Annotated in this window: 86 protein-coding genes, 2 tRNA genes and 1 pseudogene (1 of these 89 only partly in view); 45 read left to right on the plus strand and 44 right to left on the minus strand. The window is 58.9% G+C overall.

Features of this window, described 5'->3' with window-relative positions; all coding sequences use genetic code 11:
- Together recN and rapZ are read left to right on the plus strand one after the other, a co-directional pair.
- Positions 1 to 277, plus strand: the end of a protein-coding gene (gene recN, locus ACXJKE_RS19170) for a DNA repair protein RecN (RefSeq protein ID WP_457282188.1). The gene continues 1,367 nt to the left of window position 1, outside the view; 277 of the gene's 1,644 nt are visible here — the last part of the coding sequence; its start codon lies off the left edge, out of view; the stop codon is at positions 275 to 277.
- Entirely contained in the window at positions 277 to 1,143 is an 867-nt protein-coding gene (gene rapZ, locus ACXJKE_RS19175) for an RNase adapter RapZ (RefSeq protein ID WP_457282189.1), read from the plus strand. The genes recN and rapZ overlap by 1 nt, the downstream gene beginning before the upstream one ends.
- 49 nt (positions 1,144 to 1,192) lie before the next feature.
- Here rapZ and mutY read toward each other — a convergent pair whose 3' ends face one another.
- The 3 genes from mutY to mutM form a co-directional block, all read right to left on the minus strand.
- Positions 1,193 to 2,272, minus strand: a complete 1,080-nt coding sequence (gene mutY, locus ACXJKE_RS19180; RefSeq protein WP_457282190.1) for an A/G-specific adenine glycosylase — start codon at positions 2,270 to 2,272, stop codon at positions 1,193 to 1,195.
- A gap of 54 nt (positions 2,273 to 2,326) precedes the next feature.
- Positions 2,327 to 4,303, minus strand: a complete 1,977-nt coding sequence (locus ACXJKE_RS19185; RefSeq protein ID WP_457282191.1) for a dynamin family protein — start codon at positions 4,301 to 4,303, stop codon at positions 2,327 to 2,329.
- Positions 4,304 to 4,374: 71 nt separating this feature from the next.
- Positions 4,375 to 5,190 carry a bifunctional DNA-formamidopyrimidine glycosylase/DNA-(apurinic or apyrimidinic site) lyase gene (gene mutM / locus ACXJKE_RS19190; RefSeq protein ID WP_457282192.1) on the minus strand — a complete coding sequence of 272 codons (816 nt, stop codon included), beginning with the start codon at positions 5,188 to 5,190 and terminating at the stop codon, positions 4,375 to 4,377.
- Positions 5,191 to 5,308: 118 nt separating this feature from the next.
- Between mutM and ACXJKE_RS19195 the strand changes: the two genes are divergently transcribed.
- The 7 genes from ACXJKE_RS19195 to pth all read left to right on the plus strand — a co-directional run bounded on the left by ACXJKE_RS19195 (position 5,309) and on the right by pth (position 11,582).
- Positions 5,309 to 7,081, plus strand: a complete 1,773-nt coding sequence (locus ACXJKE_RS19195; protein WP_457282193.1) for a tetratricopeptide repeat protein — start codon at positions 5,309 to 5,311, stop codon at positions 7,079 to 7,081.
- Positions 7,082 to 7,137: 56 nt separating this feature from the next.
- Positions 7,138 to 7,617: an outer membrane lipoprotein LolB gene (locus ACXJKE_RS19200; protein WP_457282275.1), complete on the plus strand. Its 480-nt coding sequence runs from the start codon at positions 7,138 to 7,140 to the stop codon at positions 7,615 to 7,617.
- Positions 7,618 to 7,704: 87 nt separating this feature from the next.
- A complete protein-coding gene (gene ispE, locus ACXJKE_RS19205; RefSeq protein WP_457282194.1) occupies positions 7,705 to 8,640 on the plus strand; it encodes a 4-(cytidine 5'-diphospho)-2-C-methyl-D-erythritol kinase in 936 nt (311 codons plus the stop codon).
- An 86-nt stretch (positions 8,641 to 8,726) separates the two neighbouring features.
- Positions 8,727 to 8,803, plus strand: a tRNA-Gln gene (locus ACXJKE_RS19210).
- 228 nt (positions 8,804 to 9,031) lie between these two features.
- Positions 9,032 to 10,006 carry a ribose-phosphate pyrophosphokinase gene (locus tag ACXJKE_RS19215; RefSeq protein ID WP_457282195.1) on the plus strand — a complete coding sequence of 325 codons (975 nt, stop codon included), beginning with the start codon at positions 9,032 to 9,034 and terminating at the stop codon, positions 10,004 to 10,006.
- 111 nt (positions 10,007 to 10,117) lie between these two features.
- The gene (locus ACXJKE_RS19220; protein ID WP_431098044.1) at positions 10,118 to 10,813 is read left to right on the plus strand and encodes a 50S ribosomal protein L25/general stress protein Ctc; all 696 of its coding nucleotides are present in this window, start codon (positions 10,118 to 10,120) and stop codon (positions 10,811 to 10,813) included.
- A 154-nt stretch (positions 10,814 to 10,967) separates the two neighbouring features.
- Positions 10,968 to 11,582 carry an aminoacyl-tRNA hydrolase gene (pth, locus tag ACXJKE_RS19225; RefSeq protein ID WP_457282196.1) on the plus strand — a complete coding sequence of 205 codons (615 nt, stop codon included), beginning with the start codon at positions 10,968 to 10,970 and terminating at the stop codon, positions 11,580 to 11,582.
- A gap of 158 nt (positions 11,583 to 11,740) precedes the next feature.
- Here pth and ACXJKE_RS19230 read toward each other — a convergent pair whose 3' ends face one another.
- The 5 genes from ACXJKE_RS19230 to ACXJKE_RS19250 all read right to left on the minus strand — a co-directional run bounded on the left by ACXJKE_RS19230 (position 11,741) and on the right by ACXJKE_RS19250 (position 16,158).
- Positions 11,741 to 12,010 (minus strand): YfhL family 4Fe-4S dicluster ferredoxin, encoded by a 270-nt coding sequence (locus ACXJKE_RS19230; protein ID WP_457282197.1) that lies wholly within the window; start codon positions 12,008 to 12,010, stop codon positions 11,741 to 11,743.
- A gap of 1 nt (position 12,011) precedes the next feature.
- A complete protein-coding gene (gene coaD / locus ACXJKE_RS19235) occupies positions 12,012 to 12,512 on the minus strand; it encodes a pantetheine-phosphate adenylyltransferase (protein WP_457282198.1) in 501 nt (166 codons plus the stop codon).
- Between the two features lie 82 nt (positions 12,513 to 12,594).
- Entirely contained in the window at positions 12,595 to 13,251 is a 657-nt protein-coding gene (gene rsmD, locus ACXJKE_RS19240; RefSeq protein ID WP_457282199.1) for a 16S rRNA (guanine(966)-N(2))-methyltransferase RsmD, read from the minus strand.
- Positions 13,248 to 14,648, minus strand: coding sequence for a M16 family metallopeptidase (locus ACXJKE_RS19245; protein WP_457282200.1), 1,401 nt, complete (start codon positions 14,646 to 14,648; stop codon positions 13,248 to 13,250). Before ACXJKE_RS19245 ends, rsmD begins: the two co-directional genes overlap by 4 nt.
- A gap of 34 nt (positions 14,649 to 14,682) precedes the next feature.
- Positions 14,683 to 16,158, minus strand: a complete 1,476-nt coding sequence (locus tag ACXJKE_RS19250; RefSeq protein WP_457282201.1) for a M16 family metallopeptidase — start codon at positions 16,156 to 16,158, stop codon at positions 14,683 to 14,685.
- A 70-nt stretch (positions 16,159 to 16,228) separates the two neighbouring features.
- Between ACXJKE_RS19250 and ftsY the strand changes: the two genes are divergently transcribed.
- Positions 16,229 to 17,368 (plus strand): signal recognition particle-docking protein FtsY, encoded by a 1,140-nt coding sequence (gene ftsY / locus ACXJKE_RS19255; RefSeq protein ID WP_457282202.1) that lies wholly within the window; start codon positions 16,229 to 16,231, stop codon positions 17,366 to 17,368.
- Between the two features lie 24 nt (positions 17,369 to 17,392).
- Here ftsY and ACXJKE_RS19260 read toward each other — a convergent pair whose 3' ends face one another.
- The 3 genes from ACXJKE_RS19260 to ACXJKE_RS19270 are packed head-to-tail and all read right to left on the minus strand — an operon-like array spanning position 17,393 to position 20,040.
- The gene (locus ACXJKE_RS19260; protein ID WP_457282203.1) at positions 17,393 to 18,406 is read right to left on the minus strand and encodes a YeiH family protein; all 1,014 of its coding nucleotides are present in this window, start codon (positions 18,404 to 18,406) and stop codon (positions 17,393 to 17,395) included.
- A 6-nt stretch (positions 18,407 to 18,412) separates the two neighbouring features.
- The gene (locus ACXJKE_RS19265; protein WP_457282204.1) at positions 18,413 to 19,237 is read right to left on the minus strand and encodes an inositol monophosphatase family protein; all 825 of its coding nucleotides are present in this window, start codon (positions 19,235 to 19,237) and stop codon (positions 18,413 to 18,415) included.
- Between the two features lie 2 nt (positions 19,238 to 19,239).
- A complete protein-coding gene (locus ACXJKE_RS19270; RefSeq protein WP_457282205.1) occupies positions 19,240 to 20,040 on the minus strand; it encodes a GntR family transcriptional regulator in 801 nt (266 codons plus the stop codon).
- Between the two features lie 110 nt (positions 20,041 to 20,150).
- Between ACXJKE_RS19270 and ACXJKE_RS19275 the strand changes: the two genes are divergently transcribed.
- The 8 genes from ACXJKE_RS19275 (at position 20,151) to rpoH (ending at position 27,321) form a co-directional block, all read left to right on the plus strand.
- Positions 20,151 to 20,432, plus strand: coding sequence for a UxaA family hydrolase (locus tag ACXJKE_RS19275; protein WP_007862870.1), 282 nt, complete (start codon positions 20,151 to 20,153; stop codon positions 20,430 to 20,432).
- A 148-nt stretch (positions 20,433 to 20,580) separates the two neighbouring features.
- Complete coding sequence (locus ACXJKE_RS19280; protein WP_457282206.1) at positions 20,581 to 21,756, plus strand: UxaA family hydrolase; 1,176 nt, start codon at positions 20,581 to 20,583, stop codon at positions 21,754 to 21,756.
- A gap of 272 nt (positions 21,757 to 22,028) precedes the next feature.
- Complete coding sequence (locus ACXJKE_RS19285; protein ID WP_457282207.1) at positions 22,029 to 22,961, plus strand: hydroxyacid dehydrogenase; 933 nt, start codon at positions 22,029 to 22,031, stop codon at positions 22,959 to 22,961.
- A complete protein-coding gene (locus ACXJKE_RS19290) occupies positions 22,962 to 23,972 on the plus strand; it encodes an Ldh family oxidoreductase (protein ID WP_457282208.1) in 1,011 nt (336 codons plus the stop codon).
- Between the two features lie 26 nt (positions 23,973 to 23,998).
- On the plus strand, positions 23,999 to 24,973 hold the full coding sequence (locus tag ACXJKE_RS19295) for a Bug family tripartite tricarboxylate transporter substrate binding protein (protein ID WP_457282209.1): 975 nt from the start codon (positions 23,999 to 24,001) through the stop codon (positions 24,971 to 24,973).
- Between the two features lie 135 nt (positions 24,974 to 25,108).
- The gene (locus ACXJKE_RS19300; protein WP_457282210.1) at positions 25,109 to 25,573 is read left to right on the plus strand and encodes an Mpo1 family 2-hydroxy fatty acid dioxygenase; all 465 of its coding nucleotides are present in this window, start codon (positions 25,109 to 25,111) and stop codon (positions 25,571 to 25,573) included.
- 69 nt (positions 25,574 to 25,642) lie between these two features.
- Entirely contained in the window at positions 25,643 to 25,936 is a 294-nt protein-coding gene (locus ACXJKE_RS19305) for a hypothetical protein (protein WP_457282211.1), read from the plus strand.
- Between the two features lie 455 nt (positions 25,937 to 26,391).
- Positions 26,392 to 27,321, plus strand: a complete 930-nt coding sequence (gene rpoH / locus ACXJKE_RS19310; RefSeq protein ID WP_457282276.1) for an RNA polymerase sigma factor RpoH — start codon at positions 26,392 to 26,394, stop codon at positions 27,319 to 27,321.
- Positions 27,322 to 27,411: 90 nt separating this feature from the next.
- Here rpoH and ACXJKE_RS19315 read toward each other — a convergent pair whose 3' ends face one another.
- From ACXJKE_RS19315 to ACXJKE_RS19335, 5 genes are all read right to left on the minus strand, one after another.
- Positions 27,412 to 28,050 (minus strand): SCO family protein, encoded by a 639-nt coding sequence (locus ACXJKE_RS19315; protein WP_457282212.1) that lies wholly within the window; start codon positions 28,048 to 28,050, stop codon positions 27,412 to 27,414.
- 9 nt (positions 28,051 to 28,059) lie between these two features.
- Positions 28,060 to 28,977: a heme o synthase gene (cyoE, locus tag ACXJKE_RS19320; protein WP_457282213.1), complete on the minus strand. Its 918-nt coding sequence runs from the start codon at positions 28,975 to 28,977 to the stop codon at positions 28,060 to 28,062.
- A 17-nt stretch (positions 28,978 to 28,994) separates the two neighbouring features.
- Positions 28,995 to 30,119 carry a COX15/CtaA family protein gene (locus ACXJKE_RS19325; protein WP_457282214.1) on the minus strand — a complete coding sequence of 375 codons (1,125 nt, stop codon included), beginning with the start codon at positions 30,117 to 30,119 and terminating at the stop codon, positions 28,995 to 28,997.
- A gap of 248 nt (positions 30,120 to 30,367) precedes the next feature.
- The gene (locus ACXJKE_RS19330; protein ID WP_457282277.1) at positions 30,368 to 31,000 is read right to left on the minus strand and encodes an SCO family protein; all 633 of its coding nucleotides are present in this window, start codon (positions 30,998 to 31,000) and stop codon (positions 30,368 to 30,370) included.
- A gap of 101 nt (positions 31,001 to 31,101) precedes the next feature.
- Positions 31,102 to 31,854 carry an SURF1 family protein gene (locus ACXJKE_RS19335; RefSeq protein ID WP_457282215.1) on the minus strand — a complete coding sequence of 251 codons (753 nt, stop codon included), beginning with the start codon at positions 31,852 to 31,854 and terminating at the stop codon, positions 31,102 to 31,104.
- 18 nt (positions 31,855 to 31,872) lie between these two features.
- On the opposite strand from ACXJKE_RS19335, the gene ACXJKE_RS19340 reads away from it, so the two are divergent.
- Positions 31,873 to 32,112 (plus strand): twin transmembrane helix small protein, encoded by a 240-nt coding sequence (locus ACXJKE_RS19340; RefSeq protein ID WP_457282216.1) that lies wholly within the window; start codon positions 31,873 to 31,875, stop codon positions 32,110 to 32,112.
- An 84-nt stretch (positions 32,113 to 32,196) separates the two neighbouring features.
- Here ACXJKE_RS19340 and ACXJKE_RS19345 read toward each other — a convergent pair whose 3' ends face one another.
- The 8 genes from ACXJKE_RS19345 to ACXJKE_RS19380 form a co-directional block, all read right to left on the minus strand.
- Positions 32,197 to 33,114 (minus strand): cytochrome c oxidase subunit 3, encoded by a 918-nt coding sequence (locus tag ACXJKE_RS19345; protein WP_457282217.1) that lies wholly within the window; start codon positions 33,112 to 33,114, stop codon positions 32,197 to 32,199.
- Positions 33,115 to 33,192: 78 nt separating this feature from the next.
- Positions 33,193 to 33,396: a DUF2970 domain-containing protein gene (locus ACXJKE_RS19350; RefSeq protein WP_457282218.1), complete on the minus strand. Its 204-nt coding sequence runs from the start codon at positions 33,394 to 33,396 to the stop codon at positions 33,193 to 33,195.
- Between the two features lie 2 nt (positions 33,397 to 33,398).
- A complete protein-coding gene (locus tag ACXJKE_RS19355; protein ID WP_457282219.1) occupies positions 33,399 to 34,010 on the minus strand; it encodes a cytochrome c oxidase assembly protein in 612 nt (203 codons plus the stop codon).
- A 40-nt stretch (positions 34,011 to 34,050) separates the two neighbouring features.
- Positions 34,051 to 34,164, minus strand: a complete 114-nt coding sequence (locus ACXJKE_RS19360; protein ID WP_457282220.1) for a cytochrome oxidase small assembly protein — start codon at positions 34,162 to 34,164, stop codon at positions 34,051 to 34,053.
- A gap of 21 nt (positions 34,165 to 34,185) precedes the next feature.
- Positions 34,186 to 35,820 carry a cytochrome c oxidase subunit I gene (ctaD, locus tag ACXJKE_RS19365; protein ID WP_457282221.1) on the minus strand — a complete coding sequence of 545 codons (1,635 nt, stop codon included), beginning with the start codon at positions 35,818 to 35,820 and terminating at the stop codon, positions 34,186 to 34,188.
- Between the two features lie 97 nt (positions 35,821 to 35,917).
- A complete protein-coding gene (coxB, locus tag ACXJKE_RS19370; protein ID WP_457282278.1) occupies positions 35,918 to 37,078 on the minus strand; it encodes a cytochrome c oxidase subunit II in 1,161 nt (386 codons plus the stop codon).
- Positions 37,079 to 37,229: 151 nt separating this feature from the next.
- Positions 37,230 to 37,730, minus strand: a complete 501-nt coding sequence (locus tag ACXJKE_RS19375; protein ID WP_457282222.1) for a DUF2244 domain-containing protein — start codon at positions 37,728 to 37,730, stop codon at positions 37,230 to 37,232.
- A gap of 169 nt (positions 37,731 to 37,899) precedes the next feature.
- Positions 37,900 to 38,802, minus strand: a complete 903-nt coding sequence (locus ACXJKE_RS19380; RefSeq protein ID WP_457282223.1) for a biotin synthase — start codon at positions 38,800 to 38,802, stop codon at positions 37,900 to 37,902.
- Positions 38,803 to 38,879: 77 nt separating this feature from the next.
- Between ACXJKE_RS19380 and ACXJKE_RS19385 the strand changes: the two genes are divergently transcribed.
- From ACXJKE_RS19385 to ACXJKE_RS19395, 3 genes are all read left to right on the plus strand, one after another.
- The gene (locus ACXJKE_RS19385; protein ID WP_457282224.1) at positions 38,880 to 39,662 is read left to right on the plus strand and encodes a ComF family protein; all 783 of its coding nucleotides are present in this window, start codon (positions 38,880 to 38,882) and stop codon (positions 39,660 to 39,662) included.
- Positions 39,663 to 39,836: 174 nt separating this feature from the next.
- Positions 39,837 to 40,319, plus strand: coding sequence for a tRNA (cytidine(34)-2'-O)-methyltransferase (locus tag ACXJKE_RS19390; protein WP_457282279.1), 483 nt, complete (start codon positions 39,837 to 39,839; stop codon positions 40,317 to 40,319).
- Between the two features lie 190 nt (positions 40,320 to 40,509).
- Positions 40,510 to 40,830, plus strand: a complete 321-nt coding sequence (locus tag ACXJKE_RS19395) for a hypothetical protein (protein WP_457282225.1) — start codon at positions 40,510 to 40,512, stop codon at positions 40,828 to 40,830.
- 14 nt (positions 40,831 to 40,844) lie between these two features.
- Here ACXJKE_RS19395 and ACXJKE_RS19400 read toward each other — a convergent pair whose 3' ends face one another.
- Positions 40,845 to 41,300 carry a MaoC family dehydratase gene (locus ACXJKE_RS19400; RefSeq protein ID WP_457282226.1) on the minus strand — a complete coding sequence of 152 codons (456 nt, stop codon included), beginning with the start codon at positions 41,298 to 41,300 and terminating at the stop codon, positions 40,845 to 40,847.
- Between the two features lie 71 nt (positions 41,301 to 41,371).
- Positions 41,372 to 41,989 (minus strand): nucleotide-binding protein, encoded by a 618-nt coding sequence (locus ACXJKE_RS19405; RefSeq protein WP_457282227.1) that lies wholly within the window; start codon positions 41,987 to 41,989, stop codon positions 41,372 to 41,374.
- A 71-nt stretch (positions 41,990 to 42,060) separates the two neighbouring features.
- On the opposite strand from ACXJKE_RS19405, the gene kefF reads away from it, so the two are divergent.
- Together kefF and kefC are read left to right on the plus strand one after the other, a co-directional pair.
- The gene (kefF, locus tag ACXJKE_RS19410; protein WP_457282228.1) at positions 42,061 to 42,864 is read left to right on the plus strand and encodes a glutathione-regulated potassium-efflux system oxidoreductase KefF; all 804 of its coding nucleotides are present in this window, start codon (positions 42,061 to 42,063) and stop codon (positions 42,862 to 42,864) included.
- A gap of 1 nt (position 42,865) precedes the next feature.
- Complete coding sequence (gene kefC / locus ACXJKE_RS19415; protein WP_457282229.1) at positions 42,866 to 44,704, plus strand: glutathione-regulated potassium-efflux system protein KefC; 1,839 nt, start codon at positions 42,866 to 42,868, stop codon at positions 44,702 to 44,704.
- A 76-nt stretch (positions 44,705 to 44,780) separates the two neighbouring features.
- Here kefC and ACXJKE_RS19420 read toward each other — a convergent pair whose 3' ends face one another.
- The 6 genes from ACXJKE_RS19420 to ACXJKE_RS19445 form a co-directional block, all read right to left on the minus strand.
- Positions 44,781 to 46,994 carry a serine/threonine-protein kinase gene (locus ACXJKE_RS19420; RefSeq protein WP_457282230.1) on the minus strand — a complete coding sequence of 738 codons (2,214 nt, stop codon included), beginning with the start codon at positions 46,992 to 46,994 and terminating at the stop codon, positions 44,781 to 44,783.
- A gap of 135 nt (positions 46,995 to 47,129) precedes the next feature.
- Positions 47,130 to 48,020 (minus strand): adenylate/guanylate cyclase domain-containing protein, encoded by an 891-nt coding sequence (locus ACXJKE_RS19425; RefSeq protein WP_457282231.1) that lies wholly within the window; start codon positions 48,018 to 48,020, stop codon positions 47,130 to 47,132.
- 211 nt (positions 48,021 to 48,231) lie between these two features.
- A complete protein-coding gene (locus tag ACXJKE_RS19430; protein WP_457282232.1) occupies positions 48,232 to 48,987 on the minus strand; it encodes a sulfite exporter TauE/SafE family protein in 756 nt (251 codons plus the stop codon).
- 163 nt (positions 48,988 to 49,150) lie between these two features.
- On the minus strand, positions 49,151 to 50,353 hold the full coding sequence (gene pcaF / locus ACXJKE_RS19435; protein WP_457282233.1) for a 3-oxoadipyl-CoA thiolase: 1,203 nt from the start codon (positions 50,351 to 50,353) through the stop codon (positions 49,151 to 49,153).
- Between the two features lie 32 nt (positions 50,354 to 50,385).
- Complete coding sequence (locus ACXJKE_RS19440) at positions 50,386 to 51,036, minus strand: 3-oxoacid CoA-transferase subunit B (RefSeq protein WP_457282234.1); 651 nt, start codon at positions 51,034 to 51,036, stop codon at positions 50,386 to 50,388.
- A complete protein-coding gene (locus ACXJKE_RS19445; protein WP_457282235.1) occupies positions 51,033 to 51,749 on the minus strand; it encodes a 3-oxoacid CoA-transferase subunit A in 717 nt (238 codons plus the stop codon). Before ACXJKE_RS19445 ends, ACXJKE_RS19440 begins: the two co-directional genes overlap by 4 nt.
- Positions 51,750 to 51,861: 112 nt before the next feature.
- On the opposite strand from ACXJKE_RS19445, the gene ACXJKE_RS19450 reads away from it, so the two are divergent.
- Positions 51,862 to 52,653, plus strand: a complete 792-nt coding sequence (locus tag ACXJKE_RS19450) for an IclR family transcriptional regulator domain-containing protein (RefSeq protein WP_457282236.1) — start codon at positions 51,862 to 51,864, stop codon at positions 52,651 to 52,653.
- Positions 52,654 to 52,768: 115 nt separating this feature from the next.
- Here ACXJKE_RS19450 and ACXJKE_RS19455 read toward each other — a convergent pair whose 3' ends face one another.
- Positions 52,769 to 52,990 carry a hypothetical protein gene (locus ACXJKE_RS19455; RefSeq protein ID WP_457282237.1) on the minus strand — a complete coding sequence of 74 codons (222 nt, stop codon included), beginning with the start codon at positions 52,988 to 52,990 and terminating at the stop codon, positions 52,769 to 52,771.
- Between the two features lie 193 nt (positions 52,991 to 53,183).
- Here ACXJKE_RS19455 and ACXJKE_RS19460 point away from each other — a divergent pair, with 193 nt between their 5' ends.
- The gene (locus ACXJKE_RS19460; RefSeq protein ID WP_457282238.1) at positions 53,184 to 53,618 is read left to right on the plus strand and encodes a DUF1841 family protein; all 435 of its coding nucleotides are present in this window, start codon (positions 53,184 to 53,186) and stop codon (positions 53,616 to 53,618) included.
- Positions 53,619 to 53,798: 180 nt separating this feature from the next.
- On the opposite strand, the gene ACXJKE_RS19465 is transcribed toward ACXJKE_RS19460, so the two are convergent.
- A complete protein-coding gene (locus ACXJKE_RS19465) occupies positions 53,799 to 55,469 on the minus strand; it encodes a hypothetical protein (RefSeq protein ID WP_457282239.1) in 1,671 nt (556 codons plus the stop codon).
- 228 nt (positions 55,470 to 55,697) lie between these two features.
- Between ACXJKE_RS19465 and ACXJKE_RS19470 the strand changes: the two genes are divergently transcribed.
- The 3 genes from ACXJKE_RS19470 to ACXJKE_RS19480 all read left to right on the plus strand — a co-directional run bounded on the left by ACXJKE_RS19470 (position 55,698) and on the right by ACXJKE_RS19480 (position 57,152).
- Complete coding sequence (locus ACXJKE_RS19470; protein WP_457282240.1) at positions 55,698 to 55,961, plus strand: hypothetical protein; 264 nt, start codon at positions 55,698 to 55,700, stop codon at positions 55,959 to 55,961.
- Positions 55,962 to 56,117: 156 nt separating this feature from the next.
- The gene (locus tag ACXJKE_RS19475) at positions 56,118 to 56,387 is read left to right on the plus strand and encodes a hypothetical protein (protein ID WP_457282241.1); all 270 of its coding nucleotides are present in this window, start codon (positions 56,118 to 56,120) and stop codon (positions 56,385 to 56,387) included.
- Between the two features lie 39 nt (positions 56,388 to 56,426).
- Positions 56,427 to 57,152 (plus strand): CARDB domain-containing protein, encoded by a 726-nt coding sequence (locus ACXJKE_RS19480; protein ID WP_457282242.1) that lies wholly within the window; start codon positions 56,427 to 56,429, stop codon positions 57,150 to 57,152.
- A 557-nt stretch (positions 57,153 to 57,709) separates the two neighbouring features.
- On the opposite strand, the gene ACXJKE_RS19485 is transcribed toward ACXJKE_RS19480, so the two are convergent.
- The gene (locus tag ACXJKE_RS19485) at positions 57,710 to 58,168 is read right to left on the minus strand and encodes a hypothetical protein (RefSeq protein ID WP_457282243.1); all 459 of its coding nucleotides are present in this window, start codon (positions 58,166 to 58,168) and stop codon (positions 57,710 to 57,712) included.
- A 211-nt stretch (positions 58,169 to 58,379) separates the two neighbouring features.
- Between ACXJKE_RS19485 and ACXJKE_RS19490 the strand changes: the two genes are divergently transcribed.
- The 3 genes from ACXJKE_RS19490 (at position 58,380) to ACXJKE_RS19500 (ending at position 61,130) form a co-directional block, all read left to right on the plus strand.
- Positions 58,380 to 59,018: an RNA polymerase sigma factor gene (locus ACXJKE_RS19490; protein ID WP_457282244.1), complete on the plus strand. Its 639-nt coding sequence runs from the start codon at positions 58,380 to 58,382 to the stop codon at positions 59,016 to 59,018.
- On the plus strand, positions 59,011 to 59,706 hold the full coding sequence (locus ACXJKE_RS19495; protein ID WP_457282245.1) for a hypothetical protein: 696 nt from the start codon (positions 59,011 to 59,013) through the stop codon (positions 59,704 to 59,706). Before ACXJKE_RS19490 ends, ACXJKE_RS19495 begins: the two co-directional genes overlap by 8 nt.
- Before the next feature lie 320 nt (positions 59,707 to 60,026).
- The gene (locus tag ACXJKE_RS19500; protein WP_457282246.1) at positions 60,027 to 61,130 is read left to right on the plus strand and encodes a S8 family serine peptidase; all 1,104 of its coding nucleotides are present in this window, start codon (positions 60,027 to 60,029) and stop codon (positions 61,128 to 61,130) included.
- A gap of 84 nt (positions 61,131 to 61,214) precedes the next feature.
- Here ACXJKE_RS19500 and ACXJKE_RS19505 read toward each other — a convergent pair whose 3' ends face one another.
- Entirely contained in the window at positions 61,215 to 61,883 is a 669-nt protein-coding gene (locus ACXJKE_RS19505; protein ID WP_457282247.1) for a c-type cytochrome, read from the minus strand.
- A gap of 135 nt (positions 61,884 to 62,018) precedes the next feature.
- Here ACXJKE_RS19505 and ACXJKE_RS19510 point away from each other — a divergent pair, with 135 nt between their 5' ends.
- The 13 genes and pseudogenes from ACXJKE_RS19510 to ACXJKE_RS19570 all read left to right on the plus strand — a co-directional run.
- A complete protein-coding gene (locus tag ACXJKE_RS19510) occupies positions 62,019 to 62,873 on the plus strand; it encodes an AAA family ATPase (RefSeq protein ID WP_457282248.1) in 855 nt (284 codons plus the stop codon).
- 85 nt (positions 62,874 to 62,958) lie between these two features.
- Positions 62,959 to 63,177 (plus strand): hypothetical protein, encoded by a 219-nt coding sequence (locus ACXJKE_RS19515; protein WP_457282249.1) that lies wholly within the window; start codon positions 62,959 to 62,961, stop codon positions 63,175 to 63,177.
- 27 nt (positions 63,178 to 63,204) lie between these two features.
- Positions 63,205 to 63,984, plus strand: coding sequence for a hypothetical protein (locus ACXJKE_RS19520; protein ID WP_457282250.1), 780 nt, complete (start codon positions 63,205 to 63,207; stop codon positions 63,982 to 63,984).
- Between the two features lie 28 nt (positions 63,985 to 64,012).
- Positions 64,013 to 64,600 carry a GNAT family N-acetyltransferase gene (locus tag ACXJKE_RS19525; protein ID WP_457282251.1) on the plus strand — a complete coding sequence of 196 codons (588 nt, stop codon included), beginning with the start codon at positions 64,013 to 64,015 and terminating at the stop codon, positions 64,598 to 64,600.
- A gap of 25 nt (positions 64,601 to 64,625) precedes the next feature.
- Complete coding sequence (locus ACXJKE_RS19530; RefSeq protein ID WP_457282252.1) at positions 64,626 to 65,840, plus strand: vWA domain-containing protein; 1,215 nt, start codon at positions 64,626 to 64,628, stop codon at positions 65,838 to 65,840.
- A gap of 49 nt (positions 65,841 to 65,889) precedes the next feature.
- Positions 65,890 to 67,896, plus strand: coding sequence for an autotransporter assembly complex protein TamA (locus tag ACXJKE_RS19535; protein ID WP_457282253.1), 2,007 nt, complete (start codon positions 65,890 to 65,892; stop codon positions 67,894 to 67,896).
- A complete protein-coding gene (locus tag ACXJKE_RS19540; RefSeq protein ID WP_457282254.1) occupies positions 67,896 to 71,882 on the plus strand; it encodes a translocation/assembly module TamB domain-containing protein in 3,987 nt (1,328 codons plus the stop codon). Before ACXJKE_RS19535 ends, ACXJKE_RS19540 begins: the two co-directional genes overlap by 1 nt.
- Positions 71,883 to 71,947: 65 nt before the next feature.
- Positions 71,948 to 72,022, plus strand: a tRNA-Arg gene (locus ACXJKE_RS19545).
- 224 nt (positions 72,023 to 72,246) lie between these two features.
- Positions 72,247 to 72,756 carry a hypothetical protein gene (locus ACXJKE_RS19550; RefSeq protein WP_457282255.1) on the plus strand — a complete coding sequence of 170 codons (510 nt, stop codon included), beginning with the start codon at positions 72,247 to 72,249 and terminating at the stop codon, positions 72,754 to 72,756.
- A 74-nt stretch (positions 72,757 to 72,830) separates the two neighbouring features.
- Positions 72,831 to 73,097 (plus strand): helix-turn-helix transcriptional regulator, encoded by a 267-nt coding sequence (locus ACXJKE_RS19555; protein WP_457282256.1) that lies wholly within the window; start codon positions 72,831 to 72,833, stop codon positions 73,095 to 73,097.
- Positions 73,098 to 73,370: 273 nt separating this feature from the next.
- A complete protein-coding gene (locus ACXJKE_RS19560; RefSeq protein WP_457282257.1) occupies positions 73,371 to 75,947 on the plus strand; it encodes a PriCT-2 domain-containing protein in 2,577 nt (858 codons plus the stop codon).
- A gap of 904 nt (positions 75,948 to 76,851) precedes the next feature.
- Positions 76,852 to 77,130 carry a helix-turn-helix domain-containing protein gene (locus tag ACXJKE_RS19565; RefSeq protein WP_457282258.1) on the plus strand — a complete coding sequence of 93 codons (279 nt, stop codon included), beginning with the start codon at positions 76,852 to 76,854 and terminating at the stop codon, positions 77,128 to 77,130.
- 578 nt (positions 77,131 to 77,708) lie between these two features.
- Positions 77,709 to 78,540 (plus strand): annotated as a pseudogene (locus tag ACXJKE_RS19570) (IS3 family transposase); the annotation flags it as partial.
- Positions 78,541 to 78,700: 160 nt separating this feature from the next.
- Here the strand turns inward: ACXJKE_RS19570 and ACXJKE_RS19575 are convergent.
- The 8 genes from ACXJKE_RS19575 to ACXJKE_RS19610 form a co-directional block, all read right to left on the minus strand.
- On the minus strand, positions 78,701 to 79,147 hold the full coding sequence (locus ACXJKE_RS19575; RefSeq protein WP_457282259.1) for a hypothetical protein: 447 nt from the start codon (positions 79,145 to 79,147) through the stop codon (positions 78,701 to 78,703).
- Between the two features lie 8 nt (positions 79,148 to 79,155).
- Positions 79,156 to 80,154, minus strand: coding sequence for a hypothetical protein (locus ACXJKE_RS19580; protein ID WP_457282260.1), 999 nt, complete (start codon positions 80,152 to 80,154; stop codon positions 79,156 to 79,158).
- Between the two features lie 27 nt (positions 80,155 to 80,181).
- Positions 80,182 to 80,919, minus strand: a complete 738-nt coding sequence (locus ACXJKE_RS19585; protein WP_457282261.1) for a DUF6065 family protein — start codon at positions 80,917 to 80,919, stop codon at positions 80,182 to 80,184.
- 19 nt (positions 80,920 to 80,938) lie between these two features.
- Positions 80,939 to 85,576, minus strand: coding sequence for an amino acid adenylation domain-containing protein (locus ACXJKE_RS19590; protein ID WP_457282262.1), 4,638 nt, complete (start codon positions 85,574 to 85,576; stop codon positions 80,939 to 80,941).
- A 12-nt stretch (positions 85,577 to 85,588) separates the two neighbouring features.
- On the minus strand, positions 85,589 to 86,851 hold the full coding sequence (locus ACXJKE_RS19595; RefSeq protein WP_457282263.1) for an HlyD family secretion protein: 1,263 nt from the start codon (positions 86,849 to 86,851) through the stop codon (positions 85,589 to 85,591).
- Between the two features lie 98 nt (positions 86,852 to 86,949).
- Positions 86,950 to 91,542 (minus strand): SDR family NAD(P)-dependent oxidoreductase, encoded by a 4,593-nt coding sequence (locus ACXJKE_RS19600; RefSeq protein WP_457282264.1) that lies wholly within the window; start codon positions 91,540 to 91,542, stop codon positions 86,950 to 86,952.
- Between the two features lie 45 nt (positions 91,543 to 91,587).
- Positions 91,588 to 94,863 (minus strand): non-ribosomal peptide synthetase, encoded by a 3,276-nt coding sequence (locus tag ACXJKE_RS19605; RefSeq protein WP_457282265.1) that lies wholly within the window; start codon positions 94,861 to 94,863, stop codon positions 91,588 to 91,590.
- 26 nt (positions 94,864 to 94,889) lie between these two features.
- Positions 94,890 to 95,663 (minus strand): ATP-binding cassette domain-containing protein (locus tag ACXJKE_RS19610; RefSeq protein ID WP_457282266.1); only part of this gene is annotated, 774 nt, incomplete at its 5' end.

Raw genomic sequence — 95,663 nt, forward strand, 5'->3', positions numbered from 1 at the left:
TTCGGGCGTGGGGGGTGCCGTGGCCGAAACCGTCGGACGGCTGATGAAACAACTGGGTAAAGACCGGCAGGTCATGGCTGTCACCCATCTGCCGCAGGTAGCGGCCTGTGCCGACCAGCACCTTGTCGTTGCCAAGCGAGCCGAAAACGGCACCACCCTCAGTACCGTAGACCATGTGAATGGGGAACAGCGCGTGGCTGAAATCGCCCGCATGCTCGGCGGTGAGCGGCTTTCCGGCACCACGCTAGCCCACGCCAAGGAAATGCTGGGACAGTGATGGCAGCGCTGGAAATGGTTCTTATCACCGGCATGTCGGGTTCCGGAAAATCGGTTGCCCTGCATGCACTGGAAGACGCCGGTTATTACTGCGTGGACAACCTTCCACCGGAATTGCTGACGCCCTTCGTCGCACTGGAGCAGCAGCACGGCGCCCAGAAAGTTGCCATTGCCATGGACGTGCGAAGCGCAGTCTCGCTTCCCCTGGTACCCCAGCAATTGCGGCAGTTGCGCGCTTCCGGCGTGGCGGTGCAATCCCTCTTCCTGGATGCAAACACGGAAACTCTCGTGCGCCGCTTTTCCGAAACGCGCAGGCTTCACCCTCTGTCGCGCATTGACGCCTCCGACCAGCACCGGGCATTGGTAGACGCCATAGAGCTGGAGCGGGAGTTGTTGGGCGAAATGCGCGAGCAGGCCCACGTGCTCGACACCAGCATGATCCGCTCATCACAGCTACAGGGCTATGTAAAGTCGCTGATCTCCGCTCCCAGCACCCAGCTCACGCTGGTGTTCGAGTCGTTTGCCTTCAAGCGGGGCGTGCCGCTGGACGCGGATTACGTGTTTGACGTTCGCATGCTGCCCAACCCGCACTATGAGTCGGGTCTGCGCCACCTGACCGGGCTTGATGAGACCGTGGCAAGCTATCTCAAGGCCCACACGGAAGTGGACGACATGTTCCGCCATATCGAGCAGTTTCTCAGCCATTGGCTGCATGCACTGGTACGTGACCACCGGAGTTATGTGACCGTGGCCATCGGCTGCACCGGTGGCCAACACCGTTCCGTCTACCTTGTCGAGGAATTGGCCGCAGCTTTCGGCCAACAATGGCGAACGCTGAAGCGGCATCGCGAGCTCGACGCCGTTTGAGTCCAGATAAGGCTGGGCACGGCCTCATCTTCCAGTAAAGCGGGCAGGCCTAGGCGTCCCGTTCCAACAGTTTGCGTATGGGCGCGGGCAGCCCCAGTGCAGGCCATTCGGCGGGGTCGAACCACGCACCGGGCCGTTCATCCGAAACCAGAGACCTGGGCATGGTTTGCCCGGCCCGAAAACCTGCGATCCACGGCGACAGGTGCAAGTCCTTGTGTGTCAGCACGTGGACAAAACCTGGCAGTGGATCGAGCCTTTCCCGCAAGGAAGCCGGCAAATCCGCAGTCAGTGCCTCATCACTCTCGAAAACCGGCAGGCAGTAAAGCCCACCCCAGATTCCCCGGCTGGGGCGCTTTTCAAGCCAGACCGAACCATCCGGCTTCTGCGCCCACAACAGACTCAGCGACTGCGCACTGCGCTTGAGCTTTCGTGTCTTCACGGGATATTTGCCGGGATCACCGGCGGCAAAACCGCGGCACAGGTTTTGTACCGGGCATAACAGGCACTGGGGCTGGCGGCCCACGCAAATCGTGGCACCCAGATCCATCAGTCCCTGCGTATAGCGCGGCATGGTTTCGGGCAGGTCCTGCTCAGGCAGCAGCTCTGCAGCCGTGTTCCAAAGCGCCCGTTCATTGGCACTTTGAGCCAGATCGGCGGAAAAACCCAGAACCCGCGTTAGCACCCGTTTGACGTTGCCATCCAGAATCGCAACACGTTCGCCAAAACAAAACGAGGCGATGGCCGCGGCGGTTGAACGGCCTATGCCTGGCAAGGTCTGGAGCTGCTCGGCCGTCTCCGGAAATTGCCCGGCATGCAATGCCACTACATCCTGAGCGCAGCGGTGCAGATTGCGCGCACGGCTGTAATAACCCAGCCCGCTCCATAGACCCAGCACATCGTCTTCGGAAGCCGCAGCCAACTCCTTCACCGTCGGGAAGCGTGAAAGGAATCGCGCGTAATAATCCAGAACCGTTGCGACCTGAGTCTGCTGCAACATGATTTCAGACAGCCACACGCGGTAGGGATCGCGTGTGTTTTGCCAGGGAAGGCTATTGCGTCCGTGCGAAGCCTGCCAGCGCACAATTTCCCCGGAAAATCCGGGCAACTGGCATGAGGCCGTTTGCTTCACAGCAACCGATTTTCGCCCCGAAGGGGTCTTGGTGGGTCGCGACCGCGTCAACGCTCAGGCAGCCTCGGGCACCGCGGCATTTTCTGCAGTAGCGGCACCATCCGGCGTCTTGGACTGCGTTGAAGAGCCCATCAGATGGGAAGTCAGCTCCGTGAGCTTGTTGTCCAGCTCATCGAGTACGCGCTCCTGGATATCGATTTCAGCGATCCGTTCATCCAGACCAGACGCCGCTTGCTGGATGCGCTCGATAGCTTCAAGCCTGCGGCCGAAATTGCGCCGCCGCTCGCGCAACTGCGCATCAAGCTGCGATGCCGCTGACTTGTTCCAGAGCTCCACTTCGCCAAGGGCGGATTCGTAGACCACCCGCAGGCGCGTGGCGAGGGCACGTACCAGCCTCTCGGAAAATTCCGGCTGGGAAAGTTTCAGAACATTGCCCACACCAAGATATTGCAAATGGCTGCGCTCAATTTGCTCCAGGTCGTGTTCATAGCGGATCAGCTCCGGCTCTTTTGGCGCCTGCAGCGAAAAACTGAACTCGGCATTGAGCTGGCGAAAGGAGGCAGTCAACATGGACTGGATTTCACTGCTCATGATCTGCGACTTCTGCAGTCCCTCGCGAAGGCGGGAAAAAGTCTGGCCATAAGCCTTCTTGACGCCCAGCTTGATGCCCGGCTGCTTCAGGGCATGCGTCAGCTCGGCCAGTTCTGCCTTGAGCGTCGGCGTGCTGAGCAGATTGAATACGTCGCGGAGCAATTTGAGGTGGACAGAACGTACCGCGTGAATTTTCGAGCCGCTGGTGTCGAACTCAGCCTGCTCCTGCTCGATGCGGCTGCGCATGTGCTTGATGACCGAGACGTTCTTTCCTCTCAGGCCACGCAACTCAATCATCTGTTCGGCCAGATCGCGCCGGCGGATGTGCATGGCCCGCCCCGCTTCGGTCCGGAGTTCGCTGATACCGCCCGACACCGCTGTACGCAGGATTTTTTGGCGCTGTCCCATCACGCCCTGCCCCAGCGCCAGCTCGAGGGCAGGCAGGTGGCTGGCCTCCAGCAAGGCTTTGTCTCGCGTGACCTTGGCCACCAGCCCTTTTTGGGCCGATACGGGAATGACCTGGGATTCAGGCAGGCCCAGGATTTCGGCAGATGTTGCACGCTGCTTGTCGATCTGCGCCTGTACTTGTTCGGGCGTGCTTAACGCGTCCCAAAGGGTGTCGATCTTGTTGAGCACCACCAGGCGTGCATCGGTGCCATCACCGTCGGTGATCAAATGCTCGCGCCAGATGGCCAGGTCGGACTTGGTGACACCGGTATCGGCGGCCAGTATGAACACCACGGCATGGGCCTGGGGGATCAGGCTCACCGTCAGTTCGGGTTCTGCGCCAATGGCATTGAGACCCGGCGTATCCAGGATGACCAGGCCCTGTTTGAGAAGCGGGTGCGCAATATTGATCAGCGCGTGGCGCCACTTGGGCACCTCTATCAGGCCGTCAGCACCTACACGCGGGTTGTCCTCCGGGCTGCTGTCATGCCAGAAACCAAGAGAGCGGGCTTCGTCCTGGGTGACATGGCGGACTTCGGCCACTTTTTCGAGCGCCTGCGCCAGTTGCGCCGGGTCATTCACGTCGAGGTCGATCCGTGTCCATTTTTCAGGTACCGCGCGCCACTCCATGAGGGCTTGCTTCTGCAGGCGCGTTTCGATGGGAAGCAGGCGCAGGCAGGGCGGCACATCCGCGTCGTAGCCCAGTTCGGTCGGGCACATGGTGGTGCGGCCAGCGCTTGCCGGCATGATGCGGCGGCCATAACCGGCAAAAAAGATCGCATTGATCAGCTCGGACTTGCCGCGCGAGAATTCGGCCACAAAGGCGACCATGACCTTGTCGGAACGTACCTGTGACTCGAGCCGCTGCAGGCGCTCCTCAACCGCTGCATCCAGCAGGTCATGGTCCTTCATCCACTCTGCAAGCAGTTTCAGGCGCAATGCGAATTCGCGCCGCCACGTGCCGTGCTGGTCAAATTGTTCGTTAAAAGACATCGGTCTACCGTAAAGTGTGTCGGTCAATATAGCATCGCAAACCCGAAAGAACCATTGGCGCGTCTACGGACTCAAGGTTTCTGGCAATTCGCACAGTAAAAAGTGGACCTTTGCCCCTGCCGGAGGGTCTTCACGGGTGCTGCGCACACCCGGCAGGGCAAGCCGGCGCGGTCATAAACCATGGCTTCCAGCTGGAAATAGCCCGATTCACCCTGTGCATTCGAAAAGTCTCTCAGGGTGCTCCCCCCCTTTGTAACAGCTTGGGCCAGTACCTGGCGGATCGCCCCGTGAAGCAAGGCCGCGCGGGGCTTGCTGATCCGGTTTGCCCGGGTGGTCGGCCGGATTCCAGCCAGGAAAAGGGCTTCCGACGCATAAATATTGCCGACACCAACCACGGCCTCCCCGCCCAACAGCACCTGCTTGATCGCCGTTTGCCGCAGTTTCAGCGCCTGGTGAAAGCTTTCCGCGTCAAAAGCGTCAGTCAGCGGCTCGACGCCGAGCCGGCCAAGCAGCTTTTGGGCGGCAGCCGCGCCTTCATCGCTGGCATACACCACAGCCCCGAACCGGCGCGGGTCGTTCAAACGCAAAGTGCCCTGGCTGGTGGCCATTTCAAAGTGGTCGTGCTTGCCCAAGGCGGGGAAACCGTCGCCAAAAGCCACACTGCCGGACATTCCGAGGTGGATCAGCAGCAGCCCGTTGCTCAGGTCCACCAAAAGATACTTGCCGCGACGGCGAACTGCCAGCACCTTCTGGCCGGCAAGCTTGTGCGGCGCGCAGCCCAGCGGCCAGCGCAGGGGCTTGCCCATCTGGACGCGCTCAATGACGGCGCCGGCGATACGGTCCGCAAAGCTCAACCGGGTGACTTCAACTTCTGGCAGCTCAGGCATGGTTTTGTAAATAAGGGCGCTGCTGCATGGCGCAAGAAGGCAGCGGTGGGCCAGCCGAAGATCAGGGCCGCGGCGTAAAGCGGCAGCGCAGCCGGGAAGCTTCAATTATCATGGTTCGATGAAGAAAAAAATTGGCCTTGCCATCAGCGGCCTGTGGCTGGCTGTTCCCCTGGTCCTGGCGCAGACCGAAGAACCGCTCCTGGCTGCGCCCTCAACGCTTGTCGAGGCCAAAGCCGCACAGGAAGCGACTCCATCATCGCAGCTGGATGGGGCCCTTTTTTACCAGCTACTGGTGGGTGAAATGACCCTGCAGGAAGGCGAGCCCGCCGCAGGATTTGCGCTCATGCTGGACGCCGCCCGCAAAACCGGCGATGCGCAGCTCTACCAGCGCGCTACGGACATCGCACTGCAGTCGCGCTCTGGCGATGCCGCACTGCAGGCAGCCCAGGCCTGGAAGGCAGAGCAGCCCGCCTCGCGCGAGGCAAACCGTTATGTCCTGCAGATCCTGGTGGCATTGAACCGGATTGCCGACACGACCGAACCGCTGCAAACCGAAATCCGGCTTGCTCCGGAAATGGAACGCGCTGCGGCATTGACTGCGGTACCCCGGATTTACGCGCGTGTTCCCGACAAAAAGCTGGCCAGCACGGTGGCCGAAGAAGCGTTGGCCACCTACCTGAACAGTCCCGCCACCGCCAGCGCCGCCTGGACCACGGTGGGGCGTATGCGGCTGGCCGCCGGCGACAGCAACGGCGCGCTTGCGGCAGCCAGGCGCGCACAGGCTGCAGGCCCGCTCTCCGAAGGCCCGGCCCTGGTCGGGCTGGAACTGATGGACCCGAAACAGCCTGAAGCAGAAAATCTGGTCCGCAAATACTTTGAAGGCAACGCCAAAGCCCTGCCCGAAGTGCGGATGGCCTATGCGCGCGCGCTGCTGGATGCCCAGCGCTACGCCGAAGCCGCCGCCCAGCTGCAAGTGGTGACCCGCGAAAAACCCGAGCTTCCCGAAGGCTGGCTGGTACTGGGCTCCCTGCAATTGCAGGACAACCAGCTGGCACAGGCACAAACCTCGCTGGAGCGCTACGTCACCCTGGCCCAGCAGCAGACAGCCGAAGGCGAGCGCAACCGCGGCCTGGCCCAGGCCTACCTCTCGCTGTCCCAACTGGCCGAAAAACGCAAGGACTATGCGGCGGCAGAAAGCTGGCTGGCCAGGATTGAAAATTCCGCTGACCTGACCCAGGCCCAAACCCGGCGCGCCTCTATCCTGGCCAGCCAGGGCAAACTGGAAGAAGGACGCCAGCTGATCCGCAAGCTCCCCGAACGCAACGCTGCAGACGCAAGGCTGAAATTGAACGCGGAAGTAGGCCTGCTCCGCGAATTCAAGCAGTACCAGCTGGCCCATGATGTGCTGGCGCAAGCCCTGGCCAGGAACCCCGACGAAACCGAACTGCTGTACGACCAGGCCATGATGGCTGAAAAGCTGGGTTCGATGGATGAAATGGAACGTCTGCTGCGGCGTGTCATCCAGCTCAAGCCCGACTACCACCACGCCTACAACGCCCTGGGCTATTCATTTGCGGATCGCAGCGTGCGCCTGCCGGAAGCGCGTGATCTGATTCGCAAAGCGCTTGAATATGCGCCCTCCGATCCATTCATCAAGGACAGCCTGGGCTGGGTCGAATTCCGCATGGGTAACACTTCGGAAGCCATCAAGATCTTTGAAGCCGCTTACAAAGCCAAACCCGACGCCGAAATCGCGGCCCACTTCGGCGAAGTACTCTGGACCACAGGCCAGCGTGACCGCGCCGTGGCCATCTGGAAAGAAGGCCGGCTGCTGAGTCCCGAAAACGAGACCCTGCTCGAGACGCTCAAGCGCCTGCGCGTGAAGCTGTGACGGGAATTCGCGTCCTGCCGCCTGTACTGCGTATCCACCTGACCCGTCTGGGTCTGGTGTGCGCCTGCGCTATTGCTCCTTTTTTGATAGCTGGTTGCGCTCAACCACAAAGGCTTGCGGGCACAAATGACTCAAAAAATGAGCTTCGGACAGGCCGTATCAGTCTGCAGGTCCAAAGCGAACCTGTGCAGTCTTTTTCGGCGAGCTTCGAGCTCAAGGGCCAACCCGAGCGCGGCGAACTCTCGCTGATCAGTCCTTTGGGCAGCGTGCTGGGTGTGCTCCGCTGGTCGCCCGGTGAAGCCGTACTCGACTCAGGCAATGGCAAGATCCAGCGGTTTTCTTCGGTGGATGAGCTGATGGCCCAGGCGACAGGTGCGGCCGTCCCGGTGACCGCGCTCTTTGCCTGGCTGCAGGGCGACAATGCCAGCGTCAGCGGCTGGTCTGCAGACCTTTCCCGTTACGCCGAAGGCCGCATCACGGCCAGGCGGGTGCAGCCAGCGCCCCCAGCCGACCTGCGTGTTGTCCTTGACCAATAATTCCGGGGTGAATGCCCCGGCTTCGCCGCAAGGCCTCCCGTACTTTCACGCTCCCGGTTCCTGTTATTGCTTTGGCGACACCAGTTCATGACGACTCATACCGCCCCCGTCCCACACGCCGCGCAGCCGCTCAAAGCCCTGTATGACGTGCCGGCGCCCGCCAAATTGAACCTTTTCCTGCACATCACCGGACGCAGGCCCGACGGCTACCACCTGTTGCAATCCGCATTCATGCTGATCGACTGGTGCGACACCCTGCACTTTGAACTGCGCGCCGATGGCCAGATCACCCGGGAAGACCTTCGCCAACTCAACGAGGGCAACCCCGGCGAGTCCCAGGCCTTGCCCGCCGAGGACTTGTGTGTACAGGCAGCCAGGGCGCTGCAAGCGGCTTGCGGCACGTCTTTGGGCGTTCACATCGGCCTGCAAAAAAGCGTCCCTTCAGAAGCCGGCATGGGTGGGGGTTCATCCGACGCAGCCAGCTGCCTGCTGGCGCTGCAGCGGCTTTGGGGTGTGCGCCTGCCGACCCCAACACTGCAAGCCATCGCCCTGTCGCTGGGCGCCGATGTCCCCTTTTTCCTGTCCGGTGGCCACGCCTGGGTGGAAGGCATTGGTGAAAAAATCACGCCGCTGGCCTTGCCGCCAGCCCGTTTTGTGGTGGCTAAGCCCCCTGCCGGTGTCTCCACACCAGGAATTTTCGGTGCGCCGGGGCTCAAACGCGACACAGAAACTGCTACAATCCAAGGCTTTGCTGCAAATGCTGAAGGCCCTTTGAGATCGGTTGATTTCGGATTCGGCCGCAACGACTTGCAGCCGGTAGCGCAGGAGATGTGCCCGCAGATTGGCCAGTCGATCAACTGGCTGAAAACGAAACATCTTCAAGGGCGCATGACCGGCTCCGGAAGTGCTGTATTTGCGCAACTGCCGCATGGCACGGATTTGACGGATCTTTCAGGTTTGCCTGATGACTGGATAGTCCGGACATGCAGCAATTTGGAGGCGCATCCTCTGGCTGGTTGGTAAAATAACCGCTCTTTGAAATGCGCTTTCAAGCGACCTAAATGGAAAAGTTTATAGGTCTGTTGTTGGCAACAACAACTGTCCTGTGTAGGGGTGTCGCCAAGCTGGTTAAGGCACCGGATTTTGATTCCGGCATTCGCAGGTTCGAATCCTTCCACCCCTGCCAAATTACTCGCCGTGGGCCGTAGCCCCGGTGTTGCGGTCCCGCCCGGAGCGGGCCCGTGTGACTCCTGACAGACCCGCGTGATGTGTATCAGCGGGTCTGTGTGTTTTTGGAAACACGCCAGGCAAGCGGCGCTCACTGCCAAGCCCGTTGCAACGTGTTGCCCCGTGCGTATTTTGCTTCGATAAAAATTTCAGCCACGTTCAAGTCCTTGTAGCAGCTGGGCCCCACATGCAAACGCACCATCCCGACTTCATGGTTTTCACCGGCAATGCCAACCCGAGCATGGCCTCCGACATCGCCCAGCACCTGGGCATTTCACTGGGTGCAGCCCATGTCGGCCGTTTTTCGGATGGTGAGGTTACCGTCGAGATCCAGCAGAACGTCCGGGCCCGTGATGTGTTTGTGGTGCAGTCGACCTGCGCGCCGACCAACGACAACCTGATGGAACTGCTGATCATGGTTGATGCGTTGAAACGGGCTTCGGCCGAGCGCATCGCCGCGGTGATTCCGTATTTCGGTTATGCCCGGCAAGACCGCCGCCCACGTTCGGCGCGGGTGCCGATTACAGCCAAGGTGGTCGCCAACATGCTGCAGGCCGTGGGCGTGTCGCGTGTTTTGACGATGGATCTGCATGCCGACCAGATCCAGGGCTTTTTTGATATTCCGGTCGACAACATTTATGCGTCGCCGGTGTTGCTGGGCGACTTGCGCCAGAAGAATTACGCCGACCTGATGGTCGTGTCGCCCGATGTGGGCGGCGTGGTGCGCGCCCGGGCGCTGGCCAAGCAGCTGGGCTGCGACATGGCGATCATCGACAAGCGCCGCCCCAAGGCGAACGTGTCTGAAGTGATGCACGTGATCGGCGACATTGAAGGCCGCAACTGCGTCATCATGGACGACATGATCGACACGGCCGGCACGCTGGTGAAGGCGGCTGAAGTGCTGAAAGAGCGCGGCGCCAAGAAGGTTTACGCATATTGCACGCACCCGATTTTTTCGGGCCCGGCCATTGACCGCATCGCCCAGGGCGACGCACTCGATGAAGTGGTGATCACCAACACCATTCCGCTGAGCGCCCATGCAGCAAGCTGCAAGAAGATTCGCCAGCTCTCCGTGGCGCCGCTGATCGCTGAAACCATTCAGCGCATCGCCAAGGGAGAGTCGGTCATGAGTTTGTTTTCGGACCAGGACAACCTGTTCTGATCTGAGACAAAAAGGTAGCTGCCCTCGCCTCACGATGTTCATCGTCAGGAAAAAGCAGCTTTTTAAACCAGAACGAGACTGGTCGCGGTCCGTTCTTTATTGGAGTTGATTATGAAATTCGTCGCTTTTGAGCGCGCAAAGCAGGGCACGGGTGCGAGCCGCCGTCTCCGCATCACCGGCCGTACGCCCGGTATTGTTTACGGTGGCACCGGTGAACCCACGCTGATCGAAATCGATCACAACGCGTTGTTCCACGCCATCAAAAAAGAAGCGTTCCATGCTTCCATCCTCCAGATGGAACTGGCAGGCAAAGAACACAAGGTTCTGCTGCGCGACTTGCAAATGCACCCGTACAAACAGCAGATCCTGCACATCGACTTCCAGCGCGTGGAAGCCAAGACCAAGATGACCGTGAAAGTGCCTGTGCACTACAGCGGTGAAGAAGAGTCTCCAGCCGTCAAGACGGAGAACTGCCTGGTCAACCACGTGATCACCGAGCTGACCGTGTCCTGCTTCCCTGCAGACATCCCCGAATTCATCGCCGTCGACCTGAAGGGCCTGAAGAAGGGCTCGCCGCTGCACATCAAGGACATCACCCTGCCAAAGGGCGTGAAGTTCGTGGCCAAGGGCCAGGACAACCCGGTTCTGGTGTCGGTGTCTGCCGTTTCCGAAGAAGCCGAGGCCGATGCCGCAGCAGCCGCTGCAGCAGCCGCACCGGTGGATCCGAAAGCCGCTAAAGCTGCGGCCGCCAAGGAAGCCAAAGCCGGCGCCAAGGCCGACGCTGCCAAGCCAGCCGCCAAGAAGTAATTAACCCACTTCACGCTCAGGCCTGAAAAGGCTCGCGGCCCTTGTCCTCCCGCAGGACAAGGGCCGTTTTTCTTGACCAGCCTTATCCCTTCAACCCCAGGGATGCGAAGCACGACAGACACGCCCCTAGAATTGGGCGGATGGAAATCTCCAAATGATCAAATTGTTTGTCGGGTTAGGCAACCCTGGCCCTGAATACGAAGCCACCCGCCACAACGCCGGTTTCTGGTTTATCGACGCCCTCTCGCAGGAGCTGAAAGCCCCGCTGAGCCTGGACAAGAGTTACCACGGCCAGGTGGCCCGCATCACGGTGAACGGCCAGAACGTCTGGCTGCTCAAACCACTCACCTTCATGAACGTGTCCGGCAAGTCGGTGGCGGCGCTGGCGCGGTTCTTCAAGGTCGCCCCCGAGGAAGTGCTGGTGGCGCACGACGAGATGGACATCGTGCCCGGCCAGGTCAAGCTCAAGTTCAGCGGCAGCCACGCCGGCCACAACGGCCTGCGCGACATCCATGCGCAGCTGGGCACGGCCGACTACTGGCGCCTGCGCATCGGCGTGGGCCACCCGGGTGTGAAGGCCGAGGTGGTCAACTGGGTGCTGAAAAAACCTTCGCAAGAGCACCGCGTGGCGATTGAAGACTGCATTGCCCGCTGCATCAAGGCCGTGCCGGAGCTGCTCAAGGGCGAGATGGAAAAAGCCACGGTGATGATCCACACCAGCACGCCACCGCGGCCGAAACCGCCGCGCAAAGTGGATATCGAAGACTGAAATTCAGCCGAGCCGGGCACACCACGCAAAAGGTGGAGTGCTACTATTTTTATAGCTGCTTGCGCTCACCCCTGTTAGTCCAGAGGCCTGTTTGGCTATAAATTTGTGCTGCCGGGAAGGTACCAGGCTCGAAAACCCATGTCCCCGACGGAATCAGGTCACCGGGCCGTGACCACCGGAATAATGGTTTGCAGCCGCTGGTATTTTTCAAACAGGGTTTCCCGCGTTTCAATGTGCTGCGGGTTGATGGGAATGCAGGCCACAGGGCAAACCTGCACGCACTGGGGCTCATCGAAATGGCCCACGCATTCCGTGCATTTGTGCGGATCGATCTCGTAAATTTCCTTGCCCAGGTAAATCGCCTGGTTGGGGCATTCGGGTTCGCAGACGTCGCAGTTGATGCACTCGTCGGTGATCATCAGGGCCATGTCAGCGCCCCTTTGCGGCTTCGTGCGCCGCCGCCAGGGCAGCCGCCACCGCCGGGCTCACCATCTGGCTGATATCGCCGCCCAGCTTGCTGATCTCGCGCACCAGCGTGCTGCTGATGCATTGCAGCGGTGCGTCGGGCAACAGAAACACGGTTTCCACCTCGGGGCGCAGTTTGCGGTTCATGGCCGCCATCTGCGCTTCGTAGTCAAAGTCGGTGATGTTGCGGATTCCGCGCACCACGGCTGAAGCCTTTTGCGCCGTGCAAAAATCCATGATCAGGCCGTCAAACGGCAGCACCGTGACGCCAGCGATGCCCTGGGTTGCCGCCTGTACCTGCGCCACACGCGCTTCCAGTGAAAACAGGGTTTTCTTGTGGTGGGCAGTGGCCACGGCAATGACAAGCCGGTCAAACAGCCCGGCAGCACGGCGCACGACGTCGTCATGGCCCAGGGTGAACGGGTCAAACGTGCCGGAATAAACAGCGGTGCGGGAGGTGGCCATAGGAGGAATTATGCCCGCCCCACCCTTTTTGCCGCCAATTGCCGCCCTGTAACCACGAGGCAGGCAAGGCCTGGCCGGCGATTCAGCCCGCTGGCGTACCCAGAGCGGCCAGCAGGTGGAAATGCACGGCGCCTGCCTTGCCGCTGCGGTGCACCTGTAAACCCAGCGGCAGCAGTTCCTCATCCGTCCAGGGTTTGGGCGCCTCCAGATAAACCACGCCGGTCGGGCCGATGGCCTGCGCTGCGGCTTTGAGCGTGGATTCGTACAGGGTGGACTCAAAAGGCGGGTCGAGCAGCACCAGTTGCAGGCTGCCCGGCGCAACGCGTTTCAAGGCGCTCAGTCCGTCGCCACGCTCGATACGGCACATGTCGGCCTTGAGCCTGGCCTGCACCGTCTTGAGCTGTTGCGCCAGCGCCGGGTCCTGCTCGCACAGCAGCACGTCGGCCGCGCCGCGCGACGCGGCCTCAAAGCCCAGCGCGCCGGTGCCGGCAAACACGTCGATACAGCGCCAGCCCGTCAGGTCCTGGCCCAGCCAGTTGAAAAGGGTTTCACGCACGCGATCGGGCGTGGGACGCAGGCCCGGCTTGCTGGGAACCGGCAATTTTGTGCGTTTGTACAAGCCGCCGATGATGCGGATCTCACCCGGCGGCACGGTTTTTCGGCCCACCACCTTGCCGCTTTTGGCGCGCGGGTTCTTGGGGGTGGCGGGAGCTGGGGTGGGAGCGGGCGTGTACTTCATGGTGCGGCGCCAAGGATAACAGTGACCATTTTTTCGGGCTGCAGCTTGCGTGCAAAAGCCGCCTTGACATCGGCCACCGTGACCTTGTCGACCTGCTGCGTCCAGGTATCCAGGTAGTTCAGGGGCAGGTCGTTCCAGGCAATGCTCGACACGTTGTCAAGGAGCTTGCGGTTGCTGTCAATGCGCAAGGCAAAGCCGCCGACCAGGTTGTCCTTCGCGGCCTTGAGCTCTGTCTCCAGCGGGCCATTGGCGACAAAGTCAGCCACCACTTTGCGCACCAGGTCCACGGCCTGCGCAGCCTGGTCAGGCCGGGTCTGCATGCTGATGGTGAAGGCGCCCGCATGCAAGGCGGGTGAGAAATAACTCGACACGCCATACGTCAGGCCGCGCTTTTCACGCACTTCACTGGCCAGCCGCGAGACAAAACCGCCGCCGCCCAGGATGTAATTGCCCACCGTCAGGGCAAAGTAGTCCGGGTCCGAGCGTTTGTAGCCCGGCTGGCCGATCAGCACCTGCGCCTGCGCTGAAGCAAAGGGGATGCGTTTTTCAACCGCTGCGGCCAGCGGCGCGACCTCGGCGACGGCCGGCAATGGCGGCAGGCCGGCGCAAGCCGTTTGCGGCAGGCGCGACAGCAATTTTGCGGCGATGGCATCAGCCTGCGCGCGCGTCACGGCGCCCACCATGCTGATGCGCGCGCGGCAAGCCGTCACGCCAGTGGCGTGCGCGGCGCGCATGTCGCCCACGCTGATGCGCGCCAGGCTTTCTTCCGTGACTTCATAACCATAGGGATGCGTGCCGTATACCGCCGGTGTGTAGGCGCGGCCGGCAACACTGGCCGGGCGGGTATAGGACTCGCGGATCGAGGCCTGCAGGCGTGCGCGCTCGCGTTGCCACACAGCTTCGGGAAAAGCCGGCTCGGCGATCTCACGTGCGGCCAGCGCTGCGGCTTTGTCCAGCAGCGCCGGGTCGGTCAGGGTGCGCAGTGAAAAGCTCAGGCGGTCGGACGTGGTGCCGGCACCGAACTGCGCGCCCAGATCCGCCCAGGCTTCGCTGAGTGCGTTTTCGTCGAGCGCCGGCTCGGGAACACACAGCCCTCCACAAATTCCGTCTGGCCCCAAGCCATTGCTGGCACGCACACCTTTTTCCAGCAGGCCGGCCATCATGCTGGCCAGGCCGGCCTTGTCGGCAGGGTCGCGCCGGTTGCCGGCGTCCAGGTCGATCTGCACGTCCAGCATGGCAATCGCCGGGCTTTCGACCAGGTAAACCTTGGCGCCATTGGGCTGCGTCCAGTGCTGGATCGGCAGGGCAGCCAGCGCCAGCGAGTGAAAAAACAAACTAAAAAGGCCTGCGACCCCTACACACCTTGCGCGAGCCGCTATTGTTTTTATAGCAATCATGATGTTGTCAACAATTCTGGATGAGTAGGGCAGCTCAACGCTGCAGGTCGCCGGCAGGCGCAGTGCCCTGGCGCGGCTTGCGGTTCGGGTCCAGCGGCTGCGGCAACAGCGTTGCCATCGTCATCTGGTCGTCACCAAAATATTTCGCGGCCACGGCCTGCACCTCGGCGCCCGTGATGCTGCGCAGCGCGGCAATGATGCGTTCGCTGGCATCCAGCGGCAGGCCTTGCACCCAGTGGGAGCCGAGCTCGCGCGCCTGGTTGAAGACCGAGTCGAGCTTGTAGGTCTCGCTGGCCACCCACTGCGTCTTGACGCGGTTCAGTTCGGCCTCGCTCACGCCTTCGCGCGCCACCTTGGCCACCTGCTCGCGCAGCGCGTCGGCCACCTGCTGGGCGGTTTTACCGGCAGCGGGCACGCCGTCAAGCGAAAAGAGCTGCGGCCCCCGGCCCATCAGGCCATTGGACGCACCGGCGCTGTCGGCCACACGGGACTGCTGCACCAGCGCGCGGTCAAGCCGGGCGCCGCTGTAACCGTCCAGCACGGCGGCCAGCACCGTCAGCGCCAGCGCGTCGCGGCTGGCGCCGGCGGCCGGCGCGGCCAGGTCTGCCGGCTCCAGCTTGGGCACCTTGAAAACCATGCTGACATAGGCCTGGCTGGCCGGTGCCTTGAAGTCCATGCGGCGCACACCGGCCTGCACGGGCTCGGTACGCGGCTTGCGCACCGGCACGGCACGCGCCGGAATCCCGCCGTAGTATTTTTCGGTCAGCTTTTTGACCTGCGCGACATCCACATCACCGGCAATGACCACGGCGGCATTGGCAGGCACATACCAGCGGCGGTAAAAGTCGCGCGCATCGTCGGGCGTCATGGCCTCAATGTCGCTCATCCAGCCGACCACCGGGCGCCGGTAAGGCGAGGCGGTAAACGTAATCGCGGTCATCTGCTCATACAGCATGGCGCGCGGTGAATCTTCGGTGCGCAGGCGCCGCTCTTCCTTGACAACCTCGATCTCACGCTTGAACTCGTCGTCGGCCCACTGGTTGCCGGTGAAACGGTCAGCCTCCAGGCGCATGACGTCCTCCAGCTTGCCTGCCGGAATCTGCTGGTGGTAGGCCGTGTTGTCGCGGCTGGTGAAAGCGTTGTCGCGTCCACCCAGGGCGGCTACGCGCTTTGAAAACTCACCCGGTTTGACCTTCGCCGTTCCCTTGAACATCATGTGTTCCAGCGCATGGGCCACGCCCGACGTGCCGTCGACCTCGTCCATGGAGCCCACGCGCACCCACAGCATGTGGGCCACGGTGGGGGCGCGATGGTCGGGCTTGACGATGACCGTGAGGCCATTGGCCAGCGTGAACTGCTCGACCGGTGCCGGCACGGGCGTCTGTGCAAGGGCGGCCGTACCCAGGTACAGTGCCAGCACCAGCGCGGGAAGGTGCCGCACGGCCGACGGGCGAAGTATGGAAGATAGGGGTACTGGGGGTGTCAAAAAGGCTGGCCTGGGGTGTTTCATAGAATAGCTGGGTGGCGCCGCACGGCACTGCAGAGTGCAATTGCCCACTAGGACTCCACAAGCATACCCAATGTTCAGTTTTTTCAAGAAAAAATCCCCTCCCCCTGCCCCACCGGCGTCTTCCGCGCCCGATACGCCCTCCCCGGCCGGCGGATCCACCCCGGACCCGGCAGTACCTGTGCCCGCTGCACCCGCGCCAGCTCCTGCGGGTGGCAGCTTGATTGGCAGCGCGCTTGTAACCCCCATTGCCATTCCGGTTCCCGGCGCTGTGGCCCCCGAGCGGGAACGCTGGCTCGGCAAGCTGCAGGCCGGGCTGCGCAAGACCGGCTCCAGCATCTCGACCGTGTTCACCGGCAGCCGCATCGACGATGCACTCTACGAAGACCTGGAGACCGCGTTATTGATGGCCGACGCCGGCAGCAAGGCCACCGAACACCTGCTGGCCGATGTCAAACGCCGCGTCAAGGAAGGCGGCATGACGCACCCTGTCGCCGTCAAGAATGCCTTGGTGGACTCCATCGCACAACTGCTCAAGCCGCTGGAGCAGCCCCTCGTGATCGGCCAGTACCAGCCCACCGTGATCATGGTGACCGGGGTCAACGGTGCCGGAAAGACCACATCCATCGGCAAGCTCACACGGCACCTGGCCACCGAAGGCGCCTCGGTGCTGCTGGCAGCAGCTGACACCTTTCGCGCCGCGGCGCGCGAGCAGCTCAGCGTCTGGGCCGACCGCAACACCGTCGAGATCGTCAGCCAGGAAGGCGGCGACCCGGCCGCCGTGAGCTTTGACGCCGTGAGCGCAGGCAAGGCGCGCGGCAAAGATGTGGTGCTGGTCGACACGGCCGGCCGCCTGCCGACGCAGTTGCACCTGATGGAAGAGCTGCGCAAGATCAAACGTGTAGTGCAGAAAGCAGACGCCACAGCACCCCACGAGGTACTTCTGGTTATTGACGGCAACACCGGGCAAAACGCATTGGCCCAGGTCAAGGCCTTTGATGACACGCTGCAGCTGACCGGCCTCATCGTGACCAAGCTGGACGGCACAGCCAAGGGCGGCGTTTTGGCGGCCATTGCGCTGTGGGCCCGTGAACGTGCCATTGCCTCACCCACACTGCGTCCGGTGTCGGTGTACTTCATCGGTGTGGGTGAGCAGCTGGAAGACCTGGAAACCTTCAACGCGCGTGAATTCGCGCAGGCTCTTCTGGGCTGAACCGGCAGATTCGCCGCTTGCCGCTCAAGGCACCCCAAGCTTTAGCAGCAGTACCGAGATCACCACGAAGGCCACGATAAAGAATGTCTCGGCCAGCAACAGCGCCACAGGCTTCCAGCCCAGCTTGAGCAAGTCTTCAAAACTGGTCTTCACACCCGCAGCGGCAATGGCCGTTACCAGCATCCAGCGCGATGCATCGCTGGCCAGTTGAACCACCGGCGCCGCGATCAGGCCGGCGCTGGCCAGCATGACCAGCACGACAAAAGCGATCAGGAAGCCCGGTACCAGCGGCACTTCTGTTTCCGGCACCTTGACGGCCGGATGGTTGCGGTACAGCACCGCAATGAACAGTACGATGGGCATCAGCATCATGACGCGAAACAGCTTGACCACGGTGGCCGTGTCACCCGCCTGCGGGCCGAGCATCATGCCGGCCGCTACCACCTGCGCCACGTCGTGAATCGAGCCGCCCAGCACAATACCGGCCTGCCCCGGCAAGAGCCCGATGGCCTGCAGGCTGAATGGGTAGACCACCATCGCCAGCGTCGACAGCACCGTGACGCCCACCACGGCCAGCAGTGTGAAGCGTTCGTTTTCTTTCGTCTGGGGCAGCACGGAAGACACGGCTAGCGCCGCCGATGCACCGCAGATGGCCACCGCGCTGCCCGACAGCAGGCCTTCATCACGCGAACACTTCAGCCAGCGCGCCAGCAGCACGCCCAGCAAAATCGTCAGTACCACCGCCAGCACGATAACCACGGCGGTTCCGGCGCCCAGTTGGGCCACTTGCGCAAACGTAATGCGGGCACCAAGCAGCGCGACCCCCACGCGCAGCACCACGCGGCCGCAAAAACCAATGCCCTTGGCCGCCTTGGGGTGGCTATTGAGAAAGTGGAACGCCAGGCCGATCAGCAAGGCATAGAGCAGTTGGGGACCGCCATAGTGCTCGGAGATGAAAGTCGCGGCCAGTGCAATCACCATGCACACCAGCACACCTGGAAAGTGGGACGCCAGCGCCATGCGCCATTTAAAAATCATGGGATATCAGACAGACTTGTTGGATGAATGGGACGGAGGGTTTGGACCACCGGGGTAATGCGTGAGAACTTTTTCCAGCAGCGCCGCACCGGTAGGGCTTCCCGCCACCAGCATCCGGCTTTGCAGCAGGGGCAAGCCGTCCAGGGACCGCATCGTGGCGCCGGCCTCGCGCAGCAGCACCAACCCGGCCGCAGCGTCCCACGCGCCCATGCCGCGTTCCCAGAAGGCATCAGCCCGCCCGGCCGCCACATAAGCCAGTTCCAGCGCCATGGACCCGCTTCGCCGAACCTGCCCAAACGTTCTCAGTACATCACCAAATTCACGCAGGTAGTCGTCCATGAAAGGCGCACCCGGCTTGGGAAACACCGTCGAAACCAGGCATTGCGCAGCAGGGCGCGCGGCAGCACAGGCCAGGCGCTCCCCATTCAGGTATGCACCAAGGCCCGATGCCGCAGTAAAAATTTCGTGGCGGGACGGATCCACGATCACGCCCAGCACCGGCTGCCGGTCCACACACAGTGCAATCGATACCGCATACTGAGGGTAGCCGCGCGCAAAGTTTGCCGTGCCATCAATCGGGTCGACCAGCCAGGTGGGCTGCTCCGTCAATTCGCCGCCGCTTTCTTCGCCGACAAAACCGCTCTGCGGCAAGACTTGCAGCAATGCGCCGCGCAAGCCCTCTTCCACTTCGCGGTCAAAGCGCGTGACCCAGTCACCCGGCGCTTTCTGGCGGACATCCGCCGGCTGCAGTTCAGCCTGCGCTTTCCTGATGCGGGCGGCAGCCTCCATGCCCGCGAGCCGGGTTTTCTCCAGCACCACAACAAGGTCCATGTTCATGCCTTCTTGGACAGCACACTGACATAGTCGTGCGCCTGGGTATTGATGGTAGAGACCCGGTATTCCACGGGCTTGTCGCCGAACGTCAGGGCCAGCCGATGCACTTCCAGCACCGGGGAGCCCACCGCCAGCCCCAGCAGGCGCGCCTGGGTCCGGTCGGCCGCCGCGGCGCGTGCACGTTCCTGTGCCCGCAGCACGGTGATGCCGAAGTCCGTCTGGTACAAGGCATAGATCGTGCCGGGCCTTTCCACAAAACGCTTTTCGGTGAGGTTGCGGAACAGAGCCGCCGCAATGGTCAGCCGGTCATGCATGACCACCCTGCCCTGCAGGGCGAGGCGGTTTTCCGCCCTGAACACGGACTCCCCCGCCTTGATACGCAACGCGGCGGCTTCTTGCTCCGTGGCCCGCTCGCGCCCAAAAGCGATGCAGTCAATTTCCGGGTAGTCGCGGTCCCGCGCCGCATCGTCGTCACCGAAGTTCCAGTGCGGCTCCACGTGAAAAAACTGGAACATGAAGCGGGCATTGTTGTGCGGCGCCACAAAAGTTCCCTTGCCCTGCCGCCGCACCAGCACATGCTCGTGTACCAGCTCGTCAACGGCATGGCGCAGGGTGCCTATGCTCACCTGCAGGCTCGCGGCAATATTCGCCTCGCTGGGCAAGGGTTTACCCGGGCCGCAATGCCCGGCCTCGATGAGTTTTTGCAGCTCGCGCTTGACCTGGCGGTAGAGCGGCATGGCCTCTTCGCTCATCAACGGACGCAATGGAGCCGATGTGTTTTTGACATTCACGGCCGCCATTGAAACACCAACGAGCGAGTCGTACAAGTCATATATATGAGTGAATTGACAAGCGGTTGCCGGCCCATAAAACTGGCAACTCAATTCAACTCAGGCCATTCGGAGACCCCATGATTCATTTTGTATTGCATGACGCCAAAGACACCGTGGCCGTTGTGGTGGTGGAAGGTGTGAAGGCAGGAACCGCCATGACCGGCTGGATCATGGACGAGGACCGCATGATCAATGTGCAGGCCCAACAGGACATCCCGATCGGCCACAAGGTGGCCCTCAAGGACATGGCTGTCGGCGACACCGTGCTGAAGTACGGCATCGACATGGGCAAGGTTGTTGCCAACATCAAGGCCGGCCAGCACGCCCATGTCCATAACATCAAAACCAAGCGCTGGTAGTTGATGGCTTGCCTGGCTACTGCGCGGGCGGGATGCAGCGTTGCAAATCCTCGCCGGGCAGGAGCCCGCCTGCGGTTTGCGCCTTGCCTGCCGCCCGTTCGCTACGCCATCCAAACCATCAACTCAAAAAACTTTAAAAGGATCCCCCATGTCAGTCATCGATAAAAACACCACATTTCTGGGCTACCGCCGTGAAAACGGCCGCGTCGGCGTGCGCAACCACGTCATCATCCTGCCGCTGGACGACCTTTCCAATGCAGCCGCCGAGGCGGTGGCCCACAACATCAAGGGCTGCATGGCGATTCCGCACCCCTATGGGCGGCTGCAATTCGGTGCCGACCTGGAGCTGCACTTTCGCACCCTGATCGGTGCCGGCTGCAACCCCAATGTCGCCGCCGTCGTGGTGATCGGCATTGAAGACAGCTGGACCAAAAAAGTGGTGGACGGCATCGCCAAAACTGGCAAACCGGTCATGGGCTTCGGCATTGAAGGCCACGGCGACCATGAGACCATCATGAAGGCCTCCAAAGCCGCACGTGAGTATGTGCAGTGGGCCAGCGAAAAGCAGCGCGAGGTCTGCGGCATCTCCGAACTGTGGGTGTCCACCAAGTGCGGCGAATCGGACACCACGTCCGGCTGCGGCGCCAATCCCACCGTCGGCAACGCCTTCGACAAGCTGCACCCGCTCGGCAACTACCTGTGCTTCGGTGAAACCTCCGAGATCACCGGTGGTGAAAAGATCGTCGCCGACCGTTGTGCCACAGATGCCGTGCGCGACCAGTTCATGTTCATGTTCAACCGCTACCAGGACATGATCAACCGCCACAAGACCAGCGACCTGTCGGACTCGCAGCCCACCAAGGGAAACATTGCCGGAGGCCTCACGACCATCGAGGAAAAAGCGCTGGGCAACATTCAGAAGATCGGCAAGGTCTGCACGGTCGACGGCGTCATCGACAAGGCCGAAATGCCCACGCACCCGGGCCTGTGGTTCATGGACTCGTCGAGCGCCGCCGCCGAAATGGTGACCCTGTGCGCCGCCTCCGGTTACGCCGTGCACTTCTTCCCCACCGGCCAGGGCAACGTGATCGGCAATGCGATTGTTCCCGTGATCAAGATCTGCTCGAACCCGCGCACCGTGCGCCTGATGAGCGAACACATCGACGTGGACACCTCCGGGCTGCTGCAGCGCGATATCACGCTCGACCAGGCCGGCGACAAGCTGCTGGAGAACATGCTGCGCACCGCCAACGGCCGCCTGACCGCTGCAGAAGCGCTGGGCCACCGCGAGTTCGTGCTGACGCGCCTCTTTGAATCAGCCTAGAACATGGCCCCCACGCTTTTCACTTCGTGTAATACGCTGCCCCCCGAGGGGGCTAATTTTCCTTGGGGCGGCCCGGCGGAAAATTTGGCCCCCACGCTTTTCACTTCGTGTAATACGCKGCCCCCCGAGGGGGCTAATTTTCCTTGGGGCGGCCCGGCGGAAAATTTGGCCCCCACGCTTTTCACTTCGTGTAATACGCGGCCCCCCGAGGGGGCTAATTTTCCTTGGGGCGGCCCGGCGGAAAATTGTGCTCACATGCTGGTGGCACTGTCATGACGCGGGCGCGCATTGTCATCTGTGAATTCATGGACGAGCGCGCAGTGGCGCAGCTTGAAGCGGCACATGACGTGCTCTATGACCCGCAGCTGGTGGGCGACGCCACCCGCCTGCGGGCCGAGGCGGGCCAAGCCGATGTGTTGATCGTGCGCAACCTGACGCAGGTGCGCGGCGAACTGCTCGCCGCAATGGCCCGCTGCAAGGTGGTGGGCCGGCTCGGCGTGGGGCTGGACAACATCGACGTGCCGGCCTGCGAAGCCCGCGGCATCAAGGTCATTCCCGCCTCGGGCGCCAACGCACTCAGCGTGGCGGAATACGTCGTTGCCAGCACCCTGCTGCTGTTGCGCGGTGCGTTTGCATCCACCGAAACCGTGGCAGCCGGCCAGTGGCCGCGCGCTGCGCTGAGCAACGGCCGTGAAGCTGCCGGGCAAACGTTGGGCATCATCGGTTTTGGCTCCATAGGCCAGACCACCGCCCGCCTGGCACGTGGCCTGGGCATGCACGTGATTGCCTATGACCCCGCGCTTGCACCCGATGCTCCGATTTTCGCGCAGACCGGTGTGCAGTACGCCGGCCTTGACGACCTCATCAGCGGCGCAGATGCCGTCACATTGCATGTGCCCCTGGTGGATGCGACGCGCGGGCTGTTCAGCGCGGCACGCATTGGCCAGATGAAAAAAGGCGCAGTCCTGATCAATACCTCGCGGGGCCACATCGTGGACATCGCGGCAGTCAGTGCGGCACTGCGGTCGGGGCAACTGGGCGGTGCGGCCATTGATGTATTCGACGCCGAGCCCCTGCCCGCGAGCGCGGCGTTGCAAGGCTGCCCCAACCTGTTGCTTACACCACACATTTCAGGTCTCAGCATGCAGTCAAATGAACGTGTATCGTTCATGATTGCCGACAAGGTGCTGGAGAGCCTGAAGTAAATGGTCCAACTGTCTATTGAAGAAGCAACCCGTCTTGCCACGCAGGCGCTGCGCAAGGCGGGCGCGGCAGAAGCCATGGCGGTCACCACCGCGAGAGCACTGGTTCGCGCCGAAGCGCAAGGCCTTGCTTCGCATGGCTTGAGCCGCGTGCCGCAATATGCCACCCATCTTCGCAACGGCCGGGCCGATGGCCATGCCGTCGCCGTCGTGGCGCACAAAAAAGGTGCGGCGGTGCTGGTGGATGCAAAGCAGGGCCTGGCTTTTCCCGCTTGCGACCTGGCGATCTCCACAGCGATTGCAACCGCCCGGGAACTGGGCGTGTGTTTTGTCGGCGTGACCAACAGCCACCATTGCGGGGTATTGGTGGATCATCTGCGCGCCGCAACCGATGCGGGCCTGGTAGGCCTTGGTTTTGCCAACGCACCGGCGGCCATGCCAGCGGCAGGCGGCAAGCACCCGATCTTTGGAACCAACCCGATTGCTGCCGCGTTTCCCCGCAGAAACGCCGATCCACTGCTGATTGACCTGTCTCTGAGCGAAGTTGCGCGCGGCAAGGTGATGGTTGCGGCCAAGGAAGGCAAATCCATTCCGCTGGGCTGGGCGCTGGACACGCAAGGCCGGCCCACAACGGACGCACAGGCGGCTCTGGAAGGCTCCATGCTGCCGCTGGGCGCCGTGAGCAGCCCTAAAGGTTCCATGTTGGCATTGATGGTTGAGCTGCTGGTGACAGCCGTGATTGGCGCGCAGTTTGCTTTTGAGGCATCATCGTTTTTTGTGGATGAGGGCAATCAGCCGCGAATCGGCCAGGCTTTCATCCTGATCGACCCGGGCGCGCTTGCAGGCACAGACACTTACTTTGAACGCATGGAAACCGTGATCGCCGAAATGCTGCTGGACGAAGGTGTACGTCTGGCCGGTACGCGGCGCATCGCACTTGAAACGAAAGCACTACAGACGGGAATCAACATTCCCGACGCACTCAAATCGCAGTTGGATCAGTTAGTGGGTTAACAGTTATTCAATCAAGAGGAGTAGGCATGAAACGTCGTGACATCGTATTGGCATCAACAGGTGCAGCCCTGACGGGCATTCCGGGTCTGGGGCTGGCCCAGCAGACCTTTCCCAAACCAGGCAGCACCATCAAGTATGTGGTCCCGTTCACGCCCGGCGGCCTGACCGACATGATGGCCCGCACGGTCGCCCAAAAGCTGTCCGAGGCGTGGAAGACTCCCGTGATTGTCGAAAACAAGGCTGGCGGAAACGCGCAGATCGGCGCCGAGCTGGTCGCCAAATCGGCGCCCGACGGCAATACGCTGCTGGCCATCACGTTGACACATGCCGCGAACGTATCCCTGTATCCGAATGCGGCTTACAGCTTCACCAAAGACCTGCGCCCGGTCGCCCTGATGGCCAATTCGCCGATGCTGGTCGTGGTTCCCGCCGCCAGTCCCATCAAGGACTTCAAGGACCTGATGGCCGTGTCCAAAACCAAGCAGCTGAGCGCGGGCTCGAGCGGCAACGGCACCCCAGCACACCTGACCATGGCTTTGTTCTGCGAGTTGAACAAAACGAAGATGATCCATGTGCCCTACCGCGGCGGCGCGCCCTCGATGGTCGACCTGATCGGTGGCCAGCTGGACGTGATTTTTTCCAACTATCCGGAATCGATCGCTCACGTCAAAGGTGGAAAACTGCGCGCGATCGCGATCTGCAGCCTGGGCCGGCACCCGGGGGTGCCTGATGTCCCGACTGCTTTCGAGGCCGGTATGACTGGCCTCTTTGTCGAGAACTGGACAGGGGCCATGCTCCCGGCCAAGACGCCGGATGACATTGTCGACAGATACTCGCGCGAGATCATCAAGATCATGTACAGCGCTGACGTGGAAGAGCGCGCCAAGCAGCAAGGCTTTCGTGTCTCACAAAAGGGTTCAGAAGAGTTCGGCCGCTTCCTGAAAAGCGAAATAGACCGCTGGAGCCGGATTATCAAGACCGCGAAAATCACGCCGACCTGATCGGCAAGCACACCGGGTAAGCACAAAGTCCGCAGGCCGCTCGCGGTCTGCGTTACGTTTTGTAAAACACCGCTCAGGTTCTGGTGGCCTGGCGGAAAATCCGCCCAGAGGCGATCCCCGCCAATGGAGACATACATGAACGACATAGCGGATATTCCCGATACCGTTACCGGGCCGCGCAAGGTTGACCAGCTGTTGGCGCACTACGGCGAAAGCCACCGGAACCCGCGCAACGAACTGATCCACTTCATCGCCATCCCGCTCATCATGCTGAGCCTGGTCGGCATGCTGTTTGCGCTTCACCCCTATATCGCGTATGTGTTCGTCGCGGCCAGCATGGTCTACTACGCGCGCCTGTCGGCGATGTTCTTTATGACCATGGCGGTCTGGTCGGTGCTGTTTCTGGGTCTGGTGTTCGCCATGGGGCCGCTGGTATTGCCGATTTGTATCGGGATTTTTGTGGGCGCCTGGATCCTGCAATTCATCGGCCACAAGATCGAGGGCAAAAAGCCTTCTTTCTTTGAAGATATCCAGTACCTCTGGGTCGGGCCGCTGTTTGTGCTCAGCAAGCTGTTTGGCAAGCTGGGTATACGCTGGTGATCCATCCAGCTTGAAAACACCCGGGCGGCCTCCATCTTGGAGGTTTAAACCTTTTCACAGGTACCTCGCTTGATCAGCAAAATTCTGCGTTTTTTCCTCAAGCTCCTCTTTGGCATCTTCGCGGCTGTGTTTGCCGTCAGCCTGCTGGTCGCAGCCCTGATCGTCGTGGCGCTGAGCCTCCTGAAGTCGCTCGTCACCGGCCGCAAGCCGGCGCCTGCGATGGTGTTTGGCCGCTTCCAGCGCTATTCGCCCCAGGGCATGTGGCCGGGTGGGGCCGCCCAAGGCAACCCGGCCAGCCCCCGTGCCGGCGACGTGGTGGACGTCGAAGTCCGCGAAGTGCGTGACGACAAGCGCCTGCCGTAAATCCATACCTGCAAGCGCCGGTTCAGGTGGCTGGGAACGAAAAGTACGGAACCGCTATTAAATTCGTAGCTGCTTGCGCCCGTCCTACCTGGGTGAAAGGCCAATTTCATTCCATAAAATTGGCCATAAAGCTGATGCACAGCCCACCTGGATTTGGCGTCAAATATGGCTTCAACCCAACAAGAACTTGCGCAGGTAGCTATCAAATAGATAGCAAATCCGCCTTTGGAAGGGCAGCAGCCCCGTACAAATCGATACCGCGCATTTACAAGGCAGAAACCAATCCCCCTGAACCAATGGCCCACAATGCGGCTCATACCAAGGGTTTTCACTTATTAGCCTTGCGCTATCCGAGTCATTGAACCTATTGCTTAGCACTCTCTCCAACAGAGTGCTAATATTTAGCACCAGACGAAAGGAGTCTTGCTGTGTCTTATGCTCTTTCCCCCGCTTCCCTGACCGCTGTCGTGCCGAAATCGGGCGCGTCCACAGCCGTCAACCCCTGGTCGCTGGTGCCCCCGCTGGGCAACCTGGACGCTTATATTTCCGCCGTGAACCGTCTCCCCATGCTCACCTTGGAGCAGGAGCAGGAATTTGCCAAAAATCTCAAGGAAAACAACGATCTAGATTCCGCAGGTAAGTTAGTGCTCTCTCACTTGCGTCTGGTGGTTTCGATTTCGCGCAAATACCTGGGTTATGGCCTGCCGCACGGCGACCTGATCCAGGAAGGCAACATCGGCCTGATGAAGGCGGTCAAGCGCTTCGACCCGGACCAGAACGTGCGCCTGGTGAGCTACGCCATGCACTGGATCAAGGCTGAGATCCATGAGTACATCCTGAAAAACTGGCGCATGGTCAAGGTCGCCACGACCAAGGCCCAGCGCAAGCTGTTTTTCAACCTGCGCTCGATGAAGCAAGGCTACAAGGACGACGCCGACGTGGCGACGCACCGCGACACGCTGACTGAAGGCCAAATTGATTCGATGGCCAAGACGTTGAACGTCAAGCGCGAGGAAGTCATCGAGATGGAGCAGCGCATGTCGGGCGGCGACGTGCTGCTGGACCCAAGCCCGAGTGACGACGGCGAAGACGCCTTTGGCCCGATCGCTTACCTGGCCGACGCCACGCAAGAGCCGACGGCATTGATGGAGTCGCGCCAGCGCGACAACCTGGCTTCAGACGGCATCACTGCTGCGCTGGAAGATCTCGACCCGCGTTCACGCCGCATTGTGGAAGAGCGCTGGCTCAAGGTGAACGACGACGGTTCAGGCGGGATGACGCTGCACGACCTGGCCGACGAGTACAAGGTCAGCGCCGAGCGGATCCGCCAGATTGAGGTGGCGGCCATGAAGAAGATGAAGAAGGTGCTGGCCGCCTACGCGTAAAACCCGCAGGCTTACGCTCTTTCAAAAAGCCCGCGCAGCAATGTGCGGGCTTTTTCCTTTTCCGGTTGCAGCCGTGCGGAACGGATTCGCTCAGGACTTGAGCAACAGGCGGATGTCGGACGCCAGCGCCTCAGCGCCGCTGCCGTAGCGGTTGTAAAGACGGATGCGCCCCTGGCCGTCGAAGATATAGCTGCCGGCGGAATGGTCCATGGTGTAGCTGCCCGGCGTTTTGCCGTCGACTTTTTTGTAATACACCTTGAAGTCCTTGGCGACCTGGGGCAATTGGTCGAGCGTGGGCCGCAGCGCCACAAAGGTCGGGTCGAAATTGCCCATGTAGGCCTTGAGCAGTTCGGGCGTATCGCGTTCCGGGTCGACCGTGATGAAGATTGCCTGCAGCTTGTCGCCATCGGTGCCCAGCAGTTTCTTGACCTGCGCCAGCTCGGCCATGGAGGTCGGGCAGACGTCGGGGCACTGCGTGAAGCCGAAGAACACCACCGCCACCTTGCCGGCAAAGTCTTTCAGCGTGCGCACCTGGCCATTGTGGTCGGCCAGCGTGAAGCCCTGCGCGTAGTCGGCGCCGGTGAGGTCAATGCTCTTGAACTGAGGTTTGTCCGGTGCGCATGCAGTAAAAATGCCTGCAGCACCCACTGCAAAAGCGCAGGCAGCTATTGTTTTAATAGCAGATCGGCGAACGGGTGAGGCAGCCCGGGGCGTGCTGTGGGACTTCATGGTGGGAGCCTAGAGATAGTGGTCAAGCAGCAGCGCTGCGAACAGCACCGAAAGATGAATCAGTGAAAACCGGAAGGTCTTGCGTGCCAGCGCGTCGGAGTAGTTGCGCCACAGGCGAAAGCCATACCAGCTGAAGCCGATGCTGAGCGCGACAGCGGCAACGAGGTAAGGCCAGCCGCTCATCTTGAAGATAAACGGCATCAGGCAGGCGGGGAACAATACCAGCGTGTAGAGGAACACCTGCAGGCGCGTGAACTCATTGCCGTGCGTCACGGGCAGCATGGGCAGGCCTGACTTGCGGTAGTCTTCCACGCGGTAGAGCGCCAGCGCCCAGAAGTGCGGCGGCGTCCAGAGGAAGATGATCAAAAAGAGGATCAACGCCTCCGGGCCGACCGAACCCGTCATGGCAGCCCAGCCCAGCACCGGCGGCATGGCGCCTGAAGCGCCGCCGATCACGATGTTCTGCGGCGTCAACGGCTTCAAGATCACGGTGTAGACCACCGCATAACCGATGAAGGTGGCAAAAGTCAGCCACATGGTGAGCGGGTTCACCCACACATAAAGAATCCACGAACCGAGGGCGCACAGTGCGGCCGAAAAAGACAGCGTGAGCGGATTGCTGAGCTCGCCCTTGGCGGTGGGCCGCCAGGCGGTGCGCCGCATGCGCGAGTCAATCTGCTGCTCGACCAGGCAGTTGAAGGCGGCGGCAGCCCCAGCCACCAGCCAGATGCCGGCGCAGGCGATCAGCGCGAGCCGGACATCCGGCCACGACGGAACACCGGGAACGGCCAGCACCATGCCGATCAAAGCGCAAAACACGATGAGTTGCACCACGCGCGGCTTGGTCAGCGCATAAAACTGCGCGAAACGGGAGGGCGCGCGGGGCAAGGCCGGAGCCGGTGCGGCGGAGGGAGTACTGGGGTTCATGGAAAGTCGCTAGGCATTCAATTTTGACGCATATGGCGTAGGGGGCCGCTGCGGCTGGAAAAGACCACGCCGCTGAGCACAATGACAAGGGCCGCGGCACCGCCGGTATGCATGACCGCGGCGAGCAAAGGCCAGCCCAGCACGGCGTTGCTGATGCCCGTGACGGCCTGCAGCAGTATGAGCCCGGCCAGCCAGCGCGCCGATGTGCGAAACGCGGGCACGCGGTGCAGGCACAAGGCAAGCGCCATAAACACGGCAAACACGAGATAGGCCACCAGGCGGTGCACATAGTGAATGGCGGTGAGCGCCTCAAAGCTGATATTGGCGCCGTCATGGCCCGCACCGAGTTCGCGCCACAGCGTGAAGCCCTGGCGGAAGTCCATGGCCGGCCACAGCGATCCCTGGCAACCCGGAAAGTCCGTGCAGGCCAATACGGCGTAGTTGGTGCTGACCCAGCCGCCGAGAGCAATCTGCACCCAGAGCAGCACGAAGGCTGCGATCACAGCACGCCGCAGGCCGGCAGAAATATCCGTGGCGCTGACGCCCTGCGCTTGCGCATAACGCACCGCCTGCGCGCGCAACAAGGCCAGCAGAACCAGGCCGCCCAACAGATGCAACGTGACGATGGCCGGAAACAACTTCATGGTCACAGTGAGCGCGCCGAACGCGCCCTGCAGGCACACCCAGATCAGCGTGACAGCAGGCCACCAGAATGAGACCGGTGTGCGCTTGCGCTCCAGCCAGCTTGTCACCGCGAGCGTAAGAATAAGCACGCCAACGCCAGTCGCCAGATAGCGGTGGATCATCTCGATCCAAGCCTTGGAATGCGTGACTGGGCCGGTCGGCATCGCAGTCTGCGCAGCTTCGATGTGCATCTGGGCGCCAACCGGACTCGCGCTGCCGTAGCAACCAGGCCAGTCGGGGCATCCCAAACCGGAGTCAGTGAGCCGCGTGAACGCGCCGAAGATCACCAGATCAAACGTGAGGAACAGCGTCACCAGCGTCAGCACCCGCAAGCGTTGCGCCACCGGGGCATTCTTGTTGTGTACCCACACCCAGGCCAGCGGCCCGAGCGCCACCACCAGCCCCATGATCATCAGGCGCAGGGCAGGACTCAAGTCGTAAAGATTTTGCGCGGCCATGATTGATTAATGAAAACTGGAGCCCGCAACGCCCTGGAGGTATCCAACCAAGCAGGGGCCGCGGGACTGGCTTTGCCAGACCGCAGGCGCAGCGGCCCCCTCGGGGGGCAGGGAGCTACACGCAGTGAGTGACCGTGGGGGCTCTTCACACAAGCAGGGGCCGCGGAACCGGCTTTGCCGGGCCGCAGGCGCAGCGGCCCCCTCGGGGGGCAGCGCATTACACGAAGTGAAAAGCGTGGGGGCCATATTCACCTTCCCTCTTTGTCCCAGCTGCTGGAGGCGCGCAACAGGCGCTCCAGGTCGCGCTTGGCCTTGGCAGCGGCGGCGACGTCCATGTCGGCCGGGAAACGCATCATCCAGTTGCCGATGGGGTCGACCAGGTACAAGTGATCCTCCAGGCGCTGACCCGCAGCGGGCTCCAGCCACTTCGCGAGTTCAGCTGGCGCCACACGCAGCACCGCCGACGAAGCCAGCGCGGGGAGCAAGGCATCACGCACCGGCGCTTCATCCACCACCAGCCAGACACGGTCCAGGCGCTCTTTTTCCTTGCCGAGGGACTCGCGCAGCTGGCGCTGGAAATACAGGTTCTGCTCGCACCGCGCACCGCAGGCGCCGCCGGCCACACTGATGAGCAGCCACTGGTCCTTCAGCGCCGTCAGCGTGCCGGTTCGGCCGTCGAGCGAGCGCGTGGCCAGCGGCGGCAGCGGACGCTGCGGGTCAATCAACTCACCAAAGTTGCGGCGGCCTTCGGGCCGGATCAGGTAGTAGGTGACGTAAGACGCGATGACCGGTGCCGCGCACACCAGCAGCACGGCCAGCATTTTCCAGCGGCCTGCCACGGTGCTGGGTGCGCGCGTACTGGACTGGTCCAACACGGGCATGGCATGCACGGTCAGGCCCAGGGGCTGGTCTTGCAGTCCGGCTGCAGCAGCGTGGACGGGAGGAGTATCAGGGGTATGAGGGGTAGCAGGCGTATCGTTTGTCACGGCAATTGATCGCGGCGTTTGCCGCGCATGTGGGTACGAAAAGGAAGGACCAGCTGAAACCAGCCATACAAAAGAACCACCAGGCCGCAAAGGCCGAACCACTGGAAGGCATAACCGTAGTGCTTGTCCACGCCCAGGTTGGGCGCAGCCCACTCGCGCAGCAGGCCTTCGCTGGGCGCACCGGTCTGCAGCAATGAGACATCCAGCAGCGGCAGGCCGGTTTGCGCCCGGAAAGCAGGCAAGTCGAGATTTTGCCGTATGCGCCCACTCTCGGTACCCTGGAACTCATAGAGCCTGGAAGGCGGCGGGGCCATACGGCCCTCAACCGTCACGATGCCTGGCGGCGTTGAAACATCCGGCAGGCGTGTGCGGTCGGCAAAGTTGCGCGGCACCCAGCCACGCTGCACCAGAATGGCCTGCTGGCTGCCTTCCAGCAGCAACGGTGTTACCACCAAAAAACCTGTCTTGCCGCTCATGGGCCTGTTGTCGAGATACACGGTGTGCTCGGCGCGCCAGCTTCCCTTGAGCATGGCGGGTCGGTGAATGTCATCAGCGAGGTTTTGGCTGGCAAGCAGTGAACGCACATCCAGCGCGGGAAGCCGTCCTTTGGAATCGACGGCGGCCTGCAGCGCTTCTTTTTGCGCGGCGCGGCGCAGCTGCCATTGCCCCAGCGAAAAAGTCGTGCCGGCAACCACCAGTGCGGCCACCGTGAGAATCCAGAAGCGCGGGGAGTGCAAAGCACGTGTCATGAGCCGATAATCCTGTTCATGACTTACCTGATCGCACTGGCGTTTATCGCCATTTTTGCCAGCCTGGCCTCCGCATTGTTTTTCATGCTCAGGGGCGGCAAGGGCAGTGAAGGCGCCGAAAGCAGCAAACGCAAAAACAGCAACATGGCGCGCGCACTGGCGTTCCGTATCGGGTTTTCGGTTTTGCTGTTTGTCTGCATTCTGATTGCGTGGAAGCTCGGTTATATCCAGCCTACCGGCATCCCCGCTGGTAAATAAAAAACCACTGCGGGTGGCGGAATAAAGAACAAAGGCCGCATCAAGCGGCCTTTGGTTGAGCGGCCTGAGCCGCTGTTGGTTCCCTTACAACCAGTACACCAGGATGTAGAGGCCCAGCCACACCACATCCACAAAGTGCCAGTACCAGGCAGCGCCTTCAAAGCCGAAATGCTTTTCAGGGGTGAAATGGCCTTTGTGCAGGCGCAGCGTGATGAACAGCAGCATCAGCATGCCGACAAACACGTGGAAGCCATGAAAGCCCGTGAGCAGGAAGAAGGTCGAGCCGTAGACGCCGGACGACAGCTTCAGGTTCATCTCGTGATAGGCATGGAAGTACTCATAGCCCTGCACGAACAGGAAGACCACGCCGAGCGCAACCGTCGCCCACATGAAAGCGATGGTGCGGGCACGCTTGCCTTCAATCAGCGCGTGGTGGGCGATGGTGATGGTGACACCGGAGCTCAGCAGCAGTGCCGTATTGACCGTTGGCAGGGAGCCCATGATGCTGGCCCAGATGCCGCCGCCGATCGCCAGCGGCTTCATGGCGGTAAACGCTTCGACGATGTCGGCGGGCGATGTCGTGGCGCCGGGCACGATAGAGGGCCAGGCCGCCTTGAAATCAGGCCAGAGCAGCGCGTTTTCCAGGCTGCCCAGTGCGGGCAAGGAGTGCGAGCGGGCCCACCACAATGCAGTGAAGAAAGCGCCGAAGAACATCACTTCCGAAAAAATGAACCAGCTCATGCTCCAGCGGAAGGACATGTCGATCTTGCGGCCGTACATGCCGCCTTCGCTTTCGGCGATGGACTGGCTGAACCAGCGAAACAACGTGACCAACCACCACACCATACCGAAGGCCAACGACCATTTGCCCCAGTCGGCGCCATTGATCCACTGGCCGGCGCCCAAGATGACAAAAAACAGGCCAATAGATGCCATCACCGGATGGCTCGATGGGCTGGGGACGAAGTAGTGGGGGGTTGACCCGTGGGTTGCTGATGACATCGCTCGACTCCTGTTTTTCTCTCGAATTTCCAATAATCTTTTAACTTGTACCGTGGGGCATTGTGAGGATGCCGCGCTTTAGCGCGCGACCATCCACTTCGCCAGCAGCACCAGGACTGCGACAAACACGACCACGGCAATCAGCCCCACCACAATGATGTGGAGAGGGCTCAAATTCTTCACGTCTTCTTCGTAGTCGCCGCGTGCACGCAGGCCTACAAAGGACCAGGCCACAGCCTTGACCGTGCGCCAAAAAGAGGGTTTGCGGGGGGTTGCGGCCATGCTCATGCGCCTGCCTGTTTTTCAGGTGGCACGGCGGCAGTCGTTGCCTTGGGCGTGACGGGCGCAGCCGGCGTCTTGCCGCCCACTTCAAAGAAGGTGTAGGACAGCGTGATCGTGCTCACGTCTTTCGACAGTTTCGGGTCGATCACGAAGGCCACGGGCCACTGCTTTTTCTCACCGGGCGCCAGGGTGTACTGGCTGAAGCAGAAGCACTCAAGCTTGTTGAAATGCGCACCGGCCTGCGCGGGAGCGTAGCTGGGGATGGCCTGGGCGGACATGGTTCGGTCCTGCACATTCTGGAATTCGTACATCACAGTGGTCAGCTCGCCCGGGTGAACCTGCAGCGCGTTCTGCGCGGGCTTGAAATGCCAGGGGCCGCGCGTGTTCGCATCAAACTCAACCGTGATGGTGCGTGTGCGGTCTACCTGCGTATTGGCCGGCAAATTGGGCGTCGCACCAGGGATCTGGCGGTCGGACAGGGCCAGCACGTTGATGCCGGTCATCTCGCAAATCGCCTTGTAGATGGGCACCAGCGCATAACCGAAGCCGAACATGCCGAGCACGATCACGGCCAGCTTGCCCATCATGTTGAAGTTTTCGCGCTTGAGCCGCATCACATCGGTACTGGTTTGAGATTGAGGTCGACCTGGCGGCTCAATGGCTCAGGAAAATCATCTTGGCCATGAAGCCGGCAAAAAAGACCAGAGCGACCGAAGCCAGTATCAGGGCCAGCCTCAGGTTGCTCTTCTTTTGTTCGGGTGTCGTCATGGCGATTACCGTTGAGTTCAATCAGCCGATCACGCGGGTTGCCGAGGCATCCAGCTTGGGCGGTGTTTCATAGGTGTGGAAAGGTGCAGGCGATGGGACTTCCCACTCGAGACCTTCGGCGCCCTTGCCGCCTTCGTCCACCCAGGGATTCTGCTTGGCAGGTGCGCCCTTGCCGCGCATCGTGGGAACCACAATGAACAGGAAGAAGTACAGCTGGGCAAATCCGAAGAAGAACGCGCCCACGCTGGCCACGGCATTGAAATCCGCGAACTGCATGGGGTAGTCGGCATAGCGGCGCGGCATGCCGGCCAGGCCCAGGAAGTGCATCGGGAAGAAGGTCACGTTGAAGGAAATCAGCGACCACCAGAAGTGGATCTTGCCGCGGGTTTCGTTGTACATGACGCCGGTCCATTTAGGCGACCAGTAGTAGTAGCCGGCAAACAGGGCGTAGAGCGAACCAGCCACCAGTACGTAGTGGAAGTGAGCCACCACGTAGTAGGTGTCCTGCAACTGCGTGTCGATCGGTGCGACCGAAAGGATCACGCCCGTCAGGCCGCCGATGGTGAACACGAAGATGAAGCCCACCGCAAACAGCATGGGGGTTTCAAAGGTCATGGAGCCGCGCCACATCGTGGCGATCCAGTTGAACACCTTCACGCCCGTGGGCACGGCGATCAGCATGGTGGAGTACATGAAGAACAGCTGGCCCGTAACCGGCATGCCGGTGGTGAACATGTGGTGCGCCCACACAACGAAGCTCAGGATGGCGATGGAGCCGGTGGCGTACACCATGGAGGCGTAGCCAAACAGGCGCTTGCGCGAGAAAGCCGGGATGATCTGGCTGATGATGCCGAAGGCCGGCAAGATCATGATGTAAACCTCGGGGTGGCCGAAGAACCAGAAGATGTGCTGGTACATCACCGGGTCGCCGCCGCCGGCGGGGTTGAAGAAGCTGGTGCCGAAGTGGCGGTCAGTCAGCGTCATGGTGATGGCGCCTGCGAGCACCGGCATCACGGCGATCAGCAGGTAGGCGGTGATCAGCCAGGTCCAGCAGAACATCGGCATCTTCATCAGCGTCATGCCGGGAGCGCGCATGTTGAGGATGGTGACGATGATATTGATCGAACCCATGATGGACGAAGCACCCAGGATGTGCATCGCAAAAATACCGGCGTCCATGGACGGGCCCATTTGCAACGTGAGCGGCGCGTAGAGCGTCCAGCCCGCGGCGGGTGCGCCACCAGGCATGAAGAACGACCCCACCAGCATGATGCCGGCCGGGATCAACAGCCAGAAGCTGAAGTTGTTCATGCGGGCAAAAGCCATATCGGCCGCGCCGATCTGCAACGGGATCATCCAGTTGGCGAAACCCACGAAGGCCGGCATGATGGCGCCGAACACCATGATCAGGCCATGCATGGTGGTGAGCTGGTTGAACAGTTCGGGGTTGACCAGTTGCAGGCCGGGCTGGAACAGCTCGGCGCGGATCAGCAGGGCCAGCACGCCACCGAACATCAGCATGAAGAAACTGAACAACAGGTACAGCGTGCCAATATCCTTGTGGTTGGTCGCAAAGACCCAGCGACGCCAGCCCGTCGGGGCATGGTGATCGTGGTCATCATGTGCGTGATCGTGATGGTCTAGAACTGCACTCATCTTGGCTTCCTTTGGTGGCTTGTGCCTGTAGCTTGTCTTTTGCGGCCGGCAAGGTCACGCCGGCGAAATGATGGAATCTGCGGGTAACGCCTGAGGCTTACTTGCGAGCCGCCTGTATTTCAGCGGGCTGGACGATCTGGCCGGTCTGGTTGGACCAGTTGTTCTTGGAGTAGCTGATCACGGCGGCGAGATCGGTGTCGCTCAGCGCCTTCCAGGAAGGCATGGCGCCACCGGCGGCCCCATTGAGCACGGTCTGAATCTGCTTCTTGTGGTCTGCGTCGAGAACAATCGGCGAGCCGTCCAGCGGCTTGATCGGGCCAGCGCCCTTGCCGTTGGCCTGGTGGCAGGCAGCGCAATTGGCAGCGTACACTTTTTCGCCGCGCGCCTTCAGGTCAACCAGCGCCCAGACCTTGGAAGGATCATCCGCCTTGGCTGCGGCTTCCTTGGCCTTGACAGCCACCCATGCGCTGTAATCGGCTGCGGACACAACCTTCACGTGGATAGGCATGTACGCATGCTCCTTGCCGCAAAGCTCCTGGCACTGGCCGTAGAAGTCGCCGACTTGTTCGGCACGGAACCAGGTGTCGCGCACAAAGCCGGGAATCGCATCCTGCTTGATGCCGAATGCCGGCACCGCGAAGGCGTGGATCACGTCGCTGGCGGTAGTGATGATGCGGATTTTCTTGTTGACGGGAACAACCAGCGGGTTGTCGACCTTGAGCAGGTAGTTGTCGGGAGCTTCGCCGGCCTTGGGGCCGCCGTTGTCGGACATTTCGCGGTGCGTGTTGTCGAGTGTGGAGACAAAGCCGATGCCTTCGCCTTCACCCTTGATGTAGTCGTAGCCCCATTTCCACTGGATGCCGGTGGCCTTGATGGTGAGGTCGGCGGCGGTGGTGTCCTTCTGGGCGACCAGCACCTTGGTGGCCGGCAGGGCCATGGCGATCACGATGATGAAGGGGACGATGGTCCAGGCAATTTCAACAGCGGTAGATTCGTGGAAATTGGCCGATTTGTGGCCGACCGACTTGCGGTGTTTCAGGATGGAATAGAACATCACCCCGAAAACAGCCACAAAAATCACGAGGCAGATGGCCATCATGAACCAATGCAGCCACTGCTGCTCTTCGGCAATTTTGGTCACGGCCGGGTGCAAATTCAGCTGATTGACGGCCGGGCCGCCCTTCAGGTCGTTGACGGCGTAAGCGGCGGTGCTGACCCAGGCGGCCGCAGATGCCAGAATTGCGCCTGCATGCTGCATGCCAAGCCGTGTCATTTTGCTCATGGTGTTGCTTACGTTCATCGTGATCACTTTTTCTGCTTCAATTACCGACCAAATTAACCGGCTGATTATAAAGTTAGCGGCAAGCCCTCCTGCCGCACCTGAACTGACACAAGTCTTTCAGGAACTGTCAAACACTCCGCAACGCCATGCGAATCTCTCGGGCCAGCGCGGGCCGCAGCTCTGGCCGCACATGCCGCCCGACCTGGACAGACCGCCCCTGCCCGGACACCTCAATCAGCGACCCATCCCCATCCCTGGGCTCGATCCGGACCCATTCGCGGTTGAATTCAGCCCGCTCCGTGCGCCCTGCCGTTTCCAGCTCCACCACCAGCCGCTCGCCCTGCAGGACGATTTTTTCACCGTCGCCCGCATGCCTGGCATACGCCACAAAAGCAGCCCCCACCGCTATCAGCTCGATCCAGGCAAAAGGCATCACCATGGTGGCACCCTGCAGCCAGAAAAATCCGGCAATACCCAGTGAAACACCGCACAAAGACACATACAGCCAGCCCAACTGGGCCGGTGTGAGTGAACAGTGACGCTTGAGAAGCCACAGCACAGCATCGTGGCTGTAGGCGCCCTGTGCGGGCAAGGTGGCAAAACGAAACGCTGGTGTTGGCTGCAGCATGTGGCAACCCTCAAAAAAACTGCGGTTAACGCTGGGCATTGACCGCATGAGGCTTGGGAACATACCCAAAAATTCAGCTTTGAATTGTAGCCGGGTTTACCTTGCCGCCCCTTCTGAAAACCCGTCAACACCAGGGATTGGGAGCGCCTGCGCAACACCTGCCGGGCACCTAGCCGCCAGAGCGCTGGCCCTGCAGCATGCTGCGCATATCGGCGACCGACACCGCGCTGAGCGGACTGACCTTGATCCGCGGCGGCGCCTTGAGCGCGTGGCCATAAATGATTTCAAAGGTGAGGCAGAGCCGCCCGTCTTCGCCCCTGACGAGATGGCGGGACAGCGCACTTTCAAGCTGCGCCTTCCAGGCCCGGCCCCTCAGGGAAGAAAACCGCGCCGGGTGAAAATTGCGGCCCAGCTCCCTGATGTCTTCCAGCAGCCGCGCCGAGGTCGCATAGGTGAGGGTGATGCGCTCCATGTCCATCACGGGTTCGGCAAACCCCGTCTGCACCAGCATATCGCCCCAGTCATGCATGTCTGTCAGTTCATGCCCGGCCGGCGGCCAGCCCAGTTGCGCATAAACCTCGCGCAACTCCTTCGCGGTATCCGGGCCCAGGCAGGAAAACATCAGGAAACCGTCTACCTTCAGCGTTTGGTGCCAGTGCGCCAGCAGGGCCTGCGGGTCGGCCGATTCGTGCAGCGCCATGTTGGCCCAGAGCATGTCGGCAGTTCCTGCCGGTGGCGCCTCAAAGCGTATGGGAGCCGCCAGCCAACGGCGCGGATTCCACCACGGTTTTGCTATATTTTTGATAGCTTCTTGCGCACGTCCAGAGCTGCTTTCAACCACAAAACACCTTGATTTTGGGTAGGCCTCGGCCAGTTTTTCCTGCGCCTGGATCCCTCCGCGCAATGCTCCCCAGTGCACCCACGCACGCGGCTGCAGCTTGATCCATTGCAACCGGTCCATCATGCGCCGCGCCACTTCTTCATGAAGCCACGGCGAGGCCAGTGGAGCGGTGCGGTCCCAGCGGCTGACGGCAATCGGGTCGAGCGTGGGTGGGCGCTGTGTAGGGGTCATGGAAGGGAGCAAAGAGGGCAAAGGAAGCGCGGGGCCCGCCGAGGCAAGCGGGGAAGGTACGCGAGTATATTGACACGGTGTTCACACGCCTGCTTGCTCCCGCCACATTCCCGTCCCGGCCGACCGGCCGCTTTGGCGGCTTCCCCGGCCTGGCCAGCCAGTGCGCTGTATGCCGCAGCTGGCCGGCGCGCCAGGTGTGCGGCGCCTGCGTGGCCCGGTTTGCCTTGGCCGTCCCGCGTTGCCCCCGCTGCGCTCTCGCCCTGCCCGGCGACCTTTCCATGGGTCTTCGGGTTGGGCCGCAGCCCTGCGGCGCCTGCGTCAGCCACCCGCCGCCTCTGGACGGCGCCTTTGCCGCGGTGCACTATGCCTACCCTTGGTCCGCCCTGATTGCGGGCTACAAATTCGGCGAGCAGCACGGCTGGGCCGCTTTTTTTGCCAACCTGCTGGCCCAGTCGCCGGGCGTAGCCGGGCTCATGGCAGAACTGACCCCCGGCGACTGGATCGTTCCGGTGCCGCTGTCGGCGGAGCGCCTGCAGGTGCGCGGCTTCAACCAGGCCTGGGAGTTGTGTGTGGCACTGGCCCGACGAACACGCACGCAAGGCCAGACCGATGCCAGGCTGCTGCTGCGGGTAAAGCACACGCGCCCGCAAAGCCAGCTCAAACGCAAGGACCGGCTGGCCAACGTCAAGGGCGCTTTCCAGGTGGATCCGCTGCGCACGGGGGAATTGCAGGGACGGCGCGTGGTGCTGGTGGATGACGTAATGACCAGCGGTGCCTCGCTGTATACGGCCGCACAGGCCTTGCGGGATGCGGGCGCCGCACACGTTAGCGCCGTTGTCCTTGCGCGAACCGAGCAATAGCCCCCACGCTCCCCACTGCGTGTGGTTCGCTGCCCCCCGAGGGGGCGCTGCGCCTGCGGTCTGGCAAAGCCAGTCCCGCGGCCCCGGCTGGCCAGGAACCCCATGCGCACCTATAGCTGGAATAACGACAAGGCGGCCATAGGAACCGGGCTCGCGCCGCACGACAATCCAGCCATGTTCAATATTGTTCTGGTCGAGCCTGAAATCCCTCCCAACACCGGCAATGTCATCCGCCTGGCAGCCAATACCGGCTGCCGGCTGCACCTGGTGGAACCGCTGGGGTTTTCGATGGACGACAAACACATGCGCCGGGCGGGGCTCGATTACCACGAGTACGCCCAGGTCCTGCGGCATCTCAGCTGGCAAGCCTTCCTCGAAAGTGAGCAACCACCCTCCGACAGGCTCTTCGCCATGACCACACACGGCTCCGCCAGCGTCTACGACGCGCGCTTCCTGCCCGGCGACTGGCTGGTTTTCGGCGCCGAAACCCGCGGCCTGGCGCCAGAGTTACGTGAATCCTTTGCGCCACCGCAGCGCCTCAAAGTGCCCATGCTGCCGGGCCAGCGCAGCCTGAACCTCTCCAACACCGTGGCCGTTACCGTGTTTGAGGCCTGGCGGCAAAACGGGTTTTCAGGGTCGCCCGGCATGCCTGGATGAGACATATGTCCGCTTTTGCCAACCTTTGGACTGGCCCCCCCTTGCCAGGATCTAAGTAAAAACCCTAAACTCCAATCCTTCAAGCCTAAAGTTCTCGCTGCAGGCCCGAACGTGCGGATTGCCACTACCCGGCCCTTCCTGCGTTATCCCTTCCCACCGCCCAGTCCACAAGACTGGAAGGAAAAACACAGTGAATATGGTCATCCAGCGTATTTTCGGCAACAGCACGTCCCGCCTTTCCAGCACCGCCAAAGCAGCCAACCGGCTCTCGGTCGAACAGATCCAGGAAAGCCTGCGCACCCTTTTGCATGATTGCGAAGATCCGCGCACCCCGCGGGTGATCTACAAGATCAACCTGGCCAAAACGCCCTCCGACCTGTGGCTGCTGCGCAGCGACCTGCACCAATGCATCGCACATGCGCACTCCCAGACGGAAGCCGCCGAACGCATCAATGGCCTGATCGGTGTTTTTGAGGGCTGGCTGCCGGCCAGCCAGCTGACGCGCATCTAGCGCCAGCGGCACATTCAGGGGTATCGCCGCACCAGCGATTCCGCCACGCACACCGGCTTGGGCGAGCCTTCGCGTTCCACGGTCACTTCCCAGGTCATTTGCATGCCGGCGTTGTCAATCGCCTCGGCAGCCAGCAGCTTCATGCGTGCCCGCAGACGGCTGCCGACGGGCACCGGCGCGGTAAATCGCACCTTGTTGAGCCCGTAATTCACGCCCATGCGCGAGCCGGTAATCTCAAACGACGACTCGAAAAAACGCGGCAGCAGTGACAAGGTCAGGAACCCATGGGCGATCGGCCCGCCGAACGGGCCGGCCGCCGCCTTTTCAGGGTCCACATGAATCCACTGGTGGTCGCCCGTCGCTTCGGCAAACAGGTTGACCTGTTGCTGCGTGATGGTGATCCAGTCGCTGACGGCGACTTCCTGGCCGGTGCAGGCGGCCAGGTCGGCCAGGGTTTCAAAGGTTTTCATGCCGCCACTGTAGCGACACATAGGGGCACGGCATGTCGGCTCAGCGACAAACCGGCGCGATGCTCAGAGGTTCAGCGGTCAAGCCACCGGCAGATGCCCTGCCACTGTTCCATGTCTTTTTCAACACGGCTGGGTGCCACGTCAAACACCGTGAGCCCCCGCGCGGCCAGGTGAATGTAGTTCTGCGTGTCGCGCAGGTAGCCCAGCACCGGCAAACCCAGCCCCTCAACGAAACTGCGCAGCTTGTCGGCGGCAATCGTGCGTGAATCCACGCGCATGCCGACAATGCCCACCTGCATCTTGCCGGCGTGCTTGTGTTCGGCCAGCTGGTCCAGGAAGGTGCGCGTGGCAAAGATGTCGAAGACGCTGGGCTGCAGCGGCACGATGACCTTGTCGGCCAGCTTCAAGACATCGTTAAAGCGCGAGCCATGCAACCCGCCGGGCGTGTCGAGCACCACATGCGTCGTGCCCTTGGGGGGTTTGACGATCAGGTCTGCATTCACATCCCAGGTGGCAATCGGCCGGGCGGCGGGCGGCCGCAGCCCCAGCCACAACCGTGAAGACTGCTGCCGGTCGGCGTCTCCCAGCATGACCGCATGGCCCTGGCTGGCAAAGTATCCGGCAACGTTGGTGGCCAGCGTCGTTTTGCCGACGCCCCCCTTCGGATTGGCGATCACAACCACGGGCATGCGAATCTCCTCGGTTTGGAACTTGTCGTTCCTGGGAACTCTTGGTCTTGCTTTTCCGCTATGGTAACGGCATGGACACAGTTCTCACAACCACTGATAAATCGGCGGGCAGCACGGCAAATCCAGATATTTATGTCATTGCGGCCCATCCTGCCTGGCGAGAATCACGGGTCAACCGCCCGCTGATGGAGGCCGCGAAGGCCCTGCCGCGTGTCCAGGTGCAGGATCTGTACTCGAGCTATCCCGACTACGCCATCGACGTGCCCAAAGAGCAGGCCGCCCTGGAACGCGCGCAACTGGTGGTACTGCTCCACCCCATGCATTGGTACTCGATGCCCGCGCTGCAAAAGCTCTGGCTGGACGATGTACTCACCTACGGCTGGGCCTACGGCGAAGGTGAGGAGGAAGGCGCAAAAGGCCGGGCACTGCAGGGTAAGGACCTGTGGCTGGTCGCCACCACAGGCGGCCCCGAAACGTCCTATCACCCACAAGGCTACAACCGCTACTTTTTTGATGCCTTCCTGCCGCCGTACGAGCAAAGCGCCGCGCTGTGCGGCATGCGATTTTTGCCGCCTCTGGTGTTGCACGGCGCCCACAGCGTTGACAGGCAAACCGTTGCCGATCACATCGCAACCTTCCGCCAGCGCCTGCAAAGCTACCCCGACTGGCCCGAGCTGGAAGACCTGGAGCAATGCGCCGCCTGCGTGGTTCCGATGAAGGATCGGCCTGCGCCAGAAGCTGCGGCCGACTTGCCGAACGGACACGCTGCGCGGCTGGCCGTCGGGCCGCCCCAAGGCCAGGCAGCCCCTATTGAAAGTGAAAGGGGCAGCGTAACGCCGAAGGCACACGGAGTGAAAAGCGTGGGGGCTAGATAACATGGAGCACGCACCCGCCTGGCTGACCAACAGCTTTATCTACCTGGCCGCCGCCGTCATTGCCGTGCCGCTGGCCAAAAAACTCGGCCTCGGCTCCATCATCGGCTACCTGGCCGCCGGCATCGCCATAGGCCCCTGGGGCCTGGGGCTGGTTACCAATGTGCAGGACATCCTCCACTTCGCCGAGTTTGGCGTGGTGTTGATGCTGTTCCTGGTGGGGCTGGAGCTGGAGCCCAAGCGCCTGTGGAATTTACGCCGGCCCATCTTCGGCTGGGGCAGTGCCCAGGTGCTGGGCTGCGCCGCCCTGCTCATGGGCGTCGCGATGGCATTTGGCGTGAGCTGGCAGATTGCGCTGGTGGCCGGCCTCGGGCTGGCGCTGTCGTCTACCGCCATCGCGCTGCAGGCCATCGGCGAGCGCCACCTGATGCCGACGTCGAGCGGCCAGGCCGGGTTTTCCATCCTGCTGTTCCAGGACGTGGCGGCCATCCCGATTCTCGCGCTGTTGCCCCTGTTGGGCGCAATCGGTGGAGAAAATGAGGCTGTAGCGCATACCAGTCGTGCGCTGGAAGCTATCAGAATCGTAGCAGCCATCGCCGGCATTATCCTGGGCGGCCGCCTGCTGCTGCGGCCCCTGCTGCGCTGGATCGCCAACAGCGGTACACCCGAAATTTTCACCGCAGCCTCGTTGCTGCTGGTGGTGGGCATTGCGGCGCTGATGCAGTTCGTCGGCCTGTCGATGGCCCTGGGCGCTTTTCTGGCAGGTGTGCTGCTGGCGGAAAGTGAATACCGCCGCGAACTCGAAACCGATATCGAGCCGTTCAAGGGCCTGCTGCTGGGCCTGTTCTTCATTGCCGTCGGCATGAGCATCGACTTCGGCGTGCTCTGGAAATCGCCCGGACTGATGGCCGCCATCCTGGTGGGCTTCCTCGGCCTGAAACTGGTCGTGATCTACGGCCTGGCGCGCCTCATGAAGCTGCCTTTCCAGGAACGCCCGGTGTTCGCGGTGCTGCTGGCGCAGGGCGGCGAGTTCGCCTTCGTGGTGTTCCAGGCAGCAGCCGGGGCACATGTGTTTTCCGCTGAGATCGCCTCACTGCTGATAGGTGCGGTGGCGCTGTCCATGCTGCTGAGCCCGCTGCTGCTGGTGGCCGTCGACAAGCTGCTGCTGCCGCGCTGGGCCGGCTGCGACACGCCGCAACTCGAAGAAATTTCCGAGCAGCAAGAGGCCCCGATCATCATTGCCGGTTTCGGCCGCTACGGCCAGATCATCGGCCGTATGCTGCTGGCCCAGGGCATTCCGGCCACCGTGCTGGACCACGACGCGGAAATGGTCGAAACCGTGAGGGCGTTCGGCTACCGGGTTTTTTACGGCGATGCGACGCGGCTGGACCTGCTGCGCACTGCCGGCGCGGCCACGGCCAAAATCCTGGTGCTGTCGGTCGACGACATGGAGCAGTCGCTCAAGATCGTTGACCTGGCGCGCGAGCATTTTCCGCAAATGCAGATCGTTGCCCGCGCACGCGACGTGACACACTGGAACGCGCTGCGTGACCGCGGCGTGATGCAGGTGGAACGTGAGGTGTTCGAGTCCAGCCTGCGCAGCGCGCGTACGGTGCTGGAGCTGCTGGGCCAGCCGCCGCACGAAGCGCGTCAGGCGGCGATGCGCTTTCGCCGGCACAACCTGGAGCTGTTCGAACGCATGTACCCGCATCGCAAGGACCGCACCAAGGTCATCGCCGTAGCCACCCAGGGACGCCTGCAGCTGGAAGAACAGCTGGCCCAGGAACGCCAGCAACAGGCGCAGCGCCGGCCAGTTGCCTGGCAGGGCCAGGAATCTGAATAAAATGTCGCGCCAGCCCTTTAGCAACGGGCGCCAGCAGCTATCGTTTTTATAGCAAAAAAATGAGGCAGTCGGCGGCCTACCGGTTCGACTGATCCTCGCGCCGCCGCTGCTCCATGACCCGCCGTTCCACACACACCGGGTGCTGGGCGAAGCCCGGCTTGGCACACTGCTCAGACATGCAGATCTGGAAACCGAGGAGGATACGCCCTTCACAGGCCTGCCGCGGATTGCCGGCCGCTGCCTGCGGCGCCGGTGTGGCAGCGTGGTCGGTCGCCGAAGGGGAAGGGGTAGCGGCGGATTTGGGCTGAGCCTGTTTGGCCTGCCGCTCTTTTTCCAATGCAGCCTTTCGGGTGGCGGCCGCAGCCGCAAGCGCCGCCCTGGAGGCTGCAGACAGGGGTGCCTTCGCCACAGAAGAGGAAGCAGCCGAGGCCGCAGGCTGGGCCTGCGCAGCTGGCACTGCGGGTGCAGCTGCAGCAGGCGCCGCAGACACCACGGGCGAAGTGGAAGCTGCTGGTGCCACCCTCGCCGCGCCGGGCGCTGCCTTGGCCGCTATATTGGCCGGTATGGCAGACGGGGCGGCAGGGGCAGCGCGGCCGGAAAGGGATTTCCATCCAAGGCCGATCACGGTCACCGCCACCAGGCCCGCCAGACCCCACACCAGGTAGCGGTAGGGTGCAGGTGAAGCTGCCTTTGCGGGTGCCGTTGCGACCCCGGGCGACGCCAGGGGACTGCGCCGCCGTGCCGATTTTGACTTTATCGGCGGCAGTGCGGCGTCGTTGGTATTCGCGGCTGGGCTCCTGGCGGGAATTGCAGCTGCACCTTGCGTTGGCCGGCCGCTGGCAGGCTCAGGTGCTGCCGGGCTCACGGCTGCCTCGCTAAACACGGTCTCCGGCCAGTCGGTGGATGCGTCATGCGCTTCCTGGTCCGGTTGAGCCGCCGCAACCACCACCGGTGTCCCCAAGCGCGTGGCATCCGGGTCATCGGCGGCGGGTTTCGCCGGCACATGAGGCGGCAAAGGCGCCTTGGCTGCCGCCTCTTCAAGGGCCTTCCAGGCCATGTCGGTGTCGGCCGCGGAGGCGGATGCGCTGGCCGGCGCTGGAGGGGCTGGCGGGGCTGGTTGTGTATCGGGACGCGGAACAATCAGCGTTCCGGTACCCAGGCGCCGGCCGATGTCCGAGTCGTCTGCGCCAGGCACGCCGAGTTTTTTGAGGCGGCGGCGCGCCAGGTCGGCATAGATACCCGACGGGAACTTGGCCAGAAAGCCCTGGATGTCTTCCACATCCATGGACTCCTTGATGTCTTTCCAGTAGACGAGCTCGAGCTCCTGCGTCACGACCGAGATGTTGGCGCTGGTGCCCGACGGCTGGTCAACCAGCGCTTCGCCGGACAGCATCGTGGAAGTCCAGGTTGAACTGCTGCCGGGCCCGGGCGGCACGGCGGTCGGAACCACCGAGATATCGGGCGCCTCGCGTGCCGCGGCCTGCAGCGCAGCAAGGAACTCCTGCGCGCTGGCATAACGCTGGTCGCGCGATTTGGCCAGGGCCTTGGCCACCACGGCATCAAGAGCAGCGGGCAATCGGGCATTGAACGCACCCGGCATGACCGGGGTATGCCCGACGATCTGCTGGATGGTGGCGAAGTCGGTGTCACCGTCAAACGGCCGTTTCCCGGTAAGTAACTGATACAGCACGATGCCGGCGGCAAACAGGTCGGCACGGGCATCAATCGGCCGACCCTGTACCTGCTCGGGCGACATGTATTTCAGCGTTCCGACCATGGAACCCTGCGTACGGGTGGCTTCGCCGGAATCCTGGATGCGCGCCACACCAAAGTCGGTGAGCTTGACACGCCCGCTCGTCTCGATCAGCAGGTTGGCCGGTTTGATGTCGCGGTGGACGATGCTTTGCCTGTGCGCGTAATCCAGCGCCGAAAGCAGGTCACCCATGATGCCCAGGGTTTGCTCCAGGGTGTAGAGGTTGCCCTTGTCCAGGTGGTGCTTGAGGTCGTCGCCGTCGACGAATTCCATGACCAGGAAGGCAATGTCGCCGTCACGGTCGGAGTCATAGACGCTGACAATATGCGGATGCTGCAGGCGCGCCGCAGACCGGGCCTCGGTGCGAAAACGCACTTCGTACTCTGCGGCGGCTTCTTCCGAAAGATTTTCGACCTTGATGGTCTTGATCGCCACGCGACGGTCAAGGTTGGGATCCCGCCCCTCATACACCAGCCCCATCGCCCCCTTGCCGAGGACGCGGATGAGATCGTAACGGCCAAGTTTCTTGAGACTCATGAGGGAATGGAAATGGACGTAACTGGCGGAAACCGTGCTGCGGGCCTGAGGGGGACGCCTACGTCTTGAAACAAAAAACGATTCTAGCCTGCATCATGCAGCGAAAAAGGTCCGGAATCCGCCCTCTTCCGCGGATCAGGTCCTGATGGAAAACGTGACAAGCGGGGCATTTTCGTCGGTACGCTCGCAGCCCGGCACGATCTGGCCGCTGCCAACCAGGTAGCACTCGGTGCGCCGCAGCACCACCGCCTCACTCTGGTTGCCAAGGTACACCCAGGTGCCGTAGCTGGAAGCGTCCGTCAACACAAAATGCCCGCCACGCCATTCGAGGGTGGCATGCATGCGCGAAACACGGGGGTCGTTTAATGTCAGCGCCGCATCGGCGGCCCGGCCCAGCGCCAGCTTGCTGCTTTTCGAATCCAGCCTGACAGTTTGCTCCGCAAAGCTGAGTTCGAGGAAGGCCTGGCTGGGTGAAGAGAACATCGAACGCCCGGCCATCGTGGCATCCTCGTCGCGGCCAGCCTGCCATTCGACCCGGTAGACATGGCTGGCTTCAGCCCTGCCGCGAAGGTACATGGGGCCCATGCTGCGCAGGGATGCCCTCTGGGCGGGCAACAGGGCGGTCCAGACGTTTTCGGTCGTGAGGATCTGGGCGGCACCCGCAAGGTCTGCGAGCCGGGCGGCGGAATTGACGGTGTCACCGAAACAGTCGCCGTCGATTTCAACCACTTCACCCGACTCGATACCCATCTGCATCTGTACCGGGGTGCCGCTGCCGCCCGGCTTGATCGGTTTTTCCTGAAGGCGCTTCTGGATGCTGATGCAGGCGGAAAGCGCGTCGCCCTCGTTGGGAAACACCACAAAGAGGCCGTCACCCAGCAACTTGACCACACGCCCCTGGTGTTGCTGGAAGACCTGGCTCAGGACGCCGATGAGCTGGGTCACGAAGTGCGATGCTGTTTCATCGCCCAGCCGTTCGAACATGCTGGTGCTGCCCACAAGATCCGCAAAAACGACTGTGGTCATGAAGGGCGTTAGCCGCGGTGCGCGCTTCTTGTTCTCATGCCAGCGATTCTCACAGAAATTTGCAGTGAAGAGGCCGGTGAAATTCCCGGGCTCCCCGCAAGAAACCAGCGGACGCGCCGGGTTTCACAAGCCGCAGTAGACGGGAAAGGGAAATACCGGTAAAGCAATTGCAGAGGTTCGCATGGCAATCCGTGCCGGCCACTTCACGCTTCTAGCGGAAAGCGTCCCAGAGCAGCTTGCACCCGGTCAGCAACATGCCGACATACAGCAGACGATAGAAAAGCACCGGGCTGATGCTCCGGGCCATGCGCACGCCTATCCACACGCCCAGTGGCGCCAGCGGCAGCAAAACCAGCGACGTCGCCATATTGCGCAGGTCCAGCAGACCCAGCCAGGCGTATGGAATCCATTTGGAAAGGTTGATGACAAAAAAGAAAGCGGCCATGGTAGCCGTGAACTTCACCGGGCTCAGGCGCATGGGGATCACATAGGCGCTCAGCGGCGGGCCACCTGCGTGAGATACAAAGCTCGTGAAGCCCGAGGTCACCGTCAGAATGGCGCCCAGCCACTTGGGCGGCGGCGGGCTGTCGGGCCGGGGCGGGAACAACAGGCGCTGCGCCAAAAACAACAAGGTGAATATTCCCACCACCCCTGCCACGACTCGGGCGTCCAGCACCTTGAACAACAGCGCCCCCACCACGGTTCCCACCAAACCAAAAGGGATCAGGAATTTCAGAAACTTCACATCGAAGTCCCGGCGAAAAGCCGCCAGCCCCAGCAAGTCCATCAGCAGCAGCACCGGCATCAGGATGGCGGCGGCCTGCGGCACGGTGACCGTCAGCGCCATGACGGGAACCGCAAGAGACCCGAAGCCGGCCCCAAAACCACTTTTGCTGATGCCCAACATCAGCACGGCGGGAATTGCCACGGCATAGAAGAAGGCGTCGGTGATCAGCGGGAAATCCATGGATTTATGTAAAAAACATCGGTTACCCAAAAGGGACGGGCGCAAGCAGCTATTAAAACAATAGCAAACCGGAACCAGGGATGTATTTCACCACAGGCCGTCCATGCAATGGCGATTGCCTCAGGCGCCCCCGCGCGAGGGGATGCCCAGTCACCGGTCTGGGCTAGACACGCTCCAGAATCACCGCGATGCCTTGGCCTACGCCGATGCACATGGTGGCCAGCGCGTAACGGCCACCGCCCTTGTGCAACTGGTTGACGGCCGTGGTGGCCAGCCGCGCTCCCGAAGCCCCCAGCGGATGGCCCAGCGCGATCGCGCCGCCGTTGGGGTTGACGCGCGGATCGTCGTCCCGCACACCCAGCATGCGCAGCACAGCCAGGCCTTGTGCGGCGAAGGCTTCGTTGAGTTCGATCACATCCATCTGCGCTATCGTGAGACCGGTGAGCGCCAGCACTTTTTGTGTGGCCGGGGCAGGGCCGATGCCCATGATGCGCGGCGCCACACCGGCCGTGGCCATACCGACCACGCGCGCCTTGGGCGTAAGGCCGTTTTTTGCGGCGGTGGCTTCGTCGGCCAGCAGCAACGCACAAGCGCCGTCGTTCACGCCACTGGCATTGCCGGCGGTCACCGTGCCGTCGGGCCGCACCACGCCCTTGAGCCTGGCCAGCGCTTCGAGCGAGGTTTCGCGCGGGTGTTCGTCTTTGCTCACCACGATGGGGTCGCCCTTTTTCTGGGCAATCGTCACCGGCGTGATTTCAGCGTCGAAGTAGCCGGCCTTTTGTGCGGCCACGGCTTTGAGCTGGCTGGCCAGCGCCATTTTGTCCTGGTCTTCGCGGCTGATCTTGTAGTCGGTAGCGACGTTCTCGGCCGTCTCGGGCATGGCATCAACGCCGTATTTTTCTTTCATCAGCTTGTTGATGAAACGCCAGCCGATGGTGGTGTCATACACCGCATTAGCGCGGCTGAAGGCGCTCTCGGCCTTGGGCATCACAAAGGGTGCGCGGCTCATGCTCTCGACGCCGCCTGCGATCATCAAGGTGGCCTCGCCCGACTTGATGGCACGTGCGGCACTGCCCAAGGCATCCAGGCCCGAGCCGCACAGGCGGTTGATGGCGGAGCCCGGCACGTCCATGGGCAGGCCGGCCAGCAGCGCCGCCATGCGTGCCACGTTGCGATTGTCTTCCCCGGCCTGGTTGGCGCAGCCGTAGAGCACATCCGTGACTGCCTGCCAATCCACGTTCGGGTTGCGCGCCATCAGCGCCTTGATCGGGATCGCACCCAGGTCGTCGGTGCGCACGCTGCTGAGGGCACCGCCGTAGCGGCCGAAGGGGGTGCGGATGGCGTCGCAGATGAAAGCTTGGGTCATGGTGTGTGCTTTGAAAGAAGTGAGATCAACGATCAGGCGGCCGCAATCGGCAGGCCCACCAGTTTTTCAAGTTCGGCGTGCGTGAGGCCTTCGACGGTGTCGATCAGCTTCAGGCCCTGCGGTGTGCATTCCAGCGTGGCGATGTCGGAGTACACGCGCTTGACGCAGGCGATGCCGGTCAGCGGATAAGTGCATTGCTGCACCAGCTTGCTGGCGCCCTGCTTGGTCAGCAAATCCATCATCACCCAGGTTTGCCGCGCGCCTATGGCCAGGTCCATGGCGCCACCTACTGCGGGAATCGCGCCCGGCTCGCCGGTGCTCCAGTTGGCAAGGTCGCCCCTGGCCGAGACCTGGAAGGCACCCAGCACGCAGATATCGAGGTGCCCCCCGCGCATCATCGCGAAACTGTCAGCGTGGTGAAAGAAGGAGCCGCCCTTGAGCAGCGTCACCGGCTGTTTGCCTGCATTGATCAGGTCGTAGTCTTCCTCGCCCTCGGCAGGTGCGGGGCCCATGCCGAGAATGCCGTTTTCGCTTTGCAGGATGACCTCGCGCCCGGCCGGCAAATGGTTGGCTACCAGCGTGGGCTGGCCGATGCCGAGGTTGACGACGGCCCCGTCAAAAATGTCTTGCGCGACGCGGGCTGCGAGCTGGTCTTTGGTACGGCGTTGGTAGGTCATGGTCATGCCGCCTTTTTAAAACCGCCGGCTTGCGTGGCGGTGCGAGGGATTTTGACGATGTGATGGACAAAGATGCCGGGCGTGACGACGGCTTCAGGGTCCAGGTTGCCGAGCTCAACGATGTCATGCACGGTGGCAATCGTCTTCTTCGACGCGGTCGCCATCACAGGACCGAAATTGCGCGCAGCCATGCGGTAGGTGAGATTGCCCCAGCGGTCGCCTCGCTCGGCCTTGATGAGGGCCACATCGCCATGAATCGGCATTTCCAGCACGTAGTGCTTGCCGTTGATCTCACGGGTTTCCTTGGCAGTGCCGTCGGCGTTGCGCGCCAGTTCGGTGCCGTAGCCCGTGGGGCAGAAGAAGGCGCCTATGCCTGCGCCCGCAGCGCGAATCCGTTCCGCGAGATTGCCTTGGGGCACCAGTTCGAGTTCCAGCTTGCCGCTACGGTACAGGCCGTCAAACACCTGGCTATCGGCCTGACGCGGAAAGCTGCAGATGATCTTGCGCACGCGCCCGGCCTTAAGCAGCGCCGCCAAGCCCGTTTCGGCATTGCCTGCATTGTTGTTGACGACCGTCAGGTCTTTGGCGCCCTGCTCTATCAGGCCGTCGATCAACTCATTGGGGATGCCGGCGGTGCCGAAGCCGCCAATCAGCACGGTTGAGCCGTCTTTCACATCCGCCAGCGCGTCGGCGACGGAGGCGGCAATTTTGTTGATCATTCCAAAGTCTCCAGCTGCGGGCGGCTTGCAGAAATCATCCAGCCACCACTTAAATATTGTTCGACATAAGAACAAGAGTTCGTATAATGAATTCTAGGAGATTTTGATCACCATGGCAAACGCCGCATCCACGCCCATTACCGGCCCCAGGCCCGGAGACGCTTACGTCCAGTCGTTTGCGCGCGGGCTGGAGGTTATACGCTCGTTCAGCACCGAAGCACCGCGGCAAACACTGACCGAAGTGGCCGGTCGCAGTGGCTTGAGCCGTGCGGGCGCGCGCCGCATTTTGCTGACGCTGGAGACGCTGGGCTACGTGCACAACGACGGCAAGCTGTTCAGCCTCACGCCACGCATCCTGGACCTGGGCTTTGCCTATCTGTCCTCCATGCCGATCTGGAACCTGGCTGAGCCGGTGATGGAAGCGCTGGTCGCGGAGGTCAAGGAGTCGTGTTCAGCCGCGGCTCTGGACGGAACGGACATCGTCTACGTGCTGCGTGTGCCGACGCACAAGATCATGAGCATCAGCCTGGGCGTGGGCTCGCGCCTGCCGGCTTACTGCACGTCGATGGGGCGGATGCTGCTGTCGGCCCTGCCTGAGGCCGAAATCATGAAATGCCTGCAGGCCTCAGAGCTGACGGCACGCACCAAGTACACCGTGACCGACATCAAGGAGCTGATGGTCAAGGTCGCGCAAGCCCGCAAGCAGGGGTGGTCGCTGGTGAATCAGGAGCTGGAGGAAGGACTGGTGTCGATGGCCGCACCGATCACCAACCGCGCCGGCCAGACAGTGGCAGCGCTCAACATCAGCGGCCAGGCCAACCGCACCAGCGCCAAAGCCATGCAGGAAACAATGCTGCCGCAACTGCTGGCGGCAGCGCAGGCAATATCGCGCATGTTGATCTAGACACACCCCCGTCCGGGCTCACTTCGTGTAGCTTGTTCCCCCCTCGAGGGGGCGGCGCCTGCGGCCCGGCAAAGCCGGTTCCGCGGCCCCTGCTGGTGTGAGACGGGGCCGTCGGTTACGACTTTTTGAAGCCGACGACGAGTACGACGGCGCCCAGCACGATGGCGCCCAGGCTGAGCCATTGGGGAATGTTGACGGACTCTTTTTCTTTCACGGTCAGCTGGATGGGGCCGAGCTTGGCAGCCGTTGTGTCCTTGGTGAAGCTGAAGCCGCCGGTGAAAAAGCCGGCCAGGCCCAAAACGATCAGGATAATGCCTGTGATGCGTGCTGCGTTCATGTGAAATCTCCTCGCCGGGCTTGTGGATGGTTGTGGAATGGCCTTACCCCGGAACTGCGCCACCGTGCCTCGTAATGTAGGCAGCAGCAGGAAAACTGTCTGTAGGACGCAACCAGCGAGCGCTGTGGCCCAAGCGCTGATAAGCAAACCATCACGCCGGCAACGGAAAACGCCTGCGTGATAACCTTTCACCATGTTCACCCCCTCGCAAGCCGACGTACGCCGTTTTTTCTGCTCTGTTTATGCCAAGGTCCGCGCCGGTCAACCGATGGAAGCTATCGAAACCATAGCAAGTCAATGGATTGAAGAGCATCCCGAATACCATGCGGACTTTGCCGACGCCGACAGTGCGCTCGAAAAAATGTACGACGTGGAAGCGGGCAAGACCAACCCCTTTTTGCATCTGTCCATGCATTTGTCGATCAGCGAGCAATGCTCCATCGACCAGCCTCGCGGCATTCGCCAGGCCGTCGAGCTGCTGACGGCCAAACGCAACTCACTGCACGATGCGCACCACGAAACCATGGACTGCCTGGGGCAGATGGTCTGGGAGAGCCAACGCGCCGGACGCCCGCCCGACGGCGCGGCCTACATCGACTGCGTGCAGCGCCACGCCACTAGGGATTAGCCCCCACAGTTCCTCATTGCGCGTGTAGCGCCCTGCCCCGAGGGGGTCGCTGCGCCTGCGGGCTGGCAAAGCAGGATCCGCGGCCTCTGCTTGAAAAGAAAAGGATCCCCTTCCCCCCTCCCGATTTCGCGTCTGGTAATTGACCACAAAAAAACGCCGCTTGGTCAGCGGCCTTCTGTTTCAGAGTGCCCTCAAAGGCTGCGCCCGTGGCGCGGACGATACGGGCGCACGCTGCGCTCCGCTGTTGTTCTGCGGCACTGGCCTGGAATGGGTGGGCGCGCTGCGTACCGGCGCTTGCTTGAGAACGCCGGGGTTTTGCAGAATCGGCAACGGCAGGTTGTTGCTGGAATCATTTCTCGGTGCGGGGCTCAAGGGCTTATCCGAATGCGGAATGCCCGGATTCAGAACGGGCTCTTTGCAGGTAATGGTGTAAAACTTCTGCTCTGCCTGGGCGACGACTTTGCCTTCCAGGTTGGTGAGGTTGAAACCGATGCGCACTTTCTGCGTCTTCATGGGTGGCTTGCCTCCCGCAGGCGGTCCCGCCAGCGTATCGGCAAATCCGCCTCCCGTCGGTTTCCAGTCGAGCTCGCGCTTGCCGAACACATGCTTGACCTGATTAGCAGGCACTTCAATATCCTGCAAGGCCGTCAAAAAATGATCGCCAAGAAACAAGCCCTTGCCGTGAAACGCACTGCCCGCATTGATCGTGGTGTGCAGCAGCACAGCACTTGGGCAGATTTGTCCATCGACCATAACAGTGGAGGCGGGTTCGATATTCATGTTGACCTTGGGAACCGTGGCGGCCTGCAAGCCCTGTGGGGCGGGTTTGCTGCACTCCATGTCATAGGTCTTCCAGGCCGACTCGAACTTGGGCGACACGCCGACGATGCGGATGCTGCCTGCTTCGCCGCCATTCGGGTTGTTAGGAACATCGTATTTGTACGAGAAGAAAGCGGTTTTCGAATGGTCGGTCGTCACCGTTTTGATGTCGCTTTTATTCCCGTTGGTATGTTCGTAGCGGAATTTCACCTGCGCGTTCGTGACGTTGGTTTCAATCACACCAGACAGATTCACCTTGCATGCACCGTTGGCAGTCGCTGTTTCAATAATGGTGAGCGACGATTGTGTGACACCAACGCCCGCTTGCAAGTCGCTGATGCCTTGGGGCACCTGCGCACCCGCCCACTGCATGCAGACGACTTTGGCAAACGCTTCCGCATCTGGTGGTGATTCAAAAATTTGTGAGGTGTCGGTGTCGGCAATACTGGTATAGGTGATTTTGTATTTGCTGGTGGTTTTGATGTTCAGCGTGTAAGGCTTGTCGAAGATTGCGGTATTGCCTTTTCCCTGGTTACGCAGGGTACCGGCACGCGCGTTACAGACCTCAACAGCGAAGAGTTCAATGAGATACCGGCCGACGTTCATGGTAATGAACTTGTCGACGTTGGTGGGCCGGTCACCGTATCCATAGCTCTTGCTCACAACGCCCCACTCCGCCCCGGGTGGACGGCCGGGGCCGAACTCCCAGCCCAGGGTTTTGCCAAGGGCGCTGAAGCGCGGCGCAACATTCCAGTTTCTGATGCGATCCTGTCCGGCCGCCATTTGCAAATGCGCATCGAACTGAATCGGCTGGCTCCCGTGTTTCGCAGGGGATAACCGGGTGTAACTCGCACCATTGGACTCAACGTAGATTGTTGGGGCCGAGGTATATCTGACCCAGACATCCACATCTTTGGCCCGCAGCGGTGTACACACGGTGAACAAAATTGCCGCAACCAGCAACAACATGAATGCAGGGTGCCAGGCAGGCGCGTTGCGAATTCCGGCTTGGCTCGAAATGAGGGTTTGCATGATGAACTCCTTAAGGTCTTCGCTCGAATTCTTCGCACCAACGCGAAGTGGCTTGTTTCGAAAGCAGGCTTGACTGCCTTCTGAAACATGAGTCGGGATGTGTACCAAAAGGGTTCAAAAAGTTCTTTTGAACCCCATACCGACGTATTCCGACTCACCTGCATCGGGCGGACGCCGGATACCCCATTCAACCGGGTTGGTTGAAAGCTTCTCTAAAGGAGACGCATCATGAAAAAACAAGCCACAGCTCTATTTGCAGGTCTGGCGCTGACCATCGCAGGCGCTGCCACTTCGGGCTCCTGTTACGCGATGGGCGAAACATCGAACGCCGTTGAGGTACCACCAAGATCTGACATGCCTCGGAAATCAGCAACTCAAAAATCAGCACCATCGCTTGAGATGTCTGACTGCAATCACAACGGCGTCGATGACCTGGACGAGTTCTTTCCGCCAGACTGCTACGGAACGCTCACGAGCAGCGGTGGCAAATAAACACCACACAGACTGCAATCACAACGCCTGGCAAGGTGCGCGTCAAAGAACTTTGAACTCCCCTGCCGTCAAGATCGACTCAGAGAGGGCGCGGGATTTTCCCAGCCCTCTCGCTCACGGTGACGCGGCGAGACAATTTCCTCAAGGAGATCCATCATGAAGAAGCCGTTCTCTGTCTTACTCGCCGGATTACTGTTCGCCTTTTGGGGAGGATCCATCAGCTGCGCAGCAGCAAAAAATCCCAGTCCTCTTATGCCAATCGCAGACAAAGCCCAAATCGGACCTGATCCGCAACGCCGTGCAATCGTCTGCAATACAGCGGCATCGCCACAGTGGTGCTGGGGCGACTTCATCATTCATTGCGGGCACTCCAAGGGCGTCATAAGCACCAATCCTGACGGCACCATCACGTGCACCATCAACTGACTGAAGCAAGTTTCAATCCCCTCATCAAGGATGACCATCATGAAAAAATCCGCTGTATTCCATACCGCGCCCGTGGCGCTGGCATTCCTGTTCGGTGCGGGCTGCCTGCCTGCAGCCTATGCTGCCAATCCGGCCGGCACCCAGCACCTGAAGCCATGCCCACCGGGCACAATTGGCGATTGCGACCGCCGCTATGCCTCACCCGGAGAACCAGCAAGGGCTGTCACATCTCCGGCGACCAATCTGCCACTCAAGACACCGGGGTTACCGCCTCCTCCAACAGTGCACCCAGCCGGCGGAAATAATGCTGCGCCGGTTGATCCGAATGCAGTTGAATCACTGCAGGCAAATGGTTTGCCGGATCTTTTCATTTACCGTTTTTACAAGGCCCCACAAGAGGCAGGTCTGCCGGCAGGTTTTCCGTTCGTCGAGTTTTGCGGCTCCAACGACGGCCAGGGCGGGCCTTCCAGGCGCGTCTATTTTGAAGTGCATAACCGCGGCACCGTGCCCTCTCCGAGTAGCAAGGTCCGCGTGCGGTTTGTGAATCCAAACACGCAACAGGCGCAGACGGTGAATGTGTCGGTTCAGGCTCTGACGGCCCACTCGCATGTGGCAAAGAAGGTGACCATTCCCAAAGGATGTTATTCAGCAGGCTCGAATGCGCAATGCAATTTCACCATCACCGCAGATCCCGACACACAAATAGCAGAGCGCTTTGAAAATAACAATGTGCAAAGTGCATTTTGCGTTGGCCCGACGAATTGAGGCGCGGACATCAAGACAGCGTACGGACACTGGCACCGGCTGGAGGCGGCGAGCCAGGACGCTGAGAAGAACAGGAAAGCGACGGCCCGATTGTCAATGCCAATCGGGCCGCAGTTTAATTTTTGCATCGAGGCATCTACCAGTTTCCCCATCACCAGCCACATTCAGGGTGATGCGCGCTGACAGCGGTCAAGCGAGGCGCTGAGTGCGCCTGCCCTGGCAGTAGGTCAGGAACCTCGGCCAGACGAACCTGAGGAAAGCGCGCGAGGCGTCTTCGCATCGGACTTCACACCAGGCGACGCTGCCTCCGGGGGCGGATTGGTGCAGCCAAAATCCCCCCAGGTGCAATGCTCAAAGTCGTCGATCGACGAGGCGGCCCTAGCCTGAAGATTTACGCTCCCCAAGGTAAGCAGTATGGAGATAGCTATTGACGCAGTAACTTGCGAGGTGATTGGTTTCATATGTCTTCCAATGGTTGGGTTAAGCGCCACCGGGCACATTGCCCGGTGACTCCAGTGAGTCAGACACCGCCGCACAATGGTTCAAAGTATTTGCACTCAGCGCGTGACGCGGCTCTTGCCTTCTGCGGTGCGTACCTGCACACGATCACCTTTTTGGAAAACTTCGTCGCCAGCCTGCACGACGGAAATTCGCTGGCCATCGTCGAGTCGCAGGCTTATCTCGAGTCCTTTGGCTTTCGACATATGGGCCTCTACGGCCTGCCCGGCAAAGCCGCCAGCAACGCCACCCAGGACTGACGCCGCAAGCTGTCCATTTCTATTGGTATTGGTGCTCCCCAGTGCTGCACCAACACTGCCCCCGGCTGCAGCACCAGCGCCACTGACCCCACGTTCAATGGTTACAACGCGTACATCGGTCACCGTGGCCATGACAATGCTGTGGGCCTTTTGGGTATCAGCGTCGGTGTAGACATCATTGGAGTAGCTGCGCCAGGCGCAGCCCTGGGTAGACAGCACACTGGCCAGCACGGCAGTAACCAGAAGGTGGCGTTTCATGGTGTTTTCCTTTCAGGTGATGGGTCACCAATGAGTCGGAGTTGTTGCGCGGTCGGTTCAAACACAAAATTCATTGAACCTTTCACCGCCAACTGCCGACTCATCACACGTTGACTTCTCCATACACAAAATACGCCATGCAGGTTTATACTTCCCAAAATTTCGGCGCCATTGATTTGCTCGCCATACGGACATCAATTCGGGAGGTATTGTGGGAGATCGTTCTGATCCATCGACCGACCCGGAAGCGCAGGCCCTGCAAGCCGACCTTGCCGCCATTGTTCGGCGCGACGAGCAAGCCATGAAGCGCTTTTACCAAGCCCTGGCACCGTCGGTCTACCAGTTCTCCATGCGCCGCTTGAGTGACCCGGTGCAAGCCCAGGAAGTGGTTGTGGAGGCGCTGTATGAAGTGTGGTGCCATGCCGCCAGTTTTGCGGGGCAGTCAAGCATTCGTACATGGGTGTTGGGCATTGCCCGTTACAAGCTGCTCGACAAATTGCGTGAACGCTATCGCCATCAGCATGTCTCATTTGATGAGCAACTGGATTCGCAGTCTGACAACCATGTGGAACCAGAGTCCGATGCCCCCACGGGGTTCGAGCGCGTGGTACAGCGCGAACACCACGACATGATTGCGCACTGTGCGAGCAAGTTACCGCCGGACCAAAGAGAAGCACTTCACCTGGCCTTGTACGAGGACATGCTTTTGGCCGATATCGCCCACGTACAAGCTTGCCCGCAGAACACGGTGAAGACCCGCCTGTTTCATGCGCGCCGCAAAATGAAAGAGTGTTTGCAGCGTTTGTTCAAAGATGTCGAAGGTCCAATGACCGGAGTCCGCCATGACTGAACACGACACTGATGCAGTTAACAAGCAACAGTTGCGCGAACTGTTGCCGTTTCATGCGAACCAGACGCTGGATGAAGCGCAAGCAGAGCAAGTACGTGCCGGATTGCAACGGTATCCCGAATTGGCGGCTGAGCTGGCCTGGCTGCAAGGCATGCGAAGGACTGTTCAAGACCTGCCACTGGACCCTCTGCCCGCCGGCGATCTTGGGTGGTCAACGCTTGCTGCGCGCATCGAGGCGCAACGCCAACCCAAGTTGGCCCGCCCTGGCTCAGCCGACACCGCCTGGCCTGAAATGCTGCGGACATGGCTGCAACGCAACCTCATTCCTATCATGGCAACCGCCTGTGCCGTGCTGGTGGCGCAGGCAGTGGTAATTGCAACACTGGTGCAGCAAGATCCAGGCTATGTCGCGGCAGGCGCGCCTGAGCCGGTATTGAGCACTTCATCGGGCGTTTTGCTGCACGCCACCATTGCTCCAACGGTGACACAAGCACAATTGACCGAGACACTGCACCGCCACAAGGCAACTATCGTGCAAGGCCCCACAGCGCTGGGCATCTACACCCTGCAAATCAAACCCGCTGGCGATGGCGAGCCCGAATCGCGCAATGCGGCGGTTTTGGCACAACGTTTACAACGCGAGGCAGCCACCGTTTTTGAGACTGTCACGCCCGCTGGAGACCGTTGACCATGCTCCGCATTGCGATATTCATCGTGCTGCTGCAAACAGCCTGGGTATCCGGGTCTTTGGCTCAACGCACCCCTGACCCCGGCTCATTCAGGGCAGCTCCAGCAATACCCAACCCCGGTTTGGTGAACCGGGGCTCCATAACTCCACCTCCAAGCTCACCGCCAATAACTACGGCGCCCGGGAACCCCCCAGGCACCGTCACGCCACCTGGGCGTGAAATCAATATTCCAGGATACCCGGCACTACCGTCCCCGCGAGCCACGCCCAGCGTCGCTCCGATATCACCCAGCGACGTTGAGACGGGCCAGGTATTGCTTGTGTCGAAAGACCTGGCGGCCATGCAGAATGTACTGAACGCTCTGGCTAACGAAAATACGCAGCCAATTGCCTCCACCAGGTTGAACACACTGGGATGGAGCCTTGCGCTGTTTCAGTTTGCCGACCATGCCGCGGCTGCACAGCGGGTAACCCAATGGCAACAACGGTTTTCGCAGCTTAGTGTGGACTTCAACTATCTGTACCGTACACAGGCGGGTGCCACCGGCAGGGAATATGCGGTGGGCATGCTGGATTTGCCGCCTCAGCCCGCAAAAACCGGTGCAGCATCCAAAGCCAGCTATCAAGCCCTCCGGTCCGTCCGCGTTGGCATGCTCGACACCGAGGTAATGCCCACCGCGTGGCTGCGTGACGTCACGCTCGCCAACAAGCCCTTCGCAGCAGAAAGTCCAACCGCCGCCCTGGATCTGCCAGCTCATCCCGCCCACGGCACCGCTATCGCAAGCCTTATTGCACGTGTTGCGCCGTCAATACGTCTTTTTAATGCTGTCGTCATGTCGGCAAAAGGGGAACAAACTGTTACCACCAGCTACCGGTTGATTCAAGGGGTCGACTGGCTGCTGGAACAGCGTGTGCAAATCATCAATATGAGCCTGTCTGGCCGGTACGATAAAAACGTCGCAATGACAATCGCCGAACTTATGCAGCGGGATGTTTTGCTGACAGCCGCCGCAGGCAACCACGGCAGCAGTGCACCACCCGCTTACCCCGCGGCCTATGCAAACAGCTACACGGGCATGCTGGCGGTTACTGCGATCGATGTTGAAGGACAGCTTTATAGCCAGGCCAATCACGGCGCTTACATTTCAGTGGCGGCCCCCGGTGTCAATATTTGGGTACCCCTTGCGCCGCCCGCGCCACACCTGCCCTCGGGTGTTGCTGCACGCTATGTCAGCGGTACCTCCTACGCCAGTGCCCATGCCGCAGGCGCCGTTGCGTACTGGTTGAGCAAGAGAAAAGTGAGCGTGACCGCGCCTTACCATTTCTGCGAAACCGCAAAAGACCTGGGCCCCACGGGGCGCGACGATGCATTCGGTTGCGGGCTGCTTCAAGTTAACGCGGCGCTCCGGCGACCCGGCACGTAGCCAAACCGCCAACGGTACTGCCCCCCCCCAAAGCCAACAAAAAAGTCGCTGCTCCCAGTGGCCTTTTTGCAGGAGCGACCCGGTCTAACGGAATTTTCTCTGCGGAACGGTTTTCAGGTCACCGTCTACCGACGACAGGTAGTTGGCCAATTGCTTCAGCTCAACATTGGTGTACTGCTTGGCCATGCCGGACATGATGGCATTGCCGCGGCCAACCTTGGGGTTGTTTTCTGTCTTGTAGGCCTTGAGCGCCACGAACAGGTAGTCAGCATGCTGACCACCAATCTTGGGATAGGCCGGATCAATCGGTTTGCTGAAGTTGGCGCCATGGCAAGACGCGCAGTTGGCCTTGTTCAACAGGGCCTGGACTTCCGCGCTTGGTTCTTTGGCCGGCTTGGCCGGCAGCTCTGCGGCGCCGGCAACCACACCGTCAGCACTGTAGTGCGCGGCGAGGTCAGCCATGTCCTGGTCGGTCAGCGAATCGGCAATGGCGCGCATGGTGGGATGTTTGCGGTCGCCTTTTTTGTATTCGTTGAGCGCGGCGATGATGTATTTGGCGCCCTGGCCTGAAATCATCGGGACCTTATAAACCTCGGGGAAAGAGGCCTGGTAGCCCTTGATGCCGTGGCAACCGATGCACATGGCATTCTTGGTTTCGCCGGCTTTGGCATCGCCCTTGATCTCCTGGGCAAGGCTTGCAACCGTCACGCAAGAGACAGTTACGGCGAATATCGTGGTGAACAGCTTATTCATTTTGCGCGCACAATCAGGTGGGAATTCATCGTATAAAACAACCTTGGATTATATCTGGGCCTGCCGAGACCGGGCACCCCTTGCCGGCAACCCGCGCAAACGCCCTTTCAATTTTCACCTCCTCTCCCCAAGAACATGAAATTTCTAGGTTCCAAGAACTACGTCGCCACCCAGGACCTGATGCTGGCCGTGAATGCCGCTGCCGCCCTGAAAAAGCCGCTGCTCGTGAAGGGCGAGCCGGGTACCGGCAAGACCATGCTGGCCGAGGAAGTGGCCGAAGCGCTCAACTTGCCGCTGTTGCAATGGCACATCAAATCCACCACCAAGGCGCAGCAGGGCCTGTACGAATACGACGCGGTGTCGCGCCTGCGCGACTCGCAATTGTCGACCGTGGACGGTGGCGAAAAGGTCAAGGACATCCACAACTACATCGTCAAGGGCGTGCTGTGGCAGGCCTTTACCTCGGAAACGCCGGTCGCGCTGCTGATCGACGAGATCGACAAGGCCGACATCGAGTTCCCGAACGACCTGCTGCGTGAAATTGACCGCATGGAGTTCTACGTGTATGAAACGCGTGAGCTCATCAAGGCCAAGCACCGGCCGCTGGTGTTCATCACCTCCAACAACGAAAAAGAGCTGCCCGACGCGTTTTTGCGCCGCTGCTTCTTCCACTACATCAAATTCCCCGACGCCGACACCATGAAGCAGATCGTGGACGTGCACTTCCCCGACCTGAAGAAAGAGTTGCTGACCGCAGCCATGAAGACCTTCTACGACGTGCGCAACCTGCCTGGCCTGAAGAAGAAACCGTCGACCTCCGAATTGCTGGACTGGCTCAAACTGCTGGTCGCCGAAGACATCCCGCTGGACGCCCTGCAAAGCAAGGACGACAAGGTCGCCGTGCCGCCGCTCGTGGGCGCGCTGCTCAAGAACGAGCAGGACGTGACCCTGTTCGAGAAGCTGGTTTTCATGCAGCGCAACAATCGTTGAACAACATGTACATCACAGAACTGCTAGATCCAAAGACTCTGCAGCCAATCCGCAAAATTATTGTTGTCAGTTAGAGCTAACTCATATGAACCAAAAATCACTGTTGATCGAGGGTATTTCAGACGCGGTGGGCTTTGTCGGCGGTGCGCTCCTTGGTTTTTGGGCCGGCCATCTGCTCGGCTTCGATATTTTTGAAGCCGGCTACGGCAACAGCGCCATCGCCGGCATCGTGCTGGTGGGCTTGGGCGGCGGCGGCGGCTTGCAACTTGCGCGGGCCTGGCGCCGCCGTAAGAAAGCCGATTGACCGCAAACACCTGACTGGGATACGCCCATGCAACGCTCAACCGCCCCCTTCCACCGTGCAGCCCTGCACAGCAGTTGCCTGGCCGCATTGCTGGCCCTGACACTGCTCCCCGCCCCGTCATATGCCTTCTGGGGCCTCCTCGGCAAGGTGGGCTCCACTGCAGGCAAAGGCGCTGCCGGTGCGGCAGGTGCTGCGGGTAAAGGCGCCGCTGGCGCAGCGGGCGTGGCTGGCGCAGTCGAGGTAACGCAGGGCGCCAATGCGGCGGCGAAGGCAGCCAAAGCCGCCGGCGCGGCGGAGCTCGGCGCGGGCGACGTCGCTGCCGCAGCCGGTGCCGCTGAACGCAACGCGGCGACCGGCGCGATGAGTGCCGACGAACTGTCGCGCGCATCAGGCCTGGGCAAGGCCGTGCCCGACGACGTCGCCGCTATGCTGACGGCGCCGGGCCGAAAACTCAGCGATGTGCCTGACGCCGGCACACGCTCCTGGCTGTCGCTCCCGCGCAAGCAGCTGACGGCGACGGATGCCGACCTGATGGTCCATGACTACGTGAAGCTGCTGGAAGGCCGGCCCGCCGCCGGGCCGCCGCGTCTGCGCGCCAAGGCCTCGATCGAATCCGAGAAGGCTGCCGCCGCGCGGCCGGTGCCGCCGCACCGCCCTGTTGCAGACGTTCCCTGGCATGCCGTAGAGCTGCTGGTGCGCGCGGCCCATGCCGGCCACGCCGGCGCCAGAAATGAACTGAACAAGCTGTGCCGGGACAATCCGCGCGGCCAGGCCGCCACAGCCTGCGCCACGCTGCGGTCCACGTGAACACGCTAAATATGAAAAGGATTGCCGGATGGCCTTCGTAGAACCCGTCACCCTCACGACGCGCGGCGTCAAGCTAGTTCCGTTCACGCTCGACCATGAAGCAGGCCTGAAGGCCGCAGCCGCCGACGGCGAGCTCTGGAAGCTGCGCATCACCTCGGTGCCCGAGCCTCACGAAACCCGCGGCTACATCGAAACTGCGCTGGCCACCAACAACCGCCTGGCCTTTGCCGTCACCGACGATGGCACCGGCGAGGTGCTCGGCTCCACCAGTTACCACGACATCGTGCCCAACCTCAAGCGCGTCGAGATTGGCTACACCTGGTACGCCGCACGCTGCCAGCGCACCCATGTCAACACCACCTGCAAATTGCTGATGCTCACGCATGCGTTTGAAACCCTGGGCTGCAACATCGTGGGCTGGCGCACCGACAACTTCAACCACGCCTCCCAGCGCGCCATCGAGCGACTGGGCGCCCGCAAAGACGGCGTACTGCGCGGCCATGCCTTGCGTCGCGACGGCACCATACGCGACACGGTGATGTACAGCCTGGCTGCCGGCGAATGGCCCGAGGTGAAAGCACAGCTGCTGTACCTGCTCGACAAGCCAAGAGCCTGAGGCGTGCGTCGCCAAGGAGTTTTTCATGCTGATCGATTTCTTCTACACCCTGCGTTCGGCCAAGTTGCCGGTCTCCGTCAAGGAATACCTGATGCTGCTCGAGGCGCTGCAGGCCGGCGTTGTCGGCCCGAACAGCGACAAACTCGACGCCCATGAGGGCGAAGGCGCCTGGAAGATCGACGACTTCTATTACCTCAGCCGCACGGTGCTGGTGAAAGACGAGAAAAACTATGACAAGTTCGACCGCGCCTTTTCTGCCTACTTCAAGGGCGTGGAGATGCTGGCTGACTTCACGAAAGACATCCCGCTCGAATGGCTGCGCAAAAACCTCGAGCTGGAACTCAGCCCCGAAGAAAAAGCCAAGATTGAGAAGATGGGCTGGGACGAACTCATGGAAACGCTCAAAAAGCGCTTTGAAGAACAGAAAGAACGCCACGAAGGCGGCAGCAAATGGATAGGCACAGGCGGCACCTCGCCCTTTGGCGCCAACGGCTTCAACCCGCAAGGCATACGCATTGGCCAGGAGAAAAGCCGCAACAAAAGCGCCGTGAAAGTCTGGGACCAGCGCGCCTACAAGGACTACGACGACACCCAGGAGCTCGGCACGCGCAACATCAAGGTCGCGCTGCGCCGCTTGCGCAAGTTCGCGCGCCAGGGCAATGTCGAAGAACTGGACCTGGACGACACCATACGTTCCACGGCGGCCAATGCCGGCTGGCTGGACATCAAGATGGTGCCCGAGCGTCACAACAATGTGAAGGTGCTGCTGCTGATGGACGTGGGCGGCACCATGGACGAGCACATCCACCGCGTCGAGGAAATGTTCTCTGCCGTCAAAGCCGAGTTCAAGCATCTGGAGTTTTATTACTTCCACAACTGCGTCTATGACTTCATGTGGAAGAACAACCGCCGCCGCTTCAGCGAGAAATTCCCGACCTGGGACATCATCCGCAAGTACAACAAGGATTACAAACTCATCTTCGTCGGCGACGCGACCATGAGCCCCTACGAAATCCTGCAGCCGGGCGGCAGTGTGGAATACAACAACGAAGAAGCCGGCGCCGAATGGATGCAGCGCCTGACCAACGCCTTCCCCAAGTTCGCCTGGATCAACCCCGAGCCGCAGGGCGTCTGGCAATACCGCCAGAGCATCAGCGTGATCCAGCAACTGGTGAACCAGCGCATGTACCCGCTGACCATCAAGGGTCTGGAAGAGGCCATGCGAATGCTCTCGAAGTAGCGTTCGCCTCCTACGCCTGAGCGCTGGGGCGCTCAAGTAAACTGCCCTCGTGACCCATCCAAGTACCCACAGTACCCACTGCGCACGGACGGCCACCCCGGCAGGATTGCCGACCAGCGCCGGCTTCATCCCTGCTTTCGCCCTCTTTGCGATATTTCTGGCGCCTTTCGCCGCCGCGCAAACAGCTGCGCCTGCACAGTCCGGCAACACAGCGACACCGCCTTCCGGCGTCATACAAACCGCGCCAGCCCCACCTCCGCCCCCTCAGAAAGTCACGCCGGAGCCCACACCGCAGGGCTCCACCGGCCCAACCGGCGCTCAGCCTGAAGTTACGGCCTTTGACATCGCGGTGCGCGCGCCGCAGCCCATCAAGGAGCTGCTCGAAAGACACCTTGAGCTGCAGCGCTACCGCGCCGTGACCGATCTGGACGAAGCCGAGCTGGCGCGCCTGATCGTTCTGGCTGAGCGCAATGTGCGCAATCTGGTAGGCACGCTGGGTTATTTCAGCCCGACCATCGCCATTACGCGAGAAGGCGGCACTGCCGCGGGGTCAGGCCAGCGGCCGACCATTGTGGTCGCGGTGGAGCCGGGCCAGGCTACAACGGTCGGGCCGGTGGCAATCGACTTTGCAGGCGATATTGCCGAATCCCCCGACCCGGATGCGCAGGCCCAGCGCGCGGAAATCCAGCGCGACTGGCGTCTGCCCACGGGCCAACGCTTTACGCAGGACGCCTGGGACAGCGCCAAGACACAGGCCTTGCGCGACCTGGTTGCCCGCCGCTACCCGGCCGGCAAGTTGGCAGGCAGCCTGGCCGATGTGGACGCACCGGAGCACAGCGCAGCCCTGAGCCTCAAGCTCGACTCCGGCCCCCTCTACCGCCTGGGCCCCATGCAGGTCACAGGTGTCGAGCGCTACGACCCGGTGCTGGTGCCGCGCCTGGCACGCCTCAGTGCCGGTGCCGTGTACGACCAGAAGCAGCTGACCGAAGCACAGCAGCGGCTGGCTTCCAGCGGTTATTTCGATTCGGCTTACATCTTTGTCGATCCCGAAAGCGATCCGCAGGCAGCGCCCGTCCAGGTACAGGTGCGCGAAGCCAAACTGCAAAAAATCATCCTGGGCGTGGGCGTTACCACCGACAGCGGGCCGCGCGCCTCGATTGAGCACACACACCTGCGCGTGCCGGGCACCAATTGGCGCGCCGTCACCAAACTGCAACTCGAAAAGAAATCACCTTTCGCCCAGACCGAATGGACCTCGATTCCCGATGAGGCCAGCTGGCGCTGGGTGGCCCTGGCGCGCACCGAACGTGTCGACGACAACGAGCTCGTCACCCGCTCCGGGCGCCTGCGCTTTGGCCGCACGCAGGCCGGCGAACGCATAGACCGCAACATCTATTTGCAATACGACAGGGCGAGCGTGAGCGGCAGCGGCCAGATCAACAGCTCCGCCGCCGACATCGGCGACGGCTCGGCCCTGACGGCCAACTACGTCTGGACCGGGCGTTACTTCGACAGCCTGCCATTCCCAAACAAGGGCTACGGCCTGGGCTTTGAACTCGGCGCCGGCAGCACCATGGGGTCGCAGCACCTGCCCCTCACCCGCGCCGTGGGCCGCTGGCTCGGCATTGTGCCGCTGGAGCGGGGCCGCATCGCCATGCGCGCCGAGGGCGGCGCCGTGCTGGCCAAAGACTCGGCGCGCATTCCCGGCACCCTGCTGTTCCGCACCGGTGGCGACACCACCGTACGCGGCTACGGCTATCGCGACATCGGCATCAAACTGGACAACGGCGTGACTGGGCCGGGCCGCTACATGGCGGTGGGCAGCGTGGAATATCAGCGCCCGATGCTGCGCGACGGCCGGCCCAGCGAATGGGAGAACACTTTCTTCATCGATGCAGGCGCCGTGGCAGACAATCCCAAAGACATGAAACCTTCCGTCGGCATCGGCACCGGCGTGCGCTGGAGAAGCCCCATCGGGCCACTGCAGATTGACCTGGCCTATGGCGAGAAAGTCAAACAGCTGCGCCTGCACGTCAGCGTGGGATTTGTTTTCTGATGGACACGCCTGATACCCCCGTCACGCCTGTTGTCGTGCCCAAACCGGCGCGCCCGCCACGCCGTTGGCTGCGCGCCATTGCATGGGCCGCCGGCAGCATGGTGGTGCTGGCCGTAGCCGCCACGACAGGCGCCTGGTGGTGGGCCGGCACCGACGGTTCACTGGCCACCGCGTTGAACTGGATCGCCCGAACCCAGCCGCTGAGCGCCGAACGCGTGACAGGTTCGTTACGCGCGGGCGGGCATGTTGACCAACTGGTGTGGCAGCAAGATGGCCTGCGTGTGGATGTGAGGGATGTCACCCTCGCCTGGCAACCGTGGTCGCTGCTGCACGGCACGCTGGAGGTCAACCGGCTGGCCGCGGCCAGCGTGCAGGTCACCGACCAACGCGCGCCTTCAACAACACCGTCAGTGCCGCCCTCAGCGCTGGGCTTGCCGCTGCCGGTGGTGCTTGACGGGTTTTCAATCGGGCAGTTTCAATGGACGGGCGGCGCGGCATTTTTTGCCTCCGCCATCACGGGCAATTATTCGTTCAAGGGCATAGACCACCAGCTGGAATTGCTCAGCGCGCAGGTAGCGCACGGCCGCTACAACGGGCGCGCGACCTTATCGTCACACAGCCCCCTGAAGCTTGATGCCAGCCTGGCAGGTGCACTGGATACGCAGATTCCCGGCACAAAAGCGCCCTTGCCGCTGGCTTTCAAAGCCACGGCCCACGGCCCCCTCACCGAACTGCTGGTGAAGGCCGAGCTGCAAATGAGCGCTCAGCCTTCCGCCACATCACCCCGCAAAAACCAGCGGCAAGCACAGGCAATTGCAACAGCACGCGTGATGCCCTGGGCCCCACAACCCCTGCCGCAAGCTGATGCGGATTTTCGTGACCTGGATGTAGCGGCCTTCTGGCCCGAAGGACCACAAACCTTGCTGACGGGCAGCGCCAACGTACGGCCTGCACCCTCTGCAAGTTCACCGGCAAGCGCTTCATCGACATCCGCCTGGCAGTTGCAACTGCAACTGGCCAATTCCCTGCCTGGCCCCTGGGACCAGCAGAAGCTGCCCCTGGATCGGCTGGAAATCCAAGGCGAGTGGCGTAGCGGCATAGCCATGGTGCGCACGCTCATGGCTCAGTTGGGCGGCGGCGAGCTGCTGGCCAGCGGCGAGTGGGCTGATGCGCCCGCCACATCCCTTGCAGCACCCGCGTGGAAGCTGCAGGCGACGCTCCAACACGTCAACCCGGCCCTCTTGCACAGCCAACTGGCGCCCCTGCCGCTGGACGGCAAAGCCGACATCCGCAGCCAGGGCCCGGCCATAAGCTTTGACGCAAACGTGCAGGCAGCACGCAATGACGCCAGCGCCAGGAACAATCCGCTGGGCCAGCTGCGCCTGCGCGATGCCAGTGCCACCGGCAGCTGGAATGCCGAACAGGCCGGCGGCACGCTGGTGCTGTCGGCTCTACGCGTACGCACCGACGACGCCGAGCTGGCAGGTCAGCTTGAGGCCCAACCCAGTGCAAAAGGCGGCAAGGGAAAACTCACACTGACAGCCCCCGGACTGGACGCTCAACTGCAAGGGGAACTGCGGCAAACCAGCGGCAAAGGCGACGTGAGCCTGCGCGGCCGCGACATGGCGCAAGCCCTGCGCTGGCTGCAAAGACTCCCGGGACTGCCCACATCATTGAAGAGCGCATCGGCGAGCGGCAACGCTGAGCTGCTAGCCAGCTGGCAAGGTGGCTGGCAAGACCCGGCCTTGCAGGCACGGCTGGACCTGCCGTCGCTTGACTGGCGTATGGGGACGCCTGCGCCTGCCGCTGCGACGACTTCCAGCACAGCAGGAACAGCACCAGTCGCTACCGCAGAGGCCCTGAAAATCCGCGCCTTCCAGGCCACGCTTTCCGGCCGCCTGAGCCAGGCACAGCTGGCCACGCAAGGCCGCATGGAAGCAGGCCAGCGCCGCTACACCCTGCAGCTGGCGGCAGAAGGCGGGCGACTCAACAACGGCGCCGCGCGCAACGCCCCGCTCGCTGAATCCGCGTGGCAAGGCCTGGTCAAGCAGCTCAGTGTGAGTGTGGAAGACCCCACGCTGGGCAAGGGGACCTGGCAGCTCAAGACCCGCAGCACCGTGCCGCTCAAGTGGACGCCCGCGCGCAATGGCGACCTGTTTGAAAGCGGCGCGGGAGAAGCCCTTCTGGTCGCGCCGCCTTCGGGCGCATCCACCAGTGCACCTTCGCAGGCCACGCTGGCCTGGCAACCGGTTCGCTGGCGGCCAGGCCGTGAGCTCATCACCGCAGGCAAGCTCAGTGGCCTGCCGCTGGCCTGGATAGAACTGCTGGCCGGCCCGCAGATGGCCGGCGCAGGCCTGGGCGGCACCCTGCTGCTGGATGGCGACTGGGACGCCACGCTGGGTGACACGCTGCGCCTGAAAGTCGGCCTCGCACGCAGCAGCGGCGACATCACCGTGCAAGCCGAAACCGTGCAAGGCATGGCGGCGCGCGTGGCGGCCGGCGTGAAGGAAGCTCGCCTCTCGCTGCAAAGCGAAGGCGAGGCCGTCACGCTGGCGCTGCGCTGGGACAGCGAACGCGCGGGCACGGCCGACGGCCAGCTCAGGACCCGTTTGGCCCGCGCGCCAGCCACCGCCGGCGGTGGCTGGCTCTGGCCGGCCGATGCACCGCTGGCCGGCCAGCTGCGCGCCCAGCTGCCGCGCATCGGCGTGTGGTCAGTGCTGGCGCCGCCGGGCTGGCGGCTGCGCGGCTCGCTGGGTGCTGACGTCGCCATCAGCGGCACCCGCGCCGCGCCGCAACTGGCCGGCGACCTGCAGGCCGACGACCTGGCGCTGCGTTCGGTGGTAGACGGCATCGAATTCGGCAACGGCCGCCTGCGCGCCAAACTCGACGGCACGCGCATGCGCATCAACGAGTTCACGCTGCAGGGCGCAGGCGACAAAGGCACGGGCGGCGTTCTCACGGCCCAGGGCGAAGCCGGCTGGGTAGAGGGCAAGCCGCAGGTGCAGCTCACGGCCAGGCTCGAACGCTTGCGGGCCAGCATCCGTACCGACCGGCAATTGACGGTATCGGGCGAGGTGCAGGCCGGCCTCAAGGGACAACAGACTGAACTCACCGGCAAGCTGGTGATCGACCAGGCCCGCATCATCCTGCCCGACGAAGGTACGCCGCAACTTGGCGACGACGTGGTGGTGCGCACCTCCCGCGGCGCGGCGGCGGGCCAAAAGGCGCCCGCGCAGACCAGCGACGAAATCGCCGACCGCGACGCGCGCCCCGTCAAACTGGCGGTGGAGCTCGACCTGGGCCGCGACTTCCGCATCCAGGGCAAGGGCATAGACACGCGTGTGCGCGGCACGCTGGCCCTGAGCGGTGAAACGCTGCGCGAGCCCCGGCTCAACGGCACCATCAACACGGCAGGCGGCCAGTACCGCGCCTACGGCCAGCGTCTGGATGTGGAGCAAGGCATGCTGCGCTTTACCGGCGCCATCGACAACCCTTCGCTCGACATCCTGGCGATTCGCCCTAACCTCACGCAGCGCGTCGGCGTGCAAATTACCGGCACCGCCCTGCTGCCGCGCGTGCGCCTGTACGCGCAACCCGAGCTGCCCGACGCCGAAAAGCTCTCGTGGCTGGTGGTGGGCCGCTCGTCGGCTTCGGGCGGCGCCGAAGCCGCACTGCTGCAGCAGGCCGCCCTGGCCCTGCTGGGCAGCAAGGGCGGCGGCATGTCAGGCGGCCTGGCGGCCTCGCTGGGACTGGACGAGCTGTCCTACCGCGGCGCCTCCAACAACACGGACGGCACCACGACAGAAGGCGCCGTCACCTTGGGCAAGCGCTTTTCGCGCAATTTCTACGCCGCCTATGAGCGCACCGTGACCGGCGCACTGGGCACGCTCTACGTGTTCTACGACCTCTCGCAACGCTTCACCGTGCGCGCCCAGGCCGGCCAGCAAAGCGCGGTGGACCTGATCTTCACCATGCCTTACGACTGAGGTGATTCCTGAGGGCGAGGCCGGCGTTCGCCACCGAATACAATTGCAGCTTCTCCAAGAGAAGTGCCGCCATAGTTCAATGGATAGAACGAGTGCCTCCTAAGCGCTAGATACAGGTTCGATTCCTGTTGGTGGTACCAAATGATCATTCAAGATCGTCCAAAGACTTCTGATTTTTGGCCAGCACCACTCGTACACGCAAGAAACGACGTCCATCTTAATCCACCAAAGTTTACCTTAGTCCGGTGTAGCCTGGGGGCACTTATGGGGATATGAAGTTTCATTTTGGGGGCATTTTTTCAAATACCCTTGCAGGATAAAGTGTTGCCTCAATGTCTGTGCTTCGAATGGAGCTTTTTTGATCATGTCACCAGCCGTGTCCCACCAAGTCGATTTGGAAACTCACGAGGCAATATTGGCGCTTTGGCATCCAGAAATAAATCCTGAGCCAGATGAAAATATTGAAGCGGTTATGGATGCCCTAGCTGCTCTTGCCGCCGGTCACAGCAGCGCCCAAGACCAAGTCTTCGCGATGTGTCTTGCTAAGTCTCTTCTGGGAGCGCTTAAGCAAAGCAAGCGCACGAACAGGGCGCAATACATTTTGCGCGCTACTGGTCTCGTAGGGCGAATCACACGTGATAGCCGCGACGCGGAAGATGCCCTGCGTATCCTTGAGGGCTTTCTCTTCATGTCGCCGAATGGAACCAAGGAAGAGCTGACTTTGCACGAAAAACTTCAGTACGCAATACAAACGGGAGGCGTTCCTGATGATATGGATGAAAAGACTGCTGCACAGCGGATTTCCAGGGGCAAGAAGAGAGAACAGCAAGCTCGAGTAAAAAGGGCTTCTACAAAAAATCCACCTCAAAAGTAGAACACTTTGGTGGTTGTTCACATGGGATGAGAGGTCGAAACTGCCAACTCCTCAATTCACCAAAGAGATCCAATATGGTTCACACCATTCTGAGACTGCGCGCTGTCCTACAAGCGCGAGGCGTGTGCCGAAGTTCACACTACGCACAAATCGCGCAAGGACTCTTCACACCACCCGTCGCAATTGGGCGCCGAGCAGTCGGGTGGCCTCAAGCCGAGGTAGAAGCGCTTAACGCCGCGCGTATTGCCGGGAAAAACGACGCGGAAGTTCGCTTGCTAGTTCAGTGCCTGAAAACTAAAAGGCTAGCGGCAGTTGGAGTTTCCAACCCAAGCAACCTTTAAGGGTGCCCTAGCAAAGCCACCCGCGAAGCCGCTCAGCCGATCCATCGTCCAGAGCCTCGAGATGGCATCAAACCTGCCATCTCCCAGACCTTGCGATTGGGGACTGCGTCAGACGATGCATCGCTATCAAATACTCAAGAGTTCGATCGATCCACGCATGCGCTAGCCATCGCAGAGTGGGATATCGAAGCAGCTCTAAATGCACTGTCCGAGCAGAGCACCGTTGTGTGCTTCATCGACTCGGCACCGAATTTTTTAACCGGATGAAGACCTGTGACCCCTCAAGTTCTCCGCGCTCTCAAAACATGGCTAGTCTGGAAACTTGAGCCAAACCCCGAGAAGCCCGATAAACCTCTTAAAGTCCCCTACTACATTGATGGCGGCAAACGCGTGGGCGTCCAAGGCTCCCCCGAAGACAGATCACGACTGTGTACCTACGATGACGCAGCTGCTGCACAACTCGTCCACGGATTCACCGGCTTGGGCCTGGCCTTCATCCCCGACTGCGGCATAGTCGGCCTCGACTTCGATCATTGCGTAGGCTCTGATGGCTCTATCGACGCACGCGTGCAAGCCGTGATCGAAGGCACGTTCAGCGATCACAGCCCCAGTGGCACCGGCATCCACGCCTACTTCCTAGGCTCCCTGAAAAGTCGCAAGGATAACGCTGGTAAAAATGACCGGGTAGGCGGTCTCCCCGCTCCCTCGCCGCGTCTCGACAAGAAGTTCGACGTGGAGTTCTTCGGCACGAACGGCTTCTTGACGTTCACCGGCAATGAGACAGCCGACAGCGCACTGTTCGGACACGACGTGGTCCCTCTGACCGACGCCGCCTTGACCCTCTACAAAGAGCGCTTCAGCGGTGCGGGCATGGCGCTCACAACGACAGGCACTGCGCATGACCTGGTGGGGGTCATGCCCCGGCAAGGCTGGACGATAGAGCAGGCTCGCGAATATCTCAATGACTGCGACGCCGACTGCAACCGTGAGACATGGCTCAAGGTCCTCATGGCCTTGCATCACGAGTTTGATGGCGGTGAAGACGGCCTCGACCTGGCTGACGAATGGAGCGCAACGGCAGCGAGCTATGCGGGCCGCAAGGACGTGGAGGGCCGGTGGTATTCCTTCAAGCAGTCGGACCGTGAGCCCATCACCGGCAACTGGCTCATGTTCTGGCGCAACGAGCAGCTCAAGCGCCAGAAGTACACCGCCGAAGAAGAACACATCACGGTCGTCAACGCGACCACCGACATCTTCCAGTTGCGTGAGAAAGTCTGCACCGACATCGCCAAAGACCAGCGCTTAGACGACGCGGCACGCGGCCAGATCGCACAGACCATCGTCACCCAGTTCAAAGCTCTCGGCAAGAAGTACCTCATCGCCGACGTGCGCAGGATGCTCAAGCCGGCACGCATCGTCACCCAGTTCAACAACTCCTCGTCCCCTCACTGGTTAGAAGACTGGCTGTACTGCACCGACCGCGATAAGTTCTACCGCTACGACAGCGGAGAGTGGCTCAGCATCCAGGGTTTCAACACCAAGTTCACCCGCTACATGCCCAAGGACGACAAGAACGATCCTATCAAGGAAGCCGCTATTGCATCACGTGAGGACTTCGACATCGAGACTGTCACCAAGGCTGAGTACGTGCCATGGGCGGGCAGGGTTTTCGACATCAACGGAGTCTCAGCGGTCAACACCTACCGGCCCAGCAGCGTGCCGGATGCCGTCAAGCATCAAACAGACTCAGGCCGTAAGGCCGTCGAGGTGATACGCCGACATCTCACGATGATGTGCAGCGGACGTGAAGAAGTCATCGCACTGCTTGTCGACTGGATGGCGCACAACGTTCAGAACCCGGGCATCAAGATCAGGTGGGCTCCGCTCATCAAGGGCATACAGGGTGACGGCAAAACGCTACTCGGCTCGCTCCTCGAATCAGTGATGGGCGAGTCGAACGTGAAGAACGTTTCGTCGAAAGTGCTCGGCACAGACTTCACGTCATGGGCGACGGGCTCGTGCATCGTAGTGCTCGAAGAGGTGAAGCTGACCGGGCATAACCGATACGACATCCTCAACGCGATCAAGCCGATGATCGCAAACAGCAAGATCGAAGTACACAAGAAGGGGCAGGACGCGGATGGCGGGGCGATGAACGTCACGAACTACATCTGCTTCACGAACTTCGTTGACGCGCTCCCGCTCGATGACACGGACCGCAGGTACATGGTGGTCTTTTCCCCGTTCCTCTCCGTCGCCGACCTGGTCGCTGGTATCAAGAAGGCTACTGGATTTTCAGGGGGCGCTGATGATGTACTGCAGGCTTATTTCGATGAGCTGCACGATGCTGTCGAGGCGCATAGTGGCGAGCTGCGCAGGTGGCTGCTGGATCACAAGCTCTCCGCTTCATTCCGACCGAATGGCCGCGCTCCGATGACGGATGAAAAGCTGGCGATGATCGGCCTCAATGTGAGCGAGGACGAACGTGCAGTCAAAGAAGCAATAGACGCTGGCGGGGAAGGCATCACGGCTGATCTGTTCTCGTCTAGGAAGCTCACAACGAGCATTCAGGGCATAGACACCGAGTGGTCCATCAACACCTCTGCCGGCCCGAAAATCTACACGAAATTGGGCTTCGTGCGGTTCGCCTACAAGGTCAAGTGGAAGGGTGAATCGCATGTGATTTGGAGCAAACAGACATGCGGGCTGACGACAAATGCGATCCGGGTCGTACTAGATGGAACCTTGGCCGAAAACGCTCGGAACCCGCCTGAAGACTGTGCGGACTTGTTTAGGACCGAAAAGGTTCCGGATTTTGGCATCTTGGAACCTGTCTTGGAACCTACTTAAGTTGTTGATTTAATTGGATATATCCGGAATAAGTTCTAAGTTCCAAGTGTAGAGACTAATGTGTATGAGACAAGGGTATGTTTTGAGAGGAAAAACATATACCTATAAATCAGCCAGACGGAGTGGGAAAGGCCGGAACCTTACGGAACCTGGAACCTGCGCAGGCACCACCCGAGAACTTGCAAAAAATTGCAGATAGTAGAAAGTGAGGTCGAACATGAAGATGACTAAAACGATCCTGGAAGACGTTTCAGCCGTGATCGACTCATAGCTACCTTCCGCCTGGCTGCGTGGTTTGGCGACGCGTCTAGAAGGTCGAGGCCTGGAAAAATCACAGCCACCCTGATCGGGAGACCGTGAGAGATCCTTGCTCATTCTGCCGGCCCCGCCCAGATCACTTTCTGCTCAGTCAGCTCAAACGAGCAAGCCCAACGCTTAGACCCCGTATATCCCCCATAGCTGTTCTTTGCATTAACAAGGACGTCATAGTCCCTCACCCAAGCGCCTCCAGCTGTAAAGCGCAATGCTCCGCGTAGAGGTGGGTCAAACTTCGCACTATCTGGATCTTTAAGCTGTGAAAGTATTCGCGCGCCGCACGCCTTCTGCGCTAACGCTAGGGTTTGCGGTGAAACAGGTTCATCCAAAGGCGCCTTAGCAATCGTCTTGGGCGGGACAACGCCTTGGATCTGCACAGGCTTGGCATCGGCACTGCACGGTTGCTGGGAATAGGAATTACCGCATTTGTACATAGACTGCGCGCTGCAATCCATTGTCCAAACCACAATCAACATAGCGACTATTGATGCTGCCGGGTTCCGTTTCATTTTCACCTCCATTCAGAGAAGAAAATAAATGTACCATATATGCGGGTGCATAAACGAGCGAAAACGCCAACAGTGGCGTTATGCGTGCGAGCAATAATCCACCCTTAATCAAAGCGTTTGCTGCTGAGCTCAGAAGCCAACGGGTGGCGTTGACACTTTCGCAAGAATCGTTGGCGCTGAGTTGCGGTGTTAATAGAACCTTTGTGGCCAAGCTTGAACTAGCCCAAAACCAACCCACACTCAGCGTCTTGCAAAAGCTCTCTGAAGGTCTAGGCGTGACCCTTCCTGAACTGCTGGAAGCTACTCTTGTGCGCTACCGGAAGGAACTTCGCAACTCCAAACGCGAGCAGAGCGTCTAACGCCCGCTGATAGCGGGGGTCCCTGGCGACTTAGTTTTCACGCGCGGGGACAAAGAAGCCTGCTCGTCGGCTGAATTTCATTCTATAAACTTGAAAACATGCAATTTGCTGCAAGTTGCTCAGAGCTGTGACGTTCTCAGATAGACAAGTTCCCAAAACTGAGTGGGCGCCGGATCATCGCTTGGTGAACTCTGTCGAAAGTTTTCTCCAATTAGAAAACTTGGATTAGGCTTCAGTGCTTCAACAGTGGTCCGCCATTGATCGGACAATCAATGACCAGAGGGAGCTGAAAACCACTCGATGGCCCAACTAGATTACTAAAATATTCGACGATGTATATTTCGTCGACGACCCGCGTGTTGATCGCGGTCAGCATTGACCAGGCCCTGTAAGTCGTAGCTATAGTTGACACGAGTTCCATCGGGGTACGTGGTGACGGTCAGCTTGTCCAATACGCCTCCGCTGTCGCCAGGATAGCCCACTGTGAAGGTCTTGCTGCTCAATGGTCTTGGGTCTTGGTCATCTTGCAGCAGGCTGCCTCAGCGGTAGACCGTTTGATCAGTACGTCGGCTCTAGGCTATGCCCTGCCAGAGCTCCTTGCGCAGTCGGATCTGGCGCGCAGCTCGTACTTCTACCATCGGGCGTGTGTAAAGGCGGCGGACACGTACCTTGCGGTGCCGCAAACCCTCACCGTCATCTGCGAACTGAACCACCGCTGTTACGCCTATCACAGGTTACTGGCTTCGTTGACCAGGCAGCGTGTCACAATCTCCTAGAAGGTCGTGCAGCGGTTGATGAAACAAGAGCGTTTGGTCGTTGCCAGGCCCAAGCGGCGTCGGTACGGCTGCTACCTGGGCGAAATCAGCCCAGCGTTCGAGAACCTCATCAATCGCGACCTCCTCGCAGCCGCCCCGAACGAGGAGTGGCTCACCGACATCACAGAGTTTCAGATCCCGGCCGGCAAGGTGTATTTGTCGCCCATCATCGACCGCTTCGATGGGCTGGTCATCAGCTGGACCATTGGGACGCATCCCGACGCTGAGCATCGTCAACGCGATGCTGGATGCTGCCATCGAGACGGTGGCCGACGGCAATGACCGGCCCGTCGTCCACTCTGATCGTGGAGCACACTATCGCTGGCCTGGTTGGCTATCGAGGATCGGTGACGCGCAGTTGATTCGCTCGATGTCGTGCAAGGGGGTGTTCGCCTGATAATGCTGCATGCGAAGACGTCTTCGGACGGTTGAACACAGAGTTGTTTTATCCTAGGGACTGAAGAGCACAACCATTGAGCAGTTCATTGAGGTCGTCGACTCCTACATCCGCTGGTACAGCGAGAGGCGGATCAAGATATCTCTTGACTCTCTCAGCCCCATCGAATACCGAGAGAGTCTTGGACTTACGGCATAAACCAGGCCAGGTATTAATCCGCCCCCATACTGCACTAAGTGGGTCAGATTTGGACGGAATTCAACAGCCTAGCCATAATGCTCACCACCGCGGTCTGCAATGCTCCGCTTCGGATTCGCCGGGTTGCATACGCAAATATGTAGCGCGGTGGGGCATCGAATCAACGGTCTGAGGTCTTAGCAGCTTCAATGCAATGGCCTTGTCCGGAGCCCGCAAGTCGCATAAATCCGCCGCCATAGATCATAGAATCGCCGGCGTTGACAGCTTCAATGCAATGGCCTTGCCCGGAGGTGCCTGCAAGCCGCATAAATCCGCCGCCATAGACCACAGAATCGCCGGCGTTGACAGCTTCAATGCAATGGCCTTGCCCGGAGGTGCCTGCAAGCCGCATAAATCCGCCGCCATAGACCACAGAATCGCCAGCGTTGACAGCTTCAATGCAATGGCCTTGCCCGGAGGTGCCTGCAAGCCGCATGTATCCCCGTCCCTGCGGTGGCGGAACTACTAGTGAGGCGTCGCTAACCATGGGCGTGTAAGCAACCGGAATACGCGAGAGACTGAAATTAGCTGACTTTGTTGAAACGTAATGTCGTGCTGATGAAATCATAGTTACTCCTAATGTGAAATTGCAGTAAATAACTTCTTGGTCGTCTCAGCTGAAACGCCCGGAAGTGAGCGCCTCCGCATGAGCGACCCCGGATACCCTAAATCGCACACCTCGCATATGAGCTCAAGCATGGGTATAAATACCGGAGCAACTTGGTGTTTTTCTACTCGGTCCCCTATGGCCTCCCAATCTAATAGATCATAGTTATTTTGTATCAAGAGGACCGCCTCTGCTAGCTTGGACCCACGACCTAATTCACCTGTCGAAATCAGAGAATGTCCGATAAGAGATAAGGTATACCAGATTCTGTCAACAAGTGCCATTGTCTTTTCATCCCGGAGCAAACCCACACTTGAGACGGAATTTTCCAATACTTCTTTCGCATTAATATTGGCATCCAATCCGGTCGCAATATCGAAAGTAATTACGACCTTCGCAACACGTAAGTCGGTCCAAACTGGTCGTACCCATCTACCAATTGACGCCATTTCTTCCGGCGTTAATTCAATATCTACCATTTTTGAAAATGAACCGATATTAAAATTGTTCTCCAATGGAGCATCACCATCTAATGGGTTAGCTAAACATCCATTTTTTACGTCGCATGATGCTGGCTTGAAACTACTAATCCCCAATTCACGAACAACCGAATTACTTATAGACGCGTCGCACAATGCGTCAATATCACCATGTAAGCAAATCGATTCACCATTAAATAGACTTTCGGTAAATTCCAGACCTTTGTGAATAATTACATTTCCGTTTAAATTTCGAATTGCAGCAGAAAATTCCAAAAAATGTCTCATTTGAGCTGCATGGACTTTTTGATATAAAGAAAAACGATCGGTATTCTTACCGGTAATCCAGCACAATATTCCATCCAACCGCTTTCGCTCGAGATGTCGAATGTGCCGCGCTCCCTTCTCCCATAGCTCTTCACGCTCTCTTTCGGAAAGAGAGCGATGACGAGCAGCAGCACTAAGAAGCTCAGAAACGAAAATTGTCATAAATTCATTCCTTTTTTTGCTATTTCCTCAACGAGAGTAAGTTCTAGAGCAGCGCGCGTAGGAGCCTTTTTTATCACTACCAGGCAAGTTAACGGCGGAATAGTATTGACCCCATTGGAGCGGCGAAACTTCCGCCATTTCAGAAACCACCGTTACGCTCATTTTTTCTTCGGATATTGCGTGTGAACGACTGATCGGAACAACCTGAAACAGCGGCTCGCTCCTCGGCAGCAACAGTTCTACGTTCGGAGCGACGAAGCGCAACACACCAAGAATTGGGCCATGCCACCAGTCTGTCTCAATCACCCCCTCGAGCATTTGAGCGCCCACTAGAGAGGGAGCGTTAATTGGCCCGCGGACAAGCGAGACTACACCGGGAGGAGTCTTCATTGCATAGCCGCAAGTAATCTGGACATGCCCATTTTCTGGGAAGGACGATAGCAAAGGCGGATGCAGATGCCGGCAATAATTAGGCGCAAAGTTCTCATATGCCTCGAGAGTCCCGGGAGATCTCACTTCACCCAGCGGCATCCAGCGCTCGTCCGGAGGAAATCGGACATGTACATGCTTGCCGTCCCAAATGAGGGCAAGTGTCATAGGTGGAAAGAGTAGCCATCCGAGGGCCGAGGCGGTAATCAACGGAGTGCAATAGCGAAATGCGCGTAGTGGAACCGTACCGCCAAGCGAACCATCGGCCGGAATCGGAGATGTCAGGCCAGGTGATACAGCCCAAAACTCCGTGCCAATTGAAATAGGATTTTGCATATGTATTCTCACCGCGAAATCAACAATTAGTGGTTAATATCTCGACCACTCCGCTAATAAGTTTCTCTGCAGTTGAGATCGAGATCCCATCCGCATAATATTTAAGAGACAACCCTATCTCGCCTGCATTGGTCGCATCATACGTTACGAGCGTCACATCCCCACTCGTCAATCCGGTAGAAGCGGGAAAGCGAATAGAGCCATTTTTTATTTCGTTGTACAAATAAAATGCGCTAATAGGGGAACCGTAAGACCGCGAGGGTCTTCCAGGAACAGGACCCCAAACAGTGGCGGAGGGGGCCGCGGAAAAAGAGAGCGCCCGACGAAATTCTTCGACCACCATAGTCAAGCCGCTCTTCAGAGAAGAGTTTTGATCAAACTTCAAATTCACATAAAACTGCGACTGGTATATGCCGAGAGCATCCGCTAAGTGCCCCACCGTTCTCCGAGAAGACTGCATCGCAACTGCAACGTCTTCTCTATTGGTTATCCGCCCCAAAGCTAGCCCGAAAGCCGCTAGCACAACTTGCGAAACAGAACACTCTTGACGGATGGAAAATTGCCTTAAGCGCCGGACATCGGCTTCCAACAAAATGCGAAACAGTCGGCTGGCTCTTTTCGTAAATAATTCAGGTCGAGCCTCTCCGAAATTCAGAATCGGAGAAACCTTCTTCCCGATTTCTTTCCAGTAATCTTCAGCGTCAGCACTCGCCTTATAGCGCTCTTCTTTTAAATGCCTCAGAAAATTGCTTTCCGGACTTCCCCTTTCCTCTGAAGAACTCTGCATATTTCTCGAGCTCATAATCCGACTAACACATCTACGGAGAATAGAGCAGCATTCGTAATCAAAGAAAGAGCTGTCCAGTCTAAATTGAAGTACATCAAATTTTGAACCTTTAGGTGACCGCAGGTGCACAACGTCGTACAACCCTATCTCCCCTAAATTGAGCTGAGTTTTTTCTACTAGATCAGATTCAATGCGATCTCCGAAGGAGATCCTTACGTTTACGGGAGCCCTACTAGGGGAAAGTAGAACATCACCGTGGTTCCATATCAAAACCATGCCCAAGATGGGATGTCGATACTCAAGCTCTTCTAGAATTTCGACGATAGACTCTGCTGCCGGCCTCGATTCCAGAGGTATATTGAAAATATGCTGCTGCAAAGAAACAAGATCAGACGAAACTTTGCGCTGACTAAGTTTTAAATATTCCGCAACTCTTATTGCGCCGATCTCTTTTTTTTGCTCATTAAATTTTGAATTTACGAAGGTTCTTGGCAAATTCAAAAGCGAATCAATGCGCGAGGCCATTCCACTGAGCGTGCTATGACGAAACAAGTTAGAAAGATCCAAGCAAATCTCAAACCTTTTCTCGATTCGATCTAAAAGCTCCAGTACAAGTAACGAGTGTCCCCCAAGGGAGAAGAAATCGGAATTTGAGAATACCAACTCTACCTTTAATAGCTCCATCCAAATAGTTTTTAAGGCAATCTCAGTACCCGTCAACGAAGTGGTCGACAAAGATTCATTGCGAATAGACGAGGAAAAAGCTCCTTCTCTCGTGCGGTCCCAATCAACCTTGAGATTAGCCGTAAGGCATGTCTTTGACACTAGATAAATAACATCTGGAACCATATACTGAGGCAATATCTCGCTCAATCTACGGCGGAGAATCTGAGCATCTGCCCTTCCTTCTGGTAGAACAATAAATCCACTTAAACTGCTCGTTCCATCCTCAAGAGTCTCTTGCCTAACGTGAGCGCCTTCTACATCTTCAAATGTTGTTAAGACTGACTCAATCTCCTCTAGCTCAACTCTAAATCCTCTGATTTTCGTTTGCCTGTCGTTTCGACCAATAAGTTGTAGCGAGCCGTCGGCTCGGTAACGTCCGATATCGCCGGTTCGATAGAATCTTTGCATCTCTCCAAAGAATGATCTGATCAAAAACTTCTCTTTAGTCAGTTCGGTGCGATTGAGATATCCCAGAGCAACACCAGCTCCACCGATCCAAAGTTCGCCAATAGCGCCAGATGGCGCAGGGCTTCCACTGGAGTCCACTATCAATATTTGAGTGTTTGCTATTGGACGACCTACGGAGATCACATCGGTTTCGCTGATTTTTTGCGATGTAGACCAAACTGTAGTTTCGGTGGGGCCGTAGTAGTTCCAGGCGCTTCGAGAGAATCGGCACAAAAAAGGAACTAGTTTTCTGCTGAGGGCCTCACCACCGCAGATAGCCACACGCAGCATTGGTGCCCTGTGTTGACTCGACCGACTCTCACGATCATCAGCAGCATTCAACATGCTCCATGTAGCGGGGGTTGCTTGCAGTATTGTGACTCCACCTTTCTTTATTAGATGGAGAAGACGTGGAGCATCTAAGGAAAGTGAGCGGCTTGCCAAAACAAGCCGACCTCCGCAACATAGAGCCAAAAAGATATCTGAACCGCCAAGATCGAACGATGGCGAGGTCACAGAAAGTATTGTGTCTTCTTCGGTGATCGAATGTACTTCCTTCATATGCAGGATTAAATTCACCAACGACAGATGCATCACCACAGCCGCCTTCGGCATGCCCGTTGACCCGGACGTATATATCGCATAAGCAGCGGAAGGATCGAGTTGGCATGCGGTCGATTGGTGATCACGCTGGAGGCAAAGGTGAATATTCCTTGCGAGCTCATCACACTCATCTCCGACACCAAGTAAACTCGACTTCAAAACCGTATCGTCCAACAGTATGGCAAGTGGTTTTGCGTCCAAGAGCATCGCGGCGAGCCGATGGATGGGATGAACGGGGTCCAACGGAAGGTACGCCGCCCCGGCCCCCCACACTGCGAGAATTGCAGTGACTAGCTCAATCGAGCGGTCAAATATGACGGCGATCAAATCCCCAGTCCGAACTCCAGACACCTGCATACGTTCTGCTATAAGCAGCACGTCGGCCTTCAGTGCACCATATGTGATCTTTCGATCTCCGTCCTCAATTGCAATTGATTCCGGATGCTTATCGGCTTGGGCAAGAAATAACTTATAGAGCGTTAGTCGGCCATCCAAGGAAGCAAACGTTTCAGCCTTTTGCCGTTGCAACGCAAGCCGATCCTCGACGTTCAATATATCAATCTCCCCAACCGGGTGATCCAAGCAGGCTTTGGCACTATCCAATAGGCGCTCCATGCACCCTAGGACATTAACAATTGTCGCTTTACTGGTTCGCCCCTCGTCGTATTCCACGACCGTTTCAAAGCCTCCACCTCCAGTAGGATACATATCAACGGAAAGTCCATATCGCGGCGCAACGGTATGTCGCCGTCTGACTCTGAAAGATCGTCCTATTCCAGACCGTGGAACAGAAAATTGTTGTTTCTCCGTATGGAGCGCGAATAACATCTGAAATATCGGGGATGACTCGTCATCCCGCGGTGGATTCAGCTCTTCGACCAGGCAATCAAAGGGCATTTCTTGATGAGCTAGAGCACCGAAAACGATCTTGTGCATCGCTAACAAATTTTCTCGGAATGATTGACACAAGTCGAGAGTGATTCGTAGCACTAAGGTATCGGCGAAACAACCGATTAATGGGAAAAATTCAGGAGCATTCCGTCCCGCTACAGGGGTCCCGATGCAAAAGTCCCCCTTTCCAGAAAATTTTGCAACAACTACAGCAAAAACGGTCAACAGAACTACATATGGAGTACTTTCCATAGTTCGGGCTAACTCCGAAATTTCGCGTCCCAATTCGGGCGATACCGTCCACCTATATTGCGCTCCTTGACTTCTCGTCGAATCAAAAGAGACATCACTTGGCAGGTTGGTTTGACTTGGTATGTCGCGAAATACGCCACGCCAATAGCTGAGCAATCGATGGTAATTCTCCGAACTAAGTCGTTCATACTGCCATCGGACGTAATCGCCATACTGAAAACTCAAAGATTTCAAAGGCGACTCATGGCCTCGATTGAAGGCGTCGTAAATTATCACTAGCTCTCTAAAAAAAATATTGACTGACCAGCCATCTGAAATAAGGTGATGCGTCGCAATAATCAGAGTAAATCTATTGACGCCAAGTTTGACTAAATGCAGTCGAAATGGTGGCTCCCGCGAAAAATCGAAGTCTCTTTTTGTCTCCGTCTGAACAATCTTATTCAGTTCAGCATCATGATATGAATCCGCTAAACCACTCAGGTCAGACTTCTCCAATTTCAGTGGACTAACCTCCAATACTGTCTGCAATGGTGGCACCGCACTGTCATCAAAGATTGTGCGGAGAGATTGATGTCGCATCACAACCTCGAAAGCCGCTCGCTCAAGAATTTCCACATCGACTTTTTCCGCGATATCACGGAGTAGTATCAATTTGTACCGATCATTCCCCGGTTTAAATTTCTCCAAAAACCAGAATCTGAGCTGAGCATGCGAAAGCGGGTAAATCGCACGGGGCTGGGGCGTCAGCGTGCTTTCGATAGGACGAGGATCAACAGGAAGATGATTTTTGAAAATTCGAAGGATAATTCCTTCGTTATTTGAAACCTCATCCAATAGCCTACCGTCGACAAAGCCAGAAGGGGTGGATACCACCAGCTTTTCTCCATTGAGGGCTAGCCTCAGACCCGCTGCTCTAATTCTTGCGATCAAATCTCGGAGTTTGTCTTGCATGGTGCTGCTCGGTTAAAGATAGCCGCGCACGCCGAATACTGGCTCCAACACCCATTCATATAGAACCCTCCTGTCCAAAAGAATGTCTGCATCTAGGGCCATTCCATCATGCAAAGGCACTGGCATGGCGTAAGCATTCACTGTCTGATGGTCTAGTTTGACCCGTACTTTATAAAATGATGAGGTCGCCGGATCAGCCGAGATTCTGAGCTCAGCAGGGGTTAGAGAAGTCAAAGCCACTTCGGTAACAACTCCGCCGTATTCGCCAAATTTTTGATATGGATAAGCCTCGTAGCGGAGCAGAACATGCAAGCCAGGACTAACAAAACCAATACTCTTGCTCGGAACATGGAGTTCAGCTTCAAGATTGGCGTCCAAGGGCAGTATCGTCAGCAATGGTGCGTCTTTGGAGGACAACTGCCCTGCCACCGCTAGTAGCGCCGTAACACGACCGGTCTGAGGCGCCAAAATAACCAGTTCCCTTTTTGATTCGTTATCCACCGACAAGGTCTCAAGTTCCGCAATTGATCGCTCAATGCCAGCCAATTGGTTCTTCGCTTTCTCCGGCAGATTTTTTAACTCTACCGCTAGCGCTGAATAATCTCTATCCAAATTAGCGGCATCGCGCTTCCGTTTATGCAGTTCAGAGATTTTCTGAAAATGCGCCTGGACTTTTTCATCAGTTTGCTGCGGCGGAGCGAATCCCTGAGCGGTCAACTCTTGATAGCGTTTGGCGATTGACTCGCTAAGCGCCACTTGAGTGATGTATGACTGAATCTCTAAACGAATTTCTGTGCGAGCACGCTCTAAATCACTGATCCGACTGATAAAAGCCATTCGCTCTTGATCAAACATGGCTATCGTTCGAAGCCTCTCTGCCTCCAAGCTGAACTTTCGCAAGGACAGCTGACGTTCGATAGACAACCGGGTTTCCCCTTTTGCTTGGGTATTTACATCTACCGTTATTGCAGCAAGTTGCTGTCCTTTTTGAATCACTTCCCCCTCGCGCACAAGAATTCTGGAGACGACTCCGTCCTGCGGGGTGTAAACCTTAGCTGATCCGCTTGGATATAGCAAACGCCCTTTAACACTCTCTCGTCGCGTATAACTGCACGTAGTCACAAGCACAGCGAAAGCCAAGAGTAAAACGGCAGAAATCGTGGCACTCCATCTGAGCGAAATAGGCGGCGCTAATAAGACTTCTGAAGTTCGGAACCTCGAGTCTGAATCGACCGCTACCTCAGTAAGAGGATGTTCCAGGGAATCGTGTTGCATTCAAGTCAAGTCTTCGAGAGTAGAACAGCGATGTCCACAATAGGCGACTAACGTAACTACCCCATCCGGATCTTCCACAGCAGTGTGTATAGCCACGCTCATTCCGCACCCGATGTGAGAGAGCCTCCGAATATCTCGGCCAAATCTGCAGATGACAAGTCGTCAAGTTGTTTCAGCAACACTACCTCTGCACTCTCTTTTACCGTAGGGCCCGAAAACAAGTCTTGCAAGGAAAAATCCACATGAAACTTCTCTCTCACTCGAAAAGTTAGGCGGACAGCCATCAATGAATGACCGCCGAGGGCGAAATAGTTGTCATTTGCGCCCACCTCAACTAGACCCAACGCTTGTGCCCAAAGCACTGCCATGCCTTGTTCGGTTTCCCCCTCTGGAGCGACATACTCGGTACCGATTCTCGGCCGAGGATGTAATTTCCGTATGGGATTTCTTTTTGATAAATCGATAGCGCTTGATGATGCGGAACCAGAAGGACGTCTGCTAGATTGAAACTGAATAGGAGATTTCGAAATGCATATCCGAGGTAATCCGAAGGACAAGGCACGACTGAATGCATCAAGCCCCTCCTGACTAGACAGCCCTCTATTTAGTAGCTTCTGGCGAGCCYCACTTGTCGTCGGGTAAGTGTTGACATAGTCCAAGGCCATGCCTGTTTCTGACCAAGCTGACCAGTTAATTGACATAACAGAACTGGATTCACTACTAAACGAGAGAGAAAGCGCATCCAAATATGCATTCGCTGCCACATATTCGATCTGGCCCGCGCCGCCGCGAATAGCGGAATTTGAAGAAAAGAGAATAGTAAGAAACGGCTCACGCCCCTTCAACGCACTCAATATCGATCGGGCACCATCCACCTTGGAAGAAAATATTTCATGTCCATCTTCTACCGATCGAGAACTAAAGAGACCTCCGCCGAGAACACCAGCCGCATGGATTAAGGCGGTGATTCCCCCAAAGGTATCGAAAATTTCGCTGATCGCAGAGGCTAGTGCATCGCGATCAGTGATGTCTACTGTACGAGCTTCAATGACGCCACCAAGTGCCGCATACTTATCGAGTTCACAGAAGAAAGTCGAGCTTTCAAAATTCTCGTCAGAATTGGAAACCTCCGCCCAAGAGGACCGAACGGGAACTGTTCGGCGCGTTAGCAATATTACGGTAGCCTTATATGTTTCACATAAGAATTTAGCGATCGTTCGCCCAATACCGCCGAGCCCCCCCGTAATGACATAAACGCCATTTCCAACGAGGGGGGTAGCATCTGTGCCTGCTGACGCTGGAAGGGGTTCTGGAAGGGGTTGTAGGCCGGGAGTCCACGCGAGTTCTCCCCGGAGCGCGATATCATTCACATCGCGCCATAGGTCAGTTTCATTTCTTATTCGGCGACAAAGGCCACTAACATTTGTGTGTACATCCGCTTTTGAAATATCTATGCTTCTTATTTCGGTCATTCTTGATTCTTGAGGAATGACGTTTCTAGGCCCAACAATATAGGCAGATTCTGGAACGATTGAATCCCGTTCATCAATTTGATGAAGCCCCGAAGTGACCACAGTAATGCGCGAGCGCAGAGTCGGGTTCGTGGCCTCAATGGACTTCGCTATCCAAAGCAAAGCATAAAAATTGATCTGAAGATAAAGCTCATGAGTGTGATCTTCGGACATTGGAAGGTTCAACGGCCAGAGATAGAGAACGTTAAGAATTAAGCCGTCTTCCGCATTGACAGCAGACATCAATTCAATGTAATCAGACTCTCTTTCAGGGTTAACCGTATACCGATTACAGCCTATGCTTTCAAATTTCCCCCCTCTCGATACGATGAAAACGTTTTTCCCCTCGCTCAACAGATTGGCTTCTAGAATTTGAGCCAGACCAACGCGATCTTCGAAAATCAACCAAGTGCCTGAGGGCTGAGCAATCTCGCTTTTTGGTTTCCCGGTCTGCAGGCGTCGATAACCTACGGTATATAGCTTCGGTTTTTCTTGAGATGAAGGGGTATTGCTCTGCCTTACTCCAATGCCACCTGAAGCGAGCAGTCCGGTGGGGCGCTCAATCCAATGTTGCTCATATTTGAAAGGATATCCTGGTAGTTTGACGCGCCCAACATGTGCGTCGGCGCGGTAGCACTGCCAGTCGAAGTTAGCACCAATTTCCCAAAGTTTCCCAATAGCCAGTGCTAGGCTCTCTTCTTCGTCGCCGGCCTCGCGCCCCCCACACAACGAAGATATGATGACTGCATTGCTAGCGGCTGGATTATGCTGAACCAGCCGCATTGACGCGTTGGTTCCGATGTCTAAGAGAGCCGCCGGAGCACAGCGCATGAGCTCTCGTAAGCAATCCTCATAGTTAACGGGCTTCCTTATATGGTCAGCCCAGTAATCGAAACTCGTCGCTTGGGCTTCGGTCATCCATGTTCCCGATACCGTCGAAAGTATTGGTACTAAGGGTGGAGAAAGCTGAAAACCGGACATGATTTCTGAAAATTCCGCCGCAGCGTCCGTCATGAACCGGGAGTGGAAAGCGTATGAGGTATTAAGAGAGACGAATCCAATTCTCGCCTTAGTAAGCCTATTTTTAAATTCATCGATCAAATCCACAGAACCAGCAACCACGCATAGACTTGGTCCATTTATTGCCGCGATATCCAAATCTAATTCCCAGGCAAGGAAGTATTCTTGGCATTTCCAAGGACTAAGCATCACAGACAACATAGAGCCGAATGGCATTTTCTGCATCACCTTGCTGCGAGCAGAAATAATATGCAAAGCGTCCTCGAGAGAAAAAACTCCCGCCAAGGTTGCTGCCGTGTATTCACCGAGACTATGCCCTAATAAATACGAAGGGGTTATGCCCCAAGTCCGCCAAAGCTCTGCTAAAGCAATACACATAGAAAAGGTGGCCGGCTGCGAAATCGTGGTTTGAGAGAGTTGCTCGTTACGGTGTTGAATATTCCCTGTCCCATAAAGAACTTCTCGTATGTCAACCTGCAGTTCTTGTTGAAAAAAGTCAGCGCAATAATCGAAAGTTTTTCGAAACGTTTTTTCCGACCTATATAACGAACCAGCAGCACCAATTGCCAAACTACCTTGACCCGGAAACATGAAGGCGATAGTGGCTGCACGATTCACTTCAGATCCTGCCGTAAATACCGGCGGATGCCCCCCGTCACCGCCTTTGAGCAGCGCAAAGCTTCGATATGCAAAATGCTTTCGCCCCACCTGCAGGGTATGCGCCACGTCGCTCGGTGTTTGGGCGTGGATATCTAGGTGATTTATTAGACGACTTTTCGCATAATCTATTTGTTCAGGTGATCTGACTGATATCGGCAATATCTCGTACTTACGATGAGCAGTGGCTCTCGCCAGAGGTCTCGGCGGACTAGAAACAATCACGTGTGCATTCGTACCACCTATACCGAATGAACTAACTCCCCCATATCGAATACTTTCACCATTCGGCCAATTCATCAGTTCTCTATTTATAAAAAAGGAACTTTTCTCCAACGAAATTTGTGGATTTGGAGATCGAAAGTTGGGTTGCGGTGGAATTTTCCCTGTGCTAACAACATAAGCAGTTTTGATTAGCCCTGCAATACCAGCAGCACACCCCAGATGCCCTATATTGGCTTTCACCGCACCGAGTGCACATCGCTGCGAACCCGTGGAGCCGAACACCTCGGACAGAGCCATGAATTCAATTGGATCTCCCAGTTGAGTTGCGGTGCCATGCGCTTCAATGAACCCAATGTCCCCCGGAAGAACACGAGCTCTCGCCTGTGCCGCCGCAATAACCTCACGCTGCCCATTGACACTGGGTGCTGTGTACCCTGGTTTTTGAGAGCCGTCGTTATTAATAGCCGTGCCACGAATAACCGCATGAATTGAGTCTCGATCCCGTACAGCTTCTTTTAGACGTTTTAGAACTACGATTCCTACACCGCTACTGAAGACTGTGCCCTGTGCATTTTTATCAAAAGGTCGACACTTCCCGTCGGGAGAGAGTATTCCTCCCTGCTGAAATAGGTAACCCCGAACTTCCGGCACCGCAATAGATATTCCACCAGCGAGTACGATGTCTGAATCCCCAGTATGCAAACTTTGCACTCCCATGTGCACGGCTACTAGGGACGTTGAACATGCGGTTTGTACGGTGACTGCTGGGCCTGATAAATTTAGCTTATAGGCGACGCGAGTCGCCAAATGATCTTTATCACTGGCGAGAGCCAAATCGAAAGTTGCCTGTCCTTCTAAGCTCTCCCCGTACGGCGCGATGTTGTTGGAAAAATACTGGTTGTATCCTGTCCCACCAAAAACACCAATACGGCCCTGTTTCCAGTTGGCATACCCGGCCTCTTCCAATGCCAGCCAGGCGTACTCCAAGAAAATCCGGTGCTGCGGATCCATCGCATCTGCTTCTGATGGCGAATAACCAAAGAACTCAGCATCAAAACCTGAAATATTTTGCAGAGTCCCACGCGCCGGCACGTAATTAGGATTATCTAGTCGGCTTGGTCTGACACCCGCCAAACGTAATTCACTTTGCGTAAATTGCCGGATGGTCTCTTTGCCAGCTAGCAAATTTTCCCAGTACTCATCGGTTGTCGATGCCCCAGGAAATGAGCCAACCATGGCAATAATTGCTACAGATTGATCATCAACTTCTGACTCCATACTGCCGCCCCCTTTGTTATGAATGACGCGGATTATTTGAAGATATCAAGACACAATGAAATTATGAAACGATGAAATGGTTGGATAACGCAGTAGATCCACTAACGAAAATCCTTTGGGAAGTCGTCCATCTAGTATCGAAAACAATTCTGCGAATAGAAGAGAATGCCCACCGACATCAAAAAAATTATCATCATGGTCCACTAGGCGCCCACCTAAAACCGCAGCCCACGCATCAGCAATCACCTTTTCAGTTCCGCTGGAATAGGACTTTCGGGGTTGTGAAAGATTTTTCACCACCGTCAGGTGAGTCTTTAATGCACGGCGATTTAGCTTTCCGTTTAGAAGCAGGGGAAGGCTTTCAACGAAGAAAATTTCACGTGGAACCATATGCTCCGGTAGTTTGGAGCGTAGAAATGCTCTCAGTTGTATCGCGCTTACGTCGGCGGTTGCTACGCAATAACCAAGCAGCTTTTTACCTAACCCATCGTCTTCATCTTCAAGAATTACGGCGCATTGAAAGACATTTGAATGACTAGCGAGCTTCGACTGGATTTCAGAGATATCTACCTTCATTCCACGAATTTTTACTTGTCTATCGGCCCGGCCGACGAACTCTATAGCCCCATCTTCGAGGCGGCGTCCAAAATCACCAGTCCGATACGACCAAACTCCAGGACGCGTGGGCTCTCGTGAAAAAACTCTTTCCGTTTGTTCGACATCGCCGTGATACCCAAGTGCAACATGCCTACTCTTAATCACAATCTCACCGGGCGCCAATAAACCGACTTCTTGACCGTGGCGATTCATTAAAACTACTTCCGTTTGCGCTACTGGAAACCCTGCGGGGAGAGTTCCATTTTCCGGCACATAGTTTTTATCCATGCGATATTGAAGAGCCAAGGTGGATTCAGATGGTCCTAAGCCGTTTATGAGCAATGCCTCATCGACAAAATGTCTCCTGAACAACTCAAAATCACCAACTAAAGCTTCTTCCCCTCCAAGAACAACAACTCTAACGTTCAAAAATTTGAAGTCCATCCCAAGCGCCTTAGCAACATAGCGAAATACAGTGGGAGTTGGGTGAAGAACCGTCACTTTCTGGTCTGAAATAATTTTTGCTGCTGCTGCAAAACTGAGCTCACGGAGACGCAGCGGTACTATTGCCGCGCCAGTAAGCAATGCTCCAAAAATATCCATGATGCCGGCATCAAAGCCGAACCAGGCTAAAAGGCTTACCCGATCTTTCTTCTGGAGACTAATAGACTTGGCATAAGTCAACGCATGATGCATTAAATTTACATCACTCTGTACAACTCCTTTTGGCCTCCCGGTCGACCCCGAAGTAAATAGGATGTAGGCTTTCGCATTGGTGCTCGTTACATGACCATCGGAAACTATCGTAGGATTGGATTCATAGAAAAGGCCCTCGAGATTGATGACCTCGATCGCAGGTCCAAACGAATGTTGAGCTTGAGATGCGAAAGCATCAGATGCTAAGACAGTACCAAGTTCACAAGCCTTAACTATTTCGATTAGCTTCTCTTCAGGATACGTAGGATCTAAAGGAACAAAATAGCAACCTGCCGCGAGCACTCCCAAGATTCCACTGATGGCAGATACATCGCTGTTACTCATTACACCGATTGCGCGAGGCACGTTTCCGATGCCACGTGTAAGACTTTCTCGAACCGCCTCTTTTCGAGCGCGAAGCTCACCATAAGTTGTCACCGAAGCGCCGTCAATAATTGCCGGTTCGTTGGGAGCAGCGTCGGTCACTCGCTCAAACGCATCGTTAATGGAGTCGCAATCAGATGGTGGCGCGCCGGCCAAACTTAGCTCGTTGTGCTTATCCACAGCTATTACCGGTAGATAAGTGGAAATTGGCAAGTCTGGATCGACTACTACCTCATCTAGCAAACTCAACAAACGTTTCAAGAAGAGGTGAATATAGTTTTCACTAAACGTTTGCCTGTTATAGATCGCAGTAATAGATGCCGAATCCGCATTCGATCCTAAAAAGAGCGTTAAATCAAATTTCGGAGTGAACTTTTCTTTGGAAATAATTACAGGGCTTAGTTCAGGGAATGACCTCACCGATTCCGGAAGTTGATATCTATTCAGAAATATTTGAAATAACGGCCTTTGAGCCTCTCCGCTCGGGGGCCTCACCTCCGCAAGTATCTTATCGAGCGGCACACTTTGATTCTGGAGCGCATCTATCACAATTTTCTTAACGCGCCGTATGAGTTCTCTAAACGTCGGCTCACCCGAAATGTCGGTCCGAAGAGGTAGCGGGTTTATAAACAGTCCAATAAGGTTCTCAAATTTCGCCTGGGTCCTCCCTTCGAAGGGCGCTCCAATCACCACGTCATCTGCTCCGCAATAACKCCCTACTAGGACATTTAACGCGGTCAATAAGATTGCGAACTGAGTTGTCTCCTCCTTTGCAGCCAAGGTGGCGATTCCGACACTCGTGCTTAACTTGAGAGCCGCTTTAGTTCTTGCACCGGTACCTAGTGAGAGATCCTCCTCAGACTGCGGGTTGCGCTGCATCTGCATCTGCGTCACCGGTAAATCCTTTAACTGCGCTTTCCAATAGGCCATTTTCTGTTGGGCATCTGCAGTTGATAGCCAATCGTTTTGCCACTGCACGAAATCCGCATACTGTGCTGGAATCGAGGGAAATGCTGGCGCCCTATTCTCTACAATCGCGTGATACGCTTCTCCTAACTCTTGAAGAAACAGGGAAAGAGAGGCGCCGTCGCATACTGAATGATGCAGCGAAAAAGCCAAAATAGATTCGGCGTCGTCAAGACGAATAAGCAAACCCCTTAAGAGTGGCGCTTCGTCAAGGGAAAATGGTCGAACATGAAATTCCCTCATTGCCCGACTCATCTCCTCAAATCTATCGCCTTCGAGTGCAATCTCTCCAAGGTCTAAGATGCGTAATTCCGGTATCAGCTCATCCGCTATCCTTACATAAGGTCTACCGTCGACGTTAGGGAACGCGCTTCGTAAAACTGCGTGCCTGGCAACCACTGTTGCCATACTAGAGTGCAGGGCCTTGATATCTGGAATGCCAGAAAATTGATACGCTAGGGAAACGTTATAGGTTGAAGAACCGGGATTTAGCTGCTCGTATAACCAGATAGCGCGTTGCGCGTAAGAGAGAGTACTCTTTACTTCCCTATTATCGAGCACGGGGGTTTTATCCTCCGAACGACCAAACTTCTGCCTCGCTTTTTCTAGAAGCGCGCGTTGCTGCATGGGACTCAATGAAGCTATCACTTTTCGTTTTTCTTTGTCGTCCAGAAACATTTTTTGTTCCTTTCCTGCGTACGCAGTTAATTTTCGGGCGAAAACTTGCTTCGATTCCCATTTACGGAGCTAGATAAATATTCGCCATTCGGTGAATGTTTCTTTTCCTTGTCGGCTACGCCACTAGGAATCAGATCCGGAATATCCACCCTTGACGGTTCCACATGGCTTTCCAACTTACCGTTAACTAACTGAAACCGCCTATCAAATTTACTGTAATGAGTACGCTCGCTGCAATAGAAGACCGTGATCCCAGCATTTCGGAATCGCTCCAAAATAACCGTTTCAGTTTTCTCATCAACGAGCGAAAAAGCCTCATCAAGAACAACCACTTCTGGCCCCCTGTATAGCACCCTAGCGAGCTGCAAGAGCTGGATCTGAGCGCCGGTTAGAGGCCGGCCGCCGGTTTTAAGTCGCGTTTCAAGCCTACGTGGAAGGGTTTGTAATTCTTTCTCAAGATCGACAAAGTTAATGCATTCGCAAACACGCTTCATGTCGTAGTTTCGCTGATGCCCCGCAATATTTTCAGCGATCGTCCCAGCAAAAATTCGATCCCCATCAATAACGCCACCTACTCGCTCGCGAAATCTCAGCCAACCCATTTGCCTAGCGGATACATCATCCAAATAGATATCGCCTGTAGGTACGGAAACACCTAACAACATTCGACAAAGAGTGGTTTTTCCACTTCCCCGAAATCCTCGGATAAGCGTCAACTCACCGTGCTTTAACTTAAAAGATACTCCGTCAATTGCGTTAGCCGGTGCATCCGGGTATTTGTAACGCAGGCTCTTTCCCTC

This window comes from Polaromonas sp. P5_D5, from assembly GCF_054049435.1.

Coding starts and splice junctions, on each gene's coding strand:
- ACXJKE_RS19445 (WP_457282235.1), bottom strand. CDS start 51,749: ATGATCAACAAAATTGCCGCCTCCGTCGCCGACGCGCTGGCGGATGTG.
- ACXJKE_RS19220 (WP_431098044.1), top strand. CDS start 10,118: ATGAAATTCGTCGCTTTTGAGCGCGCAAAGCAGGGCACGGGTGCGAGC.
- ftsY (WP_457282202.1), top strand. CDS start 16,229: ATGTTCAGTTTTTTCAAGAAAAAATCCCCTCCCCCTGCCCCACCGGCG.
- ACXJKE_RS19580 (WP_457282260.1), bottom strand. CDS start 80,154: ATGACAATTTTCGTTTCTGAGCTTCTTAGTGCTGCTGCTCGTCATCGC.
- coaD (WP_457282198.1), bottom strand. CDS start 12,512: ATGGCCACCTCCCGCACCGCTGTTTATTCCGGCACGTTTGACCCGTTC.
- ACXJKE_RS19405 (WP_457282227.1), bottom strand. CDS start 41,989: ATGCCCGTGGTTGTGATCGCCAATCCGAAGGGGGGCGTCGGCAAAACG.
- rapZ (WP_457282189.1), top strand. CDS start 277: ATGGCAGCGCTGGAAATGGTTCTTATCACCGGCATGTCGGGTTCCGGA.
- ACXJKE_RS19575 (WP_457282259.1), bottom strand. CDS start 79,147: ATGATTTCATCAGCACGACATTACGTTTCAACAAAGTCAGCTAATTTC.
- ACXJKE_RS19505 (WP_457282247.1), bottom strand. CDS start 61,883: ATGAATAAGCTGTTCACCACGATATTCGCCGTAACTGTCTCTTGCGTG.
- ACXJKE_RS19260 (WP_457282203.1), bottom strand. CDS start 18,406: ATGATTTTTAAATGGCGCATGGCGCTGGCGTCCCACTTTCCAGGTGTG.
- ACXJKE_RS19355 (WP_457282219.1), bottom strand. CDS start 34,010: ATGCGGCTCAAGCGCGAAAACTTCAACATGATGGGCAAGCTGGCCGTG.
- ACXJKE_RS19510 (WP_457282248.1), top strand. CDS start 62,019: ATGAAATTTCTAGGTTCCAAGAACTACGTCGCCACCCAGGACCTGATG.
- pcaF (WP_457282233.1), bottom strand. CDS start 50,353: ATGACCCAAGCTTTCATCTGCGACGCCATCCGCACCCCCTTCGGCCGC.
- ACXJKE_RS19315 (WP_457282212.1), bottom strand. CDS start 28,050: ATGAAGTCCCACAGCACGCCCCGGGCTGCCTCACCCGTTCGCCGATCT.
- ACXJKE_RS19485 (WP_457282243.1), bottom strand. CDS start 58,168: ATGAAACGCCACCTTCTGGTTACTGCCGTGCTGGCCAGTGTGCTGTCT.
- ACXJKE_RS19400 (WP_457282226.1), bottom strand. CDS start 41,300: ATGAAAACCTTTGAAACCCTGGCCGACCTGGCCGCCTGCACCGGCCAG.
- cyoE (WP_457282213.1), bottom strand. CDS start 28,977: ATGAACCCCAGTACTCCCTCCGCCGCACCGGCTCCGGCCTTGCCCCGC.
- ACXJKE_RS19420 (WP_457282230.1), bottom strand. CDS start 46,994: ATGAGTCTCAAGAAACTTGGCCGTTACGATCTCATCCGCGTCCTCGGC.
- ACXJKE_RS19595 (WP_457282263.1), bottom strand. CDS start 86,851: ATGCAACACGATTCCCTGGAACATCCTCTTACTGAGGTAGCGGTCGAT.
- ACXJKE_RS19250 (WP_457282201.1), bottom strand. CDS start 16,158: ATGAAACACCCCAGGCCAGCCTTTTTGACACCCCCAGTACCCCTATCT.
- ACXJKE_RS19345 (WP_457282217.1), bottom strand. CDS start 33,114: ATGTCATCAGCAACCCACGGGTCAACCCCCCACTACTTCGTCCCCAGC.
- ACXJKE_RS19340 (WP_457282216.1), top strand. CDS start 31,873: ATGACTTACCTGATCGCACTGGCGTTTATCGCCATTTTTGCCAGCCTG.
- ACXJKE_RS19455 (WP_457282237.1), bottom strand. CDS start 52,990: ATGAACGCAGCACGCATCACAGGCATTATCCTGATCGTTTTGGGCCTG.
- ACXJKE_RS19565 (WP_457282258.1), top strand. CDS start 76,852: ATGCGTGCGAGCAATAATCCACCCTTAATCAAAGCGTTTGCTGCTGAG.
- ACXJKE_RS19380 (WP_457282223.1), bottom strand. CDS start 38,802: ATGACCCCTACACAGCGCCCACCCACGCTCGACCCGATTGCCGTCAGC.
- ACXJKE_RS19360 (WP_457282220.1), bottom strand. CDS start 34,164: ATGACGACACCCGAACAAAAGAAGAGCAACCTGAGGCTGGCCCTGATA.
- ispE (WP_457282194.1), top strand. CDS start 7,705: ATGACGACTCATACCGCCCCCGTCCCACACGCCGCGCAGCCGCTCAAA.
- rsmD (WP_457282199.1), bottom strand. CDS start 13,251: ATGAAGTACACGCCCGCTCCCACCCCAGCTCCCGCCACCCCCAAGAAC.
- ACXJKE_RS19280 (WP_457282206.1), top strand. CDS start 20,581: ATGTCAGTCATCGATAAAAACACCACATTTCTGGGCTACCGCCGTGAA.
- ACXJKE_RS19470 (WP_457282240.1), top strand. CDS start 55,698: ATGAAAAAACAAGCCACAGCTCTATTTGCAGGTCTGGCGCTGACCATC.
- ACXJKE_RS19335 (WP_457282215.1), bottom strand. CDS start 31,854: ATGACACGTGCTTTGCACTCCCCGCGCTTCTGGATTCTCACGGTGGCC.
- ACXJKE_RS19185 (WP_457282191.1), bottom strand. CDS start 4,303: ATGTCTTTTAACGAACAATTTGACCAGCACGGCACGTGGCGGCGCGAA.
- ACXJKE_RS19390 (WP_457282279.1), top strand. CDS start 39,837: ATGTTCAATATTGTTCTGGTCGAGCCTGAAATCCCTCCCAACACCGGC.
- ACXJKE_RS19450 (WP_457282236.1), top strand. CDS start 51,862: ATGGCAAACGCCGCATCCACGCCCATTACCGGCCCCAGGCCCGGAGAC.
- ctaD (WP_457282221.1), bottom strand. CDS start 35,820: ATGAGTGCAGTTCTAGACCATCACGATCACGCACATGATGACCACGAT.
- ACXJKE_RS19230 (WP_457282197.1), bottom strand. CDS start 12,010: ATGGCCCTGATGATCACCGACGAGTGCATCAACTGCGACGTCTGCGAA.
- ACXJKE_RS19430 (WP_457282232.1), bottom strand. CDS start 48,987: ATGGATTTCCCGCTGATCACCGACGCCTTCTTCTATGCCGTGGCAATT.
- ACXJKE_RS19475 (WP_457282241.1), top strand. CDS start 56,118: ATGAAGAAGCCGTTCTCTGTCTTACTCGCCGGATTACTGTTCGCCTTT.
- ACXJKE_RS19290 (WP_457282208.1), top strand. CDS start 22,962: ATGGTCCAACTGTCTATTGAAGAAGCAACCCGTCTTGCCACGCAGGCG.
- pth (WP_457282196.1), top strand. CDS start 10,968: ATGATCAAATTGTTTGTCGGGTTAGGCAACCCTGGCCCTGAATACGAA.
- ACXJKE_RS19590 (WP_457282262.1), bottom strand. CDS start 85,576: ATGCAAGACAAACTCCGAGATTTGATCGCAAGAATTAGAGCAGCGGGT.
- ACXJKE_RS19530 (WP_457282252.1), top strand. CDS start 64,626: ATGCTGATCGATTTCTTCTACACCCTGCGTTCGGCCAAGTTGCCGGTC.
- ACXJKE_RS19465 (WP_457282239.1), bottom strand. CDS start 55,469: ATGCAAACCCTCATTTCGAGCCAAGCCGGAATTCGCAACGCGCCTGCC.
- ACXJKE_RS19515 (WP_457282249.1), top strand. CDS start 62,959: ATGAACCAAAAATCACTGTTGATCGAGGGTATTTCAGACGCGGTGGGC.
- ACXJKE_RS19285 (WP_457282207.1), top strand. CDS start 22,029: ATGACGCGGGCGCGCATTGTCATCTGTGAATTCATGGACGAGCGCGCA.
- kefF (WP_457282228.1), top strand. CDS start 42,061: ATGGACACAGTTCTCACAACCACTGATAAATCGGCGGGCAGCACGGCA.
- ACXJKE_RS19540 (WP_457282254.1), top strand. CDS start 67,896: ATGGACACGCCTGATACCCCCGTCACGCCTGTTGTCGTGCCCAAACCG.
- ACXJKE_RS19525 (WP_457282251.1), top strand. CDS start 64,013: ATGGCCTTCGTAGAACCCGTCACCCTCACGACGCGCGGCGTCAAGCTA.
- ACXJKE_RS19350 (WP_457282218.1), bottom strand. CDS start 33,396: ATGGCCGCAACCCCCCGCAAACCCTCTTTTTGGCGCACGGTCAAGGCT.
- ACXJKE_RS19270 (WP_457282205.1), bottom strand. CDS start 20,040: ATGGCGGCCGTGAATGTCAAAAACACATCGGCTCCATTGCGTCCGTTG.
- ACXJKE_RS19245 (WP_457282200.1), bottom strand. CDS start 14,648: ATGATTGCTATAAAAACAATAGCGGCTCGCGCAAGGTGTGTAGGGGTC.
- ACXJKE_RS19265 (WP_457282204.1), bottom strand. CDS start 19,237: ATGGACCTTGTTGTGGTGCTGGAGAAAACCCGGCTCGCGGGCATGGAG.
- ACXJKE_RS19300 (WP_457282210.1), top strand. CDS start 25,109: ATGAACGACATAGCGGATATTCCCGATACCGTTACCGGGCCGCGCAAG.
- ACXJKE_RS19555 (WP_457282256.1), top strand. CDS start 72,831: ATGGTTCACACCATTCTGAGACTGCGCGCTGTCCTACAAGCGCGAGGC.
- ACXJKE_RS19425 (WP_457282231.1), bottom strand. CDS start 48,020: ATGACCACAGTCGTTTTTGCGGATCTTGTGGGCAGCACCAGCATGTTC.
- ACXJKE_RS19440 (WP_457282234.1), bottom strand. CDS start 51,036: ATGACCATGACCTACCAACGCCGTACCAAAGACCAGCTCGCAGCCCGC.
- mutM (WP_457282192.1), bottom strand. CDS start 5,190: ATGCCTGAGCTGCCAGAAGTTGAAGTCACCCGGTTGAGCTTTGCGGAC.
- ACXJKE_RS19275 (WP_007862870.1), top strand. CDS start 20,151: ATGATTCATTTTGTATTGCATGACGCCAAAGACACCGTGGCCGTTGTG.
- ACXJKE_RS19215 (WP_457282195.1), top strand. CDS start 9,032: ATGCAAACGCACCATCCCGACTTCATGGTTTTCACCGGCAATGCCAAC.
- ACXJKE_RS19295 (WP_457282209.1), top strand. CDS start 23,999: ATGAAACGTCGTGACATCGTATTGGCATCAACAGGTGCAGCCCTGACG.
- ACXJKE_RS19325 (WP_457282214.1), bottom strand. CDS start 30,119: ATGGCCGCGCAAAATCTTTACGACTTGAGTCCTGCCCTGCGCCTGATG.
- ACXJKE_RS19195 (WP_457282193.1), top strand. CDS start 5,309: ATGAAGAAAAAAATTGGCCTTGCCATCAGCGGCCTGTGGCTGGCTGTT.
- ACXJKE_RS19495 (WP_457282245.1), top strand. CDS start 59,011: ATGACTGAACACGACACTGATGCAGTTAACAAGCAACAGTTGCGCGAA.
- ACXJKE_RS19375 (WP_457282222.1), bottom strand. CDS start 37,730: ATGCTGCAGCCAACACCAGCGTTTCGTTTTGCCACCTTGCCCGCACAG.
- ACXJKE_RS19480 (WP_457282242.1), top strand. CDS start 56,427: ATGAAAAAATCCGCTGTATTCCATACCGCGCCCGTGGCGCTGGCATTC.
- ACXJKE_RS19550 (WP_457282255.1), top strand. CDS start 72,247: ATGTCACCAGCCGTGTCCCACCAAGTCGATTTGGAAACTCACGAGGCA.
- kefC (WP_457282229.1), top strand. CDS start 42,866: ATGGAGCACGCACCCGCCTGGCTGACCAACAGCTTTATCTACCTGGCC.
- ACXJKE_RS19585 (WP_457282261.1), bottom strand. CDS start 80,919: ATGCAAAATCCTATTTCAATTGGCACGGAGTTTTGGGCTGTATCACCT.
- ACXJKE_RS19330 (WP_457282277.1), bottom strand. CDS start 31,000: ATGCCCGTGTTGGACCAGTCCAGTACGCGCGCACCCAGCACCGTGGCA.
- ACXJKE_RS19460 (WP_457282238.1), top strand. CDS start 53,184: ATGTTCACCCCCTCGCAAGCCGACGTACGCCGTTTTTTCTGCTCTGTT.
- coxB (WP_457282278.1), bottom strand. CDS start 37,078: ATGCAGCATGCAGGCGCAATTCTGGCATCTGCGGCCGCCTGGGTCAGC.
- ACXJKE_RS19520 (WP_457282250.1), top strand. CDS start 63,205: ATGCAACGCTCAACCGCCCCCTTCCACCGTGCAGCCCTGCACAGCAGT.